The organism is Campylobacter concisus (assembly GCF_050447445.1).
Lineage (GTDB): Bacteria > Campylobacterota > Campylobacteria > Campylobacterales > Campylobacteraceae > Campylobacter_A > Campylobacter_A concisus_BI.
Genome location: NZ_JALMFW010000001.1, coordinates 865,073 through 980,415, shown reverse-complemented (window position 1 = coordinate 980,415; position 115,343 = coordinate 865,073). Strand labels below are relative to the sequence as shown.

Below are 115,343 nucleotides of genomic sequence, written 5' to 3'. Positions count from 1 at the left end.
AAGAAGAACGTGAAAAATTTGCTAAAGAGCTAGCAAAGAGCAAAAATGCACTTTTTATAAATGAGGGCGTGGCGCAGAGCGAGGCTGAGCTTGGCTTTATCACGCAGGCAAATGAGATAAATGAGTGGAGCAAAAAAAGTGGCATAAGGCCCGATATATTTTTGCCATCAGGCACAGGTACAAGTGCATGCTATCTGGCAAAGCACACCGATCTTAGCGTTTTTACAACTCCTTGCGTGGGGGACAGCGACTATCTAAAAAAGCAAATTTATGAGCTAGACAAAAATAGCAAGGTGCAAATTTTAAATCCACCAAGGAAGTATCATTTTGGGAATTTATACCCAGAGCTTTATGAAATTTGGCTTGAAGTGTGCAAAAGCGGTGTAGAATTTGACCTAGTGTATGACCCTGCTGGCTTTATCACGCTTTTTGCAAATTTAGATAAGCTTGGAGCTGAAATTTTATATATCCACCAGGGTGGAATTTTAGGTAACATTACACAAAGACAAAGATACGAGAGAAAATTAAAATTAAAGGAGCATAAATGAAATTTTTTCATAGTAGTGACGCTGATTTTGAGAGTAAATTTTTACAGCTTGTTAAACGAAGTGATAATGACATGAGTGCTGTAATGCCGGTGGTTGCTGGAATAATAGATGAGATAAGAAAAGATGGCGATAGCGCACTTTTTGCGCAGATAGCTAAATTTGATAAATTTAGCGTTACAAGTAAAAGCGACATAATAATCGACGTTAAAGAGATGGAAGCTGCCTACAACTCGCTAGATAATGCTTTGAGAGTAGCTTTAAAATTAGCTCACGACAGGATAAAAAGCTACCACGAGCGCACAAAGCCAAGTGATTGGACCTATAAAGATGAACACGACATCTTGCTTGGTGCAAAATACACCGCGGTTGATCGTGCCGGCCTTTACATCCCTGGCGGTAAGGCAGCATATCCTAGTTCACTTCTTATGAACGCTGTGCCTGCTATCGTGGCTGGCGTAAAAGAGATTGTTGTATGTACACCAGCACCAAATGGCAAGGTAAATCCTTTGCTTCTTGCTGCAATGCATCTTTGTGGTATCAAAACAGCCTTTAAGATAGGCGGAGCAAGTGCTATTGCAGCGATGGCGTACGGAACTGCAACCGTGCCAAAGGTTGATGTTATCACAGGACCTGGTAATATCTACGTAGCAACTGCCAAAAAGCTAGTTTATGGCGACGTAAATATTGATATGATCGCTGGTCCAAGCGAGATAGGCGTCATCGCTGATGACAGTGCCGATCCTCGCCACATAGCTATCGATATGCTCTCACAAGCCGAGCACGACGAGATCGCAAGTGCCTTTTTGATAACGCCAGTAGAAGCTTTCGCAAGGGCAGTACAAAGACACATCGAAGATGAGCTAAAGACACTAAAACGTGAGCCAATCGCAAGTGCAAGCATAAGAAATAAAGCTGCAATAATAGTGGCAAAAGATTTAAAAGAGTGTTTTGCTCTCATGAATGAGCTTGCTGTTGAGCACCTAGAGATCGCTACAAACGATGCTTTAAGTTATATCGATGATGTGACTCATGCGGGCGCTATATTTTTTGGACACTTTACGCCTGAAGCGATGGGTGATTATATCGCTGGACCAAATCACACATTGCCAACTGGTGGAAGTGCTAGATTTTACTCGCCGCTTGGAGTTGAAAATTTCATGAAGCGAAGTTCGATCATTTCAGTAAGTAGAAAAGGTATTATGCATCTTGGCAAATCATGCATGCAGCTAGCCGAAGCCGAAGGGCTAACTGCTCATAAAAAATCAGTTGCGGTGAGACTAGAAGAGTAAAGAAAAATAGATTTTATAAAGATTTTGTAACTTTTTATAGAATTTATAGTAGAATCCATAGCGAATTATTAAAAAGGAGTTGTTATGAAGTTAGGAACTTATACTGCAAACCAGGCTTCAGGAAACTATTATTTAGATCAAGCAAAAAATAGCGAGAAGAAGGCGCTAAATGCCATCTCTGCAAACAGCGAGATCAAAGCATCAGGTGCAAATTTACAAATCGCAGAGAGTTTGCTTTCGCAAACAAATGTCTTGAACGAAGGTTTGGCAAATGCAAACGATATGATCGGTATGCTTCAAATCGCTGATTCAACGCTTTTAAATTTAAGTAAAAGTACGGATAGAATAGGCGAGCTTTCAAGTAAGCTTACAAATCCTACTCTATCAGCAAATGAACAAAAAGGCATAAAGGGCGAGATCAGTGCACTAAGAAATGCTATGAATGATAGCGTAAAAGAGGCTAAATTTAACGGCAAAAATGTATTTGATGCTGAGCTTGGATTTTTTACAGGCGAGAGTACAAAAAATATAAATTTGGGCACAAATGCTCTTTTAAATGTCAAAGATGACAGCTCAAATACAGGTGAAATTTTAAAAAATATAAATTCACTTCGTTCAGAGATCGGATCAACACAAAATGCTGTATTTAGAGGTATAAATGCTCTAGCCGCAAGAAGCGTGGCAAATGCTAATAGTGTAGAGAACCTTGATAGCAGCGACATCGCAAAGAGCTTGGAAGAAAATTTACAAGCAAATTTAAAACTTCATGCTGCGAGCTTAGCCAAAGCTCATGACACTACGAGCTTAGCTACAAAACTAGATAAACTACTAGCTGAATAAATTTTTACCGGTCTTGCGCCGGTAAATTCTTTTTATCTAACCTTATTCTTTAAAAAATATTAAGTTTTTTGTATTTTTAAGTTGGTCTAATGGCTAAATGAGGGCTGAATCCAGCCTTTCAATAATAAAATCAATGTAGATTGTTAGTGAAATTTGTTGCTAAAAAATTTTTAAATTTTATAAAGCTAAAGAGAAAGTCTTAAGGAAAATATCCAAAAGAAAAGGGCTTTTAGCCCTCAATGTAGTTTTTGAGTTTTCTACCGACTTTCGGGTGTTTTAGTTTTTTGATAGCTGAGCTTTCTATCTGGCGAACACGCTCGCGAGTAACATTTAGAGCCTTACCGATCTCTTCAAGTGTGCGGTCGCTCTCATCCTCAAGCAAGCCAAATCTCATCGAAATAACTGCTTTTTCGCGCTCATTTAGCTGCGAAAGTACATCGTCAATTTGCTCTCTAAGGTCACTTTTTAAAATTTGCTCTATCGGAGAAAGTGAGCTTTTATCCTCAACAAAATCTCCAAATTTACCGTCTTCTTCGTTTGCGATCGGAGCTTCGAGGCTGATAGGCTCTTTTGTGATCTTGATGACTTGTTTTACCTTATCAACACTTAGTCCAACCTCTTTTGCGATAACGCTTACATCAGGCTCTTTCCCCTCTTCTTGGAGGTATTTGCGGTTTATTTTATTGATACGATTTATTGTCTCTATCATGTGGATAGGTATCCTGATTGTTCTTGCCTGATCTGCGATCGCACGCGAAATAGCCTGGCGTATCCACCATGTGGCGTAGGTTGAAAATTTATAACCTTTTCTGTATTCAAATTTATCAACCGCCTTCATAAGGCCGATGTTGCCCTCTTGGATGAGATCCAAAAATGGTAAGCCCCTATTTGTATAGCGTTTCGCGATACTTACGACTAGACGGAGATTTGACTTAGCCATTCTGGCTTTTGCCTCGTCAGAAATTTTCTTTCCACGTTTGATCTGCTCTAAAATTTCTTTTAGCCTTGTTGGCTCAAGATCAAAGCCTTGCTTGCTTGCCTCTTTTGTAGTAAATAGCTTTTTGATCTCGACATAAGTTGAGACCATCGTAGCTTCTGGCACGCGAGCTGCGATCTCTTCTTTACTAAGCTTGATGATATCTTTTAGTATGCTTTTGTGATTTTTCTTAAGCTCGTCGCTAAACATTGGTAAGCGATACTCCAAGCGTTTTAGCTCTCTATCAAATTCATCATCGCTTTTTAGCGCTGTCTCCATTGATTTTACGATCTCGCTAATTAACTTGCTTGTTGGGCCAAGGTCCATTAGCTTCTCTTTTAAAATTTTCTTTTTAAATGCAAGAGTTATCTTTGAAGTCGTGTCATCGCTCTCAACTTTATCTTGTTTGTTTGCAGTCTTTAGCCACTCTTTTTTTGCCTTTTCAAGGGCCTTAAAGCTCTCTATAACTTTTTCAGCACGTTTATCGTTTTTGGCTGATTTTTTAGGAGCTTCGTTTTCTTCGTTCTCTTCATCTTCCTCGTCTATATCGTCTTCGCTATCTTCATTTTCTTCGTTTTCACTCTCGTCCTCAAAGCTCTTAAAAAGCTCTTTTACACGGCGTTCCCTATTGATGAGCGGCTCTTTGTAATCAAGTATGAAATCGATCAAAAATGGCACAGAACAAAATGCGTCAATAATGATATCTTCGCCAAGCTCGATTCTTTTGCTGATCTCTACCTCTTCATCTTTTGTAAGAAGCGCGATCTGTCCCATTTCTCTTAGATACATCCTGACAGGACTATCTGACCTTGACCACTCTAAAAGGTCACTTTCGCCTGAAAGATCGAGATCCTCGTCAATATCTTGATCACTTTTTTGAGCATTTTCTTGACGTTTTTTAGCATCAGCTAAATTTCTAAGCTTTGCAGCTTCAGCAGATGTGATTAGCTGGACTTTATTTGTTTTTGCTAGTTGTTCTATCTTTTTTACTATCGTAGCAGTCGGAGCTTTGTCTAATAATTTTACTAATTTTTCGTATGTCAAAAAGCCTTTTGCATTTTCAGCAAAAAGCTCTTCTATCTGAGAAAAAGAGTCTTTTGCGGCGCTCATAAATTTCCTTTCGAATCGTCTAATTGTGATTTAAGTGTTGTTTAAAAGAAAGTGGATTATACCCAAATTTTGTAAATGTGTATAAAAACAAAGTTGGAACGATGATTGCTTAGTAGCTATAAAAATCAAAAATTGATTAGGAAATTGTATGCAAAATGGTTATTATCAAGCCACAGCTGGCATGGTAACGCAGTTTAACAGATTAAACGTTATCTCAAATAATCTTGCAAATGTAAATACGATCGGCTACAAGCGAAACGATGTGGTCATCGGTGACTTTGCGAGAATTTTTAAAGAGACGCAAGATGAGCTTCCGCTTAAAAATCATACAAAAGATGGAGCTAAATTTTTAAATAGAACGCTTGACCGCGTACCACAAGTAAGTGAAGAGTACACCGACTTTAGCGCTGGTGGCTTTAAATACAGCTCAAACACGCTTGATTTTGCGATAAAAAGAGATGACGCATTTTTCTTAGTCGATACTCCAAATGGCGTAAAACTTAGCAAAAATGGCTCTTTTAGTCTTGACGGCGACGGCTACATCGTCACAAAAGAGGGCTATAAGGTGCTGCCAAGTGGCTACGAGGCGCAAAACCCTGGTCAAAGAGGTATCCAAGTACCACAAGGAGAGGTGTTAACTGCTGATAAAAATGGAAATTTATACTCAAATAATAATCAATTTTCTAAATTTTTTATCGCTCAGCCAAGAGAGATAAGAGATCTAAAAAAGGTCGGAGACAATCTCTTTGAGAGTAGAAATTTTGACGACATCACGGAACTTGACGAGGCTGACAGCGTTATGCAAGGATATGCCCAGATGTCAAACGTAAACCCAGTTTTAGAAATGGTCGGTCTAATAGAAACCCAGCGCTTAGTTGATATGTATCAAAAGGTTATGACAAGCCACATGAGTGATCTTAACCAAGATGCTGTTCAAAAACTAGCCCTAAAAGCTTAATAAAAGGATAAAACTATGATGAGATCACTTTACACTGCGGCCACTGGCATGATAGCTCAGCAGACGCAGATAGATGTAACCTCACACAACATTGCAAACGTAAATACTTATGGATACAAAAAAAATAGAGCTGAATTTGCTGATCTTATGTATCAAGTCATGGAGTATGCAGGTACGGCTACAAGTCAGACTACTACAAGCCCAACTGGTATCGAGGTGGGTCTTGGTGTGCGCCCAACGGCGATAAATAAAATTTTTTCTCAGGGCTATTTTAAAGAAACTAGCAATAACCTAGATATGGTAATAGCTGGCAACGGATTTTTTCAGATTCAGCTACCAGATGGCACCACTGCTTATACTAGAAATGGTGCTTTTAAGCTTGATGCAAACGGCACGATTGTAAATAGCGATGGCTATCAGCTGATCCCTCAGATCACAGTCCCTGCAAATGCGACGCAAATTTCTATCGGCACAGATGGCACAGTTTCAGTTCTCCAAGCAGGTGAGAGAGAGATGGCTCAGATAGGTCAGATCGAGTTAGCAAACTTTATAAACCCAGCCGGCCTTCACTCAATGGGCGACAACAACTATCTAGAAACAAGCGCTAGTGGTAACGTGGTGGTAGGTGTTGCAGGACTTGACGGACTTGGTACGATCAGACAAGGGTTTGTTGAGATGAGTAACGTTCAGCTAGTTGAAGAGATGACCGACCTCATCACCGGCCAGCGTGCGTACGAGGCAAACTCAAAGGCGATAACCACGAGTGACTCGATGCTTGAAATAGTAAATGGGCTTAAAAGGTAAGTAGTATGGATGTGACTCTGACTATCGTTGGGCTTATATTGGTTGCTTTTACGCTTGAGGTATTTTATTTTTCAAATAATACTTCAAAAGAAAAGGACTCAATAAAGCAGACGCATTAATTTGGTCTAAATTATAAATTTGGCAGTACTATTGTTGCTTGATGAATTATAAATTTTTGAGGCATCTTTGTAACTGCCTGTAATTTTTCTCTTATCCTACTACCACTTTGATACATCTCGCCTAAAATTTCTGCTCTTAAGAGCAAGAATAAAAGCATCTTTTGCTTAATTAAAATTTTTAAGCATACTGCATGCTTCTTCCAAATCAAGCTCGCAAGCTTTTTTGTAGTAGTTTTTTGCTCTATTTTTATCTTGCAACATATCAGCATCTCCAGTTTCATAGATGAGTGCAAGAGTATAGCAAGCAAATGCATTTTTTAGTTCGCAAGCTTTATTATAAAGCCTAAGCCCTTCTTCTTTCTCTTGTGCTAGAGTGTCTTTTTGTAGATATGTATTTCCTAAAAATAGACAACTGTGTGGATTGCCTAGTTCGCAGGCCTTGTTCGCCATAGCTGCCATTTTATCGCGCTCATTTTTGTCAAGGTAGATATATATAAGATCGGTGCAGCTTTCTATGTTGTTTAAAGCGCATTCACTTTCAAGCTTGGTAGTATCTAAATTTTTACCCCAAGAAAATAGAATACAAAATAAAATTAGAATTACCTTTTTCATCTTTTAACTCCAAAAATTTCTATCATTTTATAAAATTTAACTCTATTTTTACTCTTATTTTTAAATTTTTGCTAACATTTTGGCTTTTATTAAGGTAAAAATTTGACATTTAACTACATTTTTAAACTATCTATTCCTCTTTTTATGGGCTATTTCCCGCTTGGCGTGGCCTTTGGCGTGCTGGCAAAGAGTATGGGTGTGAGCGCATTTATCGCTGTGGCACTTAATACATTAGCATACGGCGCAGCGCAGTTTATGATACTCTCGCTTTTTAGCGCGGGTACGGGGCTTTTAGAGGTTTTTATCGTCTCGTATCTGGTAAATTTACGCCATACTTTTTACGGGCTGGCGCTTTTAAAAGAGTACAAAGATCTCAAATACCGCCTTTTAAATATCGCGACTCTCACGGACGAAACCTTTGCTATATTTAAGGCGCTTAAGATCTTGGACGCGGCGGAGCGCAGCTATGTTTTTACGCGCTTAAATTTGATCTCGTGGCTCTACTGGGCGGCGGGAACGGCGGTCGGATGCCTAGCCGGCGGGCTGATAAAGGTCGATACGAGCGGGCTTGAGTTTAGCTTAACCGCGCTTTTTATCGTTATCGTGATGGAGATGTTTAAAAACGATAAAAATTATAAAGTGCTAGGCGCGGCGTGCTTGTTTGGAGTCGCCGGCGTAGCGCTCATGCCTGCCAAAGCGATGCTGGTAGGCTCGATGGCGCTTTGCTTTATTTTTATTTTAGTTTTTAAGGATAAGCTTTGATAAGCGTGAATTCTAGCGAGTGGGCGATATTTGCCGCCGTTTTGTTAAGCGCGTTTGTGACCTTTTTAACGCGCGCCGCACCGTTTTACGTCGTCAAAAACTATAAGCCTAGCCCGTGGCTTAGCGCCGTGGAGCGACACATGGGGCTGATGATAATGGTTATCTTGGTGTGCTACGGACTAAGAGGCATCAAATTTGACGTTTATCCGTACGGACTAAACGAAGCGCTAGCCGTTTTTAGCGCGGTTTTGATTCATCTAAATTTTAAAAATACCCTGCTTAGCATCGCGGCTTCGACGGGCATTTATATGGCGCTAATCAGGCTTGCGGCTTAAACGGAGGTTTTATGAAAAGAGTTACTATACTAGCAGTGGGCGGCACGGTAGCGGGAAGCGGCCCCGGATCGCTTGATGCGAGCTATACCTCAGGAACCGTTACGGTGGATAAACTAATCGCCGCGGTGCCTGAAATCAACAAGATAGCGACCATCAAAGGCGAGCAGATCTCAAACATCGGCTCGCAGGAGATGAACAACGAAGTTTGGTTTAAGCTGGCAAACAGAGTAAACGAGCTGCTAACTAGCGGCAAGGCCGACGGCATCGTCATCACGCACGGAACGGACACGATGGAGGAGACGGCGTATTTTTTAAATTTAGTCGTCAAAAGCGACAAGCCGATCGTGTTTACGGGCGCGATGAGAAACAGCGGCTCGCTAAGCGCGGATGGCCCTCTAAATATCTTTAACGCCGTAAATGTCGCGATGAGTAAAGAAGCCGCAGGCAAGGGCGTAGTAGTCGTGATGAACGACGAGATTCACGCGGCGCGCGAAGTAACCAAAAGCGATACGACGGCGGTTGATGCCTTTAAATCTCCAAACAGCGGCAAGATCGGCACGGTGTATTACGGCAACGTCAAATTTTATATGAATCCGCTTCGCAAACATACGCTAAATTCGGTATTTGATATCACGAAGATCAAAGAGCTTCCAAGAGTAGATATCATCTATAGTCACTCAAACGACAACCCGGATTTTATAAATTTAGCCGTCAAAAACGGAGCCAAAGGCATCGTAAACGCCGGCATGGGTAACGGAAATCCATTCCCAAGCGCGCTTGAAGCTCTAGGCGAAGCGGTCAAAAACGGCGTAGTAGTCGTGCGCGACTCGCGCGTAGGTAGCGGCGAGACCACGCTAAACGGCGAGGTAGACGACGGCAAATACGGCTTTTTAGCTAGCGACAACCTAAACGCGCAAAAAGCTAGAGTGCTCTTGATGCTTGCGCTTACAAAAACAAGCGATAAAGCCAGAATTCAAGAGTATTTCTTAACTCACTAAAAAGAGACGGCTTGGTCCGCCTTTTAAATTTAAGCTATAAATTTGATCGCTGGATCTGATTTATGGATTAAATTTTTATATTTGTTAGCTAAATTTCAAGGCTTTTTATGGACTTCTTACTCTTTTTCGTCACGCTTGCTCCTATCTCGCTAATGCCCGGTATTAACATGACCTATGCGATGAGTATCGGTATGAGCTTTGGTTATAAGTACTCGCTTATTATGATGACCGGGCAGCTTCTTTCGCTTGCTTTCGTGGCGTTTTGCTGTATGCTTGGCGTGAGCGCGGTGCTACATCACTTTGAGTACGCATTTAAGGCGCTAAATATCATCGCGGGGCTTTATCTGCTGTATCTGGGCGCGATGCTCTTTTTTGGCAAGGGTGAGCTTAGCATCACGAACGTCTCAAATTCGCCAAGCAAAAAGCAGATGTTTATAAATGGCCTGGTTGTCAGCGTCTCAAACCCAAAGGCGTGGATATTTTTCTCAGCCTTGCTTCCTACATTTTTGGATAAAGACGACCCTTTTAGCCTTACTCGCATGTGCGTTATCGCAGCAACACTGCTTTTTGTCGAGTTTTGCGCGCTAAATATCTATGCGCTTGGGGGAGCTATGCTAAAGAAATTTTTACAAACTCACCTAAGGCTACTTGAAATTTGCACTGCCGTCATAGTCTGCGCTATCGGCGTGCTTTTGCTATTTAGATAAAGGAGAATTTATGAGTTTGACATTTAGTGTAAAAAACAAAAAGAAGCTACTTGGCGGATATGCAAAAGCACTAAGCGAGCGTGAAATTTCAGAGCTTGTAGAAGGGCTTTTCTTTTTTAATGGCAAACAAGAAGAGCCAGGCACAAATGAGCTGGGCGCTGACGTGATGATCGCAGGTGTGTGGCAAAAGAGTGTTCGTGGCTTTGAGCTAAACTATGAAGACGGCAAATATATCGTTCGAGTCTGCACTCCAAGCGGCGTTGGTGACTGGCAGATCGCGCTTGAGCTACTCTCAAAGCTCTCAGCCCAAACCGGCTCGAAAATAGAGTGCGACAACGAGGAAATTTACGATGAAAAGCAAATTTTAAAATTTGATTATGAAGCTGACATAATGTGGGGACTTGAAGCTCTAAAGGACGCAAAAGAGAAAAATCAAACGCTTTATATCTATGGCGTGGAGCGCGACGTGGCGTTTGACGCGGTTATGATAGATGAAATTTTTGCAAGTGCCAGCCCTGTGGCTAAATTTGATGAGATGATGAGGCAGGTGCAGTATCTTGACGCTTATAGCGCAAGAGAGAATTTATACGAAGATAAAAATGGAAATGAAATTTTTGGCGCGTATACGCTTAGTGAAAATTTGCCGACCATCTTGCCTTACGCTCCCTCTCCTTCGTGGCAAGCACAAGAAGCCCTAGGAGATCGCAAGGTCTCGCGCTGGATACTTGCACTAGTCGTCGGCGTAGACGATAAGGACGCGCACGTATTTGGCGAATGCGAATACAACGCTTTCATGAAAAATTTACCAAAAGAAAAATACCGATTCATCGATGCGGCAAATGTGCTAGTTGAGCCGCTTAGCGAAGAGGAGATGAGAGAAATTTTTAAAAAGGCAAATAAAGCTTAGTTTTAAGTTAATAAACCACTCGAAAATGAAAATTCGCCTCAGGCTTGCTTAAAAAGTTAAGTCGGTTTTAAGCGCGGATTTAAACTCGTAAAAGATAGAATTTTACTGGCATTGTCGCTTTTTGGGCTAAATTAGGCGAAATTTTAACCTAAATTAATCTATGCTTTGCGTGATTTGAAAAAGGATAAAAATGAAAATTTTAAAAGCTATTTTCGCGGCGGCATCGGCGGTTTGCTATCTAAACTCGGCCGTTTTACCGCAAAGCGATTGGAGCAAAAGGGAGCTAAAAGGCGAGGTCAAAAGCATGACGGCTACGGAGTACGAATACTCTATGGACGGCTTGGGCGCGCTAGAAAATACGCGCGTAAAGCGGACGGAGTTTAACGAAAACGGCTATATACTGCAAGAAACCGAGCATATAAACGGCGCGCCAAACGGCTCGGTTTTGTTTGAGTACGGCAAAGACGGGCTAATACGCAAAAAGTATCAAGACAGCGCCGTTTATCTTTACGAATACGAATTTGACGGCGAAAATTTAGTCGCAACGGCCAAAGAACAGCATGTGGAGGATAAATTTTACCCCCGCACGGAGAAAACCACTTACGGCAAGGACGGCAAAATGATCGCTAGGGCGACGTATTCGGGCGGGACGCTAGTAACGGACGATAGCTATGTCTACGACGAAAAGGGCGTTTTAACGCGGATAGAAAATAATATGGAGCCGCGGCACGGCATAGAGATAAGCTTCGAGTGCAAGCCAAACGGCGAATACGAAAAAATCACGCAAGCCCCAAACTCAAAATGGATTTATTACTACGCCGCAAACGGCGACGAGATGGAGTATACGTCGGTAAATTACTTCGGCTCCGAGGCAAAAATCTGGCAAATTTTGCAGTTTAAAGACATAACGAGGGACGAGCGGGGGAATTTGACGCGTAAAACCTCGGTCAAATTTAAGCCCGCGGACAAATACTATGAAAACGGCGATATAACGGAAATCGGCCTATATAAAAAGCTGGAAATCAGCTACGAATACTACTAAAGTAAATTTTTGAGCTAAGGCTATTTTTCCGAAAAAATTTCACCGTTTATTATAGATTTAACCGTTAAAAACCCGACTATCAAAATTGAAGCGACTAAAGCTGCAAAAGCGCCGACTCCCAAAACTAAGTAAAAATCGCTTTGCGTAATTTCGTAAGCTTTTAAAAACGCTATGGAGCTAGCGGCCGTCGGGAAGGTAAAAGCCCACCACGATAGGGCGAATTTGAGTTTAATAAATCTTTTATACGAAAAAAGTATAAGCGCCGCGAAAAATACGTTTATATTAAGCAGTATCGCCGCAAAAGCGTCGAATCGCTCGGTTAATTTTACGTATCCCAAAAACGCCATAGCCGGCGGCGCTAGCGTAATGACTAGCGTCGGGACGAATTTGTCGGCTAACTTATCGCAAAAAACTAACCTATAAAATATAACGGCGAATAAAATAATCCAGAAAAATAGCCCCAAACTAAAATAATACCAGATCGCTTGAGATTTTTCGGCTATGATCGGGATTAGCAAGTTGCCCACTACGGGGATAAACCATGCCGGATTTAGCGTCGCGATATCGAATTTTTCGTCGATCCAAAAAGAAATTACGTAAAGCGTAAAAATCGTTTGTAAGCCTAAAGCCGCGTAAAAAAGCGAGTAGTATAGTCGCGGCGCGTCTTTGTAGGCTAGAGCTAAAAGAAAAAGCGAAATAATAAACCCGCCGAAAAAATTTATCTTTATAGGGTGCGAAAATTCGGCCTTTACTTCTTCTTTAAATTTTAAAAGCTTAAAGAGGTAAAACGCCGAAAGTAGGCAAAATACCGTGCAGTCTAGCGCTCTAAGCGCCGAGAATATCTCGCCGGGTAAATCAAATATCTCGCTTAATTTCTTATAAGCCGCGCAAAGCCCTCCAAGCCCCATAGTACCGGCAAAAAGCATAATCGGAAGCGATTTTATTTTGCTTTGCGAGTCGTTTTGCTTAACGTTGTGCATTGTTTTTCTTTTCGTATTAAATTTTTATGCAATATTACCTATAATAAGGTTAAATTTTTGTAACGAAGTCACGAAAGGGCAAAATGCTAAGCGAAGAGTTAAAAGAAATTTTGCGCGAGAGGTTTACGAATAATTTCGATCTAGCAAGCGAGGATCTAAATGCGATCTTTGCCAACGCGTATCTAAAAACCGTAAAAAAGGGCGATATATTTTACTCCGGAAACGATTGCTTCGGATTTATACTTATACTAAAAGGCGTTTTAAGAGCGTTTGTATCATCTAGCGCAAAGGAAATAACGATATTTAGGCTAACTAAAGACGAGAGTTGCGTGCTGTGCGATACTTGTTCTATAAATTCGCTAGAAAATAAAGTAAGCGTCGAAATCGAGCAAGATAGCGAGATTATCGTTATTCCGGCGCGAATTTACAAGCCTCTTAAAGAAAAATATCCGAGCATTTTAAATTTTACCCTAAAAATCGTAGCCGATCGGTTTGCCAGAACGATAAACGTTATGGAACAGGCTTTGTTTTCGCCGCTTTCGGCGCGGATTATGAATTTTTTATCTCAAAGCATCGAAAATCTAAACGAAAATTTTATAAAAATAACTCACGAAGAGCTGGCGAATCATCTAGGAAGCGCTAGAGAAGCGGTATCTAGGGTGCTTAAAGAGCTTGAGAGAAGCGGGCAAATAACGCAAAGCCGTGGCGAAATAAGGCTAGTTTCTTAAAATTCTCGTTTTAAGGTAACATTGTTACGGATAGGGCGGCCTTTTTTAGGTAGCATTTCATAAACTCGTTTTAAAGGAGAATTTATGAAAGGACTGCAAAGAAGAGACGCTTTAAAGCTAATGGGGGCCGCGGGACTAGCCGCGAGTATGAGCGGTTGCTCGGCAACGGGCGGCGAAAACGACGATATAAATTCTAAAATCGTCATAATGGGCGCGGGACTTAGCGGTATCGCGTTGGCGGCTAAACTTAGAAGAGATATGCCTAACGCCAAGGTAATTCTCGTGGATAAAGACGAGAAATTTTACTACCAGCCGGGCTTTACGCTAATCGCCGTCGGAATTTACGAAGCTAGCGACGTCGTTTACGAAAAAGCGGATTATATCCCGCAAGGAACCGAGTGGATACGCAAAAACGTATCGGAGATAAAGCCCGAAGCCAATCTGCTCGTCTTAGATGACGGGAGCGAACTAGGGTATGATTATCTAATCGTAGCAAGCGGCGTGGAATACGACTTTGAAGCCGTTAAAGGGCTTAGCTTAGAGGATATTAACGATACGAGCGGCAACATATCCTCCGTCTACACTCTACAAGGCGCCGTAAAGAGCAACGAGCTGATGAAAAAATTCTCTCAAAACGGCGGCGCGGCTGTATTTTGCGATCAAAAAACCCCGATGAAATGCAGCGGCGCTAATAAAAAAGTAACTTGCATGAGCGAAGATAGGCTGAGGTTGGCCGGCAACCGCGATAAAGGCAGCGTTAATCTTTACGTCGGCGGCGGCAAGCTTTTCGGCGATCCGACTTATGCCGCGGCGATGACTCAAATAATGATAAAAAGAAAGATAAAATTTAATCTTCGCCACCAAATCGTAGCCGTCGATAAAAGCTCAAATACCGCTACTTTCGAGTTTTGGACGGCGTATAGGCAAAACGGCGAAGATAAAATCGCATCCGAGCTAATCGACGTAAAATACGACTGGCTTCACTTGCCGCCTAAGCAAAAAGGAAGCGAAATTTTAGCTCGCGCCGGCCTAACCAAAGAGGGCGACAAGCTAAATTTCCTAGCCGTCGATAAATACAGCCTACAAAGTACAAAATTTAAAAATATATTTGGTATCGGCGATATTTGCGGATTTGCGTCCGGCAAAACGGGAGCTAGCGTTAGGAAAATGTATCCGATCTTAGCTAAAAATTTAGCCGATACGATAAAAGGACGAGAACCTAGCGAGAAATTTACAGGATATACGGCTTGCCCTTTTATCACCAAATACGGCAAGGCCATAATGGTAGAGTTCGACTGGGAGGGAACGGCTCCGACTTTAGAGTGCTTCGGTGCTACCAGGGAGAGCTATATGAGTTGGCTGGTTAAAATTTACGGATTTAAACCTATGGTTATGAACGGAATGCTAAAAGCTTTGGCTTAAAGGAGATAAAATGAGCGTTTTAGATAAAACTATACGTTTGATTATAGCGGCGATTTGGTTTTTTATTTTCGGATTTATTTGCGACTGCTGGTTGTGGACGGTCGGGCTAATTCCGCTTTTAACGGGATATTACGGCTACTGCCCGCTTTATAAAATTTTTAAGAAAAGGTAAAAATATGGTAAGCGTGAAAAGTAGAATTATTAGGGTCGTACTGGGGCTAATTTTTACGGTAGCGGTTTGGTATTTTTACGAGAGCTACTGGGCGTTAATCGGCCTAATTCCAATCATTGTCGGTGTTACCGGATTTTGCCCAACGTGTAAATTCTTAGGTAGGTGTTCTTTAAATTTAAAAAGATAAAAAGGGCGTTTTAGCGCCCTTTGCCTTGCCCTTTAGCCGTTTAGGCCGCAAATTTTATTCGCCGTTTGATGAATTATTTAGCTACTTTTGGCTAAAATCTCGAAAATTTAAAAAAGGCGAAACGATGAATAAAGTTTGGAAATTCGGCGGCAATATCGATACCGATATAATTATCGCCGCCAGATACTTAAATACTTCCGATGAAAATATCTTAGCAAAACATATAATGGAGGATGCCGATCCTAATTTTAGCTCCAAGATAGATAAGGGCGACATTATCGTAGCGGGAGAAAATTTCGGCTGCGGTAGCTCTCGCGAGCACGCTCCTATCGCGCTTAAAGCTGCTGGCATTGGCGCGGTGATAGCTAAAAGCTACGCGAGAATATTTTATAGAAATAGCTTTAACACAGGACTTTTGATACTTGAGATAAAAGAAACAGATGAGATAAATGCTGGCGATAAGCTAAAAATAGATGTTGATAACGGCGTAATCGTAAATTTAACCAGTGGTAAAGAGTATAAATTTAGTCCTATACCGCCTTTTATGCAAGAGCTTTTAAATGCTGGCGGACTTATAGAGTATGCAAAAGCAAAGATGGAACAAAAATGAAAAAGTATAAAATTTGTGTTATAAAAGGCGACGGTATCGGTCCTGAAATAATCGATGAAGCGATAAAAATTCTAGACGTCATAAGTGCTGAGTTTGGTATGAAATTCGAGTACGACTATAAGCTTATGGGTGGCTCTGCATATGATGTATTTGGTGTGCCTTTGCCAGATGAGACGTTAAGCGCTGCTCTAAGCTCAGATGCTGTGCTTTTTGGAGCGATCGGTGGCGAGAAATGGGACAGTTTGCCAAGACATCTAAGGCCAGAGAGCGGACTTTTAAAGATCAGAAAAGAGCTAGAGGCTTATGCAAATTTACGCCCAGCTATAGTTTTTGATGAGCTGGTTGGTGCTAGCACTCTAAAGCCAGAAGTTCTAAAAGGCGTTGATTTTGTTGTTGTTCGTGAGCTAACTGGTGGGCTTTATTTTGGCCAGCCTAGAGAAAAATGCGAAGATAGAGCGTTTAATACTATGGTTTATTCTAAAATGGAGATCGAACGCATCGCGAAGATCGCTTTTGAAACAGCAATGCTTCGCAAGAAAAAGGTCTGCATGGTCGATAAGGCAAATGTGCTTGAGACAAGCCAGCTTTGGCGCGAGGTGACTAGCGAGGTGGCAAAGGGCTATCCTGAAGTAGAGCTTAGCTTTATGTATGTGGATAATGCGGCGATGCAGCTAGTAAGAGCGCCAGCGAATTTTGACGTCATCCTTACTGAAAATTTATTTGGCGACATTTTAAGTGATGAGGCGAGCATGGTTTGTGGCTCGATCGGCTTACTTCCAAGTGCAAGTATGGGTGGTAAAGTGGGAATTTATGAGCCGATACACGGCTCAGCACCAGACATCGCAGGACAGGGTATAGCAAATCCAATTGCTACCATTTTAAGTGCAGCGATGATGCTAAGATATGCATTTGGCGAGAGTGAGGCAGCAGACGCCATAGAAAACGCTGTAAAAACTGCACTTGCAAAGGGATATAGGACAAAAGATATTGCCGCATTTAACGCAGTTGAGATTTGCTCAACAAGCGAGATAGGCGACGTGATAGCAGGATTTATCAAAAAATGAAAAACACAATCACTGAAGCACTCATCTACGAAGCTCAAGGACTAAAAGATGATGCACTTGAAATTTATAAGAACATCTTAAAGCAAGACCCATCAAACAAAGATGCCCTTAGCGCGATAAACCGCCTGAGCGGACTTCGCAAAGAGCGAGCGATAAAAAACGAGCAGATGAAAGAGTTTTTTATAGCGATGAAAAGTGACGAAGAGATAAATGAATTTAAAAGGTGGTTGATAAGATTATGAAGCTTGATGATATCGCTAGAATGGCAATTAGTGAGGTTAGTGCCGAGCTTGAAAAAATAGAAGCGTTGCAAAGTAAAAAGCAAGAAGAGCTTGAGCGAGAGAATTTAAAAAAAGAGCTTTTGGCTATAGAGTCTAATGAAAATGCACTAAATAACGAGCTAAAAGTTGAGGCAAATTTACAAAATGAGCAAGCATTTGAGGTAAAAGAGGAGCCAGCAAGTCTAACAAAAAGTAGAGAGGTGAGCGAAGAGAAAATTTTCTTAGCAAACCTTGCTGAGCGCATAGAAGTGCTTTTTGAAGGGCTTAAACAAACTAGTGAACAAAATCTTGCTTCAAGGCTTGAGCTAACGACAAAATTTTTAGAATTTACTCTTGCAAATATCGAAAATAGACTCCAAAATCTCTCAAAATAAGCCATTAGACGGCTCAAAAAATGAGATAAAAATCAAAAATGAAATTTATAAAAATAGCGAGCTAGACTTTTTTAGATCGCTATTCTCTCCTTTTTCATCGCGCGTTTATATAGTTGGTGGATGCGTGAGAGATGCACTTCTTGGACGAGAAATTTATGACTACGATATTGAAGTCTATGACATCGAGCCTACTAAGTTTGATGAGATGATGGCTAGCATAGGAGCGAGCGGTGTTGGCAAAAGCTACTTCATCTATAAATATAAAAACTACGACATCGGGCTTCCAAGAAGCGAGAGTAAAACCGGAAATTCGCACAAAGACTTTGCGGTAAGCTATATTAATGATCCAAAAATTGCGAGCCTTAGGCGAGATTTTACGATAAATGCCATGATGATGAATATCTTTAATGGAGAAATTTTAGACTTTCATGGTGGAATGCGCGACTTAGCAAATAAGACATTAAGGCACATTGATAGTGAAAAATTTAAAGAAGATCCGCTAAGGGTGCTTAGAGGAGTGCAGTTTAGCTCAAGGCTTGATTTTAGCATAGCTAATGAGACGCTAGCTCTTATGAAAAGCCTTAGTTTGGAGCATCTAAGCAGAGATAGGATAAATACTGAGCTTATTAAATTTTTTCGAGCAAAGCATCTAGAAAAAGGAGCTTACTATCTTTTTGAGCTTGGACTTATAAGAAAAATTTTTGGTGTGGAAATTTCTAAGGACGATGAGTTTTTGAACGAGCTTAAAAGTGCTAGAGAATTTATAGATGATGAGAGATTATTCTTATATCTATTTTTTGGAAAATTTGAGTCTAATGCAAAAGAAATTTTAGAGAAAATGCATCTGCCAAAAAGCTATTTTTCTATACTAAAAGAGCCTTATTTCAAGGATATGCCAAGCGATAAAGAGCTAATGCAAATAGCACTTAGCATGCCTATAAAATCATGGCTAGGAGCTTATAATAAAAAGCGAATAGAGCGTGCCAAGAAGCTTGGAATTTATGAGGTAAAATTTGATGCGAAGGTTGATGTAGCGGAAATTTTATCAGCTGGCTTTAAAAACGAAGAGATCGCAAAAGAGATAAAACGAAAAGAAGAGCTCGCGATATCAAAATATCTTAATGAGCAAAAATTTTAAATCCCTAAATTTTAAAACTCTTAAAAGCCCATTTTGGCTAAAATAGGCTAGTTTATAACACTTTTTAAGGCAAAGAAAACTTATGTTTAACATAGTCCTAGTCCATCCTCAGATACCGCAAAATACTGGAGCTATCGGCAGAATGTGTGTTAATGCAAATTTAAAGCTGCATATCGTTAAGCCCACTGTGTTTGATCTGAGTGAAAAGGCTGTTAGACGAGCAGGGCTTGACTACTGGAAAATTTTAAATCCAAAAATTTGGGATAGTTTGGAAGAATTTTTAAAAGCAAATTTAAGCCACAAGGATAGATTTTTCTTCGCTACCACAAAGACAAATAGGCTTTACTACGAGGCTAGGTTTAAGCCAGGAGATTTTATATTTTTTGGTGGCGAGAGTACTGGGTTGCCAAGAGAATTTATGGATATAAATTTTAAAAATGCCATAACCATACCAATGGGAAAAGAGGGCAGAAGTCTAAATCTAGCTATGAGTGCTGGCATTATCGCTTATGAGGCGATCAGGCAAAATATCACTGAATTTGACTTTAGGAGTGAGATTTGAGAGTAGTTTTTGCTTTGGTTTTTACCATTTTAGTGGCATTTGCGAGTGAAATTAGCATCGCAACTTATAATGTGCAAAATTTATTTGATTGCAAAGATGATGGTAGCGAGTATCTTGATTTTAAAGTAGGCGTATCCAAATGGGACTGCGATGCAGCTGATTCAAAACTACAAAGAACAAGACAAGTCATAAATGCACTAAATGCAGACATTATCGCACTTCAAGAGATCGAAAATGAGCAGGTTTTAAAAGCTATGGTAAGTGATAGCGAGTATAAATTTATAAGCTTTACAAAGGAGAAAAATTCGCCTGTTGGGCTTGGGCTTATTTCAAAGTTGCAGCCAAGTGGCAGTGAAATTTTTAAAGTTCCAAATGTAAAGACGAGAAATATTTTAAAGGTTGTTTTTGAGACGGAAGGTAAGAAATTTAGCATATTTGTAAATCACTTTCCAACTTATAAAAATGGTATAAATATGCAAAAAAAGGCTGAAAAAACGTTAAGAACAGCTCTAGGTAAAGAGAAAAATGCGATTATTTTGGGTGATTTTAACTCGCCCTTTGGACAAAAATCCATCCTAAATGACATCATTGCAACGAGAAATTTTTATGATCTTTATAAAGAGCTTGAGCCAAAAGATAGATACTCTCACGCAGTGCATGGCAAAAAAAGAGCGATCGATCATGTTTTGCTTTCGCCTAGTTTTATGGAAAATGGCGATCTAAGCTATGTTAGTGGCAGTTTTGAAGTCTTTAAACCAAGCTTTGCAGTTGATGAAAAAGGCTTTGCAAAGAGCGACCTTTACTCAGATCACTTTGCATTAAAGTTTAAAATTTCAACTGATCCAAGCCCAGTAAAAAAGGGCTTTGTGAGTAAAATTTTTAAAAAAGATGAAAATAAAGCCAATAAAAAAATAAGCGAACAAGACTATAAGACAGCTGATGTAGATATGCTTTTTGATCATCCAGAGGCAGTGCCAGCAGTGATTGAAAAAGCGGTTGTTATCTTAAAAGATAAGTATGGCTTTATTATCTCGAAAAATCACCGCGGAATTTATGTTTATGATCCTAAAAATAGCGTTACTGTAGGCGAAGAGCTAGATATTTTAGTAAGGCGAATGAAAATTTATAAAGATGCGCTTGAAGTCAGTTCTTATGAGATCATAAATGAGCATGGTACAAAAGATATTAGCGAAAATTTACTAGATGCATCGCAATTAAGCGAAGCTAGAAATGGTGATATCTTTGCTAAAATTTCGGGCAGACTAGAGAGGGGCTATCTGCATACACCATACGGTAAGATCAGGGTTTATAGTAAGAAAAAGCTAAAAGATGGCGAGTATAGTTTTGAAAATGCGAGAGTTAAAATTTACAAGAGAGAAAACCAAATCGTTGTGGAGTAGAGAGTGCAAATTTTAGATATTTTTATGATTACGGCGTTTATTTTATTTCTTATTTTTATGATAAGAGGCGTCATTTTGCAGTCACAAGAGAAGGAGAGAGCAAGAAAAATGGTAAGAGAAAAAAGAGAAAATTTTAATAAAAAGAGTGAAATATGAAAGAGTTATTATTAGAAATTGGAGTCGAGGAGCTTCCAGCGATACCATTTTTAAGGGAGCTACCAAATATCAATGCTAAATGGCAGGCTGTGCTTGAAAAATATAATCTTGTAAGTCCTTTTAAATTTTATTATACGCCGTGTCGTTTGGTCTTTTTTCATGAGAAATTTCCACGATCTCAGCCTGACAGCGTGGTTAGCTTTATCGGTGCGCCAAAGCAAGTGGCACTAAAAGACGGAGCTTTCACAAAGGCAGCACTCAGCTTTGCAAATAAATGCGGCATAGATGATAGTGAGCTTAAATTTAAAGAGATAGACGGCAAAGAGGTGCTTTACTACGAAAAAGAGGTAAAAGGCGAGCCGGTTGCTAGGATAATGGGCGACATGGTCGAGGAGTTTTTAAATAGTCTTAACTTTGGCAAGTCTATGCGCTGGGGTAACGGCGAGTTTGAGTTTATCCGCCCGATAAGATCGTTTTTGTGTTTGCTTGGTGATGAGGTCATAAAATTTAATAAATTTGGCGTAGAGAGCGGTGATTCAACCTATCCACATAGAAGTATCAGCTATGACAAGATAAAAATTTCAAATATAAAAGAGTATTTTGATGGCTCAAGGGCTCGTGGTGTCGTATTTGAGGCAGGCGAGAGAGAAAAAATAATCCTTGATGAGTTTGAAAAAATTAGCCAAAAAAGCGGGCTAAAGATCGAGATCGATAAAGACTTGTTAGCTGAAGTTGTGGCGATAACCGAGTATCCAACAGCGCTTCTTGGCTCGTTTGAAGAGGAATTTTTGGAGGTGCCAAGTGAGGTAATCATTACTTCTATGAAAGAAAATCAGCGCTACTTCCCAGTCTTTAAAGATGGTAAGCTCGCAAATGGCTTTGTGGTTGTTAGCAACGCCATAACGCAGGACTACTCGCTCATCATCAAGGGCAACGAAAAGGTGCTAAGAGCAAGACTAAGTGATGCGATGTTCTTTTGGCAAAGCGACCTAGCGCACGAATTTAGCCCAGAAAAACTAAAAAATATAACTTATCTAAAAGAGCTTGGAAGTATCTACGAAAAAGAGCTTAGAGAGCTAAAAGTGGCTAAAAAGCTTGCTAGCAACTATGACGAGCTACTCAAAAAAGAAGCTGGCGAGTACGCGGCTAAGTTAGAGCGAGCCGTGATGTTAAGCAAGGCTGATCTTACAACGCAGATGGTTTATGAGTTTACCGAGCTTCAAGGTATTATGGGTGCTTACTACGCAAAGGCTAAAAAAGAGGATGAAGACGTTGTTTTGGCTATAAAAGAGCAGTATCTGCCAGACGGCGAGGAGGCGCAGTGCCCAAGCAAGGTCTTTAGTTCGGTTGTGGCGCTTTCAAATAAGCTTGATACGCTAATGGGGCTCTTTAGCATCGGCAAAATACCAAGCGGCACGAAAGACCCATACGCTCTAAGACGCGCGGCAAATGGCGTGATAAAGATCGTTTCGGCGCATAATTTGAAATTTAACGTAAAAGAAATTTTAGAAGATATCGCAAAAGACTATAAAAAATTTGATGTTGAAGTGCTTATAAATTTCATCCTTGATAGGCTTTACACTTTCTTTGACGCAAATGCTTCTATCGTAAAAGCGTGCATAAAAAGCGGCGAAAAAGACATCTTGGAGCTAACTAAGATGATAGAGGCACTTGCTAAAATTTCTAGCGAGCCAAGCTTTAGAGAGAATTTCTCGACATTTAAACGCCTTGCAAACATCATAAAAGATGATAAATTTAGTAAGGTTGATGAGGGTCTCTTTGAGATAGATGCTGAAAAGGCCTTAAATGACGCGTTTAAAGCGGTTGATAAGAGCCTAGCGTATGAGCCAAAGCTAAAAGTTCTATTTGCTCTAAAACCGCAGATCGATGAGTTTTTTGACAAAGTTATGATAAATGTTGAAAATGAGAAAGTGCGAAATAATCGCATCGCGATCATCGGTCAAATTTATAGCGAGATACTAAAAGTAGCTGATATAAAAGAGATCAGCTTTTAAATTTGCGCCAGCTTCAGGCTCTTGCCTAGGCTGGCTTTTTAAAATTTATATTCTAAAACTACCTAAAAATATCGAATTCTGGCTCATAAGCCCTAGTTTTTATTCCAAAATATCCAAGAACTGAGCTAAATATAAAATCATGCGAAAGACTTTCATTTTTTCTAATTTTTAGCCTTTTTAAAAGATCATTATTACTTGAAAAGACGATGGCTGGGATGTGTTTTTGCTCATCTGGAGCGATGGAGTAAGGCAGACCATGTAAATATATGCCGTTTTCGCCTAGGCTCTCTCCGTGATCTGAGAAAAAGAACATGGTGACTTCAAATTCATCTTTTCTTGCTTCAAGGGCGTTTATCAGCTCACTTTGTAGATAGTCCTCATATAAAATGGTGTTGTCGTAGGTATTTGCTATCTCATCCGGTGTGCATTTATTTAGCTCGGCAGTGTCGCAGGTTGGAGTGAATTTTTTAAATTTACTTGGGTAGCCTTTGTAGTAGATAGGGCCGTGTGAGCCTTGTAGGTGTAACACGATAAAGGTAGTAGAATTTGTATCTTCTATGACCTTTTTGGCCTCATCAAATATCACTTCATCAAAGCCTTCTGCTCTATGATCTGAAGTATGGTTTTGATCAAGATTATCGCAAACACCCTTGCAACCGCCGCTATTGTTGCCAAAAAAGTATGTTTTTATGCCAAGTTTATTGATGATATCAACTAAATTTTCATGAGCTTTTGCTTCGCGGTTGCTAAAATCTTCTCGCTTTAAGTCTGAAAATAGGCAAGGCACACTAGTCTCTGTGGCTGTTCCACATGAGTAGAAATTTGTAAAACTTACCACATCTTTTTGTTTAGTAAATTTATTCGTATCGTTTTTGGCGTAGCCATTTAGTGAGTAGTTTTTGCTCCTTTGCGTCTCGCCAACTATCAAAACTAAAATTTTCTTTTTATCATCAGCTAGTACCGCATCATCTGCTACATAAGTAAAAGGTAGTGGTTTTTGTGTGATCGATTTTACTAGTTTTACAGCTGAATAGATGGGATAGTATGGGAGCAATGCGGTTCTTAAATTCGAGTGTTCTCTAAAAAATGGTATAAAAATTTTAGACGTTAATGAAAATATGATAGCTATCACAACTATAGAAAATGAGATAATTTTTACTCTTGATTTAAACTCGCTTTTGAAACTACCATAGTTAATTTTTACAAATACCACATATGCACAAGGTAAGATGGTTGTAAAAATTATCCAAAAAACTAAACCTGTGCTAAAGTAACTAAAGGCTTCTTTGGTGTCGGTGTGTAGGACGTTTAATAACATATCTTTATATATAATAACACCATATACTTGCATAAAGTAAGCAGATATGCCACTTGCTAAAATCAAAATAATTGCAACTGGCTTTAGCAAAAAAGGTAAAAATAAAATACAAAAAATACTAGCGAAAACTAAGATAAAGACAATTGCAAATATAAGAAAAAAGAATATAGAAAAAGAGAGTTGATTATTTTGTAGAAAGCCTGAAAGAACGCCTTTGTATAAAAATATATAATTTATAAAAAATATGTAAGCAGTAAATAAAATCAGAAACTTTAAAAAACTGATACTTTTAAATTTATTAATATTTAGCACTTTTCAGCCTTTATAAAAAGCCATAATAATAGGACTCAAATGTAAATGGCTAGAAATTTCAAATAAAAAATAAGATTATTTTTTCTTGCCTTTGGAGTTTTTTGCTTCAGTTTTTTTGGCTTTTGCATTCTCTTTTATGCTAAGTTTTTCTTTAACTTTTTGCATATCGTTAAAGCCAATACCTTGGACTCTTTCAAGCTCATCGATGCTTTTAAATTTATGGGCTTTTCTATATTTTATAATGTTTAACGCCTGGCCTTTACTTAGCCCAAGCCCCATTAACTCGTTTTTGCTGGCTGTATTTAGATTAGCGCCATATGTAATACTTGCGACTACTAAACAAAGTAAAATTTTAATCCTCATCTTGTCTTCCTAAAATAATAATCCATCATTTTCTTGATCTTGTATGATGTCATTTGCCGGTATATTTTGAGGTAGTGGTGAGTCGTTTGTGTAGTATTCGTCACTGCCACCATAATAGCCTTTATAAACACCATCTGGCTGCTCAAATGCACGTCTTAAAGTAGGATAAAGCTTAATGTAGCCTTCCATAAATTTCTTAAACACAGGTGCGGCTGTTCTACCACCACCCTCAATCTTTTTCATAGGACTGTTGTCGTCATTTCCGTACCAGATTATCGCTTCGATGTCAGGCGAGTAGCCACAAAACCAAGCATCGATGTTATTATTTGTTGTGCCGGTTTTGCCTGCTATTTGGATGCCGTTTATTTTAGCGTTGCGTCCAGTGCCGTTATTTACGACATTTTGAAGAAGTGTCGTCATTAAAAATGCTTGTTCCGGTTTTAGCACTTGCTTTCTTTGTGGTTCATAGTCCATCGAAGCCCCAAAGCTATTTTCTATATGCTTAATAAGTGTTGGCTCAACCATCTCGCCCTCATTTGGAAACATTGAGTAAAATTTTGCAAAATCAAGTGGCGAAATCCCAAAACTTCCAAGTGCGATAGATAAATTTTCTGGGATATCGTTAAAGCCCATATCCGTAAGCTGTTTACGAACCGAGCTAAGACCAAGATCGTTTAGCAAATTTATGGTTGCGAGGTTACGCGACTGGGTTATTGCTGATTTTATAGTGATATATCCTTGGAAGCCACCACTATAATTCTTTGGCGTCCACTCTTTGCCATTTCCCATGTCAAATGTCCTGGCGATATCAGCCACTTGAGAAACGACTGAGTAGCCACTATCAAGTGCTATTTGATAGATAAATGGCTTAAAGCTAGATCCTGGCTGGCGCTTACTTTGAGTGGCACGGTTATAGCTACTTTTTGCGTAGTCAATACCGCCAATTAGTGCTAAAATTTGACCACTTTGTGGATGAGTGACTACTATAGCTCCATTTAGGATTTCTGTATTTGCTTTTTTATCGCGCTTTAAAATTTCATTGTAGCCATAGACTAGAGCTTCTTGAGCGATCTTTTGAACATTTAGATCAACTGTGCTTTGTATCTTATAGCCGCCAGTTTTTATATCGTCAAATTTTTTAGAGGCCTCTTTTATTATCTCATCGACTACGTAAGGGGCTTTGTTTCTTGTGAGTGTATCATCAAAGACTGCTGGCTCTTCAAGCACGCCTTTGCGGTACTCATCCTCATTTATCCAGCCGATGCTATACATTCTCTCAAGTACTCTATTTGCACGGCTAAGCGAGAGATCAAGGTGCTTTGTAGGATCATAGGTGCTTGGCGCTTTTGGCAAGCCAACTAGCATGGCAACTTCTTTTATGCTTAGCTCATTTAGCTCTTTTCTAAAATATCCCTCAGCTGCTGTTTTTATACCGTAGTAGCCATGTCCAAAATAGACGTGATTTAGGTATCTTTCGATGATATCTTCTTTGCTAAGCTCGCTTTCAAGCTTCATGGCAAGCACGATCTCTTTTATCTTTCTTGTAAATTTCTTCTCACGGCTTAGAGCCAAATTTTTAATGAGCTGTTGTGTTAGTGTTGAAGCACCCTCGACCAGCTTTCTAGCTTTAATATCTTTTATGGCAGCTCTTGCCATGGCTTCTACGTTTATACCGCCATGCTCAAAGTAGCTCGTATCCTCGATAGCCACTAGTGCTTCGATGACACGTGGTGGGATGTCGTTATACTTTACATAAATTCTATTTTCTTCAAAGATATTTGCGATGAGCTCGTTATTTCTATCAAAAATTTGCGTTGTAAGCTTTGGTTTATAATCAATAATAGCGTAAGCATCAAATCTAACTTGCGAATAAAAATATAAAAATGCTCCGCCAAGCGAAATGGCAACTATAAAGATAAATGCCAAGATATATTTCATAAAAATGCCTTTAATATTTTTAAATTTAGTCCCATGGCCGTGCTAGTTTCGCCGTGTTGGGAGATGATGTATTTTTTATTAAAATTTTCTATCGTCATGGCTCCAGCCTTGCCTTGCCACTCATTATTTTTTATGTATTCATTAAGGTCATGCTCGTCAAATTTTTTAAATTTATACGTAGTCCTACTTACGTTTATAAGCTCAAATTCGCCTAAAAATATCATCGCCGTATAGACGCTGCATTCGTTACCGCTTTGTAAATTTAGCATGGCAATCGCTTCTTTTTCGTCCTTTGCTTTACCTAAAATTTTATCCCCACACGCTACACAGCTATCTGCAAAGAGTAAATTTTTAAGACCTATATTTTCTTTTAAAAATTGCTCTTTTTTAGCTTTTACGACATTTTGAACATAAATTTCAGGCTTTACGTTCTTTTCTGTCTTGCTCTCATCAAACTGGAAAAAAATTTGAGTGAAATTTATACCAGCATCTTTTAATAAATTTGCCCTTGTTGGCGAGCTTGAAGCGAGCGTTATCATAAAAATACCTTATAGCTTATACCAAGATAAATAGCTGCTAGGGAAGCTAATAAATTTAATGGTGTGAAGTAATAAATTATAACGATCAAGCTCTCGTTTAGCTCGATCATTTCATGCGATCTTAGTGCTTTTAAGGCCTTTTTGTATCTATAAAATATATAGCTTAAATTTAATAGCAAAAATAGTTCTATTGCGCATTTTGTTGCCACCATTGCACTTGCCATAGGATTTGTCAAATTTGCATCATAAAATCCAAAAATTATAACCACACTTGTCGCTATCACGCAAAGGATTAATATGAAAATCGCAATGCCAAAGCGTCTTATAATGCGAAGTAAGATGTGATAGCGTTCCTTGTCTTCAAATTTATTTTTTATAAAGTAACTTCCAACAAGCACAAGACCGGCTTGTAGCCCCACAAAAAGAGCTACAAAGCATACATGCAAAAATAGTACTACTTGGTCAAATTTTATAAAAGCTATATCGTAATGACTCATTTTTCTAAGGCTTGCCTTGCGTACTCAAGTGAGTCTTTTATCGCATCTTCTATCATCGATGCATCTTTGCCACCGGCTGTTGCAAAGTCATCTTTACCACCGCCATTGCCACCTAGGATTTGTGCTGTAAATTTTACCCAAGCACCTGCCTTTAAAGGAGCATTTTTGACTCCAGCTGCAAGAGAAATTTTGCCACTCTCATCGGCTTGGATTAGCAAAATAGCAGCACTTTCATGCTCATTTTTAAACTCATCTATCAAGGTTTTTATATCTCCACCATCTACGCTTGTGACGCAAAGCTTGGTTTTATTTATGTCTAAATAGACTAGCTCATGAGAATTTTTAGCATTTTTTAGTTTATCTTTTAAAACTCTTAATTCATTTTTTAGCTTTTTGACCGCATTTAGTGGCTCGGCACTCTTTAGCTCATCTTTTAGCTCATCAATCTCAGCTCTAAATGATTTTGCTAAATTTAGCGCAGCCCTTGAGCAAACAGCCTCGATACGCCTAACGCCAGCACTTACGCCGCTCTCTTTTGTGATGAAAAACGATCCGATCTCGTCTATATTTTTAACGTGTGTACCACCGCAAAGCTCTTTGCTGACGTCGCCAAAGCTAACGACTCTTACATTATCAGTGTATTTTTCATTAAATAGTGCGATAGCTCCACTATTTTTAGCATCTTCAAGTTTCATAAGTTCTGTTTTTGAGTTAGCACCATTTAGTATCCACTCATTTACCAAATTTTCGACCTTTGAAATTTCTTCGCTAGTAAGTGCTTTTGGATGAGAGAAGTCAAACCTTAGCCTATCTGCTTCTACACTTGAGCCAGCTTGAGCGATATGCGTGCCAAGCACGTTTCTAAGGGCTGCGTGAAGTAAGTGTGTGGCGCTGTGATGTCGCGCGATCTCTACTCTGTCGCTACCAACTTCAAGCTCTACCTCATCGCCAACTTTTAGTGCCACGGTAGTTTTTACTAAAGATAAATTTAGCCCATGAAATTTTTGTGTATCAAGCACATTTGCTTTGCCTACTATCTTACCGCTATCACCGCACTGGCCGCCACTTTGAGCGTAAAATGGAGTGACATCAAACATCACCCAGCCCTCTTTGCCAGTGTCCAGGCTATCTACATTTTTAAATTCTTCATCAAGCAGGGCTAAAATTTTACTTTTACTCTTAAGCTCTTCGTAGCCTATAAATTTATTCTCGCCAAATTTCTCAAGCAGCTCTTTAAAATCACCCTTCGCGCTCTTGTCGCCACTGCCTTTCCAAGCAGCTTTTGCGCGTGCTTTTTGCTCGCTCATAAGCTCGTCAAACCTTGCCTCATCGACCTTTAAGCCCTTTTCTCTAAGCATATCAGCTGTTAGGTCAAGTGGGAAACCAAATGTGTCATAAAGCTTAAACGCAGCCCCTCCACTAAAAATTTCTTTTGTATTTTTAAGCTCACTCTCAAATAGCTCCAAGCCACTAGCGATTGTCGCCAAAAATCTCTCTTCTTCAAGCTTTATCTGCTCTTTTACGGCCGCTTTTTTCTCATTTAAATAGGTGTAGTGCTCGCCCATTAGTTCGCAAACTTTATCAACAAGCTTATACATAAATGGCTCTTTTATGCCTAGCAAGTATCCATGGCGGATCGCACGGCGTAAGATGCGGCGAAGCACGTAGCCACGGCCTTCTTTGTCAAATGTTGTACCTTGAGCTAGCAAAAATGTGACCGAGCGGATGTGATCGCTTATTACGCGGTAACTAGCGCCACTTTCATAGACGTATGGCTTGCCGCAAAGCTTTGCCACTTCGTTAATTAGCGGCATAAAAAGTGTGCTGTCGTAGTTGCTAAATTTACCTTGCAAGATAGCGGTAACGCGCTCAAGTCCCATGCCGGTATCTATGCTTGGCTTTGGTAGCGGGCTTAACTTGCCATCAGCGCTTCTTTCATACTGCATGAAAACAAGATTCCAAATCTCTAAAAATCTATCGCCATCGCCGCCCATGTAATCTTCAGGCGTGTTAAAGTGTTCGGCCCCTTGATCGTAAAAAATTTCACTGCAAGGGCCACATGGTCCAGTATCGCCCATCTGCCAGAAGTTATCATGGTCGCCAAAGCGGTAAATTCTCTCTTTTGCGATGTGTGAGCTCCAAATTTCAAATGCCTCATCATCAGTCTCATGCACTGTGACGTAGAGCTTATCTTTTGGTAGTTTTAGTACTTCTGTTACAAATTCCCAAGCGTAAGAGATCGCCTCTTTTTTGAAGTATTCACCAAAGCTAAAGTTGCCCAGCATCTCAAAAAATGTGTGGTGGCGCGCTGTGTAGCCGACGTTATCAAGATCGTTGTGCTTACCGCCAGCTCTTATGCAGGTCTGACAGCTAGTGCGGATAGGTGGTGTTGGGCGTGGCACTTCGCCTGTGAAAATGCTCTTAAACGGCACCATACCGGCGTTTGTGAAAAGTAGTGTTGCATCGTTTGGCACGAGTGGTGCTGAAGCTACTACTTCGTGACCTTTTGATTTAAAAAAATCAAGATATGCCTTTCTTATATCTAAATTTTGCATTTTTATCCTCGTTAGTTTTAAATTTTGCTCGATTTTAGCTAAAAATCGTTTGTAAATTTATAAAAAAACACAAAATTAATTTTTGCTTAATATATTTTATAAATTTATTTGTTTAAAAGCGATTTGCAATTAAAATAGCCTAAAAATTTATAACTAAAAGGTCTTTAGTGAAACTCAGAATTGGCATTGTTGGATACAATCTAGTTGGCAAGCGGCACTATATGGAGCTGAGGCGTTCTGACAAATTTGAAGTTTGTGGAGTTTTTGATAAAGAAAATAGAGATGATGCTTGCAGAGCTCCGTTTTTTGATGAGTTTAAGAAATTTATAGAAGTAGCCCAGCCACAAGCTGTCGTACTTTGTTTGCCTCAACATGAGATCGTAGAGGCCTTTTGCCAGTGTGCAAAATATTGCCAAAATATCTTGATTTCAAGACCGATATTTAAAAGTGTGAGCGAGCTAAAAGAGATAAAATATGCTTCAGTGGTAAATAAAGTAAGAGTTTGTACTGGCGTTGATGAGCGCTTTAATCCGACCATCGTTTCATTAAAAAAGGCACTTTTAAAAGAAGAAGAAATTTATAGCATTTCAATTGCGCATTTTAGACCACTTTGCGAGGGAAATATTATAAACGAGCTTTCACTTTGCGATATAGACCTTGCGAAAAATTTAGTAGATAGTGAAATTTGTAGCTTTTTTTATACTCAGGCAAATAAAACAAATACGAAAATATGCGACAATGTTGGAATAAACATTAAAATGAAAAATCAAATTTTGGTGAGTATTACTGATTCTTTTTGTGGCTCTTTAGAGCGTTTTAAAATAGAAGTAAATGCCAAAGAAGGTGTTTATTTTGGCGATCTTATTGATTACAAACTTCACAGAGTAAATGAAAATGGTCAGATGAATTTAAAAACCGATCCTTTAAACAATGAAATAAAAGCCCAATATGATGCCTTTTATGACCTTTGTCAAAGCGGCGAAAACATCGAACTTTCAAACATTGATGACGCGATAAAAATTAAGGAGCTGTTTTGATGAAAAAGGCACTTTTGCTTTTAAATATGGGTGGGGCAAATAGCCTTGCTGATGTAGAAATTTTTCTAAAAAATATGTTTAATGACCCTTATATTTTGGGTATAAAGAATAAATTTTTAAGAAAATTTGTAGCTTTTATGATCACAAAAGGTAGGCTAAAAACGGCTAAGCATAACTACGAACAAATAGGTGGTAAATCGCCTATTTGCGAGCTTACAGCTAAGCTTTGCGATAAAATTTCAAGCTTACAAAATGAGTTTGATGCAGTTGATTTTGCGATGAACTATACTTCACCATTTGTAAAAGATGTGCTTAAAAAATACGAAAATTTTGATGAGATAGTGCTTTTGCCACTTTATCCTCATCATTCACAAACTACAATAACTTCGAGTTTAGATGATTTTAAAAAAGCAAAAGATGAGTTAGGAGTAAAGGCTAAAATTCTGCTTTGTGGACCATTTTATGATGATGAAATTTACAACAAAATCATAATCTCGCACATAAATGAAGCCATAAATAATATAGATGTAAGCGATGTGGAGCTTATCTTTTCGGCTCATTCGTTGCCTCAAAAAATTATCGATAAAGGCGATGTCTACGAAAAGCACATAAATGAGCATGTGCAAATTTTAAGCAAAATGATAAAAGATAGTGGATTAAACTTCAAAGGGATAAATTTAGCCTACCAATCGCGCCTTGGCCCTGTAAAATGGCTAGAGCCCTCACTAAATGAAATTTTGGCAAAGTGTAAGAGTAAAAAGGCTCTTATCTATCCGCTCTCTTTTTGTATAGATAACTCTGAGACCATTTTTGAGCTAGTTATTGAGTATGCAAAGATCGCAAAAGAGCTAAATTTTAGCTTCTACAAGGTTGTTTGGTGCCCAAATTTTAGTGATGAGTTTGCTAGTTTTATCTTACAAAAAGCAAAAACAGCCAAAGAGATTAACTTTTAGGAATAAATCTTGCTTATAAAATATATCTCAATACAGTAAAAGGAGATATATGAAGGTACAAAATAACGACATAATCGATTATTTATTGCAATCAGGCTCAAGCAAAACTAAGGATAAAAAAAATAGTTTTGATGAAATTTTAAGCCTTGCTATGGATAAGATCGCAAGCGATGCAAAAATTTCAGATAAGATTGAACAGTTTAAAAAAAGACTTACTGAAATTGGCGCAGTTGGTTTTATAAGTGAGCTAAATTCTAACAAGATAGAAGAGAAAATAGCCCAAAAGAAAAAGGAGCTAACAGAACTTCTAGGCATAGATGATCCCGCAAAAACACAGGATCAAAAAAATGAGCTGCTTAAAATAATGGATAAAATTTTAAGTGATTATCGCAAAGAGCTAAATGTAGCACTTGCTAATCAAGCTCTGCTAGAGAAGCAAAAAAATCTTAATAGTAAGAATAGTAGCTCGGTTAATTTAAGTTCTGTTTTAAATGAGCTAGGACTTGCTTAAAATTTATATAAAAGATATTTAAGCCTATATAACTTTGCCAAAAATCTATATTTTTACGGCAAAGTTATGCCAAATTTTATAGCAGCCCCGTATATTATTGCGCTAATTAATCCAGCAAAAAAGCCAGCTACCATATCATCGCCCATTACACCAAGGCCACCTTTTACATTGCGATCGATCCCACCTATTATCGAAGGCTTTTTAATATCAAGCACTCTAAAAAGCACAAGCGAGAGTATTAGCTGAGAGATCGTAGCTCCACTAATGGCAATAGCAAGCCAAACTCCAGCAACTTCGTCTATAACGATAAAACTTTCATCGTGAGAATTTACCTTTTTTTCAAAATCATCTATAACGCTAATGCTTACCAAAAATAGCAAAATACTAGCTAGAAAAAGCGTGGTTGATGATAAAAAATAAAGCACAAAATAAGCTACCACAGCGCCAGCGATAGAACCCCAAGTGCCAGGTGCTTTTGGCAAAAGTCCAAATCCAAAAAAAGTCAAAAATAGTTTTTGCATAAATTTCCTTAAGTCATCGATGATGTTTGATAAAGCTTCATAAGCTCTTCGTAAAAATCGCGGTCAGTTTTGTTTTCAAGTAGTCCTGAATTTACAAAAAGATCATCACAAAGCTTTTGCACGTCTTTGAAGCGATTTGTAAAGAGTTTGCTTAAAATCAGTGCAGAAATTTCTGGCCTCACAAGAATTGCTGGAGGCATAATGCCGTTAAATAGCAGCTCCTTGATAACATCTGGATGATATTTGATCTGATGATGTTGTCCGTGCGGGCAACTTTTGGTGCTAACTAGTGTCTTGCATTTATTGCAATAAACTAGCTCTGGCAGCACGATTATCTCTAAATTTAGGTCGTTTTTATAAATATCAAGAATCGTATGAGCTTCATTGTGATCAAAAAACATTCCAATCCCTGAGTGGTTTTGCCCGATGACTAGCTTATTTGCCCCAAATCTTGAAGCAGCAATACACTCAAGTGTTGGGTTTGCATGTGAGCTAAAAAGAGTTGTGTTTTTTAAAGCAAAGACAAAGACCTTTTTTGTCGGCAAATAATTTTGTATAAAATAATCTAGCACTTGCTTTCTAATCTCGTAATCAACATGCTTTTCTTCACGTGTTCGTATTAAAAAAATGATTACTAAATCAGCCTTGTCAATAGTCATTCTAACAAGGCGCTCGTGAGCTCTATTGAATGGATCAGCCGTTAAAAAGACCGCCGTTATCTTTTTTGCACCATCTTCTTTTATTAGATCATTTAGTGCATTTTTGCTTATTTGCATACTTTCATCATAAAGCTCAAATTCGCCACTGATGCCGTACTTGCCTAAATTTAGCTCTTTATCGTTGCTGGCTTCATTTGCTAAAAATATATTTTTAGCTCTCATGCTCTCGTCAAATTTAAAGACCTTGGCAACATTGATGTGTCCAACGATCTTACCATCAAGATTTAGATTTACCTTTTGTCCAGGAGCAAGCTTACTAGTAATATTTTGATTTAGCTCGCCAAATGGAGCAAATCCAAAAGAATACGGCATCGGCTCGCCATTAAAATAGCCTTTTTTGCTCACCTCTTTTATCTGTTCATCGTCCATCAACGAGTCGTAATCTGAGAGAATTTTATTTTTTATTAGCTCCAAAGCACCAAAAACTTCGGTATTTATAGAAATTTCACTATTTTTTCTTGCTGACGTCATATTTCTTTCTCTTTTCCCAAAGTGATTTTCTAGAAATTCCAAGCTTCTTGCTAAGTTCTGTATCAGGGAATTTATCTTGATAATTAACGATTACGTACTTTATATATTCATCGATCGTAACGATCTCATCGATATTGAAATTTTTATCGCGTCCTGAAAGCTCAAGCTCGTCAAATGGTGCTTTTTGTGCAAAATCGCTAGTTGATATCGCGACTTTTTTCTTTTTGCAAATTTCTAAAATTTTCTCTTTTTCTTCTTGTTTTAGCTCCTCTAAATTTGTCATATAGATTAGCTCATCACTATTTTTGGCTAGTGCCTTTTCAAGCTCAGAGAAACAGGCTTTGCCTAAAAATAAAAATGGTAATTTGCAAGCTTTTACGTAGCTAAATATAAATTTATCGCTGTATCCGCTTTTGCTTGATTTTAAAAGCAGTGGAAATTTTATCTTTTTTGCTTCAAAGCTAGAAATTTCATACTCTTTTAAAGCGTAATTTACATAGCTTTCGTAATTTTTGATCTCGTTTTTGAAATTTCTAAATTCCTCAAAATGCTTTATCTTTCTAACTAGCTCTTCTATCATAAATGGCTTTTGGATGTAATCCACCGCGCCCGCTTGTATCGGTTTTAGCACGGTGTCGCTGTTGATGTAGGCGATGAGTAAGATGATGATAGAGCTTTTAAATTTCTCTATGACTGGGTAGAAGTCTTGCCCAGGAAGTGTAGTAGAAAGTAACACTACGTCAAAATTTTCAAATTTCAAAGCCTCTTTGACGCTCTTTGCGATCTCGCAGTCGTAGCCAAAGTCAGCTAGTTTGCTAGCCATCGAGCCAGCTAGGTAAATTTCATTTTCTACTATTAAAATTTTCATATTTGTGTCCAGTTGTAAAATTTAAGGCTAGCACTTGCCATGACAGCGATCCCTTCGCATCTGCCGACAAAGCCAAGTCCTTCAGTCGTCGTCGCCTTTACATTTATGCGGCTCTGGCTTAAATTTAGAGCCTGCGCGATGTTTGCCTCCATTTTTGATTTTAGTTTTGAAAGTTTTGGCTTTTGCGCCATTATCGTGATATCAGCGTTTGTTAGCACAAAGCCCACACTTTGCACCCTTTTATAAGCTTCCTCAAGCAAGTAAATGGAGCTAATATCTTTAAATTTGGCATCCGTATCAGGAAAAAGCTCGCCTATGTCGCCAAGCCCAGCAGCTCCCAAGATAGCATCCGTTAGTGCATGAAGTGCTACGTCGCCGTCGCTGTGAGCCTTTAGTCCAAACTCATAGTCGATCTTCTCGCCACAAAGAATCAAAGGACGACCTTTTTCAAACTCATGCACATCAAAGCCATTTCCCACAAAGACTTCATTTTCGGGCTCTTTTAAAGCAGAAATTTTGGCAAGATCTTCTTTGTAAGTGATCTTTCTTGCTATTTCATCGCCTAAAATTTGCCAAACGCTTGCGCCAATGGCTCTCATGGCCGAGCTATCATCTGTGTAAATTTCTCCGCTACTAAGAGCTTTTTTAAGAAGTGCTGTGCGCGAGAGCTGCGGTGTTTGGATAAGTTTTACCTTTTCTCTATCGATTGCATTTTCTCCAAGATATGCAGTGTCAGCTATCTTTAGTGCAGGAACTACACAGTCAGCCTGAGATGCAGCTTCGATGATCTTATGAAAAAGCTCGCTTGAGATACAAGGGCGAGCGATGTCACTAACTAAGACAAATTCACTATTAATCAGCTCAAGTGCGTTTTTTAGGCTATCTTGTCTAGTCTCACCGCCATTAACAAATTTAAAATTTGGAGCAAATTTAGACATATATTTGCACTCTTTACTAACGACGACAATATCTTTAAATGTGTAAAAGTTACTCAAATTTTTAGTGGCAAATAACCAAAGAGGATCACTTCCTATTCGAAGCCATTGCTTCTTTACTGGTAGCTCAAAACGACTAGAATTTCCAGCTCCAAGCATTATAAGTGATATATCAAGCAAGATAGCTCCTTTGAAAATTGTTACAGAATTATACATCTCAAAACTTCAAAATTTCTTTTTAAAAAAGTAAATTTTTAAAAGCTTATTTAGTTAGTTTAAATCAAAAAAGGACTAAAATGAGGTTTTTAAAAATCAAAAAAGGCCTTATATGAGAGATAAGACGCAGATGTATTATGCTAGGCGCGGCGAGATAACGCAGGAGATGAGCTATGTGGCAAGGATCGAAGGGCTTAGTGAAAATTTACTGATGGGTGAGGTGGCAAATGGCAGAATCATCATCCCAGCAAACGTAAATCACATAAATTTAAAACCAATGGGTATAGGCAGAAAGTTAAAGACAAAAGTCAATGCAAATATCGGTAACTCAAGCTTAAGTAGTGATATTTGTACTGAGCTTAGAAAGCTTGAAATTTGCCTCGAATTTGGCGCTGATACGGTCATGGATCTAAGCACGGACGGCGATTTGGATGCTATTAGAAGTGCGATCATCGAGCATTCAAGCGTTCCGATAGGTACGGTGCCGATGTATGAAATTTTAAAAGAGGCAAAAGAGGTTACAAATATCACAAATGAGCTTATTTTGGAAGTGTTAGAGAAGCAAGCAAAACAAGGGGTGAGTTACTTTACGATACACGCTGGCTTTTTGCGTGAGTTTTTGCCGCTTGTTAAAAAGCGAAAAATGGGCATAGTAAGCCGTGGGGGTAGCCTAAGTGCCAGCTATATGTCAAAGCTAAAGAGACAAAATCCTTTCTATGAAATTTTTGATGAAATTTTAGAAATTTGTGCAAGATATGATGTATCTCTATCGCTTGGTGACGGACTTCGCCCAGGATGTCTTTACGACGCTACGGACGAGGCGCAGCTTAGCGAGCTAAAGGTGCTTGGGGAGCTAACGCTTCGTGCGTGGGAAAAAGATGTGCAAGTGATGATAGAGGGTCCTGGTCATGTGCCATTAAGTCAAATTGAGTATAATATGAAAATTGAACAAGAGCTGTGCCATGATGCTCCATTTTACGTGCTTGGACCGCTTGTTACTGATATCGGTGCTGGATATGACCATATCACGTCAGCCATCGGTGGCACGATGGCAGCATATCACGGTGCTAGCATGCTTTGCTATGTGACGCAAAAAGAGCACCTTGGCTTGCCAAATGAAAATGACGTAAGAAAGGGAATCGTAGCTCATAAGATAGCAGCTCATGCCGCTGACGTCGCACTTGGCAAGGCTGGTGCTATAGAAAAAGACCACGCTATGAGCGATGCTAGATATGCATTTGACTGGAACAAGCAGTTTGAGCTAAGCTTTGATCCAAAAAAAGCAAGGGAGCTTCATGATGAGAGCTTGCCAGAAGAGGCGTTTAAGAGTGCTCATTTTTGTTCGATGTGTGGACCAAAATTTTGTGCATATAAAATTTCAAAAGATCTAGAAAAAGGAGAAAAATGTTAAATAAAGAAGAGGTCTTAAATAGACTAAAAGGTGTTATATATCCTGGTTTTGAAAAAGATATAGTTAGCTTTGGCTTTGTAAAAAATGTAGAAATAGGCGATAAAATTTTAATTGAAGTCGAGATAGTTAGTTCAAGCCCAGAAGTGGCAAACGAGCTAAAAACAGACATCAAACGTGTCATGGGCTCAAATGAGTATGTGCTAAATTTGATCCAGCCAAAGATACCTGAGGAGAAAAGTAACACTCAAAGTGGTAAAAATATCGCGCCACAAGTTAAAAATTTCGTAATGGTAAGCTCAGGAAAAGGTGGCGTTGGTAAATCAACCACGACTCTAAATTTAGCCATCTCAATGGCAAAACTAGGCAAAAAGGTTGGAATTTTAGACGCTGACATCTACGGACCAAATATCCCAAGAATGCTTGGCGAAGTAAATACTCAACCACAAGTCGTTGGTAACAAGCTAAAACCGATACTTAGCCATGGTGTCGAAATGATGAGTATGGGTGTTTTGATGGAAGAGGGCATGAGCCTTATCTGGCGTGGCTCAATGATCATGAAAGCGATCGAGCAGCTGCTAAAAGACGTACTTTGGAGCGAGCTTGATGTCTTGTTTCTCGACATGCCTCCAGGAACGGGCGATGCGCAGCTAACTCTAGCTCAAAGCGTGCCAGTAACGGCAGGTGTTTGCGTCACAACTCCTCAAGTGGTAGCGCTTGACGATAGCAAGCGTGCGCTTGATATGTTTGAGAAGCTTCACATCCCAATCGCTGGCGTCATTGAAAATATGAGTGGTTTCATCTGCCCAGATAATGGCAAAGAGTACGACATCTTTGGCAAAGGTACGACTGAAGAGGTAGCAAAAGCTTACAACACGCAAATTTTGGCTGAAATCCCTATCGAGCCAGCTGTTCGTGTGGGCGGCGATAATGGTAAGCCAGTTAGCTTTTACGAGCCAAACTCAGTCACTGCAAAACGCTACGAGAGTGCGGCTGCTAGACTTTGGGAAGTGATAGAAAATATAAATAGTGATGGCGGAGCTGATAACTCAGCGATCCAGCCAGTAAATGACGGCAAGAGTGCTTGCTCGAAGTAAAATTTACAAAAGATAAAATTTAGAGCAAATTTTAAAATTTGTCAATTTGAAGTTGGCTACCAAAATTTAGCTTTGCTTGATGCTTGGCTTAAATTTTGGAGCCAAAATGCAATCATTTAAAATTTAATAGGAGAAAACATGAAAGCGATCGTAACTGTAGTCGGAAAAGATAGAGTCGGCATCGTTGCTGGCGTCTCAGCAAAGCTTAGCGAGCTAGGACTAAACATAGATGATATCTCACAGACTATTTTAGATGAGTTTTTTACGATGATGGCGGTGGTTTCAAGTAATGAAAATAAGGATTTTACGGTCCTAAGAGAAGAGCTTAATAAACTTGGAGAGAGCCTTAAAGTCAAGATTAACATCCAAAGTTCCGCTATCTTTGATGCGATGCATACAATCTAAGGAAAAACAATGGACATCAAAAACGTAACCGAAACGATCTCGATGATCGAAGAGCAAAATTTTGACATCAGAACGATCACGATGGGCATTAGTTTGCTTGACTGCATCGATCCTGACATCAACAAAGCTTGCGACAAAATTTATGCAAAAATCACCACTAAAGCCAAGGACCTAGTCAAAGTGGGCAACGAAATTTCTGCTGAGCTAGGCATACCAATCGTCAATAAAAGAGTGAGCGTGACGCCTATCTCGATAATCGGCGCCGCAACGGACGCAAAAGACTACGTAATGATCGCAAAGACGCTTGATAGGGCGGCTATTGAGGTTGGTATTGATTTTATAGGTGGTTTTTCAGCTTTAGTTCAAAAGGGATATCAAAAGGGCGATGAAATTTTGATAAATTCTATCCCGCAAGCACTTTCTCAGACTTCAAAAGTATGTGCAAGTGTCAATGTCGGCTCAACAAAAACCGGCATAAATATGAGCGCGGTGCGTGATATGGGACGTATCATAAAAGAGACGGCGGCAGCTTCGGAGATGGGGTGTGCGAAGCTTGTCGTTTTTGCAAACGCAGTCGAGGACAATCCTTTCATGGCTGGTGCATTTCACGGCGTGGGCGAGGCTGATGTGGTGATAAATGTTGGCGTTTCAGGCCCTGGCGTAGTAAAAAGAGCCCTTGAAAAGGTGCGTGGCGAGAGCTTTGACGTGGTGGCTGAGACCGTTAAAAAAACGGCGTTTAAGATCACGCGTATCGGCCAGCTAGTTGGCCAAATGGCGAGCGAGCGACTTGGGGTTAAATTTGGTATCGTCGATCTATCCCTTGCTCCAACACCAGCTGTGGGCGACTCGGTGGCTCGTGTGCTTGAGGAGATGGGACTTGAGGCTGTTGGTACGCACGGCACGACTGCGGCACTCGCTCTCCTAAATGACGCAGTAAAAAAAGGTGGCGTCATGGCGTGTAATCAAGTGGGTGGCTTAAGCGGTGCGTTTATCCCAGTTTCTGAGGATGAGGGTATGATAGCGGCGGTGCGCGCGGGATCACTAAATTTAGAAAAACTTGAAGCGATGACCGCGATATGCTCGGTTGGTCTTGATATGATCGCTATACCTGCGGACACGCCAAGCGAGAGTATAGCTGCGATGATCGCTGATGAGGCGGCTATCGGCGTTATAAATCAAAAAACAACGGCCGTTCGTATCATACCATTAGGCCGTGAGGGCGATATGATCGAGTTTGGCGGCCTTTTAGGAAGAGCGCCTGTGATGAAGATAAACAAAGCCTCAAGTGCCGACTTCATCGCTCGTGGCGGACAAATTCCAGCTCCAATTCATAGTTTTAAAAACTAATCTTCGAAGTCCGCTTTAAATTTGCGGACTTTTTCTTAAATTTATCCTAATCTTTTCAACTGCTTTTAGTTAAAATAATAAAAATTTTAAGCCAAGGAGCTAAAATGAAAATTTTATCACTGCTTACGGCGCTACTTTTTACAGCGGTATGTGGCTTTGCAAATGATGGCAAAGTAAGAAGTATCGACATCTACGTCACGCCATACTACTCAGCAAATGCTGGCAAGGTGGAGTACGTAAAGGTCTATGATAAGATAGATGAGCTTTTAAAAAGTGGCAAAGAAGAGGACTTTAAAAAGGCTGAAAAGATCGTGCAAGACGCCCCACAAATGGTCTCTCCGATAACTCTTTTTGTTCTTTCAGCTCGCGCATACGATCTTGGACTTCGCGATGATGCGGTATTTTGGTTTTATGCGGCAAAAAACCGCGCGATCTTGCTAAGAGGCGTTATAGACATGGAGGGCGAGAAATTTACTGACGTGGTGGCCGCGATAGGGGCGTTTATGAAGCTTGTTGGCGACGTGGTCAATCCTTATGCATTTTGCGATATCAAAAAGCAACAAGAGATCGCTGATAAAGCGCTTGAATGGACTAAACAAAATGCCTATGAAGCGATGTTCTCGCCAGAATTTAGCTCGCCTCACGAAGATAGAAAAGCAGCCCTTGCAAAAGGCATAGAAAAGCTAGAAGCCCGCAATAAAAAAGAGAAAGATTACTTTTTAGATAAAGATAATCTTGCTAACTTTAAAGCTATGCGGAAGCAAAATGGCACTGATGAGAAATTTTGCTTCTAAATAGCGAGAAAAACTGAAAATTTGCTTGTAAATTTAGCTTTTGCTTTATGCTAAAAGGGCAAATTTATAAGCTATCTCTATTTTAGATGATAAATTTTAACTCACTACAAATCAGCTTAAATTTCGCTCTTTTTCGTAAGAGTAGCAAAACCACAAAAATGAGAATAAAAAATGACTTTAAAATTTAGCAAGCTTGAAAAAGTAGCAACGGATGAAGGTTTTATTTGGTATGCCCAGACGGAGCTAAAAAGCGAAATTTTTGGCCAAGTGCTCTTTTGCCTTATCTCGGCAAATGGGGCAGATGTGGATGATGAGACGATTTTACTTGTGCAGCGTATCGCTCAGGATATCGACCGGCACATAAAAGATGCGCTTACATTTTTACAAGATGAGCTTAAGCAAAAATGCCTTTTGAGCAAGGACGAGCTTAGAGCGCTTGATGTGCCAGTTTGCGATTTGCCGTTTGAGTCCCCACAGTGTACTTTTTATGCGCAAGATAAGCAGTGGCTGATGAGATTTGCTGAGGGTGCGCTTGATATTTGCGAACCTTTTGGTATAGGGGTGATTTTTGAAGGCAAAAAGCCACTTCGTTTAGAAAATTTAGAGCTTAGCCAGGAGTGCTAATCGCGGATAAATTTTGCTTTTAAACGGTGAGATAAATTTGGTTGCTGTTTTAGGTTTTTAGCCCAAAACAGCAGAAACTTGCACTTATGCGTTGCAGCAGCAATAATCACTTGGATCTTTTTCTTTTGTGATCCTAGCTCTTAAGTCGTGACGGATGATCTCTATCGACCAAAACCATATCATGTGGCCGACAAATTCAGATACATGCTCGTACCAAGGAAGTGTCCAAAGTGGTGGAGTAAGCCCCAAAATAGGTAGTGTGATCACGTGAACAGCGATATTTACGATAACGCCAACTAGTAAGCCTTGCCATATTGTAATCTTTGGAAATTTCTCAGCCAAAACACAATAAGCCACCGCAAAAACGATCGAAAACAATATATGCGTCATCATTACGTAGTTAAATGCATGCCCTGCAAACTCGTAAATAGCGGCATTTGGATCGGCCACTCCCAAATAATCCCTTAAAAATACATAAGGCGGATTTAAGAAATTTCTAGAGCAATCGATCGCATCGGCTGCTCTAATGGCACTCTCTGGCCCGCAAGCAGCGTTAAACATATCCATCGGACTTCTTGGAGGAAGTGGGAATTCCGCTCCCCATTTGACAAAGGCTGAGACAACACCAGCGATAAGGCCGATTAACGCAGCCAGAGCAAATCTAGGTTTTGTTACTAAATTTGACATTTAAACCCCTTCTTTAAATTTGCAAAATCTTATTGCAATTTACTTTATGATAAGATTAATCATTATTAAAAATATAAAAATATTTAAAAATTTTAATGGACTTAAAATCATAAAATTTTTAGCCATTTTTGGCTAGACTAAGAAAAAATTTAAAGGAGAATAGATGTCTAAAGAGTTTAAAGATGCAAATGAATTTAAGGAATTTTTTGAAGAATTTAGAAAAAAAGATGGCTACAAAGATCCACTTGCTTTTGGTATCGCTAGGATCGATCGTGGACAAAAAAATACAGATAAAATTTTACAAGCGACTTTTGCTGTTGTAAATTACAAAGAGAGCTTTTTAAGCGCTGCTGCTTATATTTATGCTTTGCAAAAATGTGATGTTAAGGTTGATTTTAACGACTCTGAATTTGTAGCCGATCTTACGTCAAAAGTGGTAAAAAAAGCTAGCAAGCTCTTTAGTGTCTTTGAAAAAGAGATAAGCTCTCATAAAAATGTACAAAATTTACATGCCGTAAAAATGGCATTTGATGACGATCTTAAACTAAATGAGAATAAATTTAAGCTTGTGTTTTTGTTTGATGATGCAAAACCACTTAGCGTGGAGGCCGTATATCTCAAGCTTTACTTGATATCGCTTGGTAAGGTCGCACCTAGGACGATTGTACTTGATGGAGCCTTTGGTGCGTTACCAAATGTTGCATGGACTAGCCAAAATACGCCAATTGAGCTTGAATGGCTAAGAGAAAATGAAATTTCTCTAAAGATGTTTGGCGAATATCCAGCGATCGTTAGCGTCGATAAATTCCCAAGATTTTTAAGCCATATCATTCCGGCTGATAACACGAGAATTTTAGACTCAGCTAAGGTTCGCATGGGCGCTGCCGTGTATCCTGGCACAGTCGTTATGCCTGGTGCTGCCTACATCAACTTTAACGCAGGTACAACCGGTGGCGTGATGGTTGAAGGTAGGGTCAGCAGCTCTGTCGTAGTTGGCGAGGGTAGCGACGTAGGTGGCGGAGCTAGCATACTTGGCGTGCTAAGTGGCACAAACGGGAACCCTGTAAGCATTGGCAAACACTGCTTGCTTGGCGCAAACTCAGTTACGGGCGTGCCTCTTGGCGATAACTGCATCGTGGATGCTGGCATAGCAGTGCTTGAGGGCACAAAGGTCTATATATCAGCTAGCGAGCGCGAAAAGTTAGCTAAGCTAAATCCAGAGTTTAAATTTGAAGCTGAAATTTATAAAGCACTTGAGCTTGGCGGGCTAAATGGACTTCATTTTAGACAAAATAGCCAAACAGGTCAGATCACTGCAAGTGCGAGCAAAAGGGCGATCAAGCTAAATGAGGCACTTCATTAAAAGGAGCTAGCATGAAAGTTGGCATTTTGATGTTTGATAAGCTAAATCTACTAAGCTTTGCCAAAATTTATGATTTTTTACATAAATTTGAGGATTTTAATATCAAGACTTACGCAATAAAGCCTGAGGTTGTCGATGAATTTGGCGTCAGGCTTCATCCAGAAATTTATGCTGAAAGTCTTTATGGTGTGGATATCTTAGTCGTGCCAGATGGCGTTGGAGCACTTGGATTAAGATACGATGAGATATTTTTAAGCTGGGTTAAAAGCTCAGCGAGTGCGAAATTTAAGATAGGTTTTGATCTTGGCGTGCTTATCCTTGGTGGTGCTAGATTTTTAGAAGACAGAGAGGCTTGCATAAGGGGCGGATACAAAAACGCACTTAGTGACTACTGTGATGTTAATGATGCCAAGATGTGCGAAAGTAGGGGTGTCATAAGCGTTAGTGAATTCGATGATAGAATCAAAGAACAGCTGGCAACGATACTAGGTAAAGATAAATTTTAATGGCTTTGACTCTTAAATTACGATAGAAATTTTATATTTTTAGTAAGCTTATAGCTTGTTTATAGCGCTATTTACCGCTTGTAGGTGTGCTACATTATCCACTCTGTGAAATCAAAATTTAAATTATTTCCAAGCTTTGTTATCTACTCTAAAATTTCATAATAATTTTTTCTATTTGCTTAAATAATGCTAGAGATAGAAAATGGCTTAACGCCATCTTCTCTTAAAAAGTAGTGTGCCAAAGCCATTGTTATGCATCCATTACTGTCATCATAAGGATGGATAAAAAAACTAAAGATGTGCAATAAAACTTTTTAGATATGCGTTTTCAAGGCTTTTATTAATAAAATTTTAAAAGTTCTCATCTCATCTTCTATGCCTCTACTGGTAAGGCTTTATAGTGGATTTGTGTCTTTTTTGGCAAGTCCGAGATAATCTGTATGTCATTATCTCTAAAATTAGATCTTTTTATCTTGCAAGTTTTACCATAACTATATTCGAATAAGATATTATTGTACCAACCATGTGGTCTCCCTCAAGGCTCATAGGGATTTGCTTAAATTTATATCAAGCAAACGCGAGACTAGATTATAGCTATGTCTAGTTGCATGAGTGCCAGCTCGCCAGTCAAAATTTTTGTCTAACATCTTTTTTATAGGTGAGTGAATACTTATACCATTGAGCCTTTCTCGATGAGTAGATGATCTAATCTTCTAGAGCACTGATTTGTGCCTTTAAAAGATCGTTTTTGCAGATCTCGCTTGTTTTAAATTTTTGTGATCTTGCTCTAGCTTATTTGTAAGGATATCTATTGTTCCTTTATAGAAAGAAAATTTTGTGCAATTAGGATACTATCATCTCAACTAGTTTTACATTATTTTTCTAAAAGTAAGAGTAGTATTTTATATTTTTTGCTCAACGTATGGAACTTATTTATAGCAGCAAAATTTGATATATATATTGCTTTTGATTTGTTATTTGTAAAAATCGTTTTTATTAGAATTAAGCCAAGGTTAAGGCTAGATAAGTTATCTACCTAGCCTATAGTCTCTTCTAGCATCCTTATAACCACGTCTATAACCACGATCGAAGCCATCATCATAGTCGTCATCGTTATAGTAGCCTCCGCGGTAACCACGCTGAAATCTATCATATCCATTTTGATAGTATGGACGGTAGCTAGGAGGATATGGTGCATAGTTTGGATCAACAGGATAGTAGCCATTTGCACGGCAACTATCCTCGTCAAATTTTTCTATTCCGTTGCGAAATTTATAGCTTTCTATTTTTTTATCAAAGCTATCAATGCTTCTTATGTCGCCATAAATTTTAGCCATTTCTCTTTGATTTATAAGACCACAAAGCCTAGCTTCAACTTTTTTTTCATAGCTCATAGCAAACAAAAAAGTCAATGAACAAAATAAAATGGCTATAAATTTCATATTAATCTCCTACTTTTAGGCTTCCGCCTTTGCCAAGACCGCCTTTTACATTTTGTGCTTTGTAATCTTTTAGGGCAATAACTAATTGATTCATCGAATCAAGGAAAGCATTTACAAGTGTTTTTCCCTCAGGTGTTCTTGAATATACACCAAGTCCAGCACCAAGAGAAGCACCAGCGCTACCGCCCATACCAAAGAAATCAGTGCTAGAAGCTGAGCCAATGGCTGCTGCTAATTGAACACCTGAGCGATTCTCTATAAGAACCAATGTAGTTTGCGTCTCTTTTGTTGAAAAACCACCAGCTATAGCACCTGCTACACTACCAAAAAGTGCTTCAACAAGAGCGCCTGCTCCGCCTGTATCTTCGTTGCTAAAGAAAATTTCAGGGCGAATAGTATAATCAGCTGCTACCATTTTACCTTTACCAAAGCCAGAACCACCACGTAGTTCGCCTGATCTATCAAGTGCACGCTCTTGCATCATATTATCCATCATAGCGCCACGTTCAACTATAACAAAACAACCAGTTTGTTGCGCAAGAAGACGCAAAACCGGAATAGTTGATGTGAGCTTGTAGTTGTGTGTTAAATATGAATACCAATCAGAATTTTGGTCTTCATAAAACGCAAGTGTTCCAAGGGTGCTACTACATTTTTCTATTTTTGTGTTAGCATTATTGTTATTGCTTCCAGCAGCACTGCCAGTTACACCGTTGCTATTGCCAGTTGCACAACCGCTTAAAAGTAAAACTCCAAGACCTACACTTAGTAAAGATGAACTTAACTTCATTTTTATCCTTAATATTTAAGTTGGTTTTAGCATTATATATAAGCAAATATTATAAAAATATTAATATAAGATTTATGTTTAGTAGCATAATGCAAAACTACTTTTATAAAAATTTAAGCGGCTAGTAAGATGCCAGCCACACGAGTTATTCGACAGTCACGCTTTTTGCAAGATTCCTTGGCATATCGACGTTGTTGCCAAGTCTAACAGAAATTTCAAGCGCAAGTAGCTGAAGCACAAGCATCATCTCAAAAAATTCGCTCATATAATGATCTTGAACGCTTGTTTTTACGTAGTCATCGCTTAGCTCAAACTCAAGTGGACTTATCGCTAGGATATATGCATCTCTTGCAGCAAGCTCTTCGACGTTGCTTTTTGTTTTTTCGTAAAGTAAATTTTGAGGCATTAAAGCGATCGTAAATAGCTTCTCATCTGCAAGTGCGATAGGGCCGTGCTTCATCTCGCCTGAAGGATAGCCCTCGGCGTGAAGATATGAAATTTCTTTAAGTTTTAAAGCACCTTCAAGCGCAAGCGGATAGAAGATATCTCTACCGATAAAGAAGAAGCCATGACCGTGTAAATAATGCTTGCTTAGGCGGTGAAGCTTCTCTTGAAGAGAGTTATTGATATTTAAAATTTGTGGAATGTGAAGAAGCGTTTTGATCTCGTGATCAAGCTCTTTTTTGCTGACAGACTCTTTTGCTGCTGCCATTTGAAGCACAAGCATCCAAAGCACGATGATCTGCGTTGCAAAGGCCTTTGTGCTTGCCACACCTTTTTCGATGCCAGCGCGAGTTAGAAGAGTATTGTCAGCTAGTCTAACGATAGATGAGTTATCGACATTACAAATCGCAAGCGTTCTAAGCCCAGCCTCTTTTGCTATCCTAAGTGCTTCAAGAGTGTCAGCTGTCTCGCCGCTTTGTGAAATGACGATAAAGAGCGAGTTTTTGTTTAGATAAGGCTTTCTATATCTAAATTCGCTTGCCACTTCAACCTTTGTTCTAACTTTAGCAAGTCTTTCAAAAAGATAGCTTGCAACAAGTGCCGCATGGTAGCTAGTCCCACACGCACAAAGCACGACATCATCAATACCTTTTAGGTATTCATCGTCTAAATTTTCAAGAGTGACTTTGTGGTTTTTAACCCTGCCCATGATGGTTTCAGATACGACTGCACCTTGCTCGTAAATTTCTTTCTCCATGAAAAATGTATAGCCCTCTTTTTGGGCATAGCTTTTGTCTCTTGGCAGAGCATTAAATGTTATGCTTGCCTTTTTGCCATGTTTAAAAACAGCTATCTCGTCTAAGCTCACATAGCCGTAGTTGTTATCATCTAAGTAGGCAACTTCGGTTGCGTTGCCGATTAACGGTGCATCTGATGAGGCAAAATATAGCTCTTTTTTATCGCTTTTGCCTATCGCCATAGGAGCGGCATCTTTTGCGAAAAATATCTTATCAGGTGCCGTTTTAGTGATAAGTAGCGTCGCATAAGCGCCTCTTAGCTTTGCGATGGTTGCCTCATAAGCTTTAAATGGGTCTTTTTTCTCTTTTAAAATTTCTTCAAAAAGGTGCACGATCACCTCAGTATCGGTTTGGCTGACAAATTTCACGCCCTTTGTTTCAAGCTCATCTTTAAGCTCTTTGTAGTTTTCGATGATGCCGTTATGAACGACAAATGAGTGCTCGCCAAGGTGCGGATGAGCGTTTATCTCAGTTGGTTTGCCGTGCGTCGCCCAGCGTGTGTGACCTATCGCCACGCCAAAGCCAGTTGATGTAAAGTCCTTTGTCTTTAGGGCTAAATTTTCAAGCTTGCCGACAGCCTTAAAAAAATCGATCTTGCCATCACTCATTACAGCCATGCCAGCGCTGTCGTATCCACGATACTCAAGCTCTTTTAGACCGCTTAAAATGACCTCTTTTTTCTCTTTATCTCCGATGTATCCTACTATTCCACACATGTTTTACTCACTTATTAATAAATTTAATATCTCTTCGCCTTTACTCTCAAGTCGTTCGTTTTTCTCGATCAAAAAGAGATTTCTCGTTCTATTTTTAACCGTTTGAATTCTAGCACTCGTGACTTGAAAATGAAGCCTGTCAAAAACACTCATCACATAAGCCATTAGCCCGCGCTGATCTTTTGCGTTGATGCTAAGTTTGGCATAATCTTTTGAGTGATTTAGCTCGAAGTTTATCTCATCTTTGTTAATGTTTGGTTTCAAAGGCTCTTTTAGAACCTCGCTATTTAAGGATTTTAGAGCTAAATTTTTAGTAATTTCAAGCTCCTCTTTTTTAACATTTTGGTTAAAATCAAGCCTGATATAAAATTTCTTCTCAAATAGCTCAAAAATTTCCATGTATGCCAGGTCGAATTTAGCAAATTCATAGAGCAGGGCGCTTAAATTTAGGCTCTTTCTTGTATAGATCTGAATGCTTAAATTTTTAGAGTTATTTATAAAAATTTCTGTCGTATCTAAGCTATCTGCAGCCTTGCTTAAATTTATGATCTCACTCGCACTATATTTTATAAAGACAAGATTTGATGTGATTTTAAAAATTTTCTCTTGCAAGCTTGGTTCAAGCGCCAAAAACTCGCTATTTCGTTTTACAGACTGCTCTTTTTTTACGCGCCTTGTTGCTTCATCAAGTAAATTTTCATCGCTAAATGCACTAAGAGAAATTTCATAAAGTTCCCTTAAAAGCTTTGCTGTGTAGGCGTTATAGAGCCTCTCGTTTGTGGCATTTATCACGCAGTAGCTAAGGATGTAAAGCAGTTTTAAAACCTGCTTGTCGCCAAGCTTTGAGATAAAAGCAAATATAACGCGTTGGGAATAAATGTCTTCTCTATTTGAGACGTTGCTCATTAGCGTGTGGTATTTTATCAAGATGACGCCGATATTTACGGCTTTTTGGCTTAAATTTAGCTTGTTTGCGTATGCTCTAAAGATATTTGCTCCGATATTTGCATGATCTTTACCAAGCCCCTTGCCAACGTCGTGCATTAAAGTCACGATCTTTAGCATCGTCTTGCCCTCCAAGCAAAGCTCGGTATAGAGATTTTTTATAAATTTATCTTTTATATTTTCAAGAAATTTTACACTTAAAATACTATGCTCATCGACCGTAAATTCGTGATAGCCGTCGTACTGAGCTAGCTGGCTGATGTGTTCCATTGGCTTTATTAAAATTTGTATCATTTGCGCATCGAGCAATGACTTTAAAATTGCGTAGGAATTTTTTCTTAAAAATATCTTTTTAAACTCGCTGATAGCGCGCTCTAAGCCACTTTTTGTGATGATGGCTCGCTTGATGTAAAAGATCGCGCTTATATCAAATTTATAATCCACATCTTTTAGTTCTAAAAGCTCGGTTATTAGATTTTCAATGAGAGCTGGCTTTTTATGAAGTGGCACGTAAATAACGCCATTTATCTCGTAAAAGCCATTTTTTAGCCTTGCAAATTTTCTCTGATCAAAATTTAGCTCACTTTTGAAAAATGGCCTGCAAAGAGAAGCGACGATAAACCTCGAATAAATGGCGACATTGTTCATCGAACTTAGCATCTTTTGGCTGATAACGCTTTCGTTATCTTGAAGCTTTTTAGACTTTGTTTGCATGAAATTTGTCGTGATCTCAACGCTTGAAGCGCTAAAAGTATCAGAATTTTGCGTCAAATTTAAGGTGGTTAGTAGGCTTAGTAAAAAGTCTACATTTAGGTTAAAGCTAGCGATCTCTTTTTCATTCATCACTTTTAGGGCTTGTGATCTAACTGAAATGTCGCTATCAAGGCAATTTAGTATGCAGTTTAGGTGATAAATTTCATCTATCCCGCCAAAGCCACTTTTTAAATTTGGCTCTTGGGCTAAGTAGCTGATGCTAGAAAACGGCAAAAATGCCTTTAAATGGTAGTTTAAAAAGGCTTTTTTATCAAATTCTTTTAATTTTACGATCTCGCTTTTTACTAAGCGGTAGAGACTTTTTGAACCACAGATATATCGGACTTGTGATGTTTCGCTTTTAAATTTGAGATCGTCTTTGTAATTTGTAAAAATTTCATCTATTTCAGCGCTTTTTATATAAAAATTTATTCCAGAGCTACTTAAAATTTCGCTAAATTCTTTTAAGAAATTCTTTATGTTGTAGCCTTTTAAATTTTTATAAACTAGCAAAATTTCAAGCTCACTATTTGTGCTAAGTAAGGTTTGGGCGTATTTTCCAGTAGCTAAAACACTAAATGCAAAGCTATCATTTTGCGGTACAAAATCATCAAAAAATTCTCGCATAGTTTCATTTAAATAAGATTTTATAAAATCATCGTATTCTTTGGCTAAAAAATTTGCAAAATTTCTACCCTGATTTTTTTGAAAATGTTTTGGCAAATTTGCCTTAAAATCAAGAAATTTCTCTTTGATTTTTAAATAATTGTCGCTATTTTTGGTACTTTTATCAGCCAGCATTTAATGTTTCCATTGTTAAAAATATCTTGGCAAATGTTACATAATTTTTGCAAAAACAAAGCTTTATTTGCCTATAATAAAGCCTTAAGTTCAGCTTTAGGACGATAAAAATAATGAATCTATTACAAAAACTAGAAAGTGACGAGAGATTAAGCAAGCAAGAGGCTTTTTCGCTTTATGAGCTTGATCTTTTTACCTTGGCTAAATTTGCCGATAAAAAACGTAGAAAACTGCATGGCAACAAGGTCTTTTTTAATGTAAATCGCCATATCAATCCAACAAATATTTGTGCTGATATCTGTAAATTTTGTGCGTTTTCAGCCCATAGAAAAAATCCAAATCCATACTTAATGAGTCACGAAGAAATTTTAAATATCGTTGATGAAAGCGTAAGCCACGGCGTAAAGGAGATACACATCGTATCAGCTCACAACGCAAAAAGTGGCTGGCAGTGGTACTTAGAAATTTTTAAAAAGATAAAAATGGTCCATCCAGACCTTCACGTAAAGGCAATGACGGCAGCTGAGATCGACTTTTTATCAAGACATTACGGCTTAAGCTATGATGAGGTGATAGAGAAGATGCTCGAATACGGCGTCGATAGCATGCCAGGCGGCGGGGCTGAAATTTTTGATGAAGAGGTCAGGGTTAAAATTTGCAAAGGCAAAGTAAGTAGCGAAAACTGGCTCAAAATCCACAAAATGTGGCACGATAAAGGCAAACAAAGCAACGCGACAATGCTTTTTGGGCATATAGAAAGCCGCGATAACAGGATCGATCACATGCTAAGGATAAGGGACTTGCAAGATGAAACAGGCGGATTTAACGCGTTTATACCGCTAGTTTATCAAAGAGAAAACAACTACTTAAAAGATGTGAAATTTCTAGGATCAGCTGAAATTTTAAAGACTCTGGCGATCTCACGTCTTGTGCTAGATAATGTTCCTCATATCAAAGCTTACTGGGCCACTTCGACGCTAAATTTGGCGATGATCGCTCAGGAATTTGGCGCTGATGATCTTGATGGCACGATAGAAAAAGAGAGCATCCAAAGTGCAGCTGGCGCAAATAGCGCAAATGGCGTTACACTAAAGACATTTTGCGATCTCATAAAAACATCTGGTTTTACGCCGGTTGAGCGTGATAGCTTATATAACGAACTTAAAATTTACTAAAAGGAGCTTGGGGTGAAATTTTTTGACTTAGCACAAAATAAAACAAGTGTGAAGCAGGAATTTGGAGCGGGACTTACGACGTTTTTGGCGATGATGTATATCGTGCCGGTAAATGCGATCATTATGAGCAAAACTGGCATGCCTTATGAGGCACTCATCACTGCAACTGCGCTAATTACGATCTTTTCTACGATATTAAATGGTCTTTGGGCGAACACACCAGTTGCGATGAGCGTTGGTATGGGGCTTAACGCTTATTTTACATTTGGTCTTTGTATCGGTATGAAAGTACCTTGGCAAACGGCTCTTGGCGTTGTTTTTCTAAGCGGCGTGATATTTGTCGTGCTTTCGTTTACAAATTTTAGGATGTGGATAATAAGATCGATCCCACTTGACCTACGAAGAGCGATAAGTGCTGGTATAGGCACGTTTATCAGCTTTGTCGCGTTTCAGCAAATGGGCTTTATCGTAAATAGCGACGCAGTTTTGGTTGGTATAGGAAATTTCAAAGATCCAAACGTACTTCTTGGCGTTTTGGGACTATTTTTAGTTATTTGCTTTTGGGCGTGGAAGATAAAGGGCGCGTTTATCCTAGCTGTGCTTGCTACTTCAGTAATAGCTTGGGTGCTTGGTATCGCTCCTCATCCAACAGAAATTTTCTCAACTCCAGCCTCTATCTCTCCGATATTTTTAGAGCTTGATATAAAAGGTGCGCTTAGCCTAGCCTTGCTGCCAGTTGTTATCACATTTTTTGTGACCGATCTTTTTGACTCGATAGGCACACTAGCTGGTGTAGGAACGAGGGCTGGAATTTTTGATGAAAACAAAAAAGATGGCGTCGTAAAACTTGAAAAAACTCTTGAAGCTGACGCTATTGCTACGGCAGCTGGCTCACTTGTAGGCGTAAGTACGACCACATCGTTTGTAGAGAGTGCTAGCGGTGTAGAAGAGGGCGGCAGAACTGGTCTAACAGCTGTATTTTGCGGACTTTTGTTTATACTTACATTATTTATGTTGCCACTTTTTAAAGCGATCCCTGGCAATGCCATCTATCCGATCCTTGTGATGGTTGGCGTGCTCATGTTTGCTGAGCTTGCTAGTATAAATTTCAAAGATCCAGCCATTGCTGTTGCGACATTTTTCATAGTTGTGCTCATCCCGCTTACTTATTCGATCACAAACGGCCTTGCATTTGGCTTTATGTCATACGTCATAGTTAAGCTCATAAAGAGAGAATTTAGCGATATAAATTTAGGCGTAGTCGTGTTAGCGCTCATTAGTTTTATCGTATTTTTAGTGCATTGATAAGGAAGAAAGATGATATTTTATAGCTACGATGAATTTGCTGTTGATACTAAAAAGATGGCAAAGCAGATAAAAGACGAGTTTGACCCAGAGGTGATACTAGCTGTGGCAAGAGGCGGTCTAACGCTTGGCCACTCGCTAGCTGTTGCGCTTAATAATAGAAATTTATTTACCCTAAATTCTATCCATTATGAAGATACAAATAAGCTTGATACGATTAATATCTTTAACGTACCAGATCTTAGCAAATACACTAAAATTTTACTCGTCGATGACATCATCGATAGTGGCGAGAGCATGGTCGAGATAAAAAGAGAGCTACTTAAGCGTTATCCAAATTTAGATATAAAAATAGCGACCGTCTTTTATAAAGAGAAGGCTCTGCTTTTGCCAGAATTTAAGGTAAAAGAGGCTCACGATTGGATTGAGTTTTTTTGGGATATACATATTTAAGGAAAATTTTTGCTAGATAAATTTAGAGAATTTGTTGGACATCACGTCGCCTTTAGCGTATTTTTAATATGTTTGGTTGATTGTATATTTTTACTTTATACGGCAAATTCTCTTAGCATAAGTTACAGTGAAGCTGAAATTTTTTTTAACAAACAAAATTTTCTTAGCCATGTTTTAAATTTAAGTGTTCAAATTTTTGGTCAAACAGATCTTGCTTTAAGATCCGTGATGATCGCTTTTCATGTAATAAGTGTCGTTTTAATGTATAAGATAAGCAAATTTTACATTAAATTAGAGTTTGACAGACTTATTGCGGTATTGCTTTTTATCTTACTTCCTGGCACGTTAGCTTCAGCTCTTATTGTCAATAATGCTGGGCTTTGCGTTATGCTGGCACTCCTATGTATATACTTTTTTCATGTTAAAAATAAAATTTTATTTGTAGTATTTTTTTGCCTTTCTTTTTTTATAGATGGCGATTTTTTGATATTTTACGCAGGATTTTTTATATTTTCACTTTATAAAAGAAGGCCTCCGCTTGCTTGGCTAAGTGCTATTTTATTTTTACTCACGCTTTACTTTTTTGGCTTTGATACAAATGGTAGGCCAAGTGGACACTTTATCGATACTTTTGGTATCTTTGCCGCTGTTTTTTCGCCGTTTATTTTCATCTTTTTTGTCTATACGATTTATAGAATTTGGGTTAAGGAAAAGAAGGATCTTTTGTGGTTTATCGCAATTTGCTCATTTTGCTTTTGTATGATAGTCTCAGTGCGCCAAAGGCTGGAACTTGAGCAGTTCTTGCCATTTTGCGTGATCGCAACACCACTTATGGTAAGAGTTTTTTTTAATTCGTATCGTGTAAGATTGCCAAAATTTAGAAAAGGCTATAAAATTTGCACGACCTTAGTGATGCTTTTTTTAGCCTTAAACTGGTCTATGATTGTATTTAATCAAATTTTTTACCTATTTTTAGATAACCCAACAAAGCATTTTGTCTATAAATTTGATGTTGTAAAAGAGCTTGCAGTCAAATTAAAAGAAGCAGAAATTAAGGATTTATATACTGATAATAAAAAGCTTGCATTAAGACTTAAATTTTATGGTATAGATGTAAGAGATGAGTCTAAAAATTTATTAGTAAGCGCCGATCTAGATGGAAAATCAAAATTTTGCATAGAAAAAATGGGAAAAGTAATTGCAAATTTTTACATAAGAGGTAAGTAGATGTATAGAAACAAGGGTTTTACTGTTATAGAGCTTATCTTTGTAATCATTGCCGTTGGCATACTTGCAGCAATGATCATACCAAGGCTAGAAATAAACGGAGCCAGAGAGGCAGCTACACAGATGCTAACGCATATAAGGTACGCCCAGCACCTTGCCATGCAAGATGATAAATTTGTACATTCAGAAAATGAAAAATTTTGGTTTAAAATGAGATGGGGGATAGCTATTAATGACACTAGTTTGCAAGAGTGCTCAGTAGATGAGCCTGGAGTTAAATCTTGGAAATATAGTATTTTTTATGATAAAAGGGGTAGTGGTAATAAATTTAGTGGTAATTTAAATTCCAAAGAAGAGGTTGCCATCGATACACAAAAATCAAACAAATTCTTAAGTGCGGGCTGGAGAGGCATTCCTCAGTCCTATTGCAATAAAATTAATATAGATTTAAATATCGAGAAAAAATATGGCATAAAATCAGTTAAATTTGTCGGTAGTTGCGGAAAAGGTAAAACGCAAACCATTGATTTTGATGAATTAGGTAGGCCTATGAGAGTGGTAAGTGTTACTGGCAATAAAGGAGCAAAAAGACCTTATTCAAGACTATTAAAAGGTGATTGCAAGATAGTTTTAACAGATAAAAATAATAATGTGGCCTCTATAAATATAGAAAAAAGAAGTGGATATGCATATATAAACTAAACCCTTAAACCTATAATAAAAATACATACTTTAAAATTTTTAAGCGCCTAACAATTTTTTCTAAAATTCCCTAAATATTTCAACTATCTTTAAGTATTGCTCGTATATAATTCCAGCTCACGAAACAAGAAACCACCTTTAACTTCATTGGTTAATAAAGCCTTTTCTTTTTATCGTTGTTCTTTTAACTTACAATTGTTAAACTATTAGTCAATCTTTGAAATCTAAACAAGTGATCGATTGAGCCAGTCTATTATTTTATAATTTATAATAGATTTAGACAAACTAATAAATGAAACTAAAAGTTTTTTTGATTAAAAACTTCATAATAAAATCCTATCAAATAAATTTTGCTAGGTAATTAATATGGAGAGTTTGATCCTGGCTCAGAGTGAACGCTGGCGGCGTGCCTAATACATGCAAGTCGAACGGACAAGTAAGAGCTTGCTCTTATGAGTTAGTGGCGCACGGGTGAGTAATATATAGCTAATCTGCCCTACACTAGAGGACAACAGTTGGAAACGGCTGCTAATACTCTATACTCCTATCTTACATAAGTTAGATAGGGAAAGTTTTTCGGTGTAGGATGAGGCTATATTGTATCAGCTAGTTGGTGAGGTAATGGCTCACCAAGGCTATGACGCATAACTGGTCTGAGAGGATGATCAGTCACACTGGAACTGAGACACGGTCCAGACTCCTACGGGAGGCAGCAGTAGGGAATATTGCTCAATGGGGGAAACCCTGAAGCAGCAACGCCGCGTGGAGGATGACACTTTTCGGAGCGTAAACTCCTTTTGTTAGGGAAGAATAATGACGGTACCTAACGAATAAGCACCGGCTAACTCCGTGCCAGCAGCCGCGGTAATACGGAGGGTGCAAGCGTTACTCGGAATCACTGGGCGTAAAGGACGCGTAGGCGGATTATCAAGTCTCTTGTGAAATCCTATGGCTTAACCATAGAACTGCTTGGGAAACTGGTAATCTAGAGTGAGGGAGAGGCAGATGGAATTGGTGGTGTAGGGGTAAAATCCGTAGAGATCACCAGGAATACCCATTGCGAAGGCGATCTGCTGGAACTCAACTGACGCTAATGCGTGAAAGCGTGGGGAGCAAACAGGATTAGATACCCTGGTAGTCCACGCCCTAAACGATGTATACTAGTTGTTGCTAAGCTAGTCTTGGCAGTAATGCACCTAACGGATTAAGTATACCGCCTGGGGAGTACGGTCGCAAGATTAAAACTCAAAGGAATAGACGGGGACCCGCACAAGCGGTGGAGCATGTGGTTTAATTCGAAGATACGCGAAGAACCTTACCCGGACTTGATATCTAACAAATCATCTAGAGATAGAAGAGTGTCTGCTTGCAGAAATGTTAAGACAGGTGCTGCACGGCTGTCGTCAGCTCGTGTCGTGAGATGTTGGGTTAAGTCCCGCAACGAGCGCAACCCACGTCATTAGTTGCTAACAGTTCGGCTGAGCACTCTAATGAGACTGCCTTCGTAAGGAGGAGGAAGGTGTGGACGACGTCAAGTCATCATGGCCCTTATGTCCGGGGCGACACACGTGCTACAATGGCATACACAATGAGAAGCAATATCGCGAGATGGAGCAAATCTATAAAATATGTCCCAGTTCGGATTGGAGTCTGCAACTCGACTCCATGAAGCCGGAATCGCTAGTAATCGTAGATCAGCCATGCTACGGTGAATACGTTCCCGGGTCTTGTACTCACCGCCCGTCACACCATGGGAGTTGATTTCACTCGAAGCCGGAATACTAAATTAGTTACCGTCCACAGTGGAATCAGCGACTGGGGTGAAGTCGTAACAAGGTAACCGTAGGAGAACCTGCGGTTGGATCACCTCCTTTCTAGAGTACATATAGATATTCTCTCACAAGATATTTATAAGAAAGATATTCTCAATCATCCTTGTTTAGTTTTGAAAGATTGATAGACCTATAGGGGCCTATAGCTCAGCTGGTTAGAGTGCACCCCTGATAAGGGTGAGGTCACAAGTTCAAGTCTTGTTAGGCCCACCAGAGAATTTAATTGGGGAATTAGCTCAGCTGGGAGAGCGCCTGCTTTGCACGCAGGAGGTCAGCGGTTCGATCCCGCTATTCTCCACCATAAAATAGTTTAACTATATTAAATTAAGTCTAATTAGAGAGCTTAAAAATTTAAACTTTCTAATTAGACTTTTGTCTAAATGTTCTTTTAATTAATATTGTTAATAGTCACAAGCAAGTTTTAAAAACAATTTTACAGGACTTGTTAAAGATTTAAATTTCTATCATCTTTGCATTTAATGCAAAAGTTTGACATCACAATCTATTTAGGATTTAAAACTTATCTAAATAGTAGTCAATGCTTTCCGTCTTGAGAGCTAGAATTTAAATATAGTAACATAAAGTTATCTTTAACAAGGAAGTGATGCGAATTAGAATAATCTAATATAGAAAAGGTAAGCTACAAAGAGCAAGTGGTGGATGCCTTGGCTAGTAGAGGCGATGAAAGACGTGCCAGGCTGCGATAAGTCTCGGGGAGCCGTCAAGGGGCTTTGATCCGGGAATTTCTGAATGGGGCAACCCAACTAATAGAGATATTAGTTACCGTATAACGGAGCGAACGAGGGGAATTGAAACATCTTAGTACCCTCAGGAAAAGAAATCAAAAGAGATTACGCTAGTAGCGGCGAGCGAACGCGTAAGAGGGCAAACCGTTAGTTTACTAACGGGGTTGTAGGACTGCAATATAGACTAAACTTAGCTAATAGAATAATCTGGAAAGATTAAGCATAGAGGGTGATACTCCCGTATATGAAAGCTTTGTTTTACTTAGCAGTATCCTGAGTAGGGCGGAACACGTGATATTCTGTCTGAAGCTGGGTAGACCACTATCCAACCCTAAATACTACTACTAGACCGATAGTGCACAAGTACCGTGAGGGAAAGGTGAAAAGAACTGAGGTGATCAGAGTGAAATAGAACCTGAAACCATTTGCTTACAATCATTCAGAGCCCTATGATTTATCAGGGTGATGGACTGCCTTTTGCATAATGAGCCTGCGAGTTGTGATGTCTGGCGAGGTTAAGGAAACCCGGAGCCGTAGCGAAAGCGAGTCTTAATAGGGCGTTTAGTCAGACGTTGCAGACCCGAAACGATGTGATCTATCCATGAGCAGGTTGAAACCGGTGTAAGAGCCGGTGGAGGACCGAACCCGCTAGCGTTGAAAAGCTATGGGATGACTTGTGGATAGGGGTGAAAGGCCAATCAAACATCGTGATAGCTGGTTCTCTCCGAAATATATTTAGGTATAGCGTCATGTAGTAACACTAGGGGGTAGAGCACTGAATGGGCTAGGGCATACACCAATGTACCAAACCCTATCAAACTCCGAATACCTAGTGTGTAATCATGGCAGTCAGGCGGCGAGTGATAAAATCCGTCGTCGAGAGGGGAACAACCCAGACTAACAGCTAAGGTCCCTAAATCTCATTTAAGTGGAAAACGATGTGGAGTTACTTAAACAACCAGGAGGTTGGCTTAGAAGCAGCCATCCTTTAAAGAAAGCGTAATAGCTCACTGGTCTAGTGATTCTGCGCGGAAAATATAACGGGGCTAAAATGAGTACCGAAGCTTTAGACTTAGTTTTACTAAGTGGTAGGAGAGCGTTGTATTTGCGTTGAAGGTGTACCGGTAAGGAGTGCTGGAGCGAATACAAGTGAGCATGCAGGCATGAGTAGCGATAATTGGGGTGAGAATCCCCAACGCCGTAAACCCAAGGTTTCCTACGCGATGCTCGTCATCGTAGGGTTAGCCGGGTCCTAAGCAAAGTCCGAAAGGGGTATGCGATGGAAAATTGGTTAATATTCCAATGCCAACTATAATGTGCGATGGAAGGACGCTTAGAGTTAAGCAAGCTAGCGGATGGTAGTGCTAGTCGAAAGGTGTAGGTTAAGATCCAGGCAAATCCGGATCTTTTTAAGCCGAGACCCCATAGGCGTTTGAAGTTCTTCGGAATGGATAGCGAATTGCCGATACTGTCGAGCCAAGAAAAGTTTCTAAGTTTAGTTATAGTTGCCCGTACCGTAAACCGACACAGGTGGGTGGGATGAGTATTCTAAGGCGCGTGGAAGAACTCTCTTCAAGGAACTCTGCAAAATAGCACCGTATCTTCGGTATAAGGTGTGCCTAACTTTGTTAAGGATTTACTCCGTAAGCATTGAAGGTTACAACAAAGAGTCCCTCCCGACTGTTTACCAAAAACACAGCACTCTGCTAACTCGTAAGAGGATGTATAGGGTGTGACGCCTGCCCGGTGCTCGAAGGTTAATTGATGACGTTAGCTCTGCGAAGCGTTTGATCGAAGCCCGAGTAAACGGCGGCCGTAACTATAACGGTCCTAAGGTAGCGAAATTCCTTGTCGATTAAATATCGACCTGCATGAATGGCGTAACGAGATGGGAGCTGTCTCGAAGAGGGATCCAGTGAAATTGTAGTGGAGGTGAAAATTCCTCCTACCCGCGGCAAGACGGAAAGACCCCGTGGACCTTTACTACAGCTTGACACTGCTATTGGGATAAAAATGTGCAGGATAGGTGGGAGGCTTTGATCCATAGACGCCAGTTTATGGTGAGCCGTTGTTGAGATACCACTCTTTTTTATTCTGATAGCTAACTAGCTTGAGTTATCCTCAAGTAGGACAATGTCTGGTGGGTAGTTTGACTGGGGCGGTCGCCTCCCAAAATGTAACGGAGGCTTACAAAGGTTGGCTCAGAACGGTTGGAAATCGTTCGTAGAGTATAAAGGCATAAGCCAGCTTAACTGCAAGACATACACGTCAAGCAGAGACGAAAGTCGGTCTTAGTGATCCGGTGGTTCTGTGTGGAAGGGCCATCGCTCAAAGGATAAAAGGTACCCCGGGGATAACAGGCTGATCTCCCCCAAGAGCTCACATCGACGGGGAGGTTTGGCACCTCGATGTCGGCTCATCGCATCCTGGGGCTGGAGCAGGTCCCAAGGGTATGGCTGTTCGCCATTTAAAGCGGTACGCGAGCTGGGTTCAGAACGTCGTGAGACAGTTCGGTCCCTATCTGCCGTGGGCGTAAGAAGATTGAGGAGAGTTGACCCTAGTACGAGAGGACCGGGTCGAACCAACCACTGGTGTACGAGTTGTTCTGCCAAGAGCACCGCTCGGTAGCTATGTTGGGATGTGATAACTGCTGAAAGCATCTAAGCAGGAAGCCAACTCCAAGATGAATCTTCTTTTAAGAGCTCATATAGACTATGTGTTTGATAGGCTGGGTGTGTAATGGATGAAAGTCCTTTAGCTGACCAGTACTAATAGCTCGTCTGCTTATCTTTTAATAAGCATCACTTCCTTGTTAAGGATAAAAACTTAATAAGATATGTTTTTATAAAACTTTGTTTATGACTTTTAACTTTATCAAGTAGTGTTAAATAAGAGATTTATCTGATATATCTTTTATTTAACACTGCCCGTGACTATACAGACGAGGAAACGCCTTGCTCCATCTCGAACCAAGAAGCTAAGCTCGTCCTGGCTGATGATACTCTCCCTTACTGGGATGTTGGAAAAGTAGGTCGTTGCGGGCTTTGTTGATTTTTAATATTCTTTATCTAAACAATCATCTTTTAATATTATTTCTTAATTTATAACAAAATATCAAATCTAAAATTTATTTATATTTTTAAATAATTAGACTTTTTATCTTTATATTTATAAATATCTTTTAGTTTATGCTTTTATACGAGTGTTGACTAAAAACACCAAATATGATAGACTCCAAACCCAAATTTACCCAAAAAGGACAAAAATGAAAAAGATTATATTCTCACTATTAGTAGCAGCTTCTACATTACTAGCAGCCATAAATTTAAACACCGCCACAAAAGAAGAGTTAATGAGTTTAGATGGTATAGGATCTTCAAAGGCAGATGCAATAATAGAGTATAGAAAAGCAAACAAATTTAACTCAATAGAAGATATAAAAAATGTAAATGGTATAGGCGATAAGACATTTGAAAATTTAAAATCAGATATATCAGTATCAGGCACTACAAAGATAGACACCACAAAATCAAAAATAAAATCTAAAAAAGATGAGATAAAAGAAAAGGTAAGTAAAAAGAGTAATGAATTAAAAGAGAAAAAAGATAGTGCTAAAGATGATAGTATAAAAGAGATAAAAGATAAGAAAGAAAAGCTAAAAGATAAAGCACAAAAGAGTAAAGCTAAAAAAGAGAAAAGCAAAGAGTAATAAATCTAGAAATTTATAAAAATTCTTACATAAAGTATATAAAAATAGTTAGGAGCGCATAGCGTTCCTAATAAAAATAGATTGGTTTTTATATATCTGCCCACTTTTTAATTCTATAACTTAATCTGCTTACTTTTTAAATTTTATAAATTAATAAGCTCATCTAATAGATCTTGTAAAGTAATACTTCTTAGTTCACTTTCTAAGGCTTCTTGTGCTTTTAGGAAGTGACCAGTTAAAAGTCCCTCGATCTTGCCACCAAGCGGGCAAGCTTTAGGTGAGTCAGAGTGGATCTTAAAAAGTTTTTCTTTATCATTTACCGCGTTAAAAATTTGAAGGAGGGTTAAGATTCTTTATTTAATATTTTAAGTAAGCTTACTATTGAATATTCTAAAAACCTAGTTAAATTTATAAAAAACTCTATTTAGATAAAGTCCTTCAGCTGGAGCTGGGATACGAGTTAGGGCGGGGTATCCGTTAAGTGAAACATTAATGAGCTCACCACCATTTTTGATACTTAAGGCTTTAAGTAGATTTGCAACCATAAGCCGTACTTGTGCGCGTAAAAATCCATTTGCTTTAAAAACTATGATAGTTTGGTTTTTGTATTCATAACAAAATGCCTTAAAAATTTCTCGCACCGGACTTTTTGTGTTACTTCCTGTTTTCATATAGGAGCTAAAATCATGCTCACCAACAAAATTAGATAAAATTTCATTTGCTTTTTTGATATCAAATTTTGGCAAAAAGACTTTATAGTTTGAGCCAAAAACATCAAATTCTCCATGATCTATAATGTATCTATAAGACCTTGCTATGGCATCAAACCTTGCTTGAAAATTTTCATCAACTAAATTTATACGTTTTATATGAATATTTGGATGAGCATGGCGGTTGATTAGCTCTTTTAGATGCTCTAAATTTTTAAAATGATCTCCACAAATTACGCTTGAGCTTTGATTGATCGCATGGACGTTTTTGTCTGTACGTGAGCTAGAGACTATTTTTTCAAATATTCCAACGTGAGCTAGAGCACGCGAAAGCTCATCTTCTACACCATTTTCATGCGGCTGAGTTTGTGAGCCTTGAAATTTGGAGCCATCGTAGCTATAAATTAGTTGGATTTTCATTAGTATCTTCGCATGATCTTGGCTTTAAAAAGCAAAATTCCTGCCAATAAAAAAACAAAAAATATGAGTGGAATCGCAAAAGATGGCTTTGATGAAAATAGCATTATGAGCGTAAAATACCCAAATAAAACGCCAAATGTCCCAACATAAACCATGCCTTTTTCATATCTATAAGTAACGATGCCAAAGCTTATAGCAAAAAGTGTACTGGCAAGTGGAAATAGTGCAACAAGTACATACGTACTAAGGTCTTTTCTTCTTTTTTCACTACTATTTGCCTCCGTCCAGTACTCTTTTATACTGCCTATATCGCTTATCTCTTCACTTTGGGTAGTCCTTATCTTCATAGATTTGAAGTTACTTTGATGATAAATTTCATCTTTTATGTCATACATTTTTCCATCTGCTAAGGAGAGTTCAATGCTTTGATTTGTATTAGTGATCTTTGCATTTTTAGCAGTGATTAAGCGTTGGGAGTCTTTAATGTAAGGATTAAACATCACGATATCTTTATAGGTAGTGCCGTTGTTATCTTGCATTTCACTACCCACATAGACCATCCAGTCAGAAAATTTTTGTCCAAACTGAGTTGGTTTTAAATTTAGCTTTGCAACAGTCTTTTTATAATCAATAAAATTTGCATTTAGCTGGGCGGCTATTGGTATCATGACGATGGCAACTACCAGCAAAGCGGCACTTAAAAGGGCTGAAAATGCTAAAAAAAATCTTGCTATTTTATTTGGCGATCCACCAAGCGTAAAGATAACGATACTTTCATTCTCTTTCGATAGCCTAAAAAGAGTCATCGCAAGTGATACAAAAAACGCGATAGGCACGACAAAAAGTAGCACGCGTGGAAGCATAAATGAGTAGAGTTTAAAAAGCTCACCAAAGCTGATCTCAATGTAAGAAGTGATGCGCGCGATCTGGATGAAGAATACGATCGACATGATCAAAAAAAGCGTACTAAATAGCGACGCAAAAGTCCCTAGGAAGTTAAACAAAAGATATCTATTCACTCTACTCATAAATAAACCTTAAAATTTCTAAAATTTGCTCTTTAAAAGCGTATGCAATAAGTAAGCCAAGACTTAAAAATGGCACAAAAGCCAGCTCATAGCCCTTTTTTTGAACGAGCGCATAGACTGGAAGTGTAAAAAGCGCTGCAAGATAGATCGCCACTAGAGCCAGTTTGGCTGGCAAAATAGCTCCGATGATCGCTGCTATAAAGATATCTGCACTACCCATCGCTTCTTTTTTTATGGCAAAACTTACGACAAATCTAAGCACCCAAAAGATAAGTGCAAAAAGGAATAAATTTAAAATTTGGGCAAAATTTCCTTTAACTATAAAAAGCATCAAAGCGTAGATAAATGCGAAAAATAGTGCTGCAAAAAGAAGCGGATCCGGCACAGCTTTATATCTTATATCTATGACGCTAAGAGCTAGCAGCATTATAAAACAAAGCCCTAAAAATAGCGCGTAAAGCAATGTTTCTATACTTAAAATTTCGCCGCACTCTTTAAAAAAACAGATCAAAAAAAGTATCCCAGAAACTAGCTCGATTGCTGGATAAATGAGGCTTATTTTTTGCTTACAAAAGGCACATTTGCCGCCTAAAAATATCCACGAAAAAATTGGAACATTGTGATAGAAATTTAGCTTATGATTGCAGTTTGGGCAATGAGAAGCTGGAAAATTTATGCTCTCATTTTTTGGTAGGCGATATATCAGCACATTTGAAAATGAGCCCACACAAATACCCAAAACAAAAGCAAAAACGGCAAAAAAGATGACTAGATTATCCATTATCTCACTAAACTCCGCCAAATCTTCGCTCTACGTTTTTAAATTTACTAACGATATTTGTAAGCTCATCTTTACCAAAGTCAGGCCAAAGTGTGGGCGTAAAAAATAGCTCCGCGTAGCTTGCTTGCCAAAGCATGAAATTTGAAAGCCTACTTTCGCCGCCAGTTCTAATGAGAAGATCCACCGGCTCACTCTCATCAAGTGCTGCATTTAGGCTTGCTTCGTTTATCTCGCAGCCTTCTAAAGTTAGCTTTCTTGCAGCTCTGATGATCTCATCTTTTGAGCCGTAGTTTATCGCTAAATTTAATAATAAATTTTTATTCTCTCTTGTAGCATTTTTGGTGATCTCTATCTCGTTTTTTAGCTCATCACTAAATGGAGAAATATCGCCGATTGTATTAAATTTGATCCCATTTTTTATAAAATCAGCACGCTTTAAAATGAGAAATTTCTTAAGCAAATTCATCAAAAATTCGATCTCCTTTTGTGGTCTTTTCCAGTTTTCAGTACTAAATGCATAAAGGCTTAAAATTTTCACTCCATTATCGATACAAAATTCACACATATCGCTTACTACATTTGCTCCAGCTTCGTGTCCATTTGTCCGTAAAAATCCACGTTTTTTAGCCCAGCGTCCATTTCCATCCATGATAATAGCAAGGTGGTTTAATTCATTCAATCTTTAGCCTTTTATATCAATAATTTGTTCTTTTTTGCTCCAAAGAGCACTCACATTTTGTACTATTATGTTGGTGCTAAATTCACTTTTTAACAAGCTAGCTACATTATTAAATGGGGTCGCGATCTCGTATAAAACTTCATCTTTAAATTTAAAAACAAGTGGAGCAAAATTTGAAAATATTAAAAAAAATTTCATATCATTCTCCTCTTTTTTTAGCTGAAAAACGCCGTTTATGCCATTATAAATAAATGGTATATGCAAGACATTTTCTTGCAGAGCAAAGAGCATTTTCGCTAGCACTTTCATCTCGTCTTTTGTCTTAGCTTCACTTAAACTTTTAAATAAATAGTCATAAAACCACGATAAATTCTCATTTTCTATCAAATTTTCGATAAGATTTAGCCCATTAGCCAAGACATCTTCGTCTAAAATTCTTGGCTTTTCGTATAAATTTTTTATGACGATATTTTCGCCCTGGCTTTGCATCTCGCCCCAGTATCTCGAGCCTACGTTTAGCTCTTTTGCGCTTTTTGTGTTTAAATTTCTATTTGCAAAATTTAAAATGTATCTGTTAAAACCGATCTTTTGGCTTACTAAGATACTAAGCGGAAGTGACGAATTTATAGCTACTAACGGTGAATTTGCATTTTTTGCTATTTTTTGAATGCGAGAAATTTTCTCTATCATAAATTTGCCGCTAGCTCCACGATATGTCTTGCGATCTCGTCTTTTGCGGCAAGCGGTAGCAAAGTTTCATTATTTTTCGTGATAAAATTTATTTCATTTTGCTCGCTTGCAAAGCTATTTTTCTCACCCAAGATATTTAGGCAAACTGCGTCAAGCCCCTTTTGCTCTAGCATTACTCTGGCATTTTTGTGTGCGCTCTCACTTGAGATTTCAAGCTTAAAGCCGATCTTTTTGCAGCTGAACTCTTTTAAGCTTTGCAAAATATCGACATTTCTCTTTAGACTTAAGCTTAAAATTTCGCCAACATCCTCTTTTTTTATCTTGCCATCAATTTTTGTCGGCACAAAATCGCTTACTGCAGCACACATCACAAGTAAATTTGCGCTCTCACACTCGCTCTTGCAAAGCTCTAAAAGTTCATTGCTTGAGCTAAATTTTAAAATCTCAAATGGCTCGTTTTCCGCTTCAAAGCTAGCAAGTAGCGTAACATCAGCACCAGAGTAATAAAAAGCTCTTGTAAGCGCCATCGCCATCTTACCGCTTGAGAAATTTGTAATGGCTCTAACATCATCTATCTTTTCTGTCGTTGCGCCACCAGTGATTACTACTTTTTTGCCTGCAAAAAGAGGCTTACTAAGCTTTTTTATCGCCGCTTCTACTATCACTTCAGGGCTTGCAAGACCGCCTTTGCCAACGTCGCCACAAGCTAGAGTTTTAAGAACCGGCTCAACTATTAAAGCGCCGTTTTTCTTTAAAATTTCAAGTGAGTTTTGCGTCGCGAAGTGCTCTATCATATTGTTATTTGCAGCAGTGGCAACGACTAAAGGTACGTGCGAAGCGGCGACTAGCGTTTGCATGAAGACATTGTCACAGATGCCAGCTGTTAGTTTATTTATCGTATTTACAGAGGCTGGCGCGATGAGCACTAGATCCATTTTAGAGTAGGATATGTGATTTACGCCATCTTGCCAGTTTTGCGTTTGTGAGCTTAAAATTTTATGCTCGCTTAACGCTTCAAAGCCACTTACGCTGCAAAATTCAAGCGCGCCATCACTTAAAGCCACGTAAACATCAGCGCCTTTCTTTTTAAGCAGCGATAAAATTTCGAATGCCTTATAAAAGGCGATACTACCGCAAACGGCTAGTAAAATTTTTTTATTTTTTAACATCGTCTTTGCCAAAGAATTTCTCAAAAAAACCGCTTTTGTTCTCTTGACGAGCTCTGCTGATCGCTAATGCACCGCTTTCAACGTCTTTTGTGATGGTGCTTCCTGCTGCGATGATAACGTTATCAGCGATATTTACAGGGGCAACTAGCTGCGTATCTGAGCCAATAAAGACGTTTTTGCCGATTTTGGTTTTGTATTTTGCCTTGCCGTCGTAGTTGCACGTGATAGTGCCACATCCGATGTTTGTGCCACTTTCTATCTCGCAGTCGCCAAGATAGCTCAAGTGTCCAGCTTTTACGCCGCTAAGAATACCCTTTTTAACCTCGACAAAATTTCCTATGTGTGTGTCAGAAATTTCAGAATTTGGTCTGATGTGAGCTAGTGGGCCGATATCCGAGTTTTTGATGACGCTACTTTCTATCACTGATGAGCTTTTGATGATACTCTCTGTGATGACGCACTCGCCAAGGATGCTTACGTTTTCTTCGAGAACGCACTCACCTTCAAATTTAGCCCTGCTGTCTATGAAAATGCTCTCAGGCATGCGCATCAAAACGCCAGCTTTCATCAAATTTTGCTTTATCTCATCTTGCATAATCTTTTCAGCGATACTTAACTGAAATTTATCATTTATACCCATGAAATTTTGCTCATTAACATTTACTGCAACGCACTTTAAGCCCTTTTCATTTGCTATTTTGATGGCGTCAGTTAGGTAGTACTCTTTTTGTGCGTTTTGATTGCTTATGAGTGGTAAAATTTGCTCTAACGCCTCGCGTTTAAAGCAGTAACAACCAGCATTTACGCTTTTAATGGCTAGCTGTGCTTCGCTCGCATCTTTTTGCTCGACGATGGCTTCAACTTTGCCGTTTTTTATGATGACTCTGCCGTAGCCAAAAGGATTTGCTGCTTCAAATGAGCTCATAACCACGTCCGCTTCAGCATTTGCTAGACGCATTAGATCGGTTGATTTTACAAGAGGCATGTCACCACAAGTTACAAGCACCTTTTCGCCGCTTAAATTTACGCCCTTTATCGCTCCAGCAGTGCCTGGGTAATTTGTATGATCTTGCTCAAAAATTTTAGTTTGAGGGAAAATTTCTTTTATCTTTTTGCTAATTAGCTCTTTTTCGTAGTGAAGCACGACGCTAACATCATTTGTTATCGCATAAGCTTGCTTCAAGATGTGAATAATCATCGGCTCACCGCAAAGTTCAAATAGAACTTTTGGACGTTTTGATTTCATTCTAGTGCCAAGACCAGCCGCTAAAATTATGATTGAAGTATTGTTCATTTTTAAGCCTTTTAACGTTAAAAATTTCGCAGATTGTAGCAAAAAATGGCAAACATTTTTTTTAATTTAACGATTGTTTCAACAAAAAGCTAATAAAATAGCAATTCTTAAGAATTTATAAATAAAGCGAGTTTAAATGGATTTAGGAACCGTCGTCGGCTGGGTTTTGACCCTGGTGCTTTTGTTTGGATCAATGGCGATAGGCGTTGGTATAGGACCATACATCGATATTCCTTCTGTGATGATCGTTTTTGGTGGTACTATCGGCGTTATGATGGTTGGCTTCAAGATGGAGACGCTTAAAGGTATTGGTAAATTTTATGGTGTTGCCGTTAAGCCACCTGTTGTTGTAAATTTGCCTGAGACTATAAAAAAGATAGTTGATTACTCTACAAAAGCTAGACGCGATGGAATACTAGCACTTGAGAGCGAAGTAAATAACGAAACAAATCAGTTTTTGAAAAAAGGGCTTTCAATGGCTGTCGATGGTAACGAGCCAGATGCTATAAGAGCGCTTTTAGAGATTGACATAGACCAAACTAGTGCTAGACATACAAATAACATTAAAATTTTTGAACAAATTGGCGGTTTTGCTGGTGCGATGGGTATGATCGGTACTCTAATAGGTCTTGTTGCGATGCTTCTTAACATGTCAGATCCTAGTGCGATCGGTCCATCAATGGCGGTTGCTTTGCTTACGACACTTTATGGTGCGATGATAGGTAACATCATCGGTGCACCTGTGGCAAATATCCTCTCAATACGTGACTCTGACGAGGCACTTGAAAAACAAGTCATTTTAGAGGGCATCATGGCGATACAAGCAGGGGATAATCCAAGAACCCTTGAAGCTAAGCTCTTGGCGTTTTTACCACCAAAAGATAGAAAAAGTCAGTTTGAATAATGGGTAAATTAATAGATCCTAAAGAGTGTCCAAAGTGTATGCCTGAGTGGCTTGCTACTTTTGGCGATCTCATGTCGCTTTTGCTTTGCTTTTTCGTTTTGCTTCTTTCGATGGCAACAATGGATGCTAAAAAGATGGAGGCTGCTGTTGGCTCGCTAGCTGGCGCTCTAAGCGTACTTGAAGGCGGTGCTAGACCTGAAAATCAGATAGAAAAAGAGACAGATCCAGAAAATACTCGTGCAAAAAAGATAAGTAAGCAAAAGGGCTCACAAAGTGAGCTAAATATGAATGTTAAAAAGATAAATGAGCTGCTAGCTGCTAGCGGGGCACCTGAGATCACTATGGAAGAGAGCGAAGATGGCTTTATCGTAAGGCTTCCAGCGGCTATGCTTTTTGATAAGGATAGTGCTGAAATTTCTGGCGAAGATGCGAAGCTATTTTTAAAACGAATAGGCATGATTGTGGCGAAAATGCCTAATGATGTAAAAGCCGATATCATCGGCCATACAGATAATATAGAGCCAAGTAAAGACTCAGCTTATAAAAATAACTGGCAGCTCTCAACTGCAAGGGCTTTAAGTGTGGTTGAAGAGCTAATCAACGATGGCGTGCCACAAAATAGAATAATAGCTTCTGGCAAAGCTTCGTTTGATCCGATCGCTAGCAACAGCACAGAAGATGGCAGAGCTAAGAACAATAGAGTAGAAATTCACTTTATATCGCTTGAGCCAAAAAATAAAGAGGCTACTAAGAAAAGTATCCTTGATATGAGGAATTAGTCGTGAAAGCACTGCTTGCTTTAGCGGTTTTACTTTGCACGGTTTTTGGGGCTGATCCTGCGCTACCAACTATAAATTTAAGTCTAAATTCTCCAACAAATGCCGAGCAACTTGTAAATTCTCTAAACGTTTTACTAATCCTCACCGCACTTGCACTCGCTCCTTCGCTTATCTTTATGATGACAAGTTTCTTAAGGCTTGTTATTGTCTTTTCCTTTTTACGCCAGGCTATGGGAACGCAACAAGTTCCGCCTTCAACGGTGCTTATCTCGCTTGCGATGGTTCTTACATTTTTTATCATGGAGCCAGTTGGGCAAAAGAGCTATAATGATGGCATAAAGCCTTATATAGCTGAGCAAATAGGCTATGAAGAGATGCTTGATAAAAGCTTAAAGCCATTTAAAGAATTTATGGTAAAAAACACAAGAGAAAAAGACCTTGCACTTTTCTTTAGGATTAGAAATTTACAAAATCCAGCAAATATCGAAGAGATACCGCTAAGTATTGCAATGTCAGCTTTCATGATAAGTGAGCTAAAGACATCTTTTGAGATAGCGTTTTTGCTCTATTTGCCATTTCTTGTCATCGACATGGTCGTAAGCTCAGTGCTAATGGCCATGGGTATGATGATGCTTCCTCCTGTAATGATCTCACTGCCATTTAAACTGCTCATATTCGTGCTTGTTGATGGCTGGAATTTACTAATAGGAAATCTTGTAAAAAGCTTTCACTAATGAAAAATTTTTTATTCATTTTTTTGCCGGTATTTTTGCTTGGTTCAAATTTAAGCGTGATCGCAAACAAAGCAACGCAAAATGAAATTTCAAAGATCAAAGAGCTTGAGTTAAAAAGAGCAAATTTAAACGATGAAGCTACATTAAGCTCATATATGCCAAGCCTTAGACTAGAGGGTTCATATGGTAAAAATGCAAGCACTTTTCCAAGTGTAGTCGCTAAAGAGTCAGCTGGCGTGCTAGCTAGAATTGATTTTTTGCTTTATGATGGCGGAGCGAGAGAGGCTAGGCTAAAGATGAGCCAGCTTTTAAAAAACAAAGCCATGATCGCTAGTGATGAAGCCAAAAACTATCTTGCACTTAAGGCTGTAAATTTATACTTTAACGCAGCTGCGCTTGAAAATATAATCACAGCCAAACAGGCTCAAGCAAATTTTTTAAAAGGTGTTTTAGATAAGCTTGAGAAGGCAAACATTGCAGGCCTTGCCGCAAAAGATGAGCTTGAAAATGTAAGAGCTAAATATTACTTAGCTAATAGCACGCAGCTTGAATACAAAAACAAAATGGAGCAAATTTTAAATGAGATAAATTTGCTAACTGATGAGAAAATTTTGCCAGTAGCTGGAGCAAAGATGGCTGATATTAGCTCAAATTTAGCTTCAAAGAATGCTGAGCTTGATAGACTAAGCCAAGATATATTTTTAGGTGAGGCCAAGCTTAGCGAGGCAAAGGCTGGTTTTTTGCCCCAAATTTTGCTTTATGACACATATGGATTTTATAAAAATAATTACGATATCGATCTAGGCAGGCTTAGTTCTTACCGCTCATACGTGGATAAATACCTAAAAGAAGATACTCATGGTAATAAATTTGGTATCGCTTTTAAATGGAAAATTTTTGATTTTTTCGCCACTAGCAAGATGAGTCAAACCCAAAAGATCGCACTTGATGAGGCAAGGCTAAATTTGGAGTATAAAAAGCGTGAAAACGAGACAAAGCTTAAAAATTTGCAAAGTGAAATCGTAGTGCTTGCTTCAAAAATCGCTTCACTAAACGAATATGTAAGAGCAAGCGATTCGGCATTAAAAGCTAGCTATGAAAAGTATAACTCTGGACTTTTGGGATATAGCGACCTGCTTGAGGCACTCTCTCAAAAATTTGATGCCATTAGCCTTTTTGAGAGCGCAAAGGATGAGCTTGAAATCAAAAAAGCGGAGTTTTTTTTTGAAAATGGTGAGCCGATTTTGGAGAGGATTAGAGATTGAAAAAGCTGATAATTTTGATGATATTTGGCATTTTTTCATTTGCTAGTGAAGAAATTTTTGCTGACTTTGAAGTCTATGCCAAGCAAAGCTCAAAGCTCGCATTTGAGAGCAGTGGCAAGGTGGATAAAATTTTTGTAGATGTATCAAGTCACGTTAAAAAGGGTGACGCTTTAGCTATTCTTGATCAAAGCAGTCTAGAAATCGCTCTTAAAAAGGCAAAAAATGATCTTGAGCTGGCAAAAAACGCTAGTGAATTTGCAAAAAATACTTTAAATAAATTTACTCAAGTAAGGGACGTCACTTCAAAGCAAGAATTTGACGAGGTAAAGTATAAATTTGACGAAGCGATACTTCGGGTTCAAAGTGCTCAAATTGCCATTTTAAATGCGCAAGATCGCCTTAAAAAAGCTGTTTTAAAGGCTCCATTTGATGGCGTTATCGCTAGTAAAAACATTGAGCTTGGAGAGGGTGTTTCGCCGCTTAGTCTAGCTTTTGTTTTAAATTCAAATGAGGCAAAAATTTTAATAGCAATTGACGAAAAATATGTAGATTTGGTAAAGATTGGCGATACATTTAAATTTAGGCTTGACGCAACAAGCGATGAAAAAGAGGTAAAAATCGCTCTTATCTATCCAGAGATCAAGCGAGAGACTAGGAAATTTTACGTCCAGGCTTACGATATGGGGCTAAAGCCAGGCATGTTTGGTCAAGGAAAAGTGATAATCGGCGAAAATAAATGATAAAAACAGCCATCAACCGCCCCATAACCACACTTATGATATTTTTAAGCCTCGTTGTCTTTGGCATCTACTCGCTAAAGACGATGAATGTAAATTTATACCCGCAAGTAAATATCCCAATCGTCAAGATCACGACCTACGCAAATGGCGATATGAACTATATAAAAACTAAGATCACACAAAAGATCGAAGATGAAATTTCAAGTATTGAAGGTATCAAGAAAATTTACTCAACAAGCTTTGATAACCTAAGTGTGGTTAGCATCGAATTTGAGCTAAACAAAGACCTAGAGAGTGCCACAAATGACGTCCGTGACAAGATGCAAAAGGCGAGACTTAGCTCGAACTACGAGATAGAAAAGCTAAATGGTCTCTCATCTTCTGTCTTTAGCCTCTTTATCACAAGGCTTGATGGCAACGAAACTAGGCTTATGCAAGAGATAGATGACGTGGCAAAGCCATTTTTGGAGCGTATAAGCGGCGTTTCAAAGGTCAAGACAAATGGCTTTTTGGAGCCAGCGGTAAAAATTTTACTTGATAGATTTAAGCTTGATAAAAACGCTCTTAGTGCAAACGAAGTGGCAAATTTAATAAAGGTTGAAAATCTAAAAGCGCCACTTGGCAAGATAGAAAATGAGCAAATTCAAATGGCGATCAAGTCAAATTTTAGCGCCAAAAGCATAGATGAGATAAGAAATTTAACAATCAAACAAGGGGTCTTTTTAAAAGATATCGCAAGCGTTGATCTCGCTTACAAAGACGCAAACGAAGCTGCGATAATGGATAAAAAAAGTGGCGTTTTACTTGGTCTTGAGCTAGCTCCAGATGCAAACGCTCTATCCGTGATCGCTCTAGCTAAGTCAAAGCTAGATCAGTTTAAAAGCCTGCTTGGCAGCGAATACGACGTAAAAATAGCTTATGATAAGAGCGAAGTAATACAAAAGCACATCGATCAAACCGCCTTTGATATGATCCTTGGCGTCTTGCTAACCATCGTGATCGTATATCTATTTTTAAGAAATTTCTCGATCACCATCATCTCAGTCGTGGCGATACCAACTAGCATAGTGGCAACATTTTTCATCATAAATGCCCTAGGATACGACATCAACCGCCTAAGTCTTATCGCATTAACGCTAGGTATTGGAATTTTCATCGATGATGCGATAGTTGTCACTGAAAATATCGCTAGCAAGCTAAAAGATGAGCCAAACGCCTTAAAAGCAAGCTTTGCAGGCATAAAAGAGATAGCATTTAGCGTCTTTGCGATCTCACTCGTGCTGCTTTGCGTCTTTGTGCCAATAGCCTTTATGAGTGGCATCGTTGGCAAGTACTTTAACTCATTTGCGATGAGCGTAGCAGCTGGCATCGTCATCTCGTTTTTTGTGAGTATATTTCTTGTGCCGACACTTAGTGCTAGGTTTGTAGATGCTAAGGAGAGCAAATTTTATATAAAGAGCGAGCCATTTTTTGAAGCGCTTGAAAATGGCTACGAGAAGCTTTTAACTTTAGCGCTTAAATTTAAGCTCATATTTTTAGCCATAACGCTTGTGGTCGTTGTTTGCTCGTTTGGACTAGCTAAATTTGTAGGTGGCGACTTCATGCCAAGCGAGGATAACTCGGAGTTTAACATCTACTTTAAGCTTGATCCTTCACTTAGCCTGCAAGCTAGCAAAGAGAGGCTAAAAGATAAAATTTCACTCATAAACGCCGATCCTCAGGTCGCTTACGCCTACTTCATCCTTGGCTACACAGACGCCAAGCAGCCTTATCTTGTAAAGGCTTACGTTAGGCTAAAGGAGCTAAAAGATAGAGCTAATAACGAGCGGCAAAACGCTATCATGCAGAGGTTTCGCGACAAGCTAAAAAGTGATGATATGAGCGTTATCGTAGCTGATCTTCCAGTGGTTGAAGGTGGCGATGTGCAGCCAGTTAAGCTTACTATCACATCTGAAAATGGCAAAGATCTAGAGAAATTTGTACCAAAGATCAGCAAGATGCTAAAAGAGATAAATGACGCAACGGATGTAAATTCGCCTGAAGAAGATCTGCTAAAGCGTGTGCAAATTTCTATCGATGAAGATAAGACTAAGAGGCTAAATTTAGACAAAGCCAGCATTGCAAGCGCCGTTTATAGCGCATTTAGCCAGAATGAGGTCTCTGTTTTTGAAAACGAAAATGGCAAAGAGTATGAGCTTTACATGCGTCTTGATGATAAATTTAGAAGCGATACAAATGATATCTTAAAGACCAAGATAAGAAGCAATGAGGGCTTTTTTGTCACACTTGGCGATGTGGCGACGATTAGTTTTGAGCAAAAGCCAGCTAGTATTTCGAGATTTAATAGAGCTGATGAGATAAAATTTCTAGCAAATACCAAAAACAACGCGCCGCTAAATAGCGTGGCAAATGAAATTTCAAAGAAGCTTGATGAAATTTTGCCAGCAAATTTCAAGTATAAATTTCTAGGATTTGTTGAGCTGATGGATGATACAAACGCTTCTTTTATATTTACGGTGAGTGCGAGTGCGGTGCTTATTTATATGGTGCTTGCCGCACTTTATGAGAGCTTTTTGCTGCCATTTCTCATCATGCTTGCTATGCCGCTTGCCTTTTGTGGCGTCGTGATCGGACTTTTTATAAGCGGCAATCCATTTAGCCTATTTGTCATGGTTGGCGTCATCTTGCTCTTTGGCATGGTCGGTAAAAACGCCATTTTGGTGGTTGATTTTGCAAACCACTTTGCAAATAGCGGCATAGAGGCAAACGAAGCTGTGAAAATGGCTGCTAAAAAGCGACTAAGGGCTGTTTTGATGACAACTTTTGCGATGATATTTGCTATGCTGCCACTTGCGCTTAGCAGGGGTGCTGGCTTTGAAGCTAACTCACCTATGGCTATAAGCATCATCTTTGGGCTCATTAGTTCGACTTTACTAAGCTTGCTTGTCGTGCCAGTGCTCTTTGCATGGGTCTATAATCTTGATAAATTTATAAGAAAATTTTATGAAAGGGAGAGAATTTGAAGAAAATTTTAGCTGTTTTGCTCTTTGCCTTGCCTCTTTGGGCTGGAAATTTACTAGAGATCATCGCTCTAGCGCAAAGTGCAAGGCTTGAGAGTTTGAAAGAATTTAATAAAAATGAATACATAAATAAAAATAAAAGCAAAAAGCTAAATTTATCCCTTGATGGCAGATATACATTTGTGCCTGATGAGATAAAGGGCGGATATATGACAAAGGCGGGATCGATCACGGCAAAGGTTGAGTATCTCATATTTGACGGCGGTGCGAGCGAGGCTGCTGATAAAATTTTAGACCACAAGGGCGTGGAGAAAATTTACAAAGATGAAGAGCTGATGAATCTCACTGCTTTTCAGGTCGCAAAGGTCTATTTTAATGCCGTTGCCCTAAATTCGCTTATAAATTTAGAGACAAAATTTGTAGATAGTTTTGCTAAGGCTGCGGCTGAAAATGAGTTTTGGTTTGAGTATGGCGAGATAAATAAAGCTGAGTTTGATGCGATAAATTTCACTCTTGATAAAAAAAGAGCCGAGCTAGACGAGCTTGGACTTAAGCTAGCTGAGCTAAACTCAAGGATAAATTTACTCTCAAACGGCGAGATCGGCTTTAACGCTGGCTCAAAGATAATGATGCCAGATTTTAGTAAAGATGATATAAGCGCAAAACTTGGGGCGATGGAGCAAGAAAAATTTATAAAAGAGCAAGAAAATGAGAAGCAAAAGAGTAAATTTGCTCCAAAAATTTACTTAAAAGATACGCAAAGTGTGAATAATAACAGCTTTAAAAAAGGTGAGAGGACGACTTCGCAGATGATAGGTGCTTACGCTGATGCGAACAAGCCTAGAGTGGAGTTTGAGTGGAAGCTGCCTGATAGCTTAAGTCTTAGCAAGCAAAGTCAAGTTAAACGCATTGAAGAGCAAAAGGCGGCACTTGATCTAAGCGATGAAGAAAATAGGATAATCACTCGCCTAAAAGAGCTAGAAAGCACGATCAAAGGCTTAAATGCAAAGTTAAATTTGCAAGATTTGAAGCAAGATAAGCTTGATAGTGATTTTATTGATTTGTTAAATGGCTATCTTGATGGCGAGATAAAATATGAAGAATTTTTGTTTGTGAGTGAGAAAAATTTTAGTGATAGGGCAAATTTTATACTTGATGGCGATTTGCTTGAGCTAAATAAGCTTGAGTATTTTTTTGAATGTGCAAGAAAAATAAATGAGGTGATAATTGAATAAACTGATCTTTGTAACCATTTTGTGGGCGTTTAGCTTTAGTTTGATAGGTGAGTTTTTAGCTGGCAAGGTTGATAGCTATTTGGCTGTTTTTATTCGGGTTGCGCTTGCGAGCTTAGTCTTTTTGCCATTTACAAAATTTCGTGGCATCAGTCCAAAGCTAGCATTTGGCATAATGGCGATTGGAGCGGTGCAAATAGGGCTTATGTATCTATTTTATTACAATTCATTTTTGTATCTAAGTGTGCCAGAAGTCGCACTTTTTACCATTTTTACGCCGTTTTACGTGACGCTTATCTATGACGCATTTAGCTTTAAATTTAGGCCACTTTATCTTTTTAGCGTGGGTGTGGCGGTTTTTGGGGCACTTGTCATAAAGTATGGCGCGATCAACGAGGGCGTGCTAAAGGGCTTTTTGCTAGTGCAAGCGGCAAATATCTGCTTTGGAGCAGGGCAGAGCGCATATAAAGCACTTTTAGAAAAATTTGACGTGGATCAAAAAAATGTCTTTGGCTACTTTCATTTTGGTGCATTTTTTGTAGCTGTCGTTGCGCTTCTTGCTCTTGGCAATCCAGCCAAATTTTCACTTACTTCAACGCAAATTTTAGTGCTTCTCTGGCTTGGAGTGGTCGCTAGTGGGCTAGGGTATTTTATGTGGAACAAAGGTGCTTGCGAAGTTGATAGCGGCGTGCTTGCCATCATGAATAACGCTCTCATTCCAGCCGCCATCATCGTAAATTTAGTCTTTTGGCAAAAGGATACAAACTTGACTAGGCTAATTTTAGGCGCTGTTATAATGTATATATCTTTGATAATTCACAACAAGATAATGAAATTTTATGGTATGAAGATCGCTTAGGCGTAAATTTTATAGCTGGCAATAGCAAAACACAGAAGTCCAAATAGTGGCAAAATGTAGAATATGGATCTAAATTTTATAGCTAGAAGTGAAGCGATATTATAAAAGATAAAAATAATAGCTGGCACGAAAATTTTAGTCGAGCTTAGTCTAAAATTTAAAACATTATTTAGCAATCCATCAAAGATGTCGCCATACGAAGCGATGTGAAGCGCAGCACTTAATGGATAAAAAACGCTAAAGATGTAGTTGATAGCAAGGACGCTAAGCTGCTGTAAGCTAATGAGCGGAAAGAAATAAAGCACGCAAATTTCCATTGCAAAGCAAACATATAAATTTAAAAGTATAAGATGAATGAAAGGCGAAAATTTATCTTTTAGGTGTTTAAAGTATAAAAATATGTAAAAAACGCCTATAAGTGAAAAGTAAAAACCTACGCTAAAAAGTAGCTGCGGAAAGAGCGATATGCTAATAAGTGCCACTATAAAAAGTGTTTTGAAGTTTAAAATTTTGACGCCTTTTAACGTGCAATAAAATCCTAAAATACTCATTAAAAACGCTCGCAAAAAGCTTGGTATAAAGCCTATTATAAAAAAGTAAAATGACAAGACTATAAAAACGATAATGGCTAGATCAAAGTTGTAGTTTCTAAAAGGTAAAAACCTCGCATATAAAAATTTTAAAAGCGGCCTAAATACAAAAAATATAACTGCGCTTATGAAACCTAAATGATAGCCACTTATGGCTATAAGATGTGCTATACCAAGGTGCGAGACGTCATCTCTTAGCTTGCCGTCAATACTTGTGCCTAAAAATAAAGCCGAGTATAGCTGTGAAATTTTACTATTTTCATGCTGGGCGTAGATGAGTGATTGTAATTTTTGGTTGATATTTAGCGTGGCTTTTTGTGGCAGTTTTTCGCGTGAAAAGCTAGGCATGTAAAAGGAGGAAGCAAGATAGTCTTTAAAACTAACGTCTAAATTTATGACGCTTAGAAATATATTATCTCCAGCTTTAAAGTCATCTGTTTTAGCTCCAAGCGTATAAAATGAAAACTCATCAGTCTTAAGCTTTAAAATTTGCCTTTTCTTGCCGTCATCTCCAAGCTTTTCATAGCCAGAAATCACGGTTGCTGTTAGCTCTTGTTCGCCTTTGTCCATAAAAATTTGATATTTATGGTAGCTAATAGCCAAATTTATAGAAAAAACGCAAAGGCAAAACAGACAAAATATAGTAAAAATTTCTCTATTTTTTAAAGCTTTAAAACGCATCAGCCTTCAAATGAAACATCAGATACTGGCATTGCAGACATATCTTCAAATCTTGAGTGTTGCTTTTGAAAGAGCACATCAACTGAGCCAGTTTCACCATTTCTGTTTTTACCAACTATGATCTCGGCCTTTTCTTGAAGCTTATTAAAGACATGATTGCTCTTGTACTCTTTGCCCTCGGCACTTGCGCGTTTTTCTTTCTCTTTTTCTTCTTGTTCTAGATAAAACTCATCTCTATAGACAAAAAGAATGATGTCAGCATCTTGCTCGATTGCGCCTGACTCTCTTAGATCGCTTAGCATAGGGCGTTTATTTGCGCGAGATTCAAGGCTTCTATTTAGCTGAGAAAGAGCGATGATTGGCATATCTAGCTCACGTGCCAAAAGCTTTAATCCACGAGAAATTTCAGCTATTTGGACGTGACGATCAGCGTAGTTATTTGTACTCATCATAAGACCGATGTAGTCGATCACACAAAGTGAAATTTCAGGATGCATAGCCTTTAGTTTTCGCATTTGCGTTCTTACTTGATGGATATTTACATAGCCACTATCATGCACAAAAAGCTTGCTAGCAGCAAACTCCTCGCAAGCATCGCTAAATCTAGCCAACGCTTCATCATCCATCTTTGCAGTCATTATGTCTTGAAGTGGGATAGAGGTCTTGCTCGCTAGCATTCTCATCATTATCTGCTCAGCTGGCATCTCGAGCGAGAAAAAAACAACTCCAGCATTATTTTTTAAAACCTGACTCATAAAATTTAAACAAAGTGTCGTTTTTCCCATGCCTGGACGAGCTGCGACGATGATGAGGTCTCCATTTTTAAAGCCCTTTATCATCTCATTTAGCTTTTTAAATCCAGTATCAAGTCCAACGATATCTTTTTCACCAAGCAAGGCTTGAGCATTAATATGATCCATCATTTTCATGATGATCTCTTTGCCTTCTTTTATAACTCCAGTGCTTCCACCTTCTATCAAAGAGTAAAATTCCTGACTAAGATCATCGACCATATCGCGGCTTGGCTTATCTTCATTTACTTTACTTGGTATATTGTGAGCGATCTTTATAAGACTTCTTTTTATGGATTTTTCTCTTAGTTCGTTTGCGTATTTTTGAATGTCTATTAGGGAATTTGTGCCCAAAATATCTAGTATTAGCTCTTCGTCGTATTTTTCGCCAAGTCTATTTTTTAAAAATGGCATAGTTATGGGATCATCGCTATTTAGGCATGCTACCATTGCATCATATATTTGCGAATGCCCTTTTAGATAAAAATCCTTTGCCTTAACAATGTCAAAAATTTCACCTAAAATATCGTTGTTTTGCAAAATGGAGCTTAGTATAGCTCGCTCCATATCAATGTCGTAAAGGTTGGTAAATTCTATCTCGTTAACTCTTTGCTTTGCCACAACTTTTCCTTTAGTCTCTACTTTTTATCTCGTCATCGATCTCTTGTAAAAATCTATCTACAAGCTCGCTCTCAGGCAGTCTTGCGACCACTTCGCCGTGACGCATGATCATGCCATTGCCTTTTCCAAATGCTATGGCAACATCTGCCCCTTTTGCCTCACCTATGGCATTTACCACGCAGCCCATAACTGAAACGTTTAGTGGCTCTTTTATACCTTTTGTCTTTTCTTCTACGAGCTTTACTGCCGCCATTAGATCAGCTTGCAAACGCCCACAAGTTGGGCATGAGATGATATTTAGCCCCTCTTTTTGGCGGCCGCTATCTTTTAAGATCGCCTTTGCGACTTTGATCTCCTCTTCAAGCTCGCCAGTGATGCTAACTCTCATCGTATCGCCGATGCCTTCAAGTAGTAGCCCGCCAAGTGCGATCGCAGACTTGATAGTCGCGTGAAAAGTGGTGCCTGCCTCTGTTACGCCTAGATGAAATGGGTAGTTTGTCTTTGGACGAAGTGCCCTGTAAGCTTGCATAGTGCGCTCGACGTCGCTTGATTTAAGTGAAATTTTGATATCTGTAAAGTCAAAATCCTCAAGAAGCTTGATGTTATACATCGCACTTTCTACCATCGCCTCAACTGTGCGGCCGTAGCGGTCCTCAAACTGCTTTTCAAGCGAGCCAGAATTTACACCTATTCGGATAGGTAAATTTCGCTGTTTGCAGGCATCAACGACTGCTTTTATATTTTTGGCTGAGCCGATGTTGCCAGGATTTATGCGGATAGCATCGACAAATTCGCTAACTATAAGCGCGTAGGTGTGGTTAAAATGAATGTCTGCAACGACTGGAATAGGCGAGCCCGCAACGATCTGCTTTAGCGCGCTGGCGTCCTCTTTGTCAAAAACCGCACAGCGCACGATATCACAGCCTGCAAAATATAGCCGCTGTATCTGCTCAAGCGTACTTTTTACGTCTTTTGTTTTTGAAAAGGTCATCGACTGCACGGATATTGGTGCGTCACCGCCTATTAAAACATTGCGAATTTTTATCTGTTTTGTTGGGTATCGTTGCAAAATTTTGCCTTTAAATTTTTATTGGGGATTATAAAGAAAAATGGCTTTTAAAAGGCTTGAAAATTTATTTTTAATAGTTTATAAAAATTAGTATTTTTATTGGATGTAGTTTCTAAAATTTTACTTACTCTTTATAGCCAACTTATCAAATTCCATAATGCTTTCATAAGCATTAGGTTTCTCTATATGTCTATTTTTAAAATTTGCCATGTCTTTGTTGGATAGTTTTTAGACTAGCATTTTTAACTAAAATTGACTGGATCTATATCAATATCACTAAGCTCGCTTTTGCAGAGGTTTGCAGCTTTTAAAAGAGGTATATGAGAGTTTGAGCGAAGTAAAATTTCATATCTAAATTTGCTTCCAAGATACTCTATCTGGCACTTTCCGTATCCTATGATCTCAAGCTCATCGCTTCTTAAAGGTTCTATTCTTTGTACAAATTCATTTATTGTATTTTTTACTATGTTTTCATCTTTATGCGAGATGATAATGCGAAGAAGCCTAGTAAATGGCGGATAAAGCTCTTTTCTATAATCTATCTCATCTTTTAAAAATACGTCATAATCACTGATGTAGCTCTCAAAAAATTCTCTTTGTTTGCTTTGAATGATAACTCTGCCAACCCCATTTCTGCCAGCTCTGCCAGCTACTTGCATGGCAAGAGCAAGTGTTCGTTCTCTGGCTTTATAATCAGGAAAATTTAAAAGCTCATCAAAGCCCATGATGACGGCAAGCTCTACATTGTGATAATCATGCCCTTTGCTTAGCATCTGCGTGCCTAGCAAGATATCTATCTTGCCGTCGTTAAATTCTTTTAAGGCCTTTACGAGCTTATTTTGCGTCGTTATCTCGTCCCTGTCAAATTTAGCGATCCTAGCGTTTGCAAACTCATTTTGCAACCTCTCAAGTAGCTCGCTCGTACCGATCTTTTTGGCCTCTATCATCTCACTACCGCACTGATGGCAGGTCTTTGGCACAGCCATTTTATGCTCGCAGTATTGACACTTTAGCACGTTTTGTTTTTTGTAATAGCTCATACCGATGCTGCAAAATGGGCACTTTAGCGTTTCACCGCAGTTTTTGCAGACTAGATATTTAAAATTTGCCCTTGTTGGCAGGCAGATGACAGCTTGCTTTTTATTCGCGAGTGTTTTTGAAATTTCATCTTTTAAAATTTCACTAATTCCAGTCTCGCTCTCATCAAAAATGTAATTTTTTTGCGAATCAAAATATGTCCCTTTTAAGCGAAAATGCTCCTGCTTGTAAAAGCTAGTAAGACTTGGCGTGGCACTTCCAAGCACCACTTGTAGATCAAATTTACTAGTTAAAAAGAGGGCAAGATCTCTTGCGTTGTAGTGAGGTTTTGAGCCTGTATTTTTGTAGCTATCGTCGTGTTCTTCGTCGATGATGATGAGTTTTAGTTTTTCAAGTGGCAAAAATAAAGCCGATCTCGCACCTGCAACGAGCCAAACTTTTCCACTTTTTATATCTTTTAAAATTTGCTCTTTTTTCTTTGATGTGATCTTTGAGTGCCAGACTGCTACCGCCTCGCCAAAGAATCTCTCAAGACGCTTTTGCATTTGTGGTGTGAGTGAAATTTCAGGCATTAAAAATAGCGCCTGAGTACCTGCATTTAAAATTTCTCTGATCTTAGCGATGTAAATCTCGCTTTTTCCGCTTCCAGTGTCGCCAAAGATGAGTGAAATTTTACGTTTGTTTATAAAATCCAAAGCCTCTTGCTGCTTTTCGCTTAGTTTGGGTGCGACATTAAAATTTTGATTTTCATAAATTTTATCTGCTGTAATGGTGTCATTTGGTTCAAATAAATTTAGGCTGACGCCAAGCTCGCATGTGTAATATTTTGAGATAAATATTGCCAATTCGCTTTGCATTGAAGTTAGATTAATCGGTAGAATTTCTAAAATTTTACTTGTTTTAAACTCTGGTTTGCCAGTCTCGTTTACGATAAAAGCAGTAAGAATTTTTCCTTTTAAAGAAGCCTTTACGCCTTGAAATTTTTCTAGTTTTTGATCGCTTTCATAAGTGAGTGGGGCTAAATTTAGCCCATAAAATGCGAGTATGTAATAATGCATTACTGAAGTGATTTGCAAATTTCATTTTCATCACTGCAACCAAAATCACCAGTATGTTTGTCGTATTTGAAATTTGCTACTTTGCCATCTAGTCTAAATGTGTATTTGTCATCGCTTATTTTGTGCCAGCCATTTTTGCTGCCGCTATCTTTTATCGGTATATTTATAACATTTTTAAAGAGTTTGCTTGGATCACCATCGTCTAGCTTTTGTGGAAATTCTGGCTTTGCTTGCAAGATATTGTCATTGTATTTTAGTGAAATTCCGCTTCTAATAGCGGCAAGTTGAGTTTTGGCATTTGAGATAGTAGCATCGCTTCTAGAAAAAAATAGCCTAGGTATAGCGACTGTGCTTAAAATACCTAGTATAACTACTATAAATATTAGCTCAAGCAAGGTGTAAGCTCGTCTTTTCATCTCTCTTCTCGCTTTAATATCTCATCAACATTGCCAGTTAAATTTTTTACTGCCTTTATCACAGCATAATTTTCATAACATTTTTCTATAAAGGCATTTAAAAGCTCTTTTGGCTCAATAAATTGGCGCCCGCCCATTAAATTTTGCCAGTCATCTTCAAAGAATTTAGCAAAATCATCATCAAGCGTGATCGTGTAGTCGCGAGATGATATCGTGAGCGTGATTTTTTTCATATTTTAGCCAAGCTTATCTGCCAAGGACAGCTTCGATTTTTCTCATTACATCGTCAGCTTCGGTATTTTTCTTGTCAAGATCCTCTTCTAAACGCATGATTTGATTGCTTTTTGCCTCATTTTGTGCTTTTAAAGTTACGATCTCATTACGCAACTCTTCGTTCGTTTTGCAAAGTTCGTCATATTTTGTGATCAGGTCATTTACTTTATCGCTTAGTGTGGTTAAGATCGCATTATCTTCAAACATAAAAGTTCCTTTAAAATAATAATTAGGCTCGTATTCTAACACGCAGAGGCTAAATTCTTATTAAAATTCTCATTTGACAAAGTACTATCTTTGCTATAAAATTCTCCCAAATTTAAAGGCGATCAATGAGTAAATTTGAAATTTCATCTAAATTTAGCCCAAGCAGTGACCAAGCAAGAGCGATAAAAGAGATAGTAAAAAGTGTAAAATCAGGTAACAAATATCAAACACTTTTAGGTGTCACAGGATCTGGCAAGACCTTTACCATGGCAAACGTCATACGTGAGCTAAATATGCCAACTCTGATAATGACGCATAACAAATCCTTAGCTGCGCAGCTTTATAGCGAATTTAAGGGCTTTTTCCCAAAAAATCATGTCGAGTACTTCATAAGCTACTACGACTACTACCAGCCAGAGGCCTACATCCCAAGAAGCGACCTATATATAGAAAAGGATAGCTCGGTAAATGAGGAGCTTGAGCGCTTGCGTCTCTCTGCAACGGCTAGCTTGCTAAGCTTTGATGATGTGATCTGCGTGGCATCAGTCTCTGCAAACTACGGACTTGGCAATCCAAGCGAGTATAAGGGGATGGTGGCATATCTTAACGTGGGCGAGAAAATAAGCCAAAGAAAGCTTTTAGAACAGCTTGTGGATATGGGCTATAAGCGCAATGACAACTACTTTGATAGGGGGGATTTTCGTGTAAATGGCGACGTGGTTGATATTTATCCAGCTTACTATAACGACGAAGCCCTAAGAGTTGAGTTTTTTGGCGATGAGATCGATGCGATGTATCATTTTGACGTGCTTGATAACAAGAGGCTAAAAGATATCTCTAAATTTACGCTCTACGCCACCAGCCAGTTCATCGTGGGTGCTGATAGGCTAAAGATCGCTATGAAAGAGATCGAAGAGGAGCTTGATATTCGTTTAAAAGAGTTTAACGAGCAGGGCAAGCTAGTAGAGGCACAGAGGCTAAAGCAGAGGGTGGAGTTTGACCTTGAGATGATGGCAAGCACTGGTATGTGCAAAGGTATCGAAAACTACGCATGCCACCTAACTGGACAAAAGGCTGGAGAGACGCCGTATTCGATGTTTGACTACTTTGAGATAAGTGGCAAAGACTATCTTGTTATCGTCGATGAGAGTCACGTGAGTTTGCCGCAGTTTAGGGGCATGTACGCAGGCGATAGGAGCCGTAAAGAGGTGCTTGTGGAGTATGGATTTCGCTTGCCATCAGCGCTTGATAACAGACCGCTTAAATTTGACGAGTTTATAAGCAAAAAGGCGAAATTTCTCTTTGTCTCAGCCACGCCAAACGAGTATGAACTTGGTATCAGTCAGGGGCACGTCTATGAGCAGATTTTGCGACCTACTGGGCTGCTTGATCCTCTCATTGAGATAAAAGATAGTGACAATCAAGTCGAGGCGCTATTTGACGAAGCAAAGGCGGTGATCGCTAGAGGTGAGCGCGTGCTAGTTACGGTGCTAACTAAAAAGATGGCCGAGGAGCTAAGCCGCTACTACATCGAGCTTGGCGTCAAGGTCAAGTATATGCACTCAGACATCGACGCGATCGAGCGAAATGAGATCATTAGAGGGCTTAGAAGTGGCGAATTTGACATGCTAATAGGCATAAATTTGCTCCGTGAGGGGCTGGACCTACCAGAGGTGAGCCTGATAGCGATCATGGATGCTGATAAAGAGGGCTTTTTGCGCTCGACAACGAGCCTTATACAGACGATGGGGCGCGCAGCTAGAAATGTAAATGGCAAGGTGCTAATGTTTGCCAAAAAGATCACGCACTCGATGAAAGAGGCGATCGATACGACGACAGCTAGGCGTAAATTTCAAGATGAATACAACAAAGCTCACGGCATAACGCCGCACTCTGCAAGCAGGAATATCGAAGAGAGCTTGCACGTCGAAGATGATGGTGAAATTTATAAACGCGGTAAAAATTTAGAGAAGATGCCAGCAAGTGAGCGAGCAGCGATCGTAAAAGAGCTAAGAAAGCAGATGCTTGAAGCGGCGGCGCAGCTGGAGTTTGAGAAGGCGGCGGCGCTACGTGATGAGATAGCAAAGATGAGAAAAATATAAGTGTTGTCTTTTGTGTATCTTTAAATGAGCTTGCTAAAATTTTGCTCGACAGACTATGTGTCTAGTCTGCGCAAATTTTAACTGCACAACATTTAAATCTATCACAAAATACTGCCATTATATAAATTTAAATTTTAATGTTGCTCACATTTAATATTATATATGCTCCCTTGTTTTTGCTCATCCGCCTTGTCTAAAACAAAAAATTTCTTGTCTTTGGCGATTTGTCTTTTTCTGCTATACGTCGTTAAAATTTCACTCTACATCAGTCACATACTATATGTATGCTCCTTTGTATCGTAAAATTTCGCTTCGTCTCCTCATAGCGAAGCCAAAGACAAAAATTATCTTGTCTTTAGCTGTTTAAACTATAAATTTATCGCCAAATGCCGTTTTATGATCTATCCTGCTCTCTTGTGTCTTTTTTCACGCTATACCAAGCAATTAGTAAAAAGAAAAACTCTGCTATATTAAAAAGGTCTATGTTTTTGGTTAAAAGGCCTATAAAGTCTGGTTTACCTGGAAATAGTAGTGCTAAAAGTATGACTGAACTTACCACAAACAATATAAAATTTATCCAAAATAGCCTACTTTTAGTTGCACTCACTAATCTTGTTGTAAATAAAAATAAAAATACTGTAGCTAACAAATGAGCAAATACTCCAATGTATAAGATTGTATTGGCACTAGAAACTAAAGATTTAATTGAGGCATTGTGCGTACCAAAGATATTTAAAAAATTATAATCGTAAGCATATATATACATGTAGTCAGTTGTTGCTTTTGCTATTGTAAATATCACAAAAAGGATGGAGAAAAATAAGAAATTTGTATGCAGTCTTATCTCATTTAACGTACGTGCTATCTGCTTAATGGCAGAGCAAATAACCGCTAATATTATCGCGTAAGCAAGAGGCTTTATAAATATTATTGGTCGAAGTGACATTCTTTCTTGATGTGCTAATAAATATTCAAAAAATATATAGTAAAAAAATGTTGCAACAAGGCCAACTAAACAGGCTTTCACGGCTAATTGGCTTGGAGATTTGATAGTAGTCACGTTTAAAATCCCATCTTCGATAGTTACTTGAATTTCGTCACTACTTGCTTGTGTCTTTAGTCGCCACCATGCGATTAAAGCAAGAAAGAAAGCTCCAATATCAATATAATTATAAATTTTGTGATCAATTTTAATAAAGTAGCTTGCTATGTGAGATGCGCCAAATAACGCATAAGCCCAAAACATTTTTTCTTTTGTTATTTTTCCTAATTTTGCGATAGATATAAATAAAAATAGTGATGCTGTTACGAATAATACTCTCAATAAATAGCTACGATAAATAAATAGCTGTTTAAACAGGTCATGATTATACATGATCTCTTCGTCGCTATAAAAATAATTCAATATCGTAAAGATAAAATCATCATGGTTAAAATTTCTTTCTCCTAGATACATAACAATTTTAAAAGTCAAAAGAGTTAAAATGACATATATCAAAATGAAAATAGTAAAAATTTTAAAATATGTTCTTAGTTTTGAGGAATTATAAATAGAGCATATCAATGAAATAGCAAAAAATAAAAGTAGCCAACTGATAGAGTCGCAGCATGCTTTGATGATAAGACTGAAATCACGATCAAGGGTTTTGTAAAGCCCTGAAACGAAAACTAGATACTTAAATATCGCCACAATACAAGATATAATCCCCAACTCTCTGGCACTTTTTAACATATATTTTTTTTCTTGTTGTAACGGTTCCAAATTTACTCCTTAAATTAAATTAGTTATTTTATTGTAATTAGTCTAAAAAATATTTAAATATTTTAAATCAGGTTAATTTATTTTAATTTGGTATTTATTTATCTCGTGACTGGCCTTAAAAAGTAGCTAGAAACCGCGCATATAAGCGATACTACTGCGATAAAGTAAAATGAGTGTATAAGGCTAAAGATGTCAGCGATTTTGCCGATGACCGTCGCAAATATGCCGCCGATTGTTATGCTAAGGCCAAGCGTTACGCCTGACTAAACCTATAAGCTGATCTGATTTGGCAAATAAAGCTGTGCAAATGGGTTGAAGGGCTAAAAGATAGGCTGATGTAGCCACTCACGCACATGGAGGCCGCGAGAAATAGCGCGTAGCTGTCAATAAAGAGCATTAGCACGACTAGCGGTGCGGCGATGCTTAGGCTTATTTTGATGAGTCTAACTAGGCCGTATCTATCCGCTAGCGCTCCGCCAAATAGCGTAGAGATCGCACCTGCAGCAAAAAACATACTTAAATTTACATTTGCAGCCTCTTTGCTAAGACCAAAAATTTTGATGAGGTAGATGCTGAAAAATGCCGCAAAGCCAAAAGCGACGATAGAGCGTGAAAATATACACATACAAAGCCTTAAAAATGCGCCCAGATCGTCTTTTAGAGCGCTTGTTTTTTGTGAAATTTGCTTTTTATGACTGCCTTCTAGCGCTTTTATAAATTTGCCCTTTTTAAGGTATAAAAGTGTTAGAAAAATTTGTGGGATTATAAAGACCAGCGTCCCTTTTAGGCCAAAATTTCCCACAAAAATGGCAACTAAAATGGGTTCAACTGCAAAGCCGACATTACCACCAAAAGAAAATATGCTTATGCTTTTGGCTCTATTTTTGGCGTTTGAGGCGTAGTTTACGATCCTTGCGGCGCTTGGGTGAAAGAGCGCGGCACCGATACCGCTTATCATCACACAGACCAAGATGAGGTAGTAGTTTGTGACAAAGCCAGTGAGGCTCATGCCCCCGCCCGCAAGCAGCAGCCCAAGCGGGATGACGTATGGTAGCTCTTTTTTGTCGCTTAAGCGGCCGATAAGCGGTTGGATGAGCGAGCTTGCTAAATTTGTGGCGGTCACGAGCGAGGCGGCCGTAGCGTAGTCGTAGTGGTAGCTCGCGATGAAAAATGGCAGCATCGCGCCAAGCGCACTTTGGTTTATGTCGCTACAAAAGTGCCCAAGCCCCATTAGATACTTTAAATTTTCCGCCTTTTTCATCTAAAATAGCCCTTTTAAAAGCCCCTTTAAATTTTGCTTTTCGCCGTTTGTGCTCTCATCATCTTTGCCAAGCTTTTTATCTAAAAATCTACCTATCTCCTTTTTGACCTTATTTTCAAGATATTGCGATCTGACGTCGTATTTTAGCTTGTCCGTCGTGCCTGAAATTTGCACGTTTAGATCGGTCTTTTCTAGCCTGCAAACAAGCGGCGCGTTAAGCATTTTTGTCGCGGTATTGTAAGTGCCGCCTGTAACCTTTATATCGCTCTTTGGCGAGCTTAAATTTACGTTGAAAACGACGTTATCGCCCTTTATATCGCCGTAAATTTTGCCGTCTTTGTAAATTTCTTTTGTGATGTCCTTGCCGGTGAAGGTTTTTATATTGTTTGTGAGATTTGTGCTGGCTAGGTGACCCTCTTTTAGCAAGATGTCAAATTTACCGAGCTTTTGCTTTGTTTCGTAGTCAAATTTAGCATCGCCGTTGCCATCATATAGATGATCTAGCCCCAAAGTCTGCGTTAGTCCCTTGACTTCGAAGTTTTTTAGCACCGCATCAAGCGCACCACCTTTGTAGTTTGCCTCTAGTTTGCCCTTGAATAGATCATCTGAAGTGGCTTTCACGCTTAGATCATCCACTTTGCCCTCTGCCGTTACGAGGGCTGCAAATTTACCGTGAAGCTCGCGACCAGCTAAAAATGCAAGCTTGTTTAGCTCTGAAACTACCGCTTGAAGTTTTAAGCTTAGCGTGCTTTTACCCACGTCAAAACTGCCATCTATGCCCTTTATATCAGCTAGCGAGCTAAGAAAGTCGCCGCTAAATTTCGCTATGTCGCCTTTATAGTTTAGGCTCAAATTTGAGCTAAATTTCTCATTTTCAGGGAATTTTTTATCAAGCATTTTGCTAAGCGCTGCGGCGTTAAATTTACCATCATTTAAAGCGATCGTTGCAGCAACGCTTGGACTTTTACTAAAGATGTTTTGCCCCTTTGTCTGGACATTTGCCTTGGCGTTTGCCAGTCTGTCGTTGCCGCTAAGTGCCAAGATCTCTCCTAACTGCGCCTCTTTTAGGCTAAGATCAAGATTTTCATTTTTTATGGTGGCGTTTAGCTTGCCAGCAAAGGCATCGCCGCCTAAATTTAGCTCATCTATCTTGCTATCTTTGAGCCTCACATCGCCCACAAGCGCCATCTTTGAGCCAACCTCAAAGCCACTAACCGCTTTAAATTTCTCAGGGTCGCTAATGAGCAGGGCAAATTTGCTAAAAATTTGGCTGTTTTTTAGGTCAAAAACGCCCTTTACATCCTTTAACTCGCCAAGGTCGCTAAGCACATTTGCTTCAAAATTTACAAGCTCACCTTTTGCTGTGGCGCCGCCTTTTAGCTCAAATTTCGCCGCATTTTTAAGCTTTGCAAGACCATTATCTATAAGACCGTTTTTTATCTCAAATTTAGCCTCGCCCGCAAGCTTTTTTAGCTCGTCAAAGCCACTAAAATTTGCGTTTAAATTTATCTGCCCGTCTGCGTAGCTAGGCTGCAAGGCAAGCGCTAGAAGCTCTTTTAGCTTGATGTTAGTTGCATTTAGGGCTAAGTTTTTGCTATCAAAATTTGCATTTATCTTGCCGCCAAGGCCGTTTATCTCAGCTTTTAGGTTTTGAAGGGCACTTTCTTGCATTAAAATTTCGCCGTTTGCATCCACGGCGCCACTTAGCTGTTGCCCAAAAAGCTTACCAAAAAGGGCAAGATCAGGCACGTTTAGCAAAAAGTCGCTCTTTAAATTTTTGCTAGCTAGATCATAAGTCGTCTCATTTGCTTTTAAAGTGGCTTCAGGCGCAATGATAAGGGTTTTTGCGCTCACTTTTTCATTTGCAAATTTAGCATTTACTCCGCCTTTAAAGTTTATATCTTTTGCTAAATTTAGCCCAAATTCATTTTTTAGAATTTCTTTGTTTATCGTTGCACCGCTTGCTAAAATTTGAGCGTTAATGATGGGCTCATTTTTCTCATCAACCCCCTGCATGTTGCTCGTTAGATCAAGCTTGCCGCTAGCTAAATTTGGCTTTTGCGCCAGAGCTGAGATCTCAGAAAGCTCGATATTTTTAGCGTCAAGATTTAGAGCTTTTGGCAGGTAGTCTTTTAAATTTGCGTTTAAATTTATATTTGAGCCAAGCGCCGTGCCAGTGGCCGCTAGCTTGAAGTCGCTAAATTTACCGGCCACATTTGCCTTAAGTGCGACATCTTTTTTTAGTCCAAGCTCGCTAGCCTTTGCCTTGTCGGCGTTTATATCTATGTTTAAGTTCATACTTTGAGCAAGCAAGGAAAGCTCGCCATTTGCCTTTAAATTTATGGCATCCATCACGGTCGCTTCTAAATTTAGCGTGCTAAGCCCAAGGTTAAAGTCTTTAAATTTGACATCGATACCACGAGCTAGCGCCTCTTTTTCTATTTTGCTGGCTATAAATTTATTACCAAAAGAGCTAAATATAAAGCCAAAAATGCAAAGGATTATCAGCGCCAAAGCCGCTACTAAATAGGCTATTTTTTTCATAAATTTCCTTTATATTAGTTTTACATATCATAAAACTTTAGTGTAAGTGACTAAAGTTTTAATAAATTTTAACTATAAATTATTGACTTTTTTAGAAAAAAGTGCTAGGATCTCATCACTCAAAAATAAAGAGTGCTAAAAAAGACAATTAAACTAAAAGGATGAACAATGAATTTTCAACCATTAGGCAAGCGTGTTCTAGTCGAACGTGTAGAAGAGACAAAGACCACAGCTTCAGGCATTATTATACCTGATAACGCAAAAGAAAAACCTTTAAGCGGTGAGGTAAAAGCAGTCGGTGCTGAAGTAGAGGGTATAAAAGTTGGTGATAAAGTTGTATTTGCAAAATACGGTGGCACTGAGATAAATTTAGATGATAAAACATATCTTGTTTTAAACATCGACGACGTTTTAGGTGTGATTAAATAATTTAAAAAGGAAAAACAATGGCAAAAGAAATTTTTTACTCTGATGATGCAAGAAATCGCCTATACGAGGGCGTAAAAAAACTAAATGATGCAGTTAAAGTTACGATGGGGCCAAGAGGCAGAAATGTCCTTATCCAAAAGAGCTTTGGCGCTCCAAATATCACAAAAGACGGCGTTAGCGTTGCAAAAGAGATCGAGCTAAAAGATACTATCGAAAACATGGGTGCAAGCCTAGTTAGAGAAGTAGCAAGCAAGACAAATGACCAAGCAGGTGACGGTACTACAACAGCGACCGTACTAGCTCATGCGATATTTAAAGAGGGCCTTAGAAACGTAACTGCTGGTGCAAACCCTATCGAAGTAAAACGCGGCATGGATAAAGAAGTAGTAGCGCTTATCGAAGAGCTAAAAAACATTTCTAAAAAAGTTTCTGGCTCAAAAGAGATCGCTCAGATCGCTACTATCTCTGCAAACTCAGACGAGAGTATTGGCAAACTTATCGCTGATGCGATGGAAAAAGTCGGCAAAGATGGCGTCATAACAGTAGAGGAGGCAAAGTCTATCCAAGACGAGCTAAGCGTTGTTGAGGGTATGCAGTTTGACCGCGGATATCTAAGCCCATACTTCATCACAAACCCTGAAAAGATGCAAGTTGAGCTAAGCAATCCATTTATATTGCTATTTGACAAGAAGATCACAAATTTAAAAGATCTACTCCCTGTGCTTGAGCAAATACAAAAGAGTGGCAAACCACTTCTAATCATCGCTGAAGATATCGAGGGGGAGGCACTTGCAACACTTGTTGTAAATAAACTTCGCGGTGTGCTAAACATCTCAGCTGTAAAAGCTCCTGGCTTTGGCGACAGAAGAAAAGCAATGCTTGAAGATATCGCTATCTTAACAGGTGGTGAAGTTATCAGTGAAGAGCTAGGCAGAACACTAGAGAGTGCTACTATAAACGACCTTGGACAAGCTTCAAGCGTAGTTATCGACAAAGACAACACAACTATCGTAAATGGTGCAGGTGAAAAGTCAGCGATCGACGCTAGAATAACTCAGATCAAAGCGCAAATCGCTGAGACAACAAGCGACTATGACAAAGAAAAACTTCAAGAGCGCCTTGCAAAACTAAGCGGCGGCGTGGCAGTTATCAAAGTAGGTGCTGCGACTGAAACTGAGATGAAAGAGAAAAAAGACCGCGTTGATGACGCTCTAAGCGCTACTCGCGCAGCTGTTGAAGAGGGTATTGTTGTGGGCGGCGGCTCAGCGCTTATCCTTGCTTCAAAGAGCGTTAAGTTAAATTTACAAGGAGATGAGGCAATCGGTGCCGAGATCGTTAGAAGAGCGCTTCGTGCCCCACTTCGCCAGATAGCTGAGAATGCTGGCTTTGACGCTGGCGTGGTAGCAAATGCTGTTGAAGTAAGCAAAGATGCAAATTTTGGCTTTAACGCTGCAACTGGCGAATATGTAGATATGTTTGAAGCTGGTATCATTGATCCAGTGAAAGTTGAGAGAGTTGCGCTTCAAAACGCTGTTAGCGTGGCTAGCTTGCTACTAACGACTGAGGCAACTATCAGCGAGATAAAAGAAGAAAAAGCAATGCCTGCAATGCCTGACATGGGCGGAATGGGTGGTATGGGCGGCATGATGTAAGCCCAAATTTACCCGACTCTTCGTCGGGTAAATCTCTAAAGTCTCAAATTTATAAAATGACTAGAATTAATAAAAATTTAATTTTTTTTATCTATAATTCCAAAGTTACTTAATAAAAAGATAAATTTATGATAGAAGAAATTTTTAGAGAATACGATATACGCGGGATTTTCGGGCAAGATTTAAACGAAACTAGCGTCAAGGCGATCGGGTTAAATTTGGGCCGAGAAATGCTACGACGAGGCGCAAAAAACGTTAGTGTGGGGTATGATGCTAGGCTAAGTGCAAATGAGATTTTTGGCTGGCTGGTTAGCGGGCTAAATTTAGCCGGGATCAAGGTCTATGGTATCGGCTTACTGCCGACGCCGGTCGGGTATTTTAGCGTGTTTTCGGATAAATTTGACGCAAACGTAATGATAACCGGCTCTCATAATCCAAAAGAGTACAACGGCTTTAAAATCACGATTTTTAAGGATAGTTACTTCGGCGAGGATTTGCAAAAGTTAAAAGTCGCCGTGCTAGCAGACATCGCGGCAAAAACTCAAATCCCCGATGATTTGAGAGCCGAGAAATTCGACATCACGACGCCTTATAAAAATTTTCTTATAGAACAGTTTGCACATCTAAAAGCCTTGCCGCTTAAAATCGTCATCGACTGCGCAAACGGAGCGGTCGGAGCGGTTCTGCCCGAAATTTGCGAGGCGTTAAATTTGAACGCTCAAATTTTATATGCCCAGCCCAACGGCAACTTCCCAAACCATCATCCAGACCCTAGCGAGGAGAAAAATTTAAGCGATTTAAAAGCCGCACTAAAGGGCGAATTTGACATAGGGTTTGGTTTTGACGGCGACGGCGACCGTATCGCGGTTCTGACCAAAAAACGCAACATAAAAGGCGACGAGCTAGCATATCTATATAGCCTTGCGATGAAAAGTCCGCGAGTTCTCGGCGAGGTAAAATGCTCGCAAAATATGTACGACGAGATCGACGTTCACGGCGGCAAAAGCTTTATGGGTAAGACCGGCCACAGTAACATCAAAAAGGCGATGAAGGAGCTAAATATCGACATGGCGGCCGAGGTGAGCGGGCATATTTTCTTTAAGGAGCGGTATTTTGGCTTTGACGACGCGACGTACGCGATGTTTCGCGCGCTAGAGCTGGTTGCAAAGGGCTTTAACCTAGACGGCGAGCTCGATAAACTGCCAAAGGTTTTTAGTACCGACGAGATCAAGGTAAAAACGACCGATGCGCAAAAATTTAAGCTGGTTGCAAAGCTAAAAGAGGTTTTGGTTGAAATTTATGAGAAAGGTGACGCGCAAAATTTGCTAGCAGGTCTAGGCAAGATAGCCGAAATAATTGACATAGACGGCGTTAGAGTGAGATTTGAGGACGGCAGCTGGGCGCTAGTGCGAGCCTCGAATACTACGCCGGTTATCGTTACGAGATTTGAGACCAAGGATCAAAATTTGCTTGTAAAATTACAAGAAACATTTTTAAATTTGGTTGAAAATTTAAAGCAAAAGGCGTAAAAATGACAAACGTTATACTTTGCGGATGTTCGGGCACGAGACTTTGGCCGCTATTTCGCACTTTAATGCCAAAGCAATTTATTAGGCTTCTTAACGGCAAATCTCTCTTTGACCTTACGCTTAGACGCAACATGCACGCGCAAAAAACGATCATCGTTTGCAATGAGGCGCACTATTTTTTGGCGCTTGATGAATGCGGAAGTAAAAAAATAGACAAATTTACCCTCGAGCCTTTCGGTAAAAACACTGCCGCGGCGATTACGTTTGCCGCGCTTTGCTGCGATGAGGACGAAATTTTACTAGTTACTCCAAGCGACCATCTAATCGAGAATGAAGCGGAGTACAAAAAAGCGCTTTTGATCGCGCAAAGCTACGCAAGTCAGGGCTTTTATCGACGTTTGGCATAAAGCCTTGCGAGCCAAACACGGGTTACGGCTACATCAAGGCCGATAAAAACGGCGACGTGGAGCGGTTTATCGAAAAGTCCAACCTTGAAACCGCGACTAAATTTATAAAAGAGGTCGGATATTATTTTAACAGCGGTATGTTTTGCTTTAAGGCGGGCGTGTTTTTAAGCGAGATAAAAAAATACGCGCCAAGTATCGTAAAAGACGTTATTGCGGCGATAGAGGGCTCGGCGAACGAACCGAATTTGCTAAAAATAAGTCCGAATTTTATGGATAAGATCGAAGAGATATCAGCATCGACTATGCGCTAATGCAAAAAAGCCTAAATATCAAAATGGTACCTCTTGATGCGGGCTGGAGCGATATGGGTAGCTTTGACGAGCTGAGTAAAAAGATAAAAAATATCGGCGAATCGCTACAAATAGGCGCAAGCGAAAATTTTATCCTAACCAAAAAACCCACCGCGCTCGTGGATGTGCAAAATTTGCTCGTAGTCGATACCAAAGACGCGCTTTTGATCGCCAAAAAAGGCAGTTCGCAAAAGGTAAAAGAGGTTTATAAGCACTTTTCAAATTCATTTCCTAAAATTTGCGAAGCGCGCACGAGCGTATACCGTCCGTGGGGTAGCTACGAGGTGCTGCGAGGGTAGCGGCTATAAGATGAAAAAGATAGTGGTTAAACCCGGCAAAAGACTGAGCTTGCAAAAGCATCTTTATAGAAGCGAACACTGGACGGTTGTATCTGGTGTGGCAACCGTAACCGTAAGAGGCGAAATTAGACTAGTTGAGTCAAACGAATCGACATATATAAAAACAGGAGAAGTTCATCGTTTGGCAAACAATGGTAATATGCCGGTTATTTTAATAGAGGTGCAAGTGGGGGGGAGTATATAGGAGAAGATGATATTATTAGGATAGAAGACGATTTTGATAGAAATTGATAAATAAAAATTTTATATAAAAGGATTATATAGTGGGTAAAGTGGCGTTAATTACCGGTATTACAGGGCAGGTTGGTTCACAGATGGCTGATTTTTTGCTAGAAAATACTAGCTATGAGATAGTTGGAATGATGCGTTGGCAAGAACCTATGGATAATTTATATCATCTAAATGACAGGATAAATAAAAAGGATAGGATTAGTATATACTATGCTGATTTGAATGATTATGCATCAATTAATAGGATGATTAATGCAGTGAGACCAAATGTAATATTTCATTTGGCTGCACAATCATTTCCAAAAACATCTTTTAATATTCCAATAGAAACACTACAGACGAATATCATAGGAACTGCTAGCCTGCTGGAAGTTATTAGACAATTTAAAGAGACAGATGGTTATGACCCAGTGGTTCACATCTGTTCTTCGAGTGAGGTTTATGGTAGAGCAAAGCCTGGTGAAAAACTAAATGAAGATACTAAATTTCATGGAGCAAGCCCATACAGTATTAGTAAAATTGGAACCGATTATTTGGGTAGATTTTATGGCGAAGCTTATAATATAAAAACTTTTATAACTAGAATGGGGACGCACACTGGGCCTAGAAGAAGCGACGTATTTTTTGAAAGTACAGTTGCAAAACAGATCGCACTAATAGAAGCTGGGCTACAAGAGCCAGTTATCAAGGTTGGAAATTTGTCAAGCGTTAGAACTTTTCAGGATGCAAGGGATGCTGTTAGGGCTTATTATCTTTTATCATTAGAGAGCGAAAAGGGGAATATTCCTTGTGGCGAGGCGTTTAATATTGCTGGTGAAGAAGCCTATAAATTGCCAGAAGTTGTAGATTTATTAATCGGTTATAGCACCATGAAGGATAAAATAAGGGTTGAAACGGATACAGACAGATTAAGGCCGATAGATGCGGATTATCAAATGTTTGATAATACCAAAATTAGACAATTTATAGATTGGAAACCTGAAATACCGACCAAAAAAATGTTCTTAGATCTACTGAATCACTGGAGGGATGAGATTTCAAAAGGTAAGATTCCTTTAAATAGATAAATATAGCAAAGGATATTGTATGATAATTAGATCAAAGGCACCGCTAAGACTGGGGCTTGCTGGCGGTGGTACGGATATAGAATTTTATTACTCTACTTATGGAGGGGCTGTTTTAAACGCTACTCTAAATTTGTATGCCTATTGTAATATAGAAGTTACTAATGACGACAAGATAATTTTTAATTCATTAGATCAAAATGAATTCGTAGAAGTTGCAAAGACCAATTTTATTAGTTGTGATGGAAGGCTGGATTTATATAAAAGCATATATAATAAGATAATAGAGCGCTATAATAATGGCAATGCGTTATCATTTAAGCTCACCACATATTCTGATGCTCCATCCGGTAGCGGTCTAGGAGGCTCATCAACCATGGTGGTAGCAATAATAAAAGCATTCTGCGAATGGTTAAACTTGCCATTAGGAGAATATGAAATAGCCTATCTTGCTTATGAAATAGAAAGAATTGATGTTGGTATAATTGGTGGTAAACAAGACCAATATGCTGCAACTTTTGGCGGATTTAATTTTATGGAATTTTATGATAATAATAGGGTGATAGTAAATCCATTAAGAGTTAAAAATTGGATTATTAATGAATTTGAATCATCAATAGTTTTGTATTTTACCGGGATAAGAAGGTCTGCATCCGCTATAGAAGAAGAAAAGAAAAATACCGCAACAAAAAATCCTAAACTATTGGAGGCCATGCACCAAGTAAAAGATGATGCCCGTTTAATGAAAGAGTTTTTATTAAAGGGTGATATCAACGGCTTTGCTAAGATATTGGGCAAATCTTGGGAGTCTAAAAAAAATATGGCAAAATCTGTTACGAATAGTGAAATAGATAAAGTTTTAAATATTGCGCTTGAAAATGGTGCATATTCTGGCAAGGTTAGCGGTGCTGGCGGCGGCGGCTTTATGTTTTTTATGGTCGATCCCATAAAAAAATATCAGCTTGTTAAGGCATTGAACAACAGCGGTGGAAAAGTTATAAATTTCAATTTCACAAAGGAAGGAACTACTGCATGGAAAGTATGATTAATGATTTTATAATAAATCAGTTTGGGAAGTCCTTGGAGCTAAAACAAGCAATTTACAATTCTAAGGATATCGGTATGGTTGTAAGAGAAGTATCATTGGCGATAGTCAAAGCATATAAAAATGGAAATAAAACCATAATAGCTGGCAACGGTGGTAGTGCGGCAGATGCCCAGCATATTGCTGGAGAATTTGTTAGTAGATTCTATTTTGATAGGCCAGGACTAGCATCTATCGCCTTAACGACGGATACGTCGGTTTTGACGGCCATTGGAAATGACTATGGGTATGAAAAAATTTTTGTAAGGCAACTTCAAGCAAATGGGAAAGCTGGCGACGTATTTTTGGGTATTTCTACCAGTGGAAATTCTAAAAATATAATAGAGGCTTTAAAGTATGCGAGAGAAAATAATATTTTAACGGTTGGGTTTACCGGTGAAAATGGTGGTCTTATGAAAAATGTCTGCGATTATTGTATATGCATGCCATCTAACGAAACGCCGAGAATACAGGAGGGACATATTCTGATAGCTCACACCATATGTGCAGTTGTAGAAGAATTTATATTCGGTAAAGGTTTTCAGTTTTGGAAGCGATAATTTTAGCCGGAGGTCTTGGTACTAGACTTCAGGCAGTAGTTTCTAATGTCCCGAAGCCAATGGCTCCAATAATGGGTATACCATTCTTGGAATACATTTTTAGATACCTTAAAAAAAATAATATTAATAAAGTGGTATTGTCTGTTTGCTATAAAAGAGACACTATTATTAAATATTTTAGTGATACGTTTTTTGATATAAGTATAAAATATTCAGTAGAAGAAGAACCATTGGGCACCGGTGGCGCAATAAAGCAGTCGTTAAAATTTTGCAATAACGAGAATGTCTTGTTGCTTAATGGCGACACATTTTTTAACGTAAATTTGGATGCGCTATTCAAAAGTCATCTAAATAATTTAGCAGACTTAACTCTATGTTTAAAGCCAATGTGTAACTTTGATAGGTACGGTATTGTAAAGTTGGATTCCGCAAATAGGGTTATTGGATTTAATGAGAAAAAGTATTGCGAGAACGGTTTAATAAATGGTGGTTTATATATTATAAGGAAAAATTTTTTAGATAATGAAGATGTACAAAAATTTTCTTTTGAAGATTTTATGAATAAAAACTATAAAGAAAAGAAAATTTATGGAGTAATAGATAATGGATATTTCATTGACGTAGGTATTCCGGAGGACTATTATAAGGCGCAAAAGGAGCTAAAATATGTTATATAAAGCTCTATTTTTGGATAGAGACGGGGTTATAAACATAGAAAAAAATTATCTTTATAAAATTTCTGAATTCGAATTTATAGATGGTATATTTGATGTTTGTAGATATTTTCAAAAGCTTGATTATTTTATAGTAGTTATCACAAATCAGGCCGGTATAGCAAGAGGATTATATACGGAAGACGATTTCATTAAATTAAACAATTGGATGATTGGTGAATTTAAGTCAAATAATATTAATATTACAAAAGTGTACTACTGTCCGCATCATCCAGAATTCGGTGTAGAGTGCGAGTGTAGAAAGCCAAGGCCTGGTATGATATTAAGAGCAAAGGCAGAAATTGGTATAGATTTGCAAAATTCTATACTAGTCGGTGATAAAATTTCAGATGTTGAGGCTGGTATAAATGCCGGTGTAGGGAGAAACTATTTGATTACAACTGCTTCAAGCATAAAAGAAAGTAGATATTTTAATAAAATTAGCAATATAAAGGAGCTTGTGAAACATGCAAAAAGATTCTAGAATTTTGATTACCGGTGGCAATGGTTTGGTTGGGTATGCCTTAAAAAAATTATTGCAAGAACAAGGATATACACAGATATTTACGCCAACCAGCAGAGAGTATAATCTAACAAATATGGAACAAACATTGAAAATGTTTGCAGAATTGAAACCAGATTATGTTTTTCATAATGCAGCTAGAGTGTATGGTATAATGGGAAACATGGAAAATAAGGGATTATCTTATCTTGATAATGTTATGATAAATACTAATGTTGTCGAGGCCAGTAGGATTTTTAATGTTAAAAAAATAGTAGCGATGGGCTCTGGATGTGTTTACCCATACCCGTCTCCTGGGTTACCGCTAAAAGAAGATATGATGTGGATGGGGTATCCACATGATTCTGAGGACTCTTATGCTATTTCAAAAAGAGCTATGTACGCACAGTTGTGTGCCTATAAAAAGAGCTATAATACCAATTTTGCTTTTGTTATTAGTTGTAATTTGTATGGTCCTCATGATAAATTTGATGAAAATTTCGGACATGTTACACCGGCTTTGATTAGTAAATTTTATAGAGCTTATAAAAATGGTGATGATATTGTTGTTTGGGGCGATGGATCTGCTCAAAGGGATTTTTTATTTTCCTATGATGCTGCACAAGCACTTATAAATATAATGTTTAATATAGACGGTGCTGTGAATATTGGTAGTAGTAGCGTTATAAAAATAAAGGATATAGTGGATAATTTAGCAGATATAACCGGACTTCATTGTAAGGTCAAATGGGACAGTACGAAGCCTAATGGACAAGATTATCGTGCATATGATTTAACTAAACTAAAATCAACTGGTTTTGAGCCAAAATATGATCTTTATAAAGGTCTAAAAATTACCTGGGATTGGTTTTGTGAAAATATTCAAAATATAAGAAGATGACGTATGCTAAATAGATTTTTATTAAGAAATAAAACTAATAGTATAGCCGTTGTTTGTGATTTTTCTGAAGATAATCCAGTTAAACTATATGCCACAAGGGTATCTAGAGCCATTGGGGCAAGATTAGCGTTTGCCGATACCGGAGCCATAAATAACATATACAATCCAGTACTAAGAGACAAGTCTAAATTTAATAATAATATTGAAAATGTTATAGAGATTGTAAAAAGGTCTGATGTTACACATTTGCATTTGGAACTTGGTATGTATGGTGATACATTGGAAGATATGAGAAGAAATATTTTTAATATATTGGAAAATTCAAGCAAATTGGTTTTATTTGTTCATTCTTTTCATATTCAAGATGATACCTTTACTAATTTATACCTAGACATAATTAGTTTTGTAAATAGTATTAATAATAAAAGTAAAATCTGGGTTAATAATATAAAAGACTATAATGCTGTTAAGAGAATATATAATGGAGATATAGTTTACTATCCGGTAACATATTTTAGCAACAAGATAAGATCTTACTTTTGCAATTACTCTAAAACGTATATTAATGATAAGGCCAATTATGTAGATATTGGTATGTTCGGCTATATTAATGCCCATAAGGATTTTGAGACTGCCATAAAAGCATTAACTATTTTACCAAGTAATTATAGGCTCCATATAGTAGGTGGAGCTCATCCTGGTGAAAGACAGATTTGTAAGAAAAATGTATCCATAGAAAAATTAGATGAAATTTTATGGAAGTTTAAAGATTTTGATATTGCAAATAGGGTCCTTTTTTATGATAAACTTGGAAATGTTGACTTTTTCAAAGTAATGTCTAAAATGGATATAGTCTTAATTAGCTATCTGGAAACATATATGAGTGCAAGTTCTGTTTTATCACAAGCATATGAACTTAAGAAGAGTATAGTAGCAACCAGATGTACAACATTTGAAATGGCTGAGATGCATTTTGGTAGAGCAATTAGTTTTTTTGATCCAGGTAATAGTATACAGTTAATGCAAGTTATAAAAAGAACCCAAAGAGATAAAGTTAATTATAGTGCCATTTTTAGCCTAGAAGAATTTGTAAATAGGATAAACATATAAAATGAGTAGAATTTTAGTATTAGGCGGGGCGGGACTAATAGGGGCTTCCTTATTAAAAAATTTGATCAAAAAAGGATATAAAGACATAACCGTACTTGATGATTTATCTAGAGGAAAGATTAATAATATACCGCTGGAGTGCAATTTTATTAAAGATAATATATGTAATATCGAAAAGTATAATTTAGGTAGTTTTGATGTAATATTTCACTTAGTCAGTTTTATGCTGGGATTGGGGTTTTCTGAAAAAAATCAATTAAAACTTTATGATAATAATGTAAAGTTGAATGAGAATTTTATATCATTTTTGCTAAAGCAAAATCCAGACAGGTTGCGCCTTGTTTATATTAGTTCATCTTGCGTATATTCTGATGACGGAGAAGATATCGTTGATGAATCCTCTCCCTTGGGTAATTTTCCAGAGCTCGCAAATATAGGTTATGGTTTTTCAAAGCGATACCTTGAGGATAGATTAAAATTACTATCTGTAGTGAATAAGTTTGAACTTTCAATAGTTAGGCCATTGAATATTTATGGCGAGTCATACAGATGGGCCGGCGAATTCTCACAGGCTATACCGATGCTTATAAATAAGGTTATGACTAGTAATGACGTAGAAGTTTGGGGTAGCGGAAATCAAAAAAGGTCGTATGTTCATGCCGACGATTGTGCGGAACTATTGGTAAGAATCGCTTTTAATGATCAATTGATCCCATTGCTAAATATAGGACACGAAAAAGTTATATCTATGAATGATTTGGTTATGTTAGTGGCAGAAATCGCAAATAAAAAAATTACCATCATTAATAATCTAAAAAAGCCAGAAGGAAGAAGAGTTAAGGGTTGCTCTTTAAAATCCATAAAAATCTATTTTCCTGATTTTAATTTTAACGTATCTTTAAAAGAAGGGTTGTATAGAATGATATATAAATGGTATATTAACAATAAAGGTAATCTGATATGAAAAAGAGCAAATTGGCTATAGTAAGTAGCTATAATGAATTGTGTGGAAATGCCACATATGCATTTGCATTAAAGAAAGAATTTGAAAAATACTATAATGTAGATGTACTTTCGCTACGCGTTAACTTGTTGCGATCCGAAAATAGACAATATAAAAAATTGGCGCAGCAGCATATTGATGATCTATGTAGTAAACTTAAAGATTATGACTATGTAAATATTCAGCTAGAAGTTGGATTGTTTGGTATAAAAAGAAGAGATATATATAGTAGATTAAAGAAAATTGTTGAGAGTTCTAAAAACCTAATTATTACAATGCATAGAATTGACGTGAAAAATAGTTTTTTATCAGTTGATTTTTTAAAAAAAGTTATAAATTCTCCAATGAAGGCAATAAAGGAATACAGAGATAGCTCATATTATCCAAGCCTATATGCAAAACTAATACTTTTTTTTAAGTATGCTTCTAATGAGCGTAATGTAAATATTATAGTTCATACAAAGAGGGAAAAAGAGATTATTAAGTATATGTTTGGTTTCGATAATGTTTTTGATTTTCCAATAACTTTTTTGAATCGTAATGAGATAAAATATTATTGCGACAAAGCTATAGAAAGTAATAAGGTATTTAGGAATAGGTATAATTTGGGCGATAGCGATGTTATAATAGGCGTGTTTGGTTTTATTAGTGATTACAAGGGGCATTTAACAGCCATTAAAGCATTGAGAATTTTGCCAGAAAACTATAAGCTTATGATTTTTGGAAGTCAGCACCCGCAGTCTATACTAAGCAATAGCGATATTGATCCATATTTAGAAATACTTATAAAGGAAATAAAAAATAGAAGAAAAGGTGATTTATCTAATAGGGTATATTTTTGCGGCTCTTTGAGCGATGATGAATTTATCACCGCGTTGAATCAAGTAAATTTTACTGTTTTGCCATATAAGGAAACGGGGCAATCTGGGTCTGGTGTAGCCTCAATTACATTAGAAACAAGAGCAAAATCAATTTTTTCTAACAATAAGGCGTTTTTTGAACTATCAAAATATGCGCCAGGTGCATTTGAGACATTTGACATCGGGAATTATGTCGAGTTGGCTCAAAAGATATTATTTTATAGAGATAATTATTCAAAAGGGCTAATTGAATATTACGATAAATATAACATTGAGAATAATATAAATTTGCACATTAGTCTGTTTGAAAAGGATAAAAGATGATGTATTTTATATTAAATAACTACCAAAAATTAATTGTAATAGCATATATGGATTTAAAGTTAAAGTATCAAAATAGCTTTATTGGTTTTTCATGGTCTTTTATAAAACCATTACTGCAGTTTTTTGTATACTTTACAGTCTTCGGTGTATTTTTACAAGTAGATACTGATGATGGCTACGCATTAAGATTGTTCTTCGGTGTATTAATATGGACATTTTTTTCAGAAGCGACATCGCTGGGGCTAAATTCATTTGTTGGCAAAGCTTCAATAATAAATAAGATAAATGTCAATAGACTCATACCGCCTATTGCCGCCTTTTTAACGCCATTATTTAACTTTTGTATAAACTTTATTATCTTTATAATTATATATCTGGTTTCATATAATTCTATATCGGATTTTAATATATTTAAATTTTTTATTATTACCGTTTCTTTCCTGCAGATTAGTATATTAATATTAAGTTTAAATATAATCCTATCTTTTTTAAATGTTTTTTTTAGAGATATAAAACAGATTTGGGAAATTGTCCTTATTTATGGCGTTTTTTTAACTCCGATTATTTATAAATTACCTATTCCGAAAGAATATGAAACTTTATATTATTGCACCAATTTATTATCCTTTCCATTAGAAAATATTAAATATTGTTTCTTTAATGGATATACGCCTATTCTAATATATGATATTTGGCTTTGGGTATTACATAGTGCTGTAATTGTATTATTGTTTGTAGTATCATTAGTTATTGAAAATAAATTAAAATCAAAAATTTCGGATTTTCTATGATAGTATTTAAAAGTGTTAGTAAGTCATATAAATCATATAGGGTTCATACAAATTCGTTGAAAAGTTTCGCTATAAATTACAAGAATTATTTTCGAAACATAAATAGCATACCTACTATTGATGTTCTAAATAATATGTCGATGAGTATTGACAATGGGGATATATTATGTATAGTTGGTAGAAATGGTGTTGGAAAATCTACTTTAGCCAAGCTTATAGCAAAGACATCAACTCCTACGAAAGGTGATATTGTTGTAGATGGTAAAGTTATACCATTTTTAGAGCTGGGTGTTGCTTTTAGTGATGAATTAAGTGGTCGTGACAATGCTTTTTTAAATGGCGTATTATTAGGAATGGATATATGCTTTATAAAGGATAATATGCAAGAGATATTTTCATTTGCTGAAATTGAGAGGTTTGTGGATACTCCATTGAAATACTATTCGTCTGGAATGAAAATGAGATTGGCATTTTCAATAGCACGATGTGCCAATGGTGATATATATATATTTGATGAAATTTTAGCAGTTGGCGATGAGAAATTTCAGAAAAAATGCTTTGATTTTTTTGATAATTTACTGGTTAACAAAAAAACAATTATATTTATAACTCATGATATAAATTTTGTAAAAAAGCATGCAACTAAGTTATTGGTTCTAAGGGGTGGTGGAGATTATATCTTAATAAGCAATAAAGAAAAAATTTGTAATTTTACCTTTGAGAGTTTATAGTTTGTATTAATGATGATAAAAAAAGCTTTAATATGCGATTGGCTCAATGTTTACGCTGGTGCAGAAAGATGTGTGGAGAGCTTCACAAATATTTGGGCTGACTTTGAAATTTATAGTTTGATCGATTTTTTGAATGATACAGATAGGTATGGAATATTAAAAAATAAGCATGCCCATACGAGCTTTATTCAAAATTTGCCATTCGCTAAAAGTAGGTATCGTGATTATTTACCGCTTTTTCCATATGCTATTGAGAATTTTAATCTAAGCGAGTATGATTTAATCTTATCCAGTTCTCACGCGGTTGCAAAGGGGGTATTGACTCATTCGGATCAGCTTCATATTAGTTATGTTCATACGCCAATTCGTTATGCATGGGATTTATATTTTGAGTATTTGAAAAATAGCGGGCTGAATAGTGGATTAAAGGGTTTTTTTGCGAAATATTTTCTACATAAAATTCGTATTTGGGATTTGATTTCCACAAATCGTGTGGATTATTTTATTGCAAACAGTCGCTATATTGCCAGTCGTATAAAAAAAATTTATGGTAGGGCGAGCGATGTAATATATCCCCCAGTAGATACCGATAAATTTGAGGCCAAGGAAAATAAAGATGAGTTTTATTTGACTGTTTCAAGGCTTGTGCCATATAAAAAAGTAGATGTTATAGTGGAGGCTTTTTCACAAATTAATAGAAAGCTTGTGCTTATCGGCGATGGTCCAGATATGGACAAAATAAAAAGTAAGGCTAAAAAAAATATAGAAATTTTAGGATATCAAAGCAACGAAACAATAAAGCATATGATGCAAAATGCGAAAGCTTTTATATTCGCAGCCAAGGAAGATTTCGGTATCGCTCCAGTAGAGGCCCAGGCGTGCGGCACGCCCGTTATATGCTACGGCAATGGCGGAGTACGTGAGACGGTGATAGATAACGTCAGTGGTGTTTATTTTTATGATCAAAGCGTTGAGAGCCTACTTGGAGCGCTGGATAAATTTGAACATAATGTGGATAAATTTGATCCATCTTTTATTCGCAGAAACTCACTTAGATTTTCTCGTAAAAGATTTGAGGAGGAGATAAAAACTTACATAGAGCATAAATTTAATGAATTTAAGGCATTAAAATGAGGCAAATTTTATCATTTTTATTGCTGTTGCTAGCTGATATTTTTGTTATTTTTGGCTCTATATTTTTAGGCATTTTTGTCAAAAATCTTATTTATGGAAGCCCGTTATTTTTTGATATATTTACATATCGAGAGTACATCTACGTTTATATTACTATAATATCTTTATTTGCTTATCAGGGTATTTATATTAGGAGATTTGATTTTTGGCATGAAAGCAAAATTATAATAAAAAGTTGCATATTAGGCTTTTTACTTTGCCTTGTGCTTGCGATAGAAAATAGTTTGTTTTCAAAAGTAACCCTATTATTTAGTTTTTTATCTATGATTATACTTTTACCCGGATTTAAATTTATATTCAAACGTATACTTTTTTATGTAGGCATCTGGCAAAAAAAGGCTAGAATTTTATGTGTAGAAAATAGCGAAGAGCTTGAATACGCAATATTTAATAACCATTATTTGGGTTATGTAAAAGCCGTTGGAAAAAGCTATGATGCTCTTTTGATAGGATATAACAATATTAAGCCTAAAACTCTAAATACTATTATAGAACAGAACATAAAGGATAACAAAGAAATCTTATTTACTCCAATACTTAATGGTTATGACTTTTCAAGGGCCTGTGTTTATAATATTTTTAACTCCCGCACGAATCTATTTGCTATTCAAAATTCCCTTCAAAGCAAATTTAATTTAATTTTGAAAAGATTGTTAGATTTATTAATATTATTGCTTGCTTTACCCTTTTTGGTAATCATGTTTGGCGTAGTTATCTTAATCATAAAGGTAAAAGAACCAACCGGCGATATTTTTTTTGGCCAGTACAGAATAGGTTTGGATGGAAAAATATTCAAATGCTATAAATTTCGTTCAATGCATACTGACCAAAGTTTTATGCAAGAATGGTTGGATAAAAATTCGGAAGAAGTAGTATATTATAAAAAGTATAAAAAATATAGAAATGATCCCCGAGTAACTAAAATCGGCAGCTTTTTAAGAAAAACGTCACTTGACGAATTGCCGCAGCTAGTAAATGTTCTAAAAGGGGAGATGAGTCTGGTTGGTCCAAGGCCATGTCTTCCGAATGAAATGGAAGATTTTGGAGAATACCTACCGCTTGTTTTATCTTGTAAGCCCGGGCTTACTGGACTTTGGCAGGTTAGTGGTCGAAGCAATGTGGATTTTGCTACACGAGCCCAAATGGACATATGGTATATGAAGAACTGGAATATTTGGATGGATATTGTAATAATTATAAAAACATTTAAAGTAGTATTCCTTAGGTATGGTGCTATGTAAATAAAGTTTGAGATGAGGTGCTGCAACACCTCATTATTTATAGTTTGCCGCCTTCGACGACAAGTGATTCTGGATTTACACTATCGCCATAGATCGGTTTTAGTGTGGCATCATAGTCTTTGTGGAAGAAATTTTCTTTTCCAAGCTCAATGATCTCATTATTTAGCCAGTCAAGTAAAACTTTGTTGCCTTTTTTAACAGCTGGGGCTATCACGTCCACATCACCAAGTGCTTCAACACCTACGACAAAGCCAGGAGTTTCTTTCGCCCAGGCAAAAAGTAGGGCGTTATCATGCGCTAGTGCAGCACCTCTTTTATCAACCAAAGCTGCAAATGTTTCAGTATTTTGGTCGTATTTTGCAAGCTTAATATCTGGATAATTTTTTGTAAAAAACGCGTCTGCGGTTGTGCCCTTATTTACGATTAAGGTTTTGTCTTTTAGCTCATCGATGCTCTTTATCACCGCACCTTCAGGGCTTACGATGCCAAGCGAAACCTTCATGTATGGAAGCGCAAAGTCAACAACTTGTGCACGCTCAGGCGTTTTTGTGAAATTTGCAAGCGTGATATCTACTTTATCAGCTACTAAAACTTCAACTCTACCAGCAGCCTCGACTAGCTCAAATTTTACCTTGCTCTCATCGCCTAGTAGGTCTTTTGCGATACGTTTTGCAAAGTAAATATCATAGCCTTGGTTTTTGCCGTCTTTATCGACATAGCCAAATGGTGGTTTGTCGCTGAAAACGCCAATTCTTACATATCCGCGCTCTTTGATCTTTGCGATCGCATCAGCTTCGTTTGAAGCAGCTTTTGCCGTGTCGGCACCTTTGTCATTACCACAACCCGTTAGAAAGACGGTAGCGATTAATGCTAATAAGAAAAATTTAAATTTTCTCACTCTTTCTCCTTGTAAAAAAGTTAAATAAATAAGAGCGTTAAATTTTCGCTCTAAACGCATTTTGAAAAAACGGCAAATTATCTCTTATTTTTTCTAAAACGAGAATAAATTTAGAAATTTCTTCGCTCTCTCGCTCTTTGGATTGGTAAAAAATTCCTCTGGCTCGCTGATCTCCACGATCGCTCCAGCATCCATAAATACGATCTTGTTTGCAACCGCCCTTGCAAAGCTCATCTCGTGGGTAACTATTAGCATCGTCATTCCATCTTTGGCTAAATTTAGTATCACGTCAAGCACCTCTCTAACGATCTCTGGATCAAGTGCAGCCGTAACCTCGTCAAATAGCATAATCTCAGGGTTTAAACAAAGGCTTCTTACTATTGCTATGCGCTGCTTTTGACCGCCGCTTAGCTCCTTTGGATAGGCAAATTTCTTATCAAGCAGTCCAACCTTGCTTAACCACATATCAGCCGTTTTTTCAGCCTCGGCCCTATCTCTTTTTTGTACCTTTAAAGGCCCAAGAAGGACGTTGTCTATGACGTTCATATGATCAAAGAGCTCGTAGCTTTGAAAGACCATGCCGACCTTTTGGCGGATCCTTTGCCAATCATTAAATTTAGCATCAATCACTTCGCCATCGATTATTATCTCGCCGCTTGCGATACTCTCAAGTCCGTTTATACATCTAAGAGTTGTGCTTTTGCCACAGCCCGATGGTCCAAGAAGCACGACCACTTCACCGCTTTTAACCTCTAAATTTATATCTTTTAAGGCGTGAAGCTCTCCATAAAATTTATTTATTTTTTTAAGTTCTAATATGTTTTCGCTCATTTTAGCTCCATTTTTCTTCTAGTTTTTTAGATAGTCTTGAGACTGGATAGCAGATCGCAAAATATAAAAAGAATATGAGTGCATATATCCAAAATGGCGCCATAGGATTTATAAATACATTTCGCTCGATGATCTGCTGGCCGACCTTGACTACCTCTACAACTCCAATTAGCACGACGATAGAGGTTGTTTTTATCATACGGCTTAGTAAATTTACAGCTCCAGGCACTAGCCTTCTTGTGGCAAGTGGGATGATGACGTGAGAGTAAATTTGAAATTTGCTAAGCCCAAGTGAGGCGGCTGATTCAAATTGATGTTTTGGTATTGATGTTATTGCGCCACGCACGATGTCCATCATTTCAAAAATTCCCCACAAGCTAAAGACGATGAGTGAGGCCGTAAATGCTGAAATGTGGATATCAAACGCCTTGCTGACACCAAAATAAAATAAAAATAGCCAAACAATCTGAGGCATTATGCGAACGATTTCTAGGCAAATTTTTAAAATAAAATAAATAAATTTGTTTTTCATGCTCATAAGCACGCCAAACACTAAGCCACCGATTATAGAGATAAAGATAGAGATAAATGAAATTTCTGTGCTAATGACTAGACCTTCAAAGAGCCTTAGTAAATTTTGCGTGTCAAATAAAATACTAACTCCTTGCATGTCTTGCCCTTTTTTCGATGTAGCTAAGCCCCAGCGAGACTGGCAAGATGATGATGAGATAGCTCACCACCAGCATAAAGAGTGCCTCGTCTGTTTTGTAGTAAAGTCCGATGAGATCCTTTGCGACGTAGACTAGATCAGCGAGCGCTACGATACTAACGATACTTGTCTCTTTTAGTAAAAATATGACGTTTGCACTGATACTTGGAAGCGCCACGCTAAAAGCTTGTGGTAAGATGACATATCTTAGAAGCTGGTTTTTACTAAGTGCTATGCTAAGGCCTGCTTCTATCTGTGACCTTCTAACCGCTTCAAAACCAAGTCTAAAGCTCTCACTCATGTAGCTACCTCCAAGAAAGCTAAGCCCAGCGACCGCACAGGCAAAGCCACTCATCGACACTCCAAGCTTTGGCAAGCCGTAGTATAAAAAGAAGAGCTGGATAAGAAGCGGCGTGTTTCTTGAGAGTTCGACGTAACAATCAACGAGCTTTGAGAGAAATTTTAGCTTGTAAAATTTCACAGCCATACAAAAAATACCGATTAAAATAGAAAAAACGATCCCTAAAAAGGCGATCTCACAGGTAAGCACCCCGGCCTTTACAAAGAGTGGGTAAAATTTCTCAATAAACTCAAAATCCATAAAACTTTAATCCAATCTGAAAAATGGAGTTATTTTATCTTATAATCATAAATTTAAAACTAATTAGATATGATCTTGCTTTAAATTTAAGCTTGCAAAAAGGATAAAATTTGATCGATCTTTTTCAGATCATCGGCTTTTTAGGGATGATTTGTATCGTGATGGGCTACTTTTTACTTCAAATCGGCCGCCTAAATAGCCGCGATCTAGCCTATCAGATAATAAATTTAGCAGGTGCGGTGCTACTTATCATCTCACTTTTTGTGCATTTTAACCTTGGCTCATTTTTGATAGAGGTCTTTTGGATATTTATTACGATTTATGGAATTTATAAAATTTATAAGGAGAGAGCGTGAGAGCTTACGCAGAGTGGGAAGAGCAGGAGCTTTTGTTTTTATCGCTGCCACATAGTAAGAGCGACTGGGAGCCTTATTTGGAGGAAATTTTAGCTAGTTATGAAGAGCTTGTGGCTGCTATTACGCCCTATCAGAAGGTGGTGCTCATTTGCCCTGATGAGGCAAATTTTTCTAGGTTTAAGAAATTTAAAAATGTTGAGTTTGTAAAGCTTGATACTGATGATACTTGGATCAGAGACTACGGCATGATCGATGTTTGCACCAAGGACGGTGTAAAGAGTTACGACTTTAAATTTAACGCTTGGGGCGGTAAATTTAAGAGCTCAAAAGATGATGCGATAAATTTAGAGCTAGCTAAAATTTACAAAACTAAGCTTGAGCCAGTTGATATGATACTAGAGGGTGGCAGTATCGAGTTTAACGGCGATGGCGTGCTTTTAACCACCTCAAAATGCCTGCTAAATGAAAATAGAAACAAAGCACTTAGCAAAGAGCAGATCGAAGAAAAATTAAAAAATTTATTTGGCTTAAAGCGTATCATCTGGCTTGAAAATGGCTTTATAAAAGGCGATGACACAGATAGTCACATCGATACTTTAGCGCGCTTTATCACGCCTGATACGATAGCTTACGCAGCTTGTGATGACAAGAGTGATGAGCACTTTGATGAGCTAAAAAGGATGGAGGATGAGCTTAAAAAAACTGGCTTTAAGCTACTTGCTCTGCCGCTTCCTAAACCTAAATTTTATGATGGCAAAAGGCTTGGCTGCACCTATGCAAATTTCATCTTTATAAATGGTGCCTTGATCGTGCCAACATATAACGACGAAAACGATGAAAAGGTGCTAAATTTATTAGCCCGTGCACTTCCAGATAGAAAGATCATCGGTGTAAATTCGCTAGTTTTTGTGCGTCAAAATGGCTCGCTTCACTGCTCAAGCCAAAATAGATACAAAAGGTCTTAACTTTGTCAAGTCCGTTTGATTATGAGTTTAACCGCATAAATAAGCAGGAGTGCACGCAGGGCGAAAACAAGGCAGTTATCGCAGCTGGAGCTTGCGCCTTTTTGCTAGCACTTGTGAAATTTACAGCTGGGCTTTTTAGTGGCTCGGTCGCTGTGCTTGGCTCAGCGATTGACTCGATGCTTGATTTTATAGTTTCGCTTTTAAATTTATTTGCGCTTAGAAAGTCAAGAAAGCAAGCTGATGAGAGATTTAACTTTGGCTATACAAAGTTAGAGGCGTTGGCAGCGCTATTTGAGTGCATCATCATCGTGGTG

Annotated in this window: 109 protein-coding genes, 2 tRNA genes, 3 rRNA genes and 1 pseudogene (2 of these 115 running past the window's edge); 74 read left to right on the top strand and 41 right to left on the bottom strand. The window is 38.3% G+C overall.

What is annotated here, in order from left to right:
• The 3 genes from MTT30_RS05110 to MTT30_RS05100 all read left to right on the top strand — a co-directional run.
• Positions 1-548: the 3' portion of a pyridoxal-phosphate dependent enzyme gene (locus tag MTT30_RS05110; RefSeq protein ID WP_429801212.1), read on the top strand. The gene continues 304 nt to the left of window position 1, outside the view; only the last 548 of its 852 coding nucleotides appear in the window; its start codon lies off the left edge, out of view; its stop codon occupies positions 546-548.
• Positions 545-1,837: a histidinol dehydrogenase gene (gene hisD / locus MTT30_RS05105; RefSeq protein ID WP_429801211.1), complete on the top strand. Its 1,293-nt coding sequence runs from the start codon at positions 545-547 to the stop codon at positions 1,835-1,837. The genes MTT30_RS05110 and hisD overlap by 4 nt, the downstream gene beginning before the upstream one ends.
• An 84-nt stretch (positions 1,838-1,921) precedes the next feature.
• Positions 1,922-2,677 (top strand): flagellin, encoded by a 756-nt coding sequence (locus MTT30_RS05100; protein WP_429801210.1) that lies wholly within the window; start codon positions 1,922-1,924, stop codon positions 2,675-2,677.
• 229 nt (positions 2,678-2,906) lie between these two features.
• Here the strand turns inward: MTT30_RS05100 and rpoD are convergent, their stop codons facing one another.
• Entirely contained in the window at positions 2,907-4,763 is a 1,857-nt protein-coding gene (gene rpoD, locus MTT30_RS05095; RefSeq protein ID WP_429801209.1) for an RNA polymerase sigma factor RpoD, read from the bottom strand.
• Positions 4,764-4,911: 148 nt separating this feature from the next.
• Between rpoD and MTT30_RS05090 the strand changes: the two genes are divergently transcribed.
• Positions 4,912-5,721 carry a flagellar hook-basal body protein gene (locus MTT30_RS05090; protein WP_107788386.1) on the top strand — a complete coding sequence of 270 codons (810 nt, stop codon included), beginning with the start codon at positions 4,912-4,914 and terminating at the stop codon, positions 5,719-5,721.
• 15 nt (positions 5,722-5,736) lie between these two features.
• Positions 5,737-6,525 carry a flagellar basal-body rod protein FlgG gene (gene flgG, locus MTT30_RS05085; RefSeq protein WP_021091447.1) on the top strand — a complete coding sequence of 263 codons (789 nt, stop codon included), beginning with the start codon at positions 5,737-5,739 and terminating at the stop codon, positions 6,523-6,525.
• Between the two features lie 130 nt (positions 6,526-6,655).
• On the opposite strand, the gene MTT30_RS05080 is transcribed toward flgG, so the two are convergent.
• Both MTT30_RS05080 and MTT30_RS05075 read right to left on the bottom strand, forming a co-directional pair.
• Entirely contained in the window at positions 6,656-6,802 is a 147-nt protein-coding gene (locus tag MTT30_RS05080) for a hypothetical protein (protein ID WP_429801208.1), read from the bottom strand.
• 7 nt (positions 6,803-6,809) lie between these two features.
• A complete protein-coding gene (locus tag MTT30_RS05075) occupies positions 6,810-7,256 on the bottom strand; it encodes a tetratricopeptide repeat protein (RefSeq protein ID WP_429801207.1) in 447 nt (148 codons plus the stop codon).
• 102 nt (positions 7,257-7,358) lie between these two features.
• On the opposite strand from MTT30_RS05075, the gene MTT30_RS05070 reads away from it, so the two are divergent.
• From MTT30_RS05070 to MTT30_RS05045, 6 genes are all read left to right on the top strand, one after another.
• Positions 7,359-8,018 (top strand): AzlC family ABC transporter permease, encoded by a 660-nt coding sequence (locus MTT30_RS05070; RefSeq protein WP_429801206.1) that lies wholly within the window; start codon positions 7,359-7,361, stop codon positions 8,016-8,018.
• Entirely contained in the window at positions 8,015-8,353 is a 339-nt protein-coding gene (locus tag MTT30_RS05065; protein ID WP_429801205.1) for a branched-chain amino acid transporter permease, read from the top strand. Before MTT30_RS05070 ends, MTT30_RS05065 begins: the two co-directional genes overlap by 4 nt.
• An 11-nt stretch (positions 8,354-8,364) precedes the next feature.
• Positions 8,365-9,351, top strand: a complete 987-nt coding sequence (locus MTT30_RS05060) for a type II asparaginase (protein ID WP_429801204.1) — start codon at positions 8,365-8,367, stop codon at positions 9,349-9,351.
• A 107-nt stretch (positions 9,352-9,458) separates the two neighbouring features.
• The gene (locus tag MTT30_RS05055; RefSeq protein WP_429801203.1) at positions 9,459-10,058 is read left to right on the top strand and encodes a LysE family translocator; all 600 of its coding nucleotides are present in this window, start codon (positions 9,459-9,461) and stop codon (positions 10,056-10,058) included.
• A gap of 10 nt (positions 10,059-10,068) precedes the next feature.
• On the top strand, positions 10,069-10,965 hold the full coding sequence (locus tag MTT30_RS05050) for a DUF4299 family protein (RefSeq protein WP_429801202.1): 897 nt from the start codon (positions 10,069-10,071) through the stop codon (positions 10,963-10,965).
• Positions 10,966-11,155: 190 nt separating this feature from the next.
• Entirely contained in the window at positions 11,156-12,007 is an 852-nt protein-coding gene (locus tag MTT30_RS05045; protein WP_429801201.1) for a hypothetical protein, read from the top strand.
• 20 nt (positions 12,008-12,027) lie between these two features.
• On the opposite strand, the gene MTT30_RS05040 is transcribed toward MTT30_RS05045, so the two are convergent.
• The gene (locus MTT30_RS05040; protein ID WP_429801200.1) at positions 12,028-12,987 is read right to left on the bottom strand and encodes an SLAC1 anion channel family protein; all 960 of its coding nucleotides are present in this window, start codon (positions 12,985-12,987) and stop codon (positions 12,028-12,030) included.
• 83 nt (positions 12,988-13,070) lie between these two features.
• On the opposite strand from MTT30_RS05040, the gene MTT30_RS05035 reads away from it, so the two are divergent.
• The 12 genes from MTT30_RS05035 (at position 13,071) to glyS (ending at position 23,096) form a co-directional block, all read left to right on the top strand.
• Entirely contained in the window at positions 13,071-13,715 is a 645-nt protein-coding gene (locus MTT30_RS05035; protein ID WP_103560655.1) for a Crp/Fnr family transcriptional regulator, read from the top strand.
• 84 nt (positions 13,716-13,799) lie between these two features.
• Positions 13,800-15,137: an NAD(P)/FAD-dependent oxidoreductase gene (locus MTT30_RS05030; RefSeq protein WP_107812407.1), complete on the top strand. Its 1,338-nt coding sequence runs from the start codon at positions 13,800-13,802 to the stop codon at positions 15,135-15,137.
• 10 nt (positions 15,138-15,147) lie between these two features.
• Positions 15,148-15,309, top strand: a complete 162-nt coding sequence (locus MTT30_RS05025) for a YgaP family membrane protein (protein WP_021091464.1) — start codon at positions 15,148-15,150, stop codon at positions 15,307-15,309.
• A 4-nt stretch (positions 15,310-15,313) separates the two neighbouring features.
• A complete protein-coding gene (locus tag MTT30_RS05020; protein ID WP_429801199.1) occupies positions 15,314-15,496 on the top strand; it encodes a YgaP family membrane protein in 183 nt (60 codons plus the stop codon).
• Positions 15,497-15,620: 124 nt separating this feature from the next.
• The gene (locus MTT30_RS05015) at positions 15,621-16,106 is read left to right on the top strand and encodes a 3-isopropylmalate dehydratase small subunit (protein ID WP_429801198.1); all 486 of its coding nucleotides are present in this window, start codon (positions 15,621-15,623) and stop codon (positions 16,104-16,106) included.
• Positions 16,103-17,170 carry a 3-isopropylmalate dehydrogenase gene (gene leuB, locus MTT30_RS05010; RefSeq protein WP_429801197.1) on the top strand — a complete coding sequence of 356 codons (1,068 nt, stop codon included), beginning with the start codon at positions 16,103-16,105 and terminating at the stop codon, positions 17,168-17,170. The genes MTT30_RS05015 and leuB overlap by 4 nt, the downstream gene beginning before the upstream one ends.
• A complete protein-coding gene (locus tag MTT30_RS05005; RefSeq protein WP_021091490.1) occupies positions 17,167-17,412 on the top strand; it encodes a hypothetical protein in 246 nt (81 codons plus the stop codon). The genes leuB and MTT30_RS05005 overlap by 4 nt, the downstream gene beginning before the upstream one ends.
• The gene (locus tag MTT30_RS05000) at positions 17,409-17,825 is read left to right on the top strand and encodes a CiaD-like domain-containing protein (RefSeq protein WP_429801196.1); all 417 of its coding nucleotides are present in this window, start codon (positions 17,409-17,411) and stop codon (positions 17,823-17,825) included. Before MTT30_RS05005 ends, MTT30_RS05000 begins: the two co-directional genes overlap by 4 nt.
• Entirely contained in the window at positions 17,785-18,963 is a 1,179-nt protein-coding gene (locus MTT30_RS04995; protein ID WP_429801195.1) for a CCA tRNA nucleotidyltransferase, read from the top strand. The genes MTT30_RS05000 and MTT30_RS04995 overlap by 41 nt, the downstream gene beginning before the upstream one ends.
• Before the next feature lie 82 nt (positions 18,964-19,045).
• Positions 19,046-19,525, top strand: a complete 480-nt coding sequence (locus MTT30_RS04990) for a tRNA (cytidine(34)-2'-O)-methyltransferase (protein ID WP_429801194.1) — start codon at positions 19,046-19,048, stop codon at positions 19,523-19,525.
• Positions 19,522-20,925, top strand: a complete 1,404-nt coding sequence (locus MTT30_RS04985) for an endonuclease/exonuclease/phosphatase family protein (RefSeq protein WP_429801193.1) — start codon at positions 19,522-19,524, stop codon at positions 20,923-20,925. The genes MTT30_RS04990 and MTT30_RS04985 overlap by 4 nt, the downstream gene beginning before the upstream one ends.
• A 152-nt stretch (positions 20,926-21,077) precedes the next feature.
• The gene (gene glyS, locus MTT30_RS04980) at positions 21,078-23,096 is read left to right on the top strand and encodes a glycine--tRNA ligase subunit beta (RefSeq protein ID WP_429801192.1); all 2,019 of its coding nucleotides are present in this window, start codon (positions 21,078-21,080) and stop codon (positions 23,094-23,096) included.
• 58 nt (positions 23,097-23,154) lie between these two features.
• On the opposite strand, the gene MTT30_RS04975 is transcribed toward glyS, so the two are convergent.
• The 6 genes from MTT30_RS04975 to alaS form a co-directional block, all read right to left on the bottom strand.
• On the bottom strand, positions 23,155-24,726 hold the full coding sequence (locus MTT30_RS04975) for a phosphoethanolamine transferase (protein ID WP_429801191.1): 1,572 nt from the start codon (positions 24,724-24,726) through the stop codon (positions 23,155-23,157).
• A 75-nt stretch (positions 24,727-24,801) separates the two neighbouring features.
• Positions 24,802-25,089: a ComEA family DNA-binding protein gene (locus MTT30_RS04970; RefSeq protein ID WP_429801190.1), complete on the bottom strand. Its 288-nt coding sequence runs from the start codon at positions 25,087-25,089 to the stop codon at positions 24,802-24,804.
• Positions 25,090-25,098: 9 nt separating this feature from the next.
• Complete coding sequence (locus MTT30_RS04965) at positions 25,099-27,027, bottom strand: transglycosylase domain-containing protein (RefSeq protein ID WP_429801189.1); 1,929 nt, start codon at positions 27,025-27,027, stop codon at positions 25,099-25,101.
• Complete coding sequence (gene maf, locus MTT30_RS04960) at positions 27,024-27,566, bottom strand: septum formation inhibitor Maf (RefSeq protein WP_429801188.1); 543 nt, start codon at positions 27,564-27,566, stop codon at positions 27,024-27,026. Before maf ends, MTT30_RS04965 begins: the two co-directional genes overlap by 4 nt.
• Positions 27,563-28,063, bottom strand: coding sequence for a 3-isopropylmalate dehydratase (locus tag MTT30_RS04955; RefSeq protein ID WP_429801187.1), 501 nt, complete (start codon positions 28,061-28,063; stop codon positions 27,563-27,565). The genes maf and MTT30_RS04955 overlap by 4 nt, the downstream gene beginning before the upstream one ends.
• A complete protein-coding gene (alaS, locus tag MTT30_RS04950; RefSeq protein ID WP_429801186.1) occupies positions 28,060-30,618 on the bottom strand; it encodes an alanine--tRNA ligase in 2,559 nt (852 codons plus the stop codon). Before alaS ends, MTT30_RS04955 begins: the two co-directional genes overlap by 4 nt.
• A gap of 167 nt (positions 30,619-30,785) precedes the next feature.
• On the opposite strand from alaS, the gene MTT30_RS04945 reads away from it, so the two are divergent.
• The 3 genes from MTT30_RS04945 to MTT30_RS04935 are packed head-to-tail and all read left to right on the top strand — an operon-like array spanning position 30,786 to position 33,119.
• Complete coding sequence (locus MTT30_RS04945; protein ID WP_429801185.1) at positions 30,786-31,655, top strand: Gfo/Idh/MocA family protein; 870 nt, start codon at positions 30,786-30,788, stop codon at positions 31,653-31,655.
• The gene (gene hemH, locus MTT30_RS04940; protein ID WP_429801184.1) at positions 31,655-32,608 is read left to right on the top strand and encodes a ferrochelatase; all 954 of its coding nucleotides are present in this window, start codon (positions 31,655-31,657) and stop codon (positions 32,606-32,608) included. The genes MTT30_RS04945 and hemH overlap by 1 nt, the downstream gene beginning before the upstream one ends.
• 49 nt (positions 32,609-32,657) lie before the next feature.
• On the top strand, positions 32,658-33,119 hold the full coding sequence (locus tag MTT30_RS04935) for a response regulator (protein ID WP_084109308.1): 462 nt from the start codon (positions 32,658-32,660) through the stop codon (positions 33,117-33,119).
• Between the two features lie 53 nt (positions 33,120-33,172).
• Here the strand turns inward: MTT30_RS04935 and MTT30_RS04930 are convergent, their stop codons facing one another.
• From MTT30_RS04930 to MTT30_RS04915, 4 genes are read right to left on the bottom strand one after another with little or no spacing between them, the layout of a single operon-like run.
• Positions 33,173-33,640 (bottom strand): phosphatidylglycerophosphatase A family protein, encoded by a 468-nt coding sequence (locus MTT30_RS04930; RefSeq protein ID WP_103604810.1) that lies wholly within the window; start codon positions 33,638-33,640, stop codon positions 33,173-33,175.
• 8 nt (positions 33,641-33,648) lie between these two features.
• Positions 33,649-34,830 carry a sulfate adenylyltransferase gene (locus tag MTT30_RS04925; RefSeq protein ID WP_429801183.1) on the bottom strand — a complete coding sequence of 394 codons (1,182 nt, stop codon included), beginning with the start codon at positions 34,828-34,830 and terminating at the stop codon, positions 33,649-33,651.
• Entirely contained in the window at positions 34,808-35,698 is an 891-nt protein-coding gene (locus tag MTT30_RS04920) for a response regulator (protein WP_429801182.1), read from the bottom strand. The genes MTT30_RS04925 and MTT30_RS04920 overlap by 23 nt, the downstream gene beginning before the upstream one ends.
• Entirely contained in the window at positions 35,695-36,813 is a 1,119-nt protein-coding gene (locus MTT30_RS04915) for a bifunctional 2-C-methyl-D-erythritol 4-phosphate cytidylyltransferase/2-C-methyl-D-erythritol 2,4-cyclodiphosphate synthase (RefSeq protein ID WP_429801181.1), read from the bottom strand. The genes MTT30_RS04920 and MTT30_RS04915 overlap by 4 nt, the downstream gene beginning before the upstream one ends.
• A gap of 148 nt (positions 36,814-36,961) precedes the next feature.
• Between MTT30_RS04915 and thiC the strand changes: the two genes are divergently transcribed.
• The 6 genes from thiC to MTT30_RS04885 all read left to right on the top strand — a co-directional run bounded on the left by thiC (position 36,962) and on the right by MTT30_RS04885 (position 42,524).
• A complete protein-coding gene (thiC, locus tag MTT30_RS04910; RefSeq protein ID WP_429801180.1) occupies positions 36,962-38,260 on the top strand; it encodes a phosphomethylpyrimidine synthase ThiC in 1,299 nt (432 codons plus the stop codon).
• Entirely contained in the window at positions 38,254-39,354 is a 1,101-nt protein-coding gene (locus MTT30_RS04905) for an Mrp/NBP35 family ATP-binding protein (protein WP_087577746.1), read from the top strand. Before thiC ends, MTT30_RS04905 begins: the two co-directional genes overlap by 7 nt.
• A 138-nt stretch (positions 39,355-39,492) precedes the next feature.
• Positions 39,493-39,759, top strand: coding sequence for an ACT domain-containing protein (locus MTT30_RS04900; protein ID WP_087583839.1), 267 nt, complete (start codon positions 39,493-39,495; stop codon positions 39,757-39,759).
• Between the two features lie 9 nt (positions 39,760-39,768).
• Positions 39,769-41,106 (top strand): PFL family protein, encoded by a 1,338-nt coding sequence (locus MTT30_RS04895; RefSeq protein WP_087580664.1) that lies wholly within the window; start codon positions 39,769-39,771, stop codon positions 41,104-41,106.
• Positions 41,107-41,210: 104 nt separating this feature from the next.
• Positions 41,211-41,900 carry a cytochrome-c oxidase gene (locus MTT30_RS04890; RefSeq protein ID WP_429801179.1) on the top strand — a complete coding sequence of 230 codons (690 nt, stop codon included), beginning with the start codon at positions 41,211-41,213 and terminating at the stop codon, positions 41,898-41,900.
• Between the two features lie 171 nt (positions 41,901-42,071).
• Positions 42,072-42,524 carry a hypothetical protein gene (locus tag MTT30_RS04885; protein ID WP_429801178.1) on the top strand — a complete coding sequence of 151 codons (453 nt, stop codon included), beginning with the start codon at positions 42,072-42,074 and terminating at the stop codon, positions 42,522-42,524.
• 84 nt (positions 42,525-42,608) lie between these two features.
• On the opposite strand, the gene MTT30_RS04880 is transcribed toward MTT30_RS04885, so the two are convergent.
• Positions 42,609-43,211 carry a YagU family protein gene (locus tag MTT30_RS04880; RefSeq protein WP_084109298.1) on the bottom strand — a complete coding sequence of 201 codons (603 nt, stop codon included), beginning with the start codon at positions 43,209-43,211 and terminating at the stop codon, positions 42,609-42,611.
• Positions 43,212-43,374: 163 nt separating this feature from the next.
• On the opposite strand from MTT30_RS04880, the gene MTT30_RS04875 reads away from it, so the two are divergent.
• Together MTT30_RS04875 and MTT30_RS04870 are read left to right on the top strand one after the other, a co-directional pair.
• Positions 43,375-44,574: a tetrahydrodipicolinate N-succinyltransferase N-terminal domain-containing protein gene (locus MTT30_RS04875; protein WP_429801177.1), complete on the top strand. Its 1,200-nt coding sequence runs from the start codon at positions 43,375-43,377 to the stop codon at positions 44,572-44,574.
• Between the two features lie 11 nt (positions 44,575-44,585).
• Entirely contained in the window at positions 44,586-45,080 is a 495-nt protein-coding gene (locus MTT30_RS04870; RefSeq protein ID WP_429801176.1) for a hypothetical protein, read from the top strand.
• Positions 45,081-46,108: 1,028 nt separating this feature from the next.
• On the opposite strand, the gene MTT30_RS04865 is transcribed toward MTT30_RS04870, so the two are convergent.
• The 4 genes from MTT30_RS04865 to MTT30_RS04850 form a co-directional block, all read right to left on the bottom strand.
• On the bottom strand, positions 46,109-46,522 hold the full coding sequence (locus MTT30_RS04865; RefSeq protein WP_087583832.1) for a gamma-glutamyl phosphate reductase: 414 nt from the start codon (positions 46,520-46,522) through the stop codon (positions 46,109-46,111).
• A 1-nt stretch (position 46,523) separates the two neighbouring features.
• Positions 46,524-47,312: a peptidoglycan-binding protein gene (locus MTT30_RS04860; protein ID WP_429801175.1), complete on the bottom strand. Its 789-nt coding sequence runs from the start codon at positions 47,310-47,312 to the stop codon at positions 46,524-46,526.
• A gap of 145 nt (positions 47,313-47,457) precedes the next feature.
• Positions 47,458-49,269: a glutamine--fructose-6-phosphate transaminase (isomerizing) gene (gene glmS, locus MTT30_RS04855; protein ID WP_429801174.1), complete on the bottom strand. Its 1,812-nt coding sequence runs from the start codon at positions 49,267-49,269 to the stop codon at positions 47,458-47,460.
• Between the two features lie 3 nt (positions 49,270-49,272).
• A complete protein-coding gene (locus tag MTT30_RS04850; RefSeq protein ID WP_429801173.1) occupies positions 49,273-51,768 on the bottom strand; it encodes an HD domain-containing protein in 2,496 nt (831 codons plus the stop codon).
• Between the two features lie 110 nt (positions 51,769-51,878).
• Between MTT30_RS04850 and mqnE the strand changes: the two genes are divergently transcribed.
• The 11 genes from mqnE to MTT30_RS04795 all read left to right on the top strand — a co-directional run bounded on the left by mqnE (position 51,879) and on the right by MTT30_RS04795 (position 62,917).
• Positions 51,879-52,943, top strand: coding sequence for an aminofutalosine synthase MqnE (mqnE, locus tag MTT30_RS04845; protein WP_429801815.1), 1,065 nt, complete (start codon positions 51,879-51,881; stop codon positions 52,941-52,943).
• Between the two features lie 12 nt (positions 52,944-52,955).
• Positions 52,956-54,248: an NCS2 family permease gene (locus MTT30_RS04840; protein ID WP_072594681.1), complete on the top strand. Its 1,293-nt coding sequence runs from the start codon at positions 52,956-52,958 to the stop codon at positions 54,246-54,248.
• Positions 54,249-54,260: 12 nt separating this feature from the next.
• Positions 54,261-54,701 (top strand): phosphoribosyltransferase, encoded by a 441-nt coding sequence (locus MTT30_RS04835; RefSeq protein WP_054196841.1) that lies wholly within the window; start codon positions 54,261-54,263, stop codon positions 54,699-54,701.
• A 9-nt stretch (positions 54,702-54,710) separates the two neighbouring features.
• Positions 54,711-55,928, top strand: a complete 1,218-nt coding sequence (locus MTT30_RS04830; RefSeq protein ID WP_429801172.1) for a hypothetical protein — start codon at positions 54,711-54,713, stop codon at positions 55,926-55,928.
• Positions 55,929-56,630 (top strand): pilus assembly FimT family protein, encoded by a 702-nt coding sequence (locus tag MTT30_RS04825; protein ID WP_429801171.1) that lies wholly within the window; start codon positions 55,929-55,931, stop codon positions 56,628-56,630.
• A 363-nt stretch (positions 56,631-56,993) separates the two neighbouring features.
• Positions 56,994-58,504: ribosomal RNA gene (locus MTT30_RS04820) — 16S ribosomal RNA — on the top strand.
• 94 nt (positions 58,505-58,598) lie between these two features.
• Positions 58,599-58,675 (top strand) — tRNA-Ile (locus tag MTT30_RS04815).
• Between the two features lie 12 nt (positions 58,676-58,687).
• A tRNA-Ala gene (locus MTT30_RS04810) sits at positions 58,688-58,763 on the top strand.
• Positions 58,764-59,095: 332 nt separating this feature from the next.
• Positions 59,096-62,000: ribosomal RNA gene (locus MTT30_RS04805) — 23S ribosomal RNA — on the top strand.
• A 133-nt stretch (positions 62,001-62,133) separates the two neighbouring features.
• Positions 62,134-62,252 (top strand): 5S ribosomal RNA (gene rrf / locus MTT30_RS04800).
• The 16S, 23S and 5S rRNA genes sit together here with 2 tRNA genes alongside, the layout of an rRNA operon.
• Positions 62,253-62,473: 221 nt before the next feature.
• Positions 62,474-62,917, top strand: coding sequence for a ComEA family DNA-binding protein (locus tag MTT30_RS04795; protein ID WP_429801070.1), 444 nt, complete (start codon positions 62,474-62,476; stop codon positions 62,915-62,917).
• A gap of 143 nt (positions 62,918-63,060) precedes the next feature.
• Here the strand turns inward: MTT30_RS04795 and MTT30_RS04790 are convergent, their stop codons facing one another.
• The 8 genes from MTT30_RS04790 to glmU form a co-directional block, all read right to left on the bottom strand.
• A complete protein-coding gene (locus MTT30_RS04790) occupies positions 63,061-63,249 on the bottom strand; it encodes a hypothetical protein (RefSeq protein WP_429801814.1) in 189 nt (62 codons plus the stop codon).
• 66 nt (positions 63,250-63,315) lie between these two features.
• On the bottom strand, positions 63,316-64,047 hold the full coding sequence (truA, locus tag MTT30_RS04785; protein WP_054196838.1) for a tRNA pseudouridine(38-40) synthase TruA: 732 nt from the start codon (positions 64,045-64,047) through the stop codon (positions 63,316-63,318).
• Positions 64,047-65,075 (bottom strand): LptF/LptG family permease, encoded by a 1,029-nt coding sequence (locus tag MTT30_RS04780; RefSeq protein ID WP_429801170.1) that lies wholly within the window; start codon positions 65,073-65,075, stop codon positions 64,047-64,049. The genes truA and MTT30_RS04780 overlap by 1 nt, the downstream gene beginning before the upstream one ends.
• Positions 65,068-65,856, bottom strand: a complete 789-nt coding sequence (locus MTT30_RS04775) for a prepilin peptidase (RefSeq protein WP_429801813.1) — start codon at positions 65,854-65,856, stop codon at positions 65,068-65,070. Before MTT30_RS04775 ends, MTT30_RS04780 begins: the two co-directional genes overlap by 8 nt.
• Before the next feature lie 7 nt (positions 65,857-65,863).
• Positions 65,864-66,535 carry a polyprenyl diphosphate synthase gene (gene uppS, locus MTT30_RS04770; protein ID WP_429801169.1) on the bottom strand — a complete coding sequence of 224 codons (672 nt, stop codon included), beginning with the start codon at positions 66,533-66,535 and terminating at the stop codon, positions 65,864-65,866.
• Positions 66,536-66,538: 3 nt separating this feature from the next.
• Positions 66,539-67,225, bottom strand: coding sequence for a hypothetical protein (locus MTT30_RS04765; protein WP_429801168.1), 687 nt, complete (start codon positions 67,223-67,225; stop codon positions 66,539-66,541).
• On the bottom strand, positions 67,222-68,394 hold the full coding sequence (coaBC, locus tag MTT30_RS04760; protein WP_429801812.1) for a bifunctional phosphopantothenoylcysteine decarboxylase/phosphopantothenate--cysteine ligase CoaBC: 1,173 nt from the start codon (positions 68,392-68,394) through the stop codon (positions 67,222-67,224). The genes MTT30_RS04765 and coaBC overlap by 4 nt, the downstream gene beginning before the upstream one ends.
• The gene (gene glmU, locus MTT30_RS04755; protein WP_429801167.1) at positions 68,381-69,688 is read right to left on the bottom strand and encodes a bifunctional UDP-N-acetylglucosamine diphosphorylase/glucosamine-1-phosphate N-acetyltransferase GlmU; all 1,308 of its coding nucleotides are present in this window, start codon (positions 69,686-69,688) and stop codon (positions 68,381-68,383) included. The genes coaBC and glmU overlap by 14 nt, the downstream gene beginning before the upstream one ends.
• A gap of 136 nt (positions 69,689-69,824) precedes the next feature.
• On the opposite strand from glmU, the gene MTT30_RS04750 reads away from it, so the two are divergent.
• From MTT30_RS04750 to MTT30_RS04715, 8 genes are read left to right on the top strand one after another with little or no spacing between them, the layout of a single operon-like run.
• The gene (locus MTT30_RS04750) at positions 69,825-70,592 is read left to right on the top strand and encodes a motility protein A (RefSeq protein WP_429801166.1); all 768 of its coding nucleotides are present in this window, start codon (positions 69,825-69,827) and stop codon (positions 70,590-70,592) included.
• A complete protein-coding gene (locus MTT30_RS04745; RefSeq protein WP_429801165.1) occupies positions 70,592-71,371 on the top strand; it encodes an OmpA/MotB family protein in 780 nt (259 codons plus the stop codon). The genes MTT30_RS04750 and MTT30_RS04745 overlap by 1 nt, the downstream gene beginning before the upstream one ends.
• An 11-nt stretch (positions 71,372-71,382) precedes the next feature.
• The gene (gene fliP, locus MTT30_RS04740) at positions 71,383-72,105 is read left to right on the top strand and encodes a flagellar type III secretion system pore protein FliP (RefSeq protein WP_374048483.1); all 723 of its coding nucleotides are present in this window, start codon (positions 71,383-71,385) and stop codon (positions 72,103-72,105) included.
• Entirely contained in the window at positions 72,105-73,370 is a 1,266-nt protein-coding gene (locus MTT30_RS04735) for a TolC family protein (protein ID WP_429801164.1), read from the top strand. The genes fliP and MTT30_RS04735 overlap by 1 nt, the downstream gene beginning before the upstream one ends.
• Complete coding sequence (locus tag MTT30_RS04730; protein ID WP_429801163.1) at positions 73,367-74,110, top strand: efflux RND transporter periplasmic adaptor subunit; 744 nt, start codon at positions 73,367-73,369, stop codon at positions 74,108-74,110. The genes MTT30_RS04735 and MTT30_RS04730 overlap by 4 nt, the downstream gene beginning before the upstream one ends.
• Entirely contained in the window at positions 74,107-77,133 is a 3,027-nt protein-coding gene (locus MTT30_RS04725; RefSeq protein WP_429801162.1) for an efflux RND transporter permease subunit, read from the top strand. Before MTT30_RS04730 ends, MTT30_RS04725 begins: the two co-directional genes overlap by 4 nt.
• Positions 77,130-78,365, top strand: coding sequence for a TolC family protein (locus MTT30_RS04720; RefSeq protein ID WP_429801161.1), 1,236 nt, complete (start codon positions 77,130-77,132; stop codon positions 78,363-78,365). The genes MTT30_RS04725 and MTT30_RS04720 overlap by 4 nt, the downstream gene beginning before the upstream one ends.
• A complete protein-coding gene (locus MTT30_RS04715) occupies positions 78,358-79,221 on the top strand; it encodes an EamA family transporter (RefSeq protein WP_429801160.1) in 864 nt (287 codons plus the stop codon). The genes MTT30_RS04720 and MTT30_RS04715 overlap by 8 nt, the downstream gene beginning before the upstream one ends.
• Here the strand turns inward: MTT30_RS04715 and MTT30_RS04710 are convergent.
• The 7 genes from MTT30_RS04710 to MTT30_RS04680 all read right to left on the bottom strand — a co-directional run bounded on the left by MTT30_RS04710 (position 79,218) and on the right by MTT30_RS04680 (position 85,965).
• Complete coding sequence (locus MTT30_RS04710) at positions 79,218-80,492, bottom strand: ComEC/Rec2 family competence protein (protein WP_429801159.1); 1,275 nt, start codon at positions 80,490-80,492, stop codon at positions 79,218-79,220. The two genes, MTT30_RS04715 and MTT30_RS04710, sit on opposite strands and share 4 nt — an antisense overlap.
• Complete coding sequence (locus MTT30_RS04705; protein ID WP_429801158.1) at positions 80,492-81,904, bottom strand: replicative DNA helicase; 1,413 nt, start codon at positions 81,902-81,904, stop codon at positions 80,492-80,494. Before MTT30_RS04705 ends, MTT30_RS04710 begins: the two co-directional genes overlap by 1 nt.
• Positions 81,905-81,914: 10 nt before the next feature.
• Positions 81,915-82,973, bottom strand: coding sequence for a flavodoxin-dependent (E)-4-hydroxy-3-methylbut-2-enyl-diphosphate synthase (ispG, locus tag MTT30_RS04700; protein ID WP_429801157.1), 1,059 nt, complete (start codon positions 82,971-82,973; stop codon positions 81,915-81,917).
• 242 nt (positions 82,974-83,215) lie between these two features.
• Positions 83,216-85,069 (bottom strand): primosomal protein N', encoded by a 1,854-nt coding sequence (locus tag MTT30_RS04695; RefSeq protein ID WP_429801811.1) that lies wholly within the window; start codon positions 85,067-85,069, stop codon positions 83,216-83,218.
• Positions 85,069-85,485, bottom strand: coding sequence for a type II secretion system protein (locus MTT30_RS04690; RefSeq protein WP_429801156.1), 417 nt, complete (start codon positions 85,483-85,485; stop codon positions 85,069-85,071). Before MTT30_RS04690 ends, MTT30_RS04695 begins: the two co-directional genes overlap by 1 nt.
• Complete coding sequence (locus MTT30_RS04685; protein ID WP_054196819.1) at positions 85,482-85,718, bottom strand: hypothetical protein; 237 nt, start codon at positions 85,716-85,718, stop codon at positions 85,482-85,484. Before MTT30_RS04685 ends, MTT30_RS04690 begins: the two co-directional genes overlap by 4 nt.
• A gap of 13 nt (positions 85,719-85,731) precedes the next feature.
• Complete coding sequence (locus MTT30_RS04680) at positions 85,732-85,965, bottom strand: cell division protein ZapB (RefSeq protein ID WP_021091279.1); 234 nt, start codon at positions 85,963-85,965, stop codon at positions 85,732-85,734.
• A 125-nt stretch (positions 85,966-86,090) separates the two neighbouring features.
• Here MTT30_RS04680 and uvrB point away from each other — a divergent pair, with 125 nt between their 5' ends.
• Complete coding sequence (uvrB, locus tag MTT30_RS04675) at positions 86,091-88,067, top strand: excinuclease ABC subunit UvrB (RefSeq protein WP_429801155.1); 1,977 nt, start codon at positions 86,091-86,093, stop codon at positions 88,065-88,067.
• A gap of 394 nt (positions 88,068-88,461) precedes the next feature.
• Here uvrB and MTT30_RS04670 read toward each other — a convergent pair whose 3' ends face one another.
• The 3 genes from MTT30_RS04670 to MTT30_RS04660 form a co-directional block, all read right to left on the bottom strand.
• Complete coding sequence (locus MTT30_RS04670; RefSeq protein WP_429801154.1) at positions 88,462-89,829, bottom strand: hypothetical protein; 1,368 nt, start codon at positions 89,827-89,829, stop codon at positions 88,462-88,464.
• 253 nt (positions 89,830-90,082) lie between these two features.
• A complete protein-coding gene (locus MTT30_RS04665) occupies positions 90,083-91,090 on the bottom strand; it encodes an MFS transporter (protein WP_429801153.1) in 1,008 nt (335 codons plus the stop codon).
• Positions 91,091-93,634, bottom strand: coding sequence for a tryptophanyl-tRNA synthetase (locus MTT30_RS04660; protein WP_429801152.1), 2,544 nt, complete (start codon positions 93,632-93,634; stop codon positions 91,091-91,093). It lies immediately after the preceding gene.
• Between the two features lie 168 nt (positions 93,635-93,802).
• Between MTT30_RS04660 and groES the strand changes: the two genes are divergently transcribed.
• The 17 genes and pseudogenes from groES (at position 93,803) to MTT30_RS04575 (ending at position 110,669) form a co-directional block, all read left to right on the top strand.
• Positions 93,803-94,063 carry a co-chaperone GroES gene (gene groES / locus MTT30_RS04655; RefSeq protein WP_103582931.1) on the top strand — a complete coding sequence of 87 codons (261 nt, stop codon included), beginning with the start codon at positions 93,803-93,805 and terminating at the stop codon, positions 94,061-94,063.
• 17 nt (positions 94,064-94,080) lie between these two features.
• Positions 94,081-95,715 carry a chaperonin GroEL gene (gene groL, locus MTT30_RS04650; RefSeq protein ID WP_429801151.1) on the top strand — a complete coding sequence of 545 codons (1,635 nt, stop codon included), beginning with the start codon at positions 94,081-94,083 and terminating at the stop codon, positions 95,713-95,715.
• Positions 95,716-95,843: 128 nt separating this feature from the next.
• Entirely contained in the window at positions 95,844-97,244 is a 1,401-nt protein-coding gene (locus MTT30_RS04645; RefSeq protein ID WP_429801150.1) for a phosphomannomutase/phosphoglucomutase, read from the top strand.
• 2 nt (positions 97,245-97,246) lie between these two features.
• Positions 97,247-98,591 (top strand): annotated as a pseudogene (locus tag MTT30_RS04640) (mannose-1-phosphate guanylyltransferase/mannose-6-phosphate isomerase).
• 32 nt (positions 98,592-98,623) lie between these two features.
• Positions 98,624-99,658 carry a GDP-mannose 4,6-dehydratase gene (locus tag MTT30_RS04635; protein ID WP_103628384.1) on the top strand — a complete coding sequence of 345 codons (1,035 nt, stop codon included), beginning with the start codon at positions 98,624-98,626 and terminating at the stop codon, positions 99,656-99,658.
• Positions 99,659-99,677: 19 nt separating this feature from the next.
• On the top strand, positions 99,678-100,700 hold the full coding sequence (locus MTT30_RS04630; RefSeq protein ID WP_429801149.1) for a dehydrogenase: 1,023 nt from the start codon (positions 99,678-99,680) through the stop codon (positions 100,698-100,700).
• The gene (locus tag MTT30_RS04625; protein ID WP_429801148.1) at positions 100,688-101,299 is read left to right on the top strand and encodes a D-sedoheptulose-7-phosphate isomerase; all 612 of its coding nucleotides are present in this window, start codon (positions 100,688-100,690) and stop codon (positions 101,297-101,299) included. The genes MTT30_RS04630 and MTT30_RS04625 overlap by 13 nt, the downstream gene beginning before the upstream one ends.
• Positions 101,287-101,976: a nucleotidyltransferase family protein gene (locus MTT30_RS04620; RefSeq protein WP_429801147.1), complete on the top strand. Its 690-nt coding sequence runs from the start codon at positions 101,287-101,289 to the stop codon at positions 101,974-101,976. Before MTT30_RS04625 ends, MTT30_RS04620 begins: the two co-directional genes overlap by 13 nt.
• On the top strand, positions 101,966-102,496 hold the full coding sequence (gene gmhB / locus MTT30_RS04615) for a D-glycero-beta-D-manno-heptose 1,7-bisphosphate 7-phosphatase (protein ID WP_103628388.1): 531 nt from the start codon (positions 101,966-101,968) through the stop codon (positions 102,494-102,496). The genes MTT30_RS04620 and gmhB overlap by 11 nt, the downstream gene beginning before the upstream one ends.
• A complete protein-coding gene (locus MTT30_RS04610) occupies positions 102,480-103,415 on the top strand; it encodes a GDP-L-fucose synthase family protein (RefSeq protein ID WP_103628389.1) in 936 nt (311 codons plus the stop codon). Before gmhB ends, MTT30_RS04610 begins: the two co-directional genes overlap by 17 nt.
• 3 nt (positions 103,416-103,418) lie before the next feature.
• Positions 103,419-104,525, top strand: a complete 1,107-nt coding sequence (locus tag MTT30_RS04605; protein ID WP_429801146.1) for a hypothetical protein — start codon at positions 103,419-103,421, stop codon at positions 104,523-104,525.
• 1 nt (position 104,526) lies between these two features.
• Entirely contained in the window at positions 104,527-105,489 is a 963-nt protein-coding gene (locus tag MTT30_RS04600) for an NAD-dependent epimerase/dehydratase family protein (protein ID WP_429801145.1), read from the top strand.
• The gene (locus tag MTT30_RS04595; RefSeq protein WP_103628392.1) at positions 105,486-106,712 is read left to right on the top strand and encodes a hypothetical protein; all 1,227 of its coding nucleotides are present in this window, start codon (positions 105,486-105,488) and stop codon (positions 106,710-106,712) included. The genes MTT30_RS04600 and MTT30_RS04595 overlap by 4 nt, the downstream gene beginning before the upstream one ends.
• Positions 106,709-107,503, top strand: coding sequence for an ABC transporter permease (locus tag MTT30_RS04590; protein WP_429801144.1), 795 nt, complete (start codon positions 106,709-106,711; stop codon positions 107,501-107,503). Before MTT30_RS04595 ends, MTT30_RS04590 begins: the two co-directional genes overlap by 4 nt.
• A complete protein-coding gene (locus MTT30_RS04585; RefSeq protein ID WP_429801143.1) occupies positions 107,500-108,234 on the top strand; it encodes an ABC transporter ATP-binding protein in 735 nt (244 codons plus the stop codon). Before MTT30_RS04590 ends, MTT30_RS04585 begins: the two co-directional genes overlap by 4 nt.
• 15 nt (positions 108,235-108,249) lie before the next feature.
• On the top strand, positions 108,250-109,368 hold the full coding sequence (locus MTT30_RS04580) for a glycosyltransferase family 4 protein (RefSeq protein WP_429801810.1): 1,119 nt from the start codon (positions 108,250-108,252) through the stop codon (positions 109,366-109,368).
• On the top strand, positions 109,365-110,669 hold the full coding sequence (locus MTT30_RS04575; protein WP_429801142.1) for a sugar transferase: 1,305 nt from the start codon (positions 109,365-109,367) through the stop codon (positions 110,667-110,669). The genes MTT30_RS04580 and MTT30_RS04575 overlap by 4 nt, the downstream gene beginning before the upstream one ends.
• A 37-nt stretch (positions 110,670-110,706) precedes the next feature.
• On the opposite strand, the gene MTT30_RS04570 is transcribed toward MTT30_RS04575, so the two are convergent.
• The 4 genes from MTT30_RS04570 to MTT30_RS04555 form a co-directional block, all read right to left on the bottom strand.
• Complete coding sequence (locus MTT30_RS04570; protein WP_021091264.1) at positions 110,707-111,567, bottom strand: cysteine ABC transporter substrate-binding protein; 861 nt, start codon at positions 111,565-111,567, stop codon at positions 110,707-110,709.
• A gap of 93 nt (positions 111,568-111,660) precedes the next feature.
• The gene (locus MTT30_RS04565; RefSeq protein WP_429801141.1) at positions 111,661-112,398 is read right to left on the bottom strand and encodes an amino acid ABC transporter ATP-binding protein; all 738 of its coding nucleotides are present in this window, start codon (positions 112,396-112,398) and stop codon (positions 111,661-111,663) included.
• A gap of 1 nt (position 112,399) precedes the next feature.
• Positions 112,400-113,068, bottom strand: a complete 669-nt coding sequence (locus MTT30_RS04560) for an amino acid ABC transporter permease (protein ID WP_429801140.1) — start codon at positions 113,066-113,068, stop codon at positions 112,400-112,402.
• Complete coding sequence (locus MTT30_RS04555) at positions 113,055-113,708, bottom strand: amino acid ABC transporter permease (protein WP_429801139.1); 654 nt, start codon at positions 113,706-113,708, stop codon at positions 113,055-113,057. Before MTT30_RS04555 ends, MTT30_RS04560 begins: the two co-directional genes overlap by 14 nt.
• Positions 113,709-113,818: 110 nt before the next feature.
• On the opposite strand from MTT30_RS04555, the gene MTT30_RS04550 reads away from it, so the two are divergent.
• The 3 genes in view from MTT30_RS04550 to MTT30_RS04540 are tightly spaced (at most 2 nt apart) and all read left to right on the top strand, a layout consistent with a single transcriptional unit that may run on beyond the window.
• Entirely contained in the window at positions 113,819-114,064 is a 246-nt protein-coding gene (locus tag MTT30_RS04550) for a CBU_0592 family membrane protein (RefSeq protein WP_084110060.1), read from the top strand.
• Positions 114,061-115,029: an agmatine deiminase family protein gene (locus MTT30_RS04545; protein ID WP_429801138.1), complete on the top strand. Its 969-nt coding sequence runs from the start codon at positions 114,061-114,063 to the stop codon at positions 115,027-115,029. Before MTT30_RS04550 ends, MTT30_RS04545 begins: the two co-directional genes overlap by 4 nt.
• Positions 115,030-115,031: 2 nt before the next feature.
• Positions 115,032-115,343: the 5' end (the start) of a cation diffusion facilitator family transporter gene (locus MTT30_RS04540; RefSeq protein WP_429801137.1), read on the top strand. The gene runs 615 nt beyond the window's last position; only the first 312 of its 927 coding nucleotides appear in the window; the start codon lies at positions 115,032-115,034; the stop codon falls past the right edge of the window.

What these genes read in the sequence shown, in the direction of transcription:
- MTT30_RS04935 (WP_084109308.1), top strand. Translation starts at nt 32,658, where the DNA reads ATGAAGGTACAAAATAACGACATAATCGATTATTTATTGCAATCAGGC.
- MTT30_RS04860 (WP_429801175.1), bottom strand. Translation starts at nt 47,312, where the DNA reads ATGAAGTTAAGTTCATCTTTACTAAGTGTAGGTCTTGGAGTTTTACTT.
- MTT30_RS05060 (WP_429801204.1), top strand. Translation starts at nt 8,365, where the DNA reads ATGAAAAGAGTTACTATACTAGCAGTGGGCGGCACGGTAGCGGGAAGC.
- MTT30_RS04725 (WP_429801162.1), top strand. Translation starts at nt 74,107, where the DNA reads ATGATAAAAACAGCCATCAACCGCCCCATAACCACACTTATGATATTT.
- MTT30_RS04645 (WP_429801150.1), top strand. Translation starts at nt 95,844, where the DNA reads ATGATAGAAGAAATTTTTAGAGAATACGATATACGCGGGATTTTCGGG.
- gmhB (WP_103628388.1), top strand. Translation starts at nt 101,966, where the DNA reads ATGTTATATAAAGCTCTATTTTTGGATAGAGACGGGGTTATAAACATA.
- MTT30_RS05055 (WP_429801203.1), top strand. Translation starts at nt 9,459, where the DNA reads ATGGACTTCTTACTCTTTTTCGTCACGCTTGCTCCTATCTCGCTAATG.
- groL (WP_429801151.1), top strand. Translation starts at nt 94,081, where the DNA reads ATGGCAAAAGAAATTTTTTACTCTGATGATGCAAGAAATCGCCTATAC.
- MTT30_RS05080 (WP_429801208.1), bottom strand. Translation starts at nt 6,802, where the DNA reads ATGCTTTTATTCTTGCTCTTAAGAGCAGAAATTTTAGGCGAGATGTAT.
- MTT30_RS04575 (WP_429801142.1), top strand. Translation starts at nt 109,365, where the DNA reads ATGAGGCAAATTTTATCATTTTTATTGCTGTTGCTAGCTGATATTTTT.
- thiC (WP_429801180.1), top strand. Translation starts at nt 36,962, where the DNA reads ATGAGAGATAAGACGCAGATGTATTATGCTAGGCGCGGCGAGATAACG.
- MTT30_RS04630 (WP_429801149.1), top strand. Translation starts at nt 99,678, where the DNA reads ATGATAATTAGATCAAAGGCACCGCTAAGACTGGGGCTTGCTGGCGGT.
- MTT30_RS04880 (WP_084109298.1), bottom strand. Translation starts at nt 43,211, where the DNA reads ATGTCAAATTTAGTAACAAAACCTAGATTTGCTCTGGCTGCGTTAATC.
- MTT30_RS05030 (WP_107812407.1), top strand. Translation starts at nt 13,800, where the DNA reads ATGAAAGGACTGCAAAGAAGAGACGCTTTAAAGCTAATGGGGGCCGCG.
- glmS (WP_429801174.1), bottom strand. Translation starts at nt 49,269, where the DNA reads ATGTGTGGAATAGTAGGATACATCGGAGATAAAGAGAAAAAAGAGGTC.
- MTT30_RS04690 (WP_429801156.1), bottom strand. Translation starts at nt 85,485, where the DNA reads ATGAAAAGACGAGCTTACACCTTGCTTGAGCTAATATTTATAGTAGTT.
- MTT30_RS04660 (WP_429801152.1), bottom strand. Translation starts at nt 93,634, where the DNA reads ATGAAAAAAATAGCCTATTTAGTAGCGGCTTTGGCGCTGATAATCCTT.
- MTT30_RS04680 (WP_021091279.1), bottom strand. Translation starts at nt 85,965, where the DNA reads ATGTTTGAAGATAATGCGATCTTAACCACACTAAGCGATAAAGTAAAT.
- groES (WP_103582931.1), top strand. Translation starts at nt 93,803, where the DNA reads ATGAATTTTCAACCATTAGGCAAGCGTGTTCTAGTCGAACGTGTAGAA.
- MTT30_RS04900 (WP_087583839.1), top strand. Translation starts at nt 39,493, where the DNA reads ATGAAAGCGATCGTAACTGTAGTCGGAAAAGATAGAGTCGGCATCGTT.
- MTT30_RS04560 (WP_429801140.1), bottom strand. Translation starts at nt 113,068, where the DNA reads ATGCAAGGAGTTAGTATTTTATTTGACACGCAAAATTTACTAAGGCTC.
- MTT30_RS04835 (WP_054196841.1), top strand. Translation starts at nt 54,261, where the DNA reads ATGATATTTTATAGCTACGATGAATTTGCTGTTGATACTAAAAAGATG.
- alaS (WP_429801186.1), bottom strand. Translation starts at nt 30,618, where the DNA reads ATGCAAAATTTAGATATAAGAAAGGCATATCTTGATTTTTTTAAATCA.
- MTT30_RS04875 (WP_429801177.1), top strand. Translation starts at nt 43,375, where the DNA reads ATGTCTAAAGAGTTTAAAGATGCAAATGAATTTAAGGAATTTTTTGAA.
- MTT30_RS04565 (WP_429801141.1), bottom strand. Translation starts at nt 112,398, where the DNA reads ATGAGCGAAAACATATTAGAACTTAAAAAAATAAATAAATTTTATGGA.
- leuB (WP_429801197.1), top strand. Translation starts at nt 16,103, where the DNA reads ATGAAAAAGTATAAAATTTGTGTTATAAAAGGCGACGGTATCGGTCCT.
- MTT30_RS04625 (WP_429801148.1), top strand. Translation starts at nt 100,688, where the DNA reads ATGGAAAGTATGATTAATGATTTTATAATAAATCAGTTTGGGAAGTCC.
- MTT30_RS04885 (WP_429801178.1), top strand. Translation starts at nt 42,072, where the DNA reads ATGACTTTAAAATTTAGCAAGCTTGAAAAAGTAGCAACGGATGAAGGT.
- MTT30_RS04780 (WP_429801170.1), bottom strand. Translation starts at nt 65,075, where the DNA reads ATGAGTAGAGTGAATAGATATCTTTTGTTTAACTTCCTAGGGACTTTT.
- MTT30_RS04695 (WP_429801811.1), bottom strand. Translation starts at nt 85,069, where the DNA reads ATGCATTATTACATACTCGCATTTTATGGGCTAAATTTAGCCCCACTC.
- MTT30_RS04890 (WP_429801179.1), top strand. Translation starts at nt 41,211, where the DNA reads ATGAAAATTTTATCACTGCTTACGGCGCTACTTTTTACAGCGGTATGT.
- MTT30_RS04955 (WP_429801187.1), bottom strand. Translation starts at nt 28,063, where the DNA reads ATGAGTCATTACGATATAGCTTTTATAAAATTTGACCAAGTAGTACTA.
- MTT30_RS04585 (WP_429801143.1), top strand. Translation starts at nt 107,500, where the DNA reads ATGATAGTATTTAAAAGTGTTAGTAAGTCATATAAATCATATAGGGTT.
- MTT30_RS05005 (WP_021091490.1), top strand. Translation starts at nt 17,167, where the DNA reads ATGAAAAACACAATCACTGAAGCACTCATCTACGAAGCTCAAGGACTA.
- MTT30_RS05015 (WP_429801198.1), top strand. Translation starts at nt 15,621, where the DNA reads ATGAATAAAGTTTGGAAATTCGGCGGCAATATCGATACCGATATAATT.
- MTT30_RS04825 (WP_429801171.1), top strand. Translation starts at nt 55,929, where the DNA reads ATGTATAGAAACAAGGGTTTTACTGTTATAGAGCTTATCTTTGTAATC.
- flgG (WP_021091447.1), top strand. Translation starts at nt 5,737, where the DNA reads ATGATGAGATCACTTTACACTGCGGCCACTGGCATGATAGCTCAGCAG.
- MTT30_RS04970 (WP_429801190.1), bottom strand. Translation starts at nt 25,089, where the DNA reads ATGAGGATTAAAATTTTACTTTGTTTAGTAGTCGCAAGTATTACATAT.
- uvrB (WP_429801155.1), top strand. Translation starts at nt 86,091, where the DNA reads ATGAGTAAATTTGAAATTTCATCTAAATTTAGCCCAAGCAGTGACCAA.
- MTT30_RS04795 (WP_429801070.1), top strand. Translation starts at nt 62,474, where the DNA reads ATGAAAAAGATTATATTCTCACTATTAGTAGCAGCTTCTACATTACTA.
- hemH (WP_429801184.1), top strand. Translation starts at nt 31,655, where the DNA reads ATGAAAAAGGCACTTTTGCTTTTAAATATGGGTGGGGCAAATAGCCTT.
- MTT30_RS05020 (WP_429801199.1), top strand. Translation starts at nt 15,314, where the DNA reads ATGGTAAGCGTGAAAAGTAGAATTATTAGGGTCGTACTGGGGCTAATT.
- MTT30_RS04775 (WP_429801813.1), bottom strand. Translation starts at nt 65,856, where the DNA reads ATGGATAATCTAGTCATCTTTTTTGCCGTTTTTGCTTTTGTTTTGGGT.
- MTT30_RS04870 (WP_429801176.1), top strand. Translation starts at nt 44,586, where the DNA reads ATGAAAGTTGGCATTTTGATGTTTGATAAGCTAAATCTACTAAGCTTT.
- MTT30_RS04765 (WP_429801168.1), bottom strand. Translation starts at nt 67,225, where the DNA reads ATGATAGAGAAAATTTCTCGCATTCAAAAAATAGCAAAAAATGCAAAT.
- MTT30_RS05045 (WP_429801201.1), top strand. Translation starts at nt 11,156, where the DNA reads ATGAAAATTTTAAAAGCTATTTTCGCGGCGGCATCGGCGGTTTGCTAT.
- MTT30_RS05090 (WP_107788386.1), top strand. Translation starts at nt 4,912, where the DNA reads ATGCAAAATGGTTATTATCAAGCCACAGCTGGCATGGTAACGCAGTTT.
- rpoD (WP_429801209.1), bottom strand. Translation starts at nt 4,763, where the DNA reads ATGAGCGCCGCAAAAGACTCTTTTTCTCAGATAGAAGAGCTTTTTGCT.
- MTT30_RS05000 (WP_429801196.1), top strand. Translation starts at nt 17,409, where the DNA reads ATGAAGCTTGATGATATCGCTAGAATGGCAATTAGTGAGGTTAGTGCC.
- MTT30_RS04920 (WP_429801182.1), bottom strand. Translation starts at nt 35,698, where the DNA reads ATGAAAATTTTAATAGTAGAAAATGAAATTTACCTAGCTGGCTCGATG.
- MTT30_RS05050 (WP_429801202.1), top strand. Translation starts at nt 10,069, where the DNA reads ATGAGTTTGACATTTAGTGTAAAAAACAAAAAGAAGCTACTTGGCGGA.
- MTT30_RS04750 (WP_429801166.1), top strand. Translation starts at nt 69,825, where the DNA reads ATGGATTTAGGAACCGTCGTCGGCTGGGTTTTGACCCTGGTGCTTTTG.
- MTT30_RS04555 (WP_429801139.1), bottom strand. Translation starts at nt 113,708, where the DNA reads ATGGATTTTGAGTTTATTGAGAAATTTTACCCACTCTTTGTAAAGGCC.
- MTT30_RS04965 (WP_429801189.1), bottom strand. Translation starts at nt 27,027, where the DNA reads ATGAAATATATCTTGGCATTTATCTTTATAGTTGCCATTTCGCTTGGC.
- MTT30_RS04665 (WP_429801153.1), bottom strand. Translation starts at nt 91,090, where the DNA reads ATGAAAAAGGCGGAAAATTTAAAGTATCTAATGGGGCTTGGGCACTTT.
- MTT30_RS05040 (WP_429801200.1), bottom strand. Translation starts at nt 12,987, where the DNA reads ATGCACAACGTTAAGCAAAACGACTCGCAAAGCAAAATAAAATCGCTT.
- MTT30_RS05100 (WP_429801210.1), top strand. Translation starts at nt 1,922, where the DNA reads ATGAAGTTAGGAACTTATACTGCAAACCAGGCTTCAGGAAACTATTAT.
- hisD (WP_429801211.1), top strand. Translation starts at nt 545, where the DNA reads ATGAAATTTTTTCATAGTAGTGACGCTGATTTTGAGAGTAAATTTTTA.
- glyS (WP_429801192.1), top strand. Translation starts at nt 21,078, where the DNA reads ATGAAAGAGTTATTATTAGAAATTGGAGTCGAGGAGCTTCCAGCGATA.
- maf (WP_429801188.1), bottom strand. Translation starts at nt 27,566, where the DNA reads ATGATAACGCTCGCTTCAAGCTCGCCAACAAGGGCAAATTTATTAAAA.
- truA (WP_054196838.1), bottom strand. Translation starts at nt 64,047, where the DNA reads ATGAAAATCCAACTAATTTATAGCTACGATGGCTCCAAATTTCAAGGC.
- MTT30_RS04850 (WP_429801173.1), bottom strand. Translation starts at nt 51,768, where the DNA reads ATGCTGGCTGATAAAAGTACCAAAAATAGCGACAATTATTTAAAAATC.
- MTT30_RS05025 (WP_021091464.1), top strand. Translation starts at nt 15,148, where the DNA reads ATGAGCGTTTTAGATAAAACTATACGTTTGATTATAGCGGCGATTTGG.
- MTT30_RS04685 (WP_054196819.1), bottom strand. Translation starts at nt 85,718, where the DNA reads ATGAAAAAAATCACGCTCACGATATCATCTCGCGACTACACGATCACG.
- MTT30_RS04605 (WP_429801146.1), top strand. Translation starts at nt 103,419, where the DNA reads ATGCTAAATAGATTTTTATTAAGAAATAAAACTAATAGTATAGCCGTT.
- coaBC (WP_429801812.1), bottom strand. Translation starts at nt 68,394, where the DNA reads ATGTTAAAAAATAAAAAAATTTTACTAGCCGTTTGCGGTAGTATCGCC.
- MTT30_RS04600 (WP_429801145.1), top strand. Translation starts at nt 104,527, where the DNA reads ATGAGTAGAATTTTAGTATTAGGCGGGGCGGGACTAATAGGGGCTTCC.
- MTT30_RS04990 (WP_429801194.1), top strand. Translation starts at nt 19,046, where the DNA reads ATGTTTAACATAGTCCTAGTCCATCCTCAGATACCGCAAAATACTGGA.
- MTT30_RS05075 (WP_429801207.1), bottom strand. Translation starts at nt 7,256, where the DNA reads ATGAAAAAGGTAATTCTAATTTTATTTTGTATTCTATTTTCTTGGGGT.
- MTT30_RS04905 (WP_087577746.1), top strand. Translation starts at nt 38,254, where the DNA reads ATGTTAAATAAAGAAGAGGTCTTAAATAGACTAAAAGGTGTTATATAT.
- MTT30_RS04745 (WP_429801165.1), top strand. Translation starts at nt 70,592, where the DNA reads ATGGGTAAATTAATAGATCCTAAAGAGTGTCCAAAGTGTATGCCTGAG.
- MTT30_RS05035 (WP_103560655.1), top strand. Translation starts at nt 13,071, where the DNA reads ATGCTAAGCGAAGAGTTAAAAGAAATTTTGCGCGAGAGGTTTACGAAT.
- MTT30_RS04590 (WP_429801144.1), top strand. Translation starts at nt 106,709, where the DNA reads ATGATGTATTTTATATTAAATAACTACCAAAAATTAATTGTAATAGCA.
- MTT30_RS04895 (WP_087580664.1), top strand. Translation starts at nt 39,769, where the DNA reads ATGGACATCAAAAACGTAACCGAAACGATCTCGATGATCGAAGAGCAA.
- MTT30_RS04595 (WP_103628392.1), top strand. Translation starts at nt 105,486, where the DNA reads ATGAAAAAGAGCAAATTGGCTATAGTAAGTAGCTATAATGAATTGTGT.
- MTT30_RS04925 (WP_429801183.1), bottom strand. Translation starts at nt 34,830, where the DNA reads ATGACGTCAGCAAGAAAAAATAGTGAAATTTCTATAAATACCGAAGTT.
- MTT30_RS04710 (WP_429801159.1), bottom strand. Translation starts at nt 80,492, where the DNA reads ATGCGTTTTAAAGCTTTAAAAAATAGAGAAATTTTTACTATATTTTGT.
- MTT30_RS04930 (WP_103604810.1), bottom strand. Translation starts at nt 33,640, where the DNA reads ATGCAAAAACTATTTTTGACTTTTTTTGGATTTGGACTTTTGCCAAAA.
- MTT30_RS04610 (WP_103628389.1), top strand. Translation starts at nt 102,480, where the DNA reads ATGCAAAAAGATTCTAGAATTTTGATTACCGGTGGCAATGGTTTGGTT.
- glmU (WP_429801167.1), bottom strand. Translation starts at nt 69,688, where the DNA reads ATGAACAATACTTCAATCATAATTTTAGCGGCTGGTCTTGGCACTAGA.
- MTT30_RS04865 (WP_087583832.1), bottom strand. Translation starts at nt 46,522, where the DNA reads ATGAAATTTATAGCCATTTTATTTTGTTCATTGACTTTTTTGTTTGCT.
- MTT30_RS04735 (WP_429801164.1), top strand. Translation starts at nt 72,105, where the DNA reads ATGAAAAATTTTTTATTCATTTTTTTGCCGGTATTTTTGCTTGGTTCA.